Here is a 98569-nt window from a genome sequence, read left to right as displayed (position 1 = left end):
GGCAGCGCCGCCTGCCAGCAGTTGGTCGAGAAGCTCATTGGGGATTGCAGGCTCTTTGCGTCGAGACATAGGGGACTCCTTGTTTACCCACTATGCCCGACCACACACGGAAATCCTGACACTCCCCTGGAGCAGGCGATCCTGGATCTGCGCAGAGCGCATCCGGCCTGGGGCGCCCGCAAGATCGCGCGTCGCCTGCAGGATCTGGGCACCCCGCCACCTTCCGTCTCCTGTGTGCACGCCATCCTGGCGCGCAATGGCTGCATCACCCCACCCTTGGGCGGCGGTCCGGCTCTTGGGCGGTTCGAGCGCGAGGCGCCCAACCTGCTTTGGCAGATGGACTTCAAGGGCAAGGTACATCTGCGGAACGGCCATTGGTGCTTTCCCCTGACCATTATCGACGACCATTCCCGCTATGCGGTGGGCCTTAGGGCCTGTGCCAACGAGCAGATGGCCACGGTGCGCGACCAGCTCGAGACCATCCTGCGCCAGCATGGACTGCCTCTGGCCTTTTACACCGACAACGGCAATCCCTGGGGCACGGGCGTGCCGGGCCAATGGACGCGGCTACGCGTCTGGTTGCTTAAACTGGGTATCGATCTCATCCATGCCCGGCCCTATCACCCTCAAGGCCGAGGCAAGAACGAGCGTTTCCATCGCAGCCTCAAGGCCGAAGTGCTGGCCTTTGCCCTGCTCGAAGATCAGGCTCAGGCCCAGCGAGCCTTCGATAGCTGGCGCGATCTTTACAACCATCATCGACCCCATGAGGGCATCAACATGGCCGTTCCGGCCAGCCGCTACCGCCCCTCGCCGCGTCCATTCCCCGATCGCCTGCCCGAGCCGGAATACGACCAGGGCGAAATCGTCCGCCGGGTCGGCAGTGCCAACGGCATGATCAGCTTCAAGGGCCGAAAATGGCGCATTCCGAAAGCCTTTTGTGGCGAAACCGTTGCCATCAGACCCCTCGACCGCGACGGTCTGTACGGCGTCTTCTTCGGGGCAACACAGATCGACACAATCGACCTCAATTGGACGCCCTGACTGTCAGGCATGTCTCAGAACACCTGTCAGGCATGTCTAAGGTCTGTACATCAAGGCCGAGGGTGACGGTCGGTGGGTGGGGCGATGGTGGTGCTTGGGCGGTGATTGGCGTGCTGGTGTCCTTGTCGCCTGGGGGCAGGTCGACAGGGTGGCAAAGCCTCGATAGCCGCTTGATCCTCACCGGCCTTGTCCTTCCTGTCCGCCAATCTTTTTTGTCCGTATAGCCCTCCCCAGCGCCATCCCTGTCGCTCCTGTGCGACATTGTGTATGAAATAATTGACATTGTGTCGCGTTTCACATACTCTGTGTCCAGATGATAAGACATGGGCGTGTGAGATGACTTCGAAGGAAATGATGGCCTGGGTGCAGTTGCTGGGTGTGGCCCTGGTGGGCGGGTGGCTCGGCTGGGATGCGCTGAATGGCGGGGCAGTGGGGTCCACGGCCGAGATTGCGCAGAAGCTGCTCTGGGCGGTGGGGGCGATGGTCGGGTTCAATATTGTGGGGGCGATTATCGGGACCATCCTGGTGTCGATTGCCCAGCGCGAGGAGCTTAAGGACGAGTCGGCCGATGAGCGGGACCATGCGGTGGCGGCGCGGAGCCTGCGCAATAGCGGGATTGCCACTTCTATCGTGGCGGCGCTGGCGCTGATTCCGCTGGCGCTGGGGGTTGATGCCAATCTGGCGATCTATGCGCTGTTCGTGGCGCCGGTGATCGGCGGGACGATCAATGCGGCCTCCGAACTCTATTACTACCGGACGATGTGAGCGTTATGGGCAAGGGACAGGCCAATGTCAGCAACACCATCCGCACGCTGCGCTTTCATGCCGGGGAAATGACCCAGGCGGCGCTGGCCGAGCAGGTGGGCGTGACGCGCCAGACCATCGTGGCCATCGAGCAGGGGCGCTATTCGCCCTCGCTGGAGGTGGCGTTTCGGATTGCCCATGTGTTCGGGGTGCCGCTGGACGAGGTGTTCCAGTGGACCCCGCCAGGGCCGGACGCCGGCTGATCTGATCTGAACTGACGACGAGATTTCTTGAGCACGCGGCAGGGCGCCGCGCGGACCAACACGCATGGAGACTGGACCAATGAAAGTTGCTGCACAAAAACGCTATGGCGGGCCCGAAGTGATCGAGATTGTCGAGCGGCCCAAGCCGGTGCCGGGGCCGGGCGAGGTGCTGATCGAAGTGCATGCGAGCACGGTGACGCTGGCCGATTGCGCCTTCCGCAAGGCCGATCCGTTCATCGTGCGGTTCTTCGGCGGGCTGTTCCGGCCCAAGCTCGATGTGCTGGGGGACGATATTGCCGGGGTGGTGGTGGCCATTGGGGCCGGGGTGACGCGCTTTGCCGTGGGCGACAGGGTGCATGGCTGCACCGGGGCGGCGCTGGGCGGCATGGCGGAATATGTCTGCGTCAAGGAGACAGCCGCGCTGGTGAGGGTGCCCGAGGGGGTGGAGCTGATGCCGCTCGGGGGCATGAGCTATGCCTATCTCACGGCAATGCCGTTCATCCGCGACGAGGGCAAGGTGAAGCCGGGCGACCACGTGCTGATCAATGGCGCGGCGAGCAGCGTGGGGGCGATGGCGCTGCAACTGGCCAAGCATTTCGGGGCCGAGGTGACGGCGGTGGCGTCAGGGCGGCACCGGGCGCTGCTGCAGCGGCTGGGGGCCGATCATGTCATCGACCGGCAGGTTGCCGATTTCACGGCGGCGCGGGAGAGCTATGATGTGGTGTTCGATGCGGTGGGAAAATCGCGCTTTGCGCAGGCGGCACCGGCGCTGAAGCCGGGCGGGATTTATCTCACGACCGTGCCGAGCTGGGGGATTTTCGCGCTGATGCTGACCGGCGGGCAGCGCGGCGGCAAGCGCGGCAAGCTGGCAACGACGGGTTTACGGGCGGAGAGCGATAAGCTCAAGGATCTGCATGTGCTCAACCGGCTCTTGGAGCAGGGGGCGATCAGGCCGGTGACCGACCGGGTGTTTCCGCTGAACCAAATCGTCGAGGCACATCGCTATGTCGAGCGGGAGGTGAAGGCGGGCGACGTGGTGGTGGCCATGCCGGTGGCGCAGGGGCCGCTGCTGCTGGCGCAGCAGGGCGTGGCGGTGGGCGCCTAGCCTTCGAAGGTCACCACGACCTGGGTGCCGGGGCCATCGCCATAGGCGACGCAGGCGCCCAGGCTCGCGGCCATGGCCTTGACGATACGGCTGCCCAGGCCCGTGCCCTGCGGCTTGCCATTGCCGGTCCAGCCGATGCCGTCATCCTCGACCACCAGGCGCACCTGGCTGCCGTCGCGGCGCATATTGATGCGCACTTCGCCCGGGTCGCGGTCGAGATAGGCATATTTGAGGGCGTTGGTGACCAGCTCGGTGACGATGACGCCGAGCGAGGCCACTTTTTCGGTGGGCAGGGGGAAGCCTTCGACATCGACGCGGATGCTGGCGGTGTTGCCTTCGGCCTGGAGGGAATTTTCCAGCTCGCCGACGAGGCTGTTGAGATAGTCGCCCATCTGCACATTGCGCACGTCGTCGGAGGTGTAGAGGTGGCGGTGCACGCCGGCGATGGCCTGGATGCGCACCTGGGTTTCAGCCAAAGCGCGCTTGGCCTCGGGATCATCGAGGGCGTTGGATTGCAGGCCCACCAGGGCGGCGACCATGGCCAGCGAATTGCCGACGCGATGATTGACCTCGCCGAGCAGCATTTCGGCTCGGTCGCGGGCCTCTTGCACCTCGCGCTCGGCCTTGGCCTTGGCGCGGGTGAGGCGGACATGCTCGATGGCCTGGTCGATGGCGGCCAGCAGCAGGGGCATGAAGTCTTCCGAGCCGGACTTGGGCACGAAATCGGTGGCGCCGGCCTTGAGCGCGCTGACGGCAATCGACATTTCCGAGGAGCCGGTGACATAGACGGTGGCCGGGTGGTCTTCCATGCCTTCCATGCCGGCAAGCACTTCGAGGCCGGTGCCGGTGGGCAGGTAATGATCGAGCGCAACGACGTCGATGTCACCGTTGCGGATCAGTTCGAGGCCCTCTTCGCCGGACTGGGCATGCGAGAAGTTGTAGCCGCGCCGTTGCATGGCCTTTTCGACCAGGCGGATCAGGCCCGGATCATCGTCGATATAGAGGACATGTGGCGTGCGGTTGGGCATCGGCTATTCGGTCTCGGGGATCTGCATCACGGAGAAGAACAGGCCGAGCTGCTTGATGGCGTTGGCAAAACCGTCATAGTCGACCGGTTTGGTGATATAGACATTGGCGCCCAGATCGTAGCAGCGCTGGATCTCGCGCTGGTCATCGGTGGTGGTGAGCACAACGACCGGCGAGCGCTTGGTGTGCTCGTTGTTCTTGACCTTTTCGAGGATGTCGATGCCGGTCATGTCGGGCAGGTTGAGGTCGAGCAGCACCAGCAATTGCCGGCCCTTGTTGACCAGGCCCGAACCGTCCGGCCCCATCAGGTAGGCGAGCGCATCGGTGCCATTGGTGAAGGGCACGATCTCATTGGCGACGCCGGCGCGGCGGATGTTCTTCTCGATGAGGCGGGCGTGGCCTTCATCGTCCTCGACCATGATGATGGTGACGGGCCGTGCATTGTTCATGCGCCTAGTCTCCCCAGAAAACCGCGGGAATCGCGCGGCAGATTGATGATGAATGTGGTGCCTTCGCCCAATTGCGAGGTCAATGTTACATCGCCGCCCAGGCTGCGCACCATGGTGCGGACATGGGCCAGGCCGATGCCTTCGCCCGGATTGTTCTGCGAGCCGGAGCGGCGGAACAGTTCGAAGACGCGCTCATGGTCAGTATCGGCAATGCCTCGCCCATTGTCCTCGACCTCAATGACCACCCGGTTGCCCGGGACATGCCGGGCGCGAATATCAACCCGCAAGGGGCGCCCGGGTTCCCGGTACTTGACGGCATTGTCCAGCATATTGCCCAGAATCTGCTCGAGCGAGAGGCGGTCGGTGATGAGCTGGCCAACGCGAATATCGGTCTCGATGGTGCCATCGCCGTCGGCCACCTGGTGGTGGACGGCGTTGGCGCTGGTTTCAACGACTTCCGCAAGCTCGACTGGCTCTGGCTTGAGCTGGCGGCGGCCTTCGCGGGAGATCTTGAGGATGGCGTTGATCAGCCCGTCCATCTTGCGCGTGGCAGCGCGGATGAAGGTGATGGCCTCGGGCAGGTCTTCGGTCGCGGCAAGGCGGGCCTGGCTGGCGACCGGATCGTCTGCGCTGGCCTCCTGGCCCTCCATGAAGGCCCTGACCTCTTCGACGCTGTTTTCGAGCTCGGCTGTGAACCCCATGATATTGACCAGCGGGGCACGCAAATCGTGGGTGACGATATAGGCGAAGCGCTGGATTTCCTCATTGGCCTTGCCCAGGTCGGCAGTGCGCTCGCGCACGCGTTCCTCAAGCCCGGCATTGGCCTGTTCGACGGCGCGGCGGGCATTGGCGAGTTCCTGGGTGTAGTTGAGCACGGCCCAGATGGCGCCGCCGATGACAGCGAAGATAACCAAAGCACCGATGATCGAGATGATCCGTAGCAGGCTGGCCGTATTGCGCTGGTCCAACACGCCCTGGTTGAGGCGATCGTCCGCAGCAGTGATCAGGGCATCGAAGAAGGCGCGGGAGCGGTCCATCGCCTCCTTGCCGGCATCGGTGCGGATGAGCTCGACGGCCTCGGCGCGGTCGTCTGCCCGGATCAGGTCGATGGTGCGCGACATCTCGGCGAGCTTGAAGGTGATGTCCTCGCGCAATTGCTGCATCGGCTCTGCCGCCTGGGGATAGGGCCGCAGAACGGCTTCCAGTTGAGCGACCGTTTCGTCGATACGGGGCAGGGCCTCCAGATAGGGGTCGAGATATTGCTGGTCGAGGGTAATGATGTAGCCACGCTGGCTGGTTTCGGCATCCTGCAGGAGCTTGAGCAGGTCGACGGCGGCGCCGCGCGCCTCGCGCGCCTCGACCACTTCATTGAAATAGACCTGGGTTCGCTCGACTAGCCAGAGCGTGGTGCCCACAATACCCATGAGGGCCAGCAGGCCGACGAGCAGCAGCAAGGCGGTGGACCGCACGAATGTCTTGCTGGTGATCGGCATGGTTTTCCCTTTTGGAGGTTACCCTACATCGCCCGAAGTGACGCATAGGGCAATATGCATAGATTAACTGACCCCGGTTTTTGTGATGGGCGCCTGGCGCGGGTCTCCAGCGAATGGGAAACAGAATCTTAAGCGTCGCTGTGCAAGATCAGCCTCCAGTTTAAGTAACCGGCCCGAGGTGGCCGGAGTGGAGTGTTAGCGGATATGGGCAAGCCTTCCCTGCCCGAAACCGAAGAGCCGGGTGGTCCGCATGTGCCCGTGCTGCTTGCAGAAGTGCTGGCGGCGCTGGAGCCGGTGGCGGGCCGTCGCATCGTCGATGGCACCTTCGGCGCAGGAGGCTATTCGCGGGCCATGCTGGAAGCCGGTGCCGAGGTGATCGGCATTGATCGCGATCCTTCGGTCGCGCCGCATGTTGACGCCCTCAAGGCTGATTTCCCGGACCGATTCACCTTTGTTGCCGGCACATTTTCCGAGCTGGACACGCTTGTTGCCGATCTCGATCCGGTGGATGCTGTGGTGCTCGATATCGGCGTGTCCTCGATGCAGCTCGACCAGGCGGAACGCGGTTTCTCTTTCATGCGGGACGGCCCGCTCGACATGCGCATGAGCAAGTCGGGCACCAGCGCAGCGGACCTGGTCAACGAACTGGAAGCCGAGCCGCTGGCCAATCTGCTCTATGCCTATGGCGAAGAGCGCAAGTCGCGCCGCATTGCCCAGTTTATCGTGGCGGCGCGGGAGCAAGCACCAATCACCACGACGCTGGAGCTGGCGCGCATCATCGAAAAGGCCATTGGCCGCAAGCCGGGTGATGCACACCCGGCGACGCGCTCGTTCCAGGCCCTGCGCATTGCGGTCAATGGCGAGTTCGATCAATTGGTCGACGGCCTGTTCGCCGCCGAACGGTTGCTGACCGAAGGCGGGCGGCTGGCCGTGGTCAGCTTTCATTCGCTCGAAGACCGCATCGTCAAACGCTTCTTCGATCCAGACAAGGGTGGGCCGACGGCGTCGCGCCACCTGCCGCAGGTGGAGACGGCGCCGCGCCGCTGGCAGCCCGTGTCCAAGGCGGTCAAATCGGGCAAGACCGAACTGGCCCGCAATCCGCGTGCCCGATCGGCGGTGCTGCGTAGCGGTGTGCGCACCAGCGAGGCCGCGCGTGCCGTGGATCTTTCCGGACTGGGTGTTCCGCAGATCAGGGGCACAGCATGATCCGCAATCTCAATATTTTCCTGCTGTTCGTATCGGTGGTGATGCTGGCCGGTGTCTATGTGCTGAAATTCTCCATCGAGGGCACGGCGTCCGAACGCACAGCGCTGGCGGCCCAGATTGAAGATCAGGAAGGGCAGCTATCGTTGCTCAAGGCCGATTGGGCGGTGCTGAACCAGCCCGGTCATATCGATCCCATCATCAAGCGGCATCAGGAAGAGCTGGCGATCGGTCCGGTGCAACAGGAACAGTTTGGCGCCTTCACGGCGCTGCCAATGCGCCCGGCCAAACCCGATACCGAGGCGATGGATGCCCTGTTTGCTGCCATTGCCGAGGGTATCGATCCGATCGACGCCATTCTCGAGATGGAGGGCATTGAATAATGGCTGCCATCACAGAAGGCCATGCGCCGACCATTGCCATCGAGGGGGCCCGCAAACAGCGCGGGAACCTGACACAGGCCCGCATTCGCTGGATGGTGCTTGCTGTCGTGCTGGGCCTTGGGCTGGTGAGTGGCCGGTTGGTACAGTTGGGCATGGCGGAAACCGACCAGACCATTGAAGGGCAGACCCGCGATGCGATTACCGCGACGCGGCCACCGATTCTGGATCGGAACGGGCTGGAAATGGCGGTCGATATCCGCGTGCCCTCGCTTTATGCCGAACCGCGCCGGATCATCGATGTGGAAGAAGCAGTCCGCGAGTTGCGCACCGTGCTGCCCGATCTCGACGAGGACTGGCTGCGCGATAGACTGACCGGCGACCAGGGCTTTGTCTGGGTCAAGCGCGAGCTGACCCCGGCCATCCAGGAGGCGGTGATGCGACTGGGCATTCCCGGCATCGACTTCATCACCGAATCCAAGCGCTTCTATCCAGGGATGAACGAGGCCGCCCATATCCTGGGCTCCACCAATGTGGACAACCAGGGCATTGCCGGCATCGAGCGGCATATGGACAGCGAATCGGTGGCGCTGTTGCAGGAACTGGGGCTGGCCCGCGGCAATGCGTTGACGCCGGTGGAGCTGAGCGTGGACATGCGTGTGCAGCATGTGTTGCATGAGCAACTGACGGACGCGATGACGCGCTACCAGGCGATCGCGGCGGCCGGCGTGATGCTGGACATTCATACCGGCGAGGTGATCGCGCTGGCCTCGGTGCCGGACTTCAATCCCAACGAGCCGGCGACGGCGCTGGTCAAGGACACGTTCAACCGGATCACCTCAGGTATTTTCGAGCCGGGCTCGATCTTCAAGACGGTGACCATGGCTGGGGCGCTCGATAGTGGCGCGGTGGCGATTACGGACCAGTTCGACGCGCGCTATGGCATTCGCTTTGGGCGGTACACCATCGACGACTTCCACGGCAAGCATCGCATCCTGGCGTTGCCGGAAGTGTACAAATACTCGTCCAATATCGGCACGATCCGCATCATGCAGGCCATGGGCAAGGACAACTACCGGGCTTTCCTCAGTCGCATGAAGTTCGACGAGCGCGTGCAGTTCGAATTGCCGGAGATGCGCGTACCGACAGTGCCTGACAGTTTTTCGGAGGTTGGCGCAGCCACGGCCTCATTCGGTCACGGCCTGTCTGTGTCGCCGCTCCATATGGTCACGGCCTATGCGGCCTTCGTGAATGGCGGCAATTATATTGCCCCCACACTTTACAAGCGGGATATGGCCGAGGCCGAGGCGCTTTACGAGCGGGTGCTGCGGCCCGAGACCAGCGCCTATCTGCGCTATCTGATGCGGCTCAATGCGATTTCGACGGGTGGTTCGGGTTCGCAGATGAACAAGGCCGCACAGGGCTATCGCGTGGGGGGGAAGACCGGCACGGCGGAAAAAGTGGTGGATGGGCGCTACTCGTCCAACAAGGTCACCAATTTCTTCGCCTCGGCTTTCCCACTCGACAATCCGCGCTACGCCATGGTCATCATGGTGGACGAGCCCAAGGCGGAAAATGCCCAATCGGGCACAACGGCCGGCTGGAACGCCGGCACCTTGACCGGCCGCGTAGTCCAGCGTGTCGCTCCCATGCTCGGAATTGCCCCGGACTTCAGCGAAGCGGTCGATCAGCAGATCGTGCCTGCGGAAGTCAGACAACTCTATCCAGAAGGATTCTGATCGGTGTCTATCAGCGTAACCCAGTTGCTCGAAGGGTCCGGCGCCCGCCCCAAAAAGGGACTTGGCGCGGTCTTCGGGCTGAATTCGGATAGCCGCCGGATCGAACCGGGCGATATCTTTTTTGCACTGCCGGGGGCCAAGGTGCATGGCAACCAGTTCGTTGCCGATGCGGTCCAGCGCGGTGCGCTGGCCGTAGTGACCGATACCGCCCCGCCGGGTGATCCCGGCGTGCCGGTGATCATCGTCAAGGATGTCCGGGCGTCCTATGCGCGGGCGGCCAGCCGGGTGTTCGAGCCGCAGCCAGAGATCCTGGTGGCGGTGACGGGCACCAATGGCAAGACTTCCGTGGCCTCTTTCGTGCGCCAGATCTGGGACCATGCCGGGGTGCCGGGCGCCAGCATCGGCACACTGGGCATCGAGACTTCCAAGCGCGTCATCGAAGGTGCGCTGACCACGCCGGACTCGCGCACGCTGCACCAGGCGATGCGGGCGCTCAAGGCACAGGGCATCGATCACGTGGCGCTCGAAGCCTCGAGCCATGGGCTGGACCAGCACCGGCTGGACGGGGTGCATTTTGAGGCGGTGGCGTTCACCAATCTCAGCCGCGATCATCTCGACTATCACAAGGACATGGACGAATATCGTAATGCCAAATTGCGGCTGTTCACCGATCTGCTGGTGGATGGGGGCGCGGCCATCGTCAATGTCGACGATCCCGAGCATGAGCAGTTCATGTTCGCGGCGCTCTCGGCCAGCGCGACGCTGCTGACGGTCGGGCGCGAGGGTGCCTATATCGAAATCCTCTCAATCAAGCCCGAAGGCTACGGCCAGCGGGTCGAGGTGCGCCATATCGGTGAGAAGGTCAGTTTCCATCTCAAGATACCGGGCGAATTCCAGGTCTCCAATGCGCTGATCGCAGCGGCCCTGGCGATGTCGGCGGGCGTGGACAAGGCGGACGCCTTTGCCGCTTTGCCAGAGCTGGTGGGCGCGCGCGGGCGGCTCGAACTGGTGGCCGAGCACAATGGCGCGGCGATTTTTGTGGATTATTCGCACAAGCCCGAAGCGCTGCGCGTGGCGCTCCAGACCCTTCGGCCTCATGCGAAGAACAAGCTGCATGTGGTGTTTGGTTGCGGCGGGGACAGGGACAAGGGCAAGCGCCCTCAAATGGGCGAAATTGCCAGCGAACTTGCCGATGTGGTGATTGTCACGGACGACAACCCGCGTACCGAGGACCCGGCCGCAATCCGCGCCGAAGTGCTCGCCGGGGCCAAGGGGGCGAGGGAAATTGGTGACCGCAAGCAGGCCATTGAAGAGGCTGTCAAATCGCTCAAGCCGGGCGATGTGCTGCTGGTGGCCGGCAAGGGGCACGAGACCTATCAGATCATCGGCACCACTAAGTCGCATTTCTCAGACCATGAAGTGGTCGCGGCAGCGGTCAAGGGGTAGGGAGCCGATGCTGCCCGACGCACCGCTCCACACGCTCACCCTTTTGGGGAGGGCGGGGACGAGGGGCGTCCAGGCTCCCGGTATCGTGTTCGACCACCACCCCCTCCCAGCCTCCCCCGCCAAGGGGGAGGTGTCGCATACAGTGCGTGGAGACTGCTGATGACCCCACCTCTATTTACACTCGACGCCATACTGGCGGCCACCGGTGGCAAGGCGACCGGGGTGTCGGTGCGCGAGATCAATTCGATCTCCATAGACAGCCGCGAGTTGGGGCCCGAGGCGCTGTTTGTTGCGATCAAGGGCGATCGCTTCGACGGGCATGATTTTGTCCAGACGGCGCTGGAGAACGGTGCGATAGCGGCGCTGGTCAGCCAGGGCGAGGGGGACGGCCGGATTGTCGTGCCCGATGCGCTGGGTGGCTTACGTGATCTGGCAATTGCGGCGCGGAAACGCGGCCGGGCCTTTGTTGCCGGCGTGACGGGCAGCGTGGGCAAGACGACCACCAAGGAAGCGCTGCGACTGGTGTTCGAGGCGGCGGGGGAGACGCATGCCTCGATCAAGAGCTTCAACAATCACTGGGGTGTGCCGCTGATGCTGGCGCGCATGCCAGAGACGGCGCAGTTCGGCGTGTTCGAAATGGGCATGAATGCGCCCGATGAAATCCGCCCGCTGAGCAAGCTGGTGCGGCCGCATGTGGCCGTTATTACCAATATTGCACCGGCGCATCTGGAAAAGCTGGGGAGCCTGGACAATATCGCGCGAGCCAAGGCCGAGATTTTCGAGGGACTGGAGCCGGGCGGCACGGCGGTGCTCAATGCCGATCATCCGCAGATCAATCTGCTGCTGGAACTGGCGGCGGCGGCCGATTTGGGGCGGGTGGTGACCTATGGTTTCGCGCGGGGCGTCGACTGGCAGATCACGGCGCCGGAAATGGCGGCGGACCGCAGTTTTGCAACGATCGTTCATGGCGATGAGACGCATGCGCTGACATTGGGCGTGACCGGGCGGCACATGTTGTCCAATGCCACGGCGGCGCTGGCGGTGGCGCATCTGGCCGGGATCGAGCCGGAGACGGCGTTGCGGGCATTGGCCGGATTTGGTGCACAGCCGGGGCGGGGGCAGCGCGTGGCGGTTGGACCGGAGGAGCGGCCGCTGCTGCTGATCGATGAGAGCTATAATGCCAATACCGCCTCGATGGGGGCGGCGCTGGAGGTGTTCTCGACGCTGGAGGCGCCGGGCGGGCGCAAGATCGTGGTGCTCGGAGACATGTTGGAGCTGGGCGCGGCGGGCGCAGCGATGCATGCGGGGCTGGCCGACGCTGTCAAGAACAGCGGCGCAGAGCGGGTGCATCTGGTGGGCCAGAACATGGCCGCGCTGGCCACAGTGCTGCCGCAGGGCCTGTTGGCGGGGCACTACAACTCCATTGGAGAAGGTCTGGACGTGATCATGGCCGACCTTGCCTATGGCGACGCAGTTATGGTCAAAGGGTCCAACGGTGTGGGCCTGTCGCGCGTCGTCACCGAAATCAAATCGCGATTCGCACATAGCTGACACACCCGAAAGTGTAGTAGACAAGAATGCTCTATTTCCTTGGCCAATTGGGTGAGCAGATCGCCGCCTTCAACGTGTTCCGCTACATCACCTTCCGCACGGCGGGTGCGGTGGTCACGGCGCTGTTCTTCGTGTTCCTGTTCGGGCCGGGGATGATTGCGCTGCTGCGCGTCAAGCAGGGGCGTGGCCAGCCAATCCGCGAGGATGGTCCGGCCGGGCATTTGCTGACCAAGAAGGGCACGCCCACCATGGGCGGGCTGATGATCCTGTCGGGCGCGGTGATCTCGACCCTTTTGTGGTCGAACCTGACCAATGGCTATGTCTGGGTGGTGCTGTTCGTCACGATCGGGTTCGGCGCCATCGGCTTTTACGACGATTATCTCAAGGTCAAGCGGATGAGCCATACCGGCTTCGGCTCGAAGCAGCGGCTTATTCTCGAGGCGCTGATCGGGGGTATCGCGGCCTTCTTCATCTCGCAACTGGCCTCGGGCTCGTATGGCACCTCGCTGCTGTTCCCCTTCGTCAAGGATCTGGCGCTCAATCTGGGCTATTTCTACATTCTGTTCGGCGGCTTCGTGGTGGTGGCGGCGGGCAATTCGGTCAATCTGACCGATGGGCTGGATGGCCTGGCGATTGTGCCGGTGATGGTGGCGGCGGCCTGTTTCGGGCTGATCGCCTATCTGGTCGGATCGCAGACCTATGCCGACTACCTGCTGCTCAATGGTGTGCCGGGAACGGCGGAACTGGCGGTGGTCTGCGGGGCGCTGATCGGGGCGGGCCTGGGCTTTTTGTGGTTCAATGCACCGCCGGCGCAGATCTTCATGGGAGATACCGGCTCGCTGGCCCTGGGCGGTGCGCTGGGCACAATTGCGGTGGCCACCAAGCATGAGATCGTGCTGGCGATCATTGGCGGATTGTTCGTGCTCGAAACCGTATCGGTGATCGTGCAGGTGACGTCCTTCCGGCTGACCGGCAAACGGGTGTTCCGCATGGCGCCGATCCATCATCATTTCGAGCATCTGGGCTGGACCGAAAGCCAGGTGGTGATCCGGTTCTGGATCATTTCCTTCGTGCTGGCACTGATCGGGCTGTCGAGCCTGAAATTGCGCTGAAACCAATTTGGACCTGGCGCGTTCTTGCTTTCACCTGTGACGCAGGAGCGGGCCCGGAGCCCCAAGATGAAGATGTCCGGAAACAACCGGACCCCATATCCTGTCAAAAAAGTCCCCGGCCTTGTCCGGGGATTGTCGTTTCTGAGGCTAGAGCGGCGATTTGGCGAAGCCCTTGACCAGGATTGGTCCGGTCGGACGCCCTGTCGGTGAGCCACCGGATGGTTCAAGCGTAATCTCATAGAGCTGGCCGGGTTCAGGCGGCGGCAGGTCGGGTCCGGACAGGGACAGCGTTGCCGGATCGTCAAAAATGCCCATGGAGACCGGACCGGTCTCCGGATCGGGCAGGGTCCAGACCTGATAGACCCGGTCAGCAGGCCGGGCGGTCAGGTCGAGCGGAACGAGGCGAATGGTGTCGTCGGCAAAGGCCTCGACAATGGCGCCGGGCTCGGAGCCATCCTCAGTCAGAAGGACCGCGATCATCACAGGCTGGCGCGAGGTCGTCAGGTTCGTGCCGGTCAGATAGCCGACGGCCAGGGCGACCAGAATGCTGGCGGCCATGCCGAGCCGCCGGGTCCAGCGATTGTCATTGGCGGGGCGGAGGGGAGCCGGTTGCGCCGGTTCGTCTTTGGGCGCATCCAGGCGTGCGTTGATGCGCTGCCACAATGCGGGGTCGACGGGCAGTTCGCCGGCGGTGTCATCAAGCGTTTGAAGCTGCGCACGCAGTTTCGTCACCGCCGCAGCCAGTTCGGGTTCGCTGGCCAGGCGCGCTTCAAAGTCCTGTGCTTCTGTGCCTTCGAGCAAGCCCAGCACATATTCGCCAATGCGTTCACGATCCTGCGGGGTCATGCCAGGCACTCCTGCAGGGCGACCACGCCACGCCGGACCCATGACTTGATGGTGCCCAGGGGCACTTTCATGGTGGCGGCGGCCTCGCCGTGGTTGAGGCCAGTGACATAGCAGAGCAGGATAGCTTCGCGCTTGGAGGCGTCGAGCGCCTCAAGGCAGTGGCGGAGGGCATCGCGGGCAGACAAGGCATCGAAGGCTGCGCGCACATCGGCAGCGCGGTCGCCCAGTTCGGCCAGTGTCTCGCCGTCCTTGTAGTCCATGCGTGCGCCGTCGCGCAGCAGATTGAGGGCGCGGTTCCTGGCCATGACGGTCAGCCAGCCGCGCGCGGTGCCCTTGGAGCGGTCATAGTTACCGGCATTGCGCCAGACAGACAGAAAGACCTCCTGGATCACTTCTTCGGCCAGATCGCGACGGCGCAGGATGCGTTGGGCGACGGCCAGCAGGCGTCCGGATTCTGCTTCGAACAATTGCGCCAGCGCAGCGCGCTCGCCCCTGGCGATCTGCAGAATCAGCTCTTCGGGCGCAGTGTGTGGCTTCATGGTGTGGAGCATGGCGGCAAATCTCGTTCCTGTCGATTACCCGCCAGCCGGTCTTATGGATGCAGCGCCAAAGTTTTTTCCGGCCACTGCATCCGGGCGCAGTCGCCCATGTGTACCCCTGATGTAAACGCGCTCGAGAAGCGCATTTCAGAGGAGACGTTCCAATGACTGCATCTTCCCTTATTGCCCTTCGCGCTGCCCTCATCCTGGGTGCGGCCGGCCTGGCCACCAGCGCCTATGCGGCCCCGGCGGTCGGATTGGTCGGCGACAAGACGCTTGTCATGTTCGATACCGAAACCCGCGAGGTCTCGGGCACGATGGACGTTACCGGGGTCGACGCGCTCGCCGGTATCGATGTCCGCCCGGCAGACAAGATGCTTTATGGTGTGACGCTTTCCGGCGATGTCGTGACGATCGACACCGCATCGGGCGCTGCGACCGTGAAGTCGACCCTGTCGGAAATGCTGCCCAGCTATGAAGGCGCCATTGTCGATTTCAACCCCATGGCAGACCGCCTGCGCCTGATGAGCACTGATGGCACCAATCACCGCGTCAATGTCGATGATGGCATGGTGACGGTGGATGGTTCGCTGGCCTTCGAAGAGGCCGACATGCATGCCGGCGAAGCGCCCGACATCGTCGAGGCATCCTACATCAATTCCTATGGCAAGCCCGAGTCGACCGCGATGTATGACATCGACGCGACCATCGCGGCCCTGATCCAGCAGGTCTCGCCCAATGACGGCACGCTGGCAGCCATTGGCAAGCTGGGCGTGGAAGGCTCTGCCTATGCCTTCGACATCGCCACCACCGAAGACCTGACCAATACCGCGTTCCTGGTGATCGACAATGTGCTGCATACGGTCGACCTGGAGAGCGGCGCGGCCGAGGCCTGGGGCCCGATTGAAGGCGTTGATGGCATGATCACGGATCTCGCCATCTTGCAGTGACACCTGTGGCGTTGCCCCGATCTCGTTCCAGGCTCGGGCGTATTGCAGGTGAAGCAGGGAAGGCCGCGGCAGTGCCGTGGCCTTTCTTTTTGAGCGGGATTCGCAAAACGCAAAGGCTTTGGCAAATCGGTAACCAAGTGGTTGATACACTCGATACAGTTTGTATTGCGTAGCCCGGTTTTTCCCCGATGATGTTTTCCCGCGCCGAAAAAACGCCCCTGGCCGAATGGTGGTGGTCGATTGACCGCGAACTGCTCGGGGCGCTGATCATGCTGCTTGCCGTGGGCATGGTACTCAGCTTTGGTGCCAGCCCGGCCGTGGCCGAGCGCATTGGGCTGGATGAATGGCACTTCGTGATCCGCCACGCGCTGTTCTGCCTGCTGGCCATTCCGGTGATGCTGGCGACCTCACTGCTCAACCAGCGCCAGGCGCGCTTCGTGGCCCTTGCCACGCTGGTGGTGATGACCATCCTGCTCTGGGCGACGCTGCATTTCGGCACCGAGGTCAAGGGTGCCCGGCGCTGGATCTCGATTGCCGGCTGGACCATCCAGCCGACCGAATTCGTCAAGCCGGCCTTTGCGGTTATCGGAGCGTGGCTGTTTTCGGAGTATATGATCCACCGCAATGTGCCCGGGCGTGCGATAGCCACGATCATCATGGGCCTGCTGGTGGGCGCGCTGCTGCTGCAGCCCGACCTGGGGCAGACGGCGCTGGTGATGGCGACCTGGGCCGTGTTGCTGTTTTTCTCCGGCATTTCCTGGTGGGTGATTGTCGGGCTGGGCGGCGCAGCCGGCGGATTGCTGGTGGGCGGCTACGCGTTTTTCCCGCATTTTGCGCGCCGCATCGACTCCTTCATCAATCCCGAGGACGGCAATACCTATCAGGTGGACCGGGCTTTGCAGTCGCTGATGGAAGGGGGATGGTTCGGGCGGGGGCCGGGTGAATCCGTGGCCAACCGGCTTATACCGGACGCCCATGCCGACTTCGTGTTTTCGGCCGCCGCCGGGGAGTTCGGCATTGTGTTCTGCATGGGGCTGGTTGGCCTGATCGGCTTTATCGCCATTCGTGCCATGCTGGCAGCGCAGCGGCAGGCGAGCCTGTTCGCGCGGCTGGCCGCCTCGACCCTGGCGGCGCAGTTTGCCATGCAGTCGGGGATCAACCTGGCGGTGAACCTCAACCTGATGCCGGCCAAGGGCATGACGCTGCCATTCGTGTCCTATGGCGGCACCTCGATGATCGCGGTCGCCTTTGGCATGGGGCTGATGCTGGCGCTGACGCGCACCAAGCCTGAGGAGCGCATGGTGACTGGCCTTCCCAGCTACCGCAGCGCCGTGGTAGCCCCCGCCGAATGAAAACATTTGTCCTTATTGCCGGTGGCACGGGCGGCCATCTGTTTCCGGCCATGGCCCTGGCGCAGGAGCTGATCCGGCGCGGCCATGCGGTCGAGCTGATGACCGACCACCGGGTGGAAAGCTATGGCGCCGATTTCCCGGCCCGGCGGATCCATATCGTACCGGCTGCGACGCCTTCGGGGCGCAATCCGCTCAAGCTGATCGGGGCGGGCATGACCATTGTGCGCGGCATCGGCACGGCCTGGAACGTGCTGCGCAAGCTGCGCCCCGATGCGGTGATCGGTTTTGGCGGCTATCCGACATTTCCCCCTTTCGTTGCGGCCAATCTGCTGGGCATTCCCGGCGTGCTGCATGAACAGAATGCGGTCATGGGCCGGGCCAACCGGGCGCTGGCGCGGTTTGCCGATGTGCTGGCGATGAGCTTTCCGGAAACGCGCTTTGCCGAAAACCAGACGCTGGAAAAGGTGGTGACCGGCAATCCGGTGCGCGACCGCGTGCGGCCGCTGGCGGGCAAGCCCTATCCGGCGCTGGACCAGAAGGGCGCCATTCGCCTGGTTGTGACCGGCGGCAGCCAGGGGGCGCGGGCCTTGTCCGACATCGTGCCGGCGGCCATTGCGCTGTTGCCCGATGATCTGCGGCATCGGCTGCATATCCTGCAGCAGGCGCGGGCCGAGGATATCGAGCGGGTGGCCGAGAGCTACCGGCAATCGCGCACGAGCGTGGAGCTGGCCAGTTTCGTTGCCGACCTGCCCGAGCGGATCGCCGACGCCCATCTGGTGATCGGGCGCGCCGGGGCTTCGACGGTTACCGAGCTTTGCGTTATCGGGCGTCCGGCCATTCTCATCCCGCTGCCGGGTGCGCTGGATTCGGACCAGAAGCATAATGCGCTGTTCCTGCAAGAGGGCGGCGGCGGCTGGGTGGCCGAACAGGCCACGCTTTCACCGCAATCGCTTGCCACTCGACTTCACGAGCTGTTGAGCGACCCGGACCAACTCAAGCGTGCCGCGAGCGCTGCGGCGGCTCTTGGCAAGCCCAGGGCCGTCGAGCGGCTGGCCGATATCGCCGAGACGCTGGCGGGCAAGAATACCCAGATCCAAGGGAGACCCACACCATGAAGATGCCCCGCAATATCGGGCCGGTTCATTTCATCGGCATAGGCGGCATCGGCATGAGCGGTATCGCCGAGATCCTGCACAACCAGGGCTATGTGGTGCAGGGGTCGGACATGGCCGCCAACCCCAATGTGCAACGCCTGCGCGACATGGGGATCACCGTGGAAATCGGCCAGAGCGGCGACAATCTGGGCAAGGCCGAGGTGGTCGTGGTGTCGTCCGCGATCAAAAAGGACAATCCCGAATTGATGGCGGCGCGGGCGCGGGCCCTGCCGGTGGTGCGCCGGGCCGAGATGCTGGCCGAGATCATGCGCTTCAAGACCGCCATAGCCATTGGCGGCACGCATGGCAAGACGACCACGACGACGCTGGTGGCGACGCTGCTCGATGCGGGCAATCTCGATCCGACCGTCATCAATGGCGGCATCATCAATGCCTATGGCACCAATGCGCGGCTGGGTGGCGGCGAGTGGATGGTGGTCGAGGCCGATGAGAGCGACGGCACTTTCGTCAAGCTGCCCGCCGATGTGGCGGTGGTGACCAATATCGATGCCGAGCATCTGGATCACTATGGCAGCTTCGAGGGGGTGAAGAAGGCCTTCCACCAGTTCGTGGAGAATGTGCCCTTCTATGGCTTTGCGGTGATGTGCCTGGATCACCCCGAGGTGCAGGCACTGGTGGGCGATATTCGCGACCGCCGGGTCATTACCTATGGACAGAACCCGCAGGCCGATGTGCTGCTGACAGATCTCGAAAACCGGGACGGGGTGCAGCATTTCTCCGTTGAAATCCGGGATCGCATCCGCCAGACGCAATTGCGCATCGACGGGCTGGAGCTACCCATGCCGGGCATTCACAATGCGCTCAATGCCACCGCGGCGATTGCGGTGGCCGATCAACTGCACGTGCCGGCTGAAGCCATCCGCAAGGGTCTCCGCGACTTTACCGGGGTGAAGCGGCGCTTCACCAAGACGGGCGAAGTGGGCGGGGTGACGGTGATCGATGATTACGGGCACCATCCGGTTGAAATTTCGGCGGTGCTCAAGGCGGCCCGGCAATCGGCGCGGCGCGATGTGATCGCGGTGGTGCAGCCGCATCGCTATAGCCGCGTGCATGACCTGTTCGACGATTTCGCAGCCTGTTTCAACGATGCCGACACGGTGATCGTCGCGCCGATTTATGCGGCCGGCGAGCAGCCGATGCCCGGCGTGACGCATGAGGAGCTGGTCAATCGCATCCGGGCGCGCGGGCATCGCGATGCGCGGGTGATCGACCGCCCCGAAGCGCTGGCGCCGCTCCTGGCCTCGCGGGTCGAGGAGGGGGACTATGTGGTCTGCCTCGGCGCAGGCAATATCACGCAATGGGCGGCAGCCCTGCCGGGTGAGCTCGAAGCGCTGATAGGGGCGGATACCCCATGAGCAAGCATGTCGCCGTCCTGATGGGCGGGTGGTCCAATGAGCGCCCGGTTTCGCTGAGTTCGGGAACGGAATGCGCGGCGGCCTTGCGGCGGGCTGGCTACCGGGTCACCGAGGTCGATGTCGGGCGCGATATTGCCAATGTACTGGCGGAGCTCAAGCCCGATGTGGCGTTCAATGCGCTACATGGGCCGTTTGGCGAGAGCGGGATGATCCAGGGGCTGCTTGAGCTGATGCAGATTCCCTATACCCATTCGGGGGTGCTGGCCTCGGCGCTGGCGATGGACAAGCACCAGGCCAAGATCATGCTCAAATCCGCCGGGGTGCCGGTGACCGACCATGTCGTGGTCCACCGGGCCGAAGCGGGCAGGGCGCATGTGATGCCGCCGCCCTATGTGATCAAGCCGATTGCCGATGGGTCGAGCTTTGGCGTCTTCATCGTCAAGGGCGACACCAGCCATCCGCCGCAGGAGATCCTGCGAGAGGACTGGAACTCGGGCGAAGAGGTGATGGTGGAGCGCTACATTCCCGGTCGGGAGCTGACCTGTGCGGTGATGGGCGACGTGGCGCTGGGGGTGACCGAGATCGTCACCGAGCTGAACTTCTACAATTTCGAGGCGAAATACGCCGAAGGTGGGTCCGTGCACGTCATTCCGGCCGATCTGAAACCGAAAATTTACGACAAAGTGCAGAAGATGGCATTGGCCGCCCATGCGGCTCTCGGCTGCCGCGGCGTGACCCGTTCCGATTTCCGGTACAACGATGCGGTAGGCGAAGATGGCGAACTGGTCTGTCTGGAAATCAACACCCAGCCAGGCATGACGCCGACCTCACTGGTGCCCGAGCAGGCGGCTCACGCCGGGCACTCCTACGAAGAGCTGGTCGCCTGGATGGTGGAGGACGCGAGTTGCAACAGGTAAAGAGCGAGACTTTTCTCGCCGGGGCGCGGTTGGTGGACCCGCGCGCGCTGCCTGTACCGCTCCGCGCCCCGCGCCGGAAACTCGCCAATTATGTCAATCGCGTCCTGGTGCTGCATGGCGGGCTGATCCGCCGTGGTGCCATGGTGGCCATGGTGCTCGCCGCCGGTTTTGCCCTCTACCAGGTGCGTGAACCGATCGGGCAGTTGGCCAATACGCTGGGCGGCATTGCCCAGGGCAATTTTGCCCAGGCGGGTCTCGCCATCGGCGAAATCTCGATTTCGGGTCAGACCCTGACCGCCGAGCAGGATATTTTTGATGCGCTGGGCATCCAGCCGCATACCTCGACCTTGGGGTTCGATGTCGAGGCAGCGCGCCAGCGTGTAGCCGAGCTGCCGGCTGTCGAGAGTGTCATCGTGCGCAAGACCTACCCAGGCGATGTCGATGTGCTCATCACCGAGAAGACGCCGGTGGCGCGCTGGGCCGTCGATGGAGTCACGTTCCTGATCGATGGGCGGGGCGAGCAGATTGCCGAAACCTCACCGGCCTATGCCGGCCTGCCGCTGGTGATCGGGGACGGCGCGGCAGACGATGCGCTAGTGATGATCCGGGCGCTCAATGGATTTCCGCTCTTGCAGGACGGGCTGGTGGCCCTGTCGCGCATTGCCGACCGCCGCTGGGATCTGATCTTCGATACTGGCCTGCGCGTGCAATTGCCGGAACAGGGTGTGGCACAGGCGATGGCACGTCTTGTGACCTATCAGAATGACTACCAATTGCTCGACCGCGACGTATCGGTGATCGATCTGCGCGTCGACAGCGTGGTTGCCGTGCGCCCCAACAAGCCTGACGAAGACACCGAAAAATCATGATGAGCGATGCAATGACATCCCGGCTGCGGCCGGTTCAGCCGGGCAAGGCAACGCTGGTGGCGGTGCTCGATATTGGTTCGACCAAAATCTGCTGCGTTATCGCCCGGTTGGTGCCCCGCGCTGAGGGCAAGGCGCTCAAGGGCCGCACGCATCAGGCCGAGGTTGTCGGTTTCGGCTATGGGCCGGCGGCCGGGGTCAAGAGCGGCGTGGTCACCGATATCGACAAGGCCGAGCAGGCCATTCGGAATGTCGTTGGCATGGCCGAGCGCGCCGCCGGGCTGACGCTGGAAAGCGTGCTGGTCAATGTGACGGCCGGACGGCTGGGCTCGGAGACCTTCTCGGCCGCCGTGTCGCTGGATGGCCAGGAGGTCGAGAAGACCGATATTTTCCGCGTGCTCAAGGCGGTCAATTCGCGCTCGGTGCGGCCGGAGCGCTCGATCATTCATGCGTTGCCGATCGGTTACGCCTTGGACGGGCAGAAGGGCATTCGCGACCCCAAGGGCATGGTCGGCGAAAAGCTGGGCGTGGATGTTGCGGTGGTGAGTGCGGAAACGCTTGCCATGCGCAATCTCGAGCTGGTGCTGCACCGGTGCCATTTGCAGATCGAGGCGCTGGTGGCAACGCCCTATGCCTCCGGGCTGGCCACGCTGGTCGACGATGAAGCGCAACTGGGTGTCGCCTGTGTGGATTTCGGCGGCGCGACCACCACGGTTTCGGTCTTCAATGACGGGCATATGGTCTATGCCGATGCCATTGCCATTGGCGGGCATCATCTGACGTTGGACATTGCGCGGCAGCTTTCGGTCAGCGTGGCCGATGCCGAGCGCCTCAAGACCTTCCATGGCTCGGTGCTGCCGGGGCAGGCGGACGAGCGCGAGATGATCCCGATCCAGCCGGTCGGGGCCAGCCATGACGAAGCGCCCGGACAAATTCCGCGCGCCGTCCTGACCCGCATCATGCGGCCACGCATCGAGGAAATTCTTACGGCCATTCGCGACCGGATGCAGGCAACGGGGATGATGGATGTGTGCGGGCGCCGGTTTGTGCTGACCGGGGGCGCCAGCGAAATGACCGGGCTGCCGGAAGTGGCGCGGCGCATTCTGGCACGGAACGTGCGCAATGGCCGGCCGATGGGCATTTCCGGCCTGCCGGACATTGCCAAGGGGGCGGCCTTTGCCACCATGGCCGGCATGCTGGTCTATCCACAGGTCTGCGCCCAAGAATATGTCGAGCCGCGCAGCGTGCGCAAGCTGACCGGCACGGATGGCTATATCGCCCGGGTGGGGAACTGGCTGCGCACGAGCTTCTAGTTACCAGGCCCTGCCGGCTCGTTCGCCCAGTGTCGCAGACAGGCGGCGGCGCGTTGCGGCTTCGAAAGCGTCCGGCCAGTCGATGCCTAGACGTCTTGCCATCGCCCTGGCGCGGGGCATGAACTCTCTTGCTATGGCGAAATTGGCGGCGATCAACGCTTCCCGTTCCGGCGGCGGATAGGGCAGGGATTTGAGCATCTGCATTTGTTCAGGTGTCAGCAGCCGGGACTGGTGCAGTATTCCGCCCGGATCAGGCAGGATCACATCCTGCATCAGCAGCGTCTCGAGATGGCCGCGCAACATGCCGACGCCAAGCACCATGGTCACATATTCTTCCCGTCCCAGTGCGACGGGCATGAGGCCAAGCATGCGGATGAATTCGTGTATCAGGTAGCGCACGGTCCCGGCATCGGGCTCGCGCGGTGGCAGGCCGTCCGGCAAAGCATCATAAATGCCGTCGCGGTCGATCAGCGGCTTGACGGTGTCCTTTGCGCGTTGCCCGAAACTGTCGCGCGCGACAATGGTTATGTCACAGCGCAGCCATTCCTCTGAAATTGCATTGAGCACCAGTGTGCCGCGTGACAATTCGTTCCAGAAGACAATTGGCGTGATGGCGTTAAGGGCAGACCGCCAGTGTTCGGCGACGATGCGCTCCTGTCCGTCAGCGACGACCGCTATCAGGTCCACGTCGCTCCATTCGTCGGCGCTGCCGCGACCAAAGCTACCGGCCAGAAACAGGCCGCTGACGGCCTCGATGTCCATTGCCGGGGCGACCGCCTCGATAAGGTCCAGCTGATCCACGATTTCCCCTCCATCCCGCCGCGCAATATTATGCGAGATGGGGCGAAGGGGAAGGCTGTCAGGCTGCGGTGTAGGCCTTTTCGATCGTGGCAATATCGATCTTGCGCATTTGCAGCATGGCCTGCATGGCGCGGTTGGCCCCTTCGCGGTCCGTGCCGGTCAGGGCCTGGGTGAGCTGGCGGGGCACGACCTGCCAGGAGAGGCCGAAACGGTCCTTGCACCAGGCGCACATGCTTTCCTCGCCGCCCTCGCTGATCAGGCGGTTCCAGAAATAGTCGGTTTCCTCCTGACCATCGGTGTCGATGACGAAGCTGACCGATTCATTGAAGGTGAAGCGCGGGCCGCCATTGAGCAGCATGAGCTTCTGGCCGGCCAGTTCGAGGACGGCGGTGAAGGCGGGCTTGTCGGGTGCGTGGCGCACCAGATCGTGGACGCGGGCCTCCTTGAAGGTCTCGGTATAGAAGGCGATGGCCTCGTCGATCCGATCATCGAACCAGAGGCAGGGCATGATGCTGGTCATGGGTCTCTCCATCACATTCGTATAACTAAATGGGTATATGCGTAAATGGTTATTAAATAACTGAATGGTTGTCAATGGCGGAAATCGCCGGGTCCGGCGTGGTTAACCGGCGGTGAACGCGTAACGACGGGGTGTCGCAATTTGCGTAGAAGTTAACCGGACCGACTCACTTGTTAGGGCGGAGTTAACGAATGGATGGGTAAATCTTAACCAACCACGCCACTATGGGGCCACCAATGACCATCAATCTGACTATCCCGGACATCCAGGAACTGAAGCCCCGCATCACCGTGTTCGGTGCGGGCGGTGCCGGCGGCAACGCTGTCAACAACATGATCGAGTCCGGTCTGGACGGCGTCGATTTTGTCGTCGCCAATACCGACGCGCAGGCGCTGGCCCTGAGCAAGGCGCAGCGTATCATCCAGCTTGGCGTCGGCGTAACCGAAGGCCTGGGCGCCGGCTCGCACCCTGAAGTGGGTCGCGCGGCTGCCGAAGAGAGCTGGGACGAAATCAACGACCATCTTTCCGGTTCGCACATGGTGTTCATCACCGCCGGCATGGGTGGCGGCACCGGCACCGGTGCGGCGCCGGTGATTGCGCGTGCGGCGCGCGAGCAGGGCATTCTGACGGTTGGCGTGGTCACCAAGCCGTTCAATTTCGAAGGCAATCGTCGTGCCCGCCTGGCGGAAGACGGCATTGATGAATTGCATCGCCATGTCGATACGCTGATCGTCATTCCGAACCAGAACCTGTTCCGGGTGGCCAATGAGAAGACCACCTTTGCCGACGCCTTTGCGATGGCCGACCAGGTGCTGTTCTCGGGCGTCGCCTGCATCACCGACCTGATGGTCAAGGAAGGCCTGATCAACCTCGATTTCGCCGACGTGCGCGCCGTGATGCGCGGCATGGGCAAGGCTATGATGGGCACCGGCGAGGCCTCGGGCGAAGATCGTGCCCGTCACGCTGCCGAGGCGGCCATTGCCAATCCGCTGCTCGACGATGTGTCGATGCAGGGTGCGCGCGGCCTCTTGATCTCCATCACCGGTGGTCCGGACCTGACGCTGTACGAAGTCGACGAAGCGGCCAGCCGCATTCGTGAGGAAGTTGATACCGACGCCAATATCATCCTGGGCGCCACCTATGATCCGAACCTGAATGGCACGATCCGTGTGTCGGTCGTTGCGACCGGTACCGATGCGACCATGGTTCAGGCGATGGAGCCGGCCAAGCCGCATGCCTCGCGCACACCGCTTTCGGTCAAGCGCCACGTGCCGGCCGAGCATTCGGTCGTGCCGCAGGCTGCCCAGCCGGTGGCTGCCGAGGTCGAGGCCGAGGAAATCGGTCACCAGGTGGAGGCCGCTGTTGCCCAGGCCTTCGCCGCCCACCAGCCGCAGCAGGGCTATGCCGATGAAGACGATGGCATCGTGGTCGAGCCCTACACGCCGGAAGCCGAAAGCGTGGCCGAGGCCGACGAGGCACCGGCCATGCAGGAGCAGCCGATTCCCAGCGTCTACGTGCCTTCTCATGCTGCTCGTCCTGAAGGACAGCGCCGCATGCCGCGCACCGAGGAGCTTCCCGCTGTTGCGCGCCGGTCACAGGACGCGCAGGAACGTCAGGATGCCGAGCCGCGCAATGCCCGCGCCCTGTTCAAGCGCCTGGCCTCAAATGTGGGTCTCAATCTGGGGCAGCAGCAGCCCGAAGGGCGCGCCGAACCGCAGGCTCCGGTTGCCGATGATGCGGCTGCCCGCAGCGCCATTGAAGCCGGTGTGGCAAGGACTTCCCGCGTTGCTCCCGCCAGCGAGGGTGCGCGCGGCCAGTTGGACAATCAGGGGCGGGCCCCGGCGGCGGCGCCGGCCAAGGAGCACCTGGAAATTCCGGCCTTCCTGCGCAAGCACGGTTGATCCTTTGGGGATCATCGATCAAAAGCTCACTCGGTGCGGCTTCCGCACCGAGTTTTTTTTGGCTAACAGTCTCAATTGAGCGTGAACGTCCGGGCGGAGCATATCCAGGCATGAACAAACTTTCCCAGCGCCAGCGCACGCTTGCCGGCGAAATCAGCTTTGCCGGTTATGGCGTGCACAGTGCGCAGCCGGTCACGCTGACCATGGCGCCAGGGGCTCCCGACAGCGGCTACATGATCCGTCGTGATCTCGGCGACGGCCAGTTCACCAAGCCGGTGCCGGTGCATCATTCGCGCGTGACGCGGACGACGCTTTGCACCACTCTGGACCTGGGCGACAGTGTCAGCGTGGCAACGGTGGAACACGTAGTGTCCGCGCTTTCGGGCATGGGTGTGGATAATGCGGTGATCACGCTGGATGCGCCGGAATGCCCGATCATGGACGGGTCGGCCCATCCCTTTGCTGAAGCCATTCTGGCGGTTGGCCTTGAGATTCAGCCGGCACAGAAGAAATTTCTCAAGATCGTGCGCGCGGTGACCGTGCGCAACAACGACGCCTTTGCGGCGCTCGAACCCTATAACGGGCGGGCGTTGGACCTGGAGATCGATTTCGACTCCAAGGTGATCGGGCGCCAGCGGATGATCTTCGACTGGACACCGCGCCGCTATTTCGAGGATGTCTCGCAGGCGCGCACCTTCGGGTTTGTGCGCGACGCCAAGATCCTGCGTCAGGCCGGTTATGCGCTGGGATCTAGCCTGGACAATTCGATTACCGTGCATGAGGATCGCATCCTCAATCCGGGCGGCCTGCGTTTTGAAGACGAGTTCGTGCGCCACAAGCTGCTCGACGCGATTGGCGATCTGTCGCTTGGCGGTCTGGCGATCTGGGGCAAGTTCCGTTCCTACAAGGGTGGGCATGCCCTTAACGCGCATGTGCTGGCCTCGCTCTTTTCCAGCGACGCCAACTATGAAATAGTCAATGCCGAAGACCTGCCACTGGAATTCGAAAGTTTCGAGGACCAGCCCGAGGGTCTGGAAGTCCATCATTACTTGCGGTCCGTGCGCTGAAAAGGCCTTGGGGTCCAGCAGCCGCGCCACAGTTTTGATCCATTTGCCGACTAGGCCCGCAGTCCTGCTGCGGAATGATTTTGAACGGGGCCGTTCGTGAAGCTTGACGTTTTGAGCCAGTTTTCCAGCCGGGCTATCCGGTTCGCTGCCATGGGCCTTCTGGCCGTGGTCCTGACCGCATGCTCGGGCATGAACCTGTTCGGTCCGCCCAAGATCAAGGAAGAGCCGATTGTTCCCGCCCAGACGCTCTATCAAGGTGCGCTGGACGATATGGATCGGCAATATTACCAGACCGCGATCACCAAGCTCGAAAGGCTGGAGCGCCAGCATCCGCGCGATCCGCTGACCGAAAAGGGCAAGCTGATGCAGGTCTATGCCAATTATCGCATCGGCCGCTTTGACGAGGCGATTCTGGCCGCTGACCGCTATCTGGCGCTCTATCCGTCCAGCTCGGAAGTGCCCTATGTACTCTGGCTCAAGGGCACGGCCTATTTCGCACAGATCAAGGACATCACCCGTGACCAGCAATTGTCGCGCGATGCGATCGACACCTACAACCTGCTGATCAGCAATTATCCAAGTTCCGAACACGCCGTGGATGCGCGCGACAAGCTGCTGGTGGCCTATGACCAGCTTGCCGGCAAGGAAATGTCGGTGGGCCGCTATTATCAGGGCAATGGGCAGTATGCCGCCGCCATTAACCGCTTCCGTGAAGTGGTGGAACGCTGGCAGACCTCGACCCATATCGAGGAAGCCCTTTATCGCCTGACCGAAACCTATCTGATGCTCGGACTGACCACTGAAGCCAAGTCCGCTGCAGCGGTCCTGGGCCACAACTATCCCGCCAGCGACTGGTACAAGCGGGCGTTCGAACTGTTGGGCAAGCAGGGCCTTGCGCCGGAGCTCAATTCGGGTAGCTGGCTGGCAGAAGTCCAGGCCTGACCCGATCCGAAAATCGATGTTGCTATTTTGTTCCGGGGCGTTATCATGCGTCCCGGTTTCGTTTGTTGCTGCGTCTTAGCTGTGGATGAGCGCCTGGAAGGCGGGGGTTCGCGGGACGGAAGTGGTAAAAGCGGAACATTGGTGGTGCAGCCACGGGAAGTTCGCGCATGCTCAACGCGCTGTCAGTCCGCAATATCGTTCTGATCGATCAACTCGACCTGGCCCTGGATGCCGGCATGACCGTGCTGACCGGCGAAACCGGCGCAGGCAAGTCGATCCTGCTTGATGCGCTGACCCTTGCCCTGGGGGGCAGGGGCGATGCCTCTCTGGTCCGGCAGGGGCAGGAGAGCGGGCAGGTGGTGGCGGTGGTCGAACTGGCGGCTGACCATCCGGCGCGGGCCCTGTTGCGTGACAATGCGATTCCCGATGATGAAGATGTGATTCTACGGCGCGTGCAGTTTGCCGATGGGCGAACACGCGCCTTTATCAATGACCAGCCTGTCTCGGCCTCGTTGCTGCAGAAGGTTGGCAGCCAGGTCGTCGAGATTCATGGCCAGCATGATGACCGGGCCCTGGTGGATGTGGCCACGCACCGGGCCGCGCTCGATGCCTTTGGCGAATTGAGTGCCGAGGCCGATGCGGTGCGCGATTGCTGGGCGGCGCTGATCGAGGCGCAGCAGGCGGTGACCGAACAGCGGGCGCTTGTGGCAGAGGCACTGGCCGCCGAGGACTATGCACGTCACACGGTGGAAGAATTGAGCAAGCTCAATCCCGTCGCTGGCGAGGAAGAGGAGCTGGCCGAACGCCGGCAGCAATTGCAGCAGGCTGAAAAGGCGGCCTCAGACGTGGTCGAGATCGACGAAATGCTCAACGGCCCGAATGCGCCCACGCCGGCGCTGGCGTCGCTGATGCGGCGGCTGATGCGCAAGATCGATGGCGGCGCAGAGTTGTTCCAGCCCATCGTGGATGCACTTGATGCGTCGTTGACGACACTGGATCGCACCAGTGACGCGCTGGAAGAGCTCAAACGCGAAATGGCGTTCGATCCCGCCGAGCTGGAAGATGTCGAGGAGCGTCTGTTCGCCCTGCGGGCGGCGGCGCGCAAGCACCAGACCGATTGTGACGGGCTGGCCGATGTGCTGGCCAAATATGCCGGCGATCTGGAAACGCTGCAGAGCGGCGAGACCAGGCTCAAGGCGCTGGAGGCCGAGGAGGCGACCGCGCGGGCGCGTTATCGGGAAGCGGCAGATATTCTGAGCGCGGGGCGTAAGCAGGCGGCCGATGCGCTCAGCAAGGCCGTGGAAGCGGAATTGCCGGATCTGAAACTGGGCGCAGCGCGGTTCATTGTAGATCACCAGGCCGATGGCGAGCGCGTGTCGGCGGCCGGCTATGACCAGATCGCGTTTCATGTGCAGACCAATCCAGGCACCGCGCCCGGTCCGCTGCTCAAGGTGGCCTCGGGTGGTGAATTGAGCCGGTTCCTGCTGGCGCTTAAGGTGGTGCTGGCCGATCGCGGCTCGGCGCCGGTACTGATCTTCGACGAGATCGACACCGGTGTCGGTGGAGCGGTCGCCGATGCCATTGGGCGGCGGTTGTCCCGGCTGGCCCGGACGGTGCAGGTGCTGACGGTGACCCATGCGCCGCAGGTGGCTGCCGGGGCCAATCGGCATTTGCTGATCGAAAAGCAGATGGTGGAGGAAGGGGCGTTTGTGCGCACCCACGTCCGCCCGCTGGACAAAGCCGCGCGGCAGGAAGAAGTGGCGCGCATGCTGGCGGGTGCGGAAATCACCAAGGAAGCGCGCGCTGCTGCCAAGAAATTGCTGGCGGCGGTGGGATAAAGACCTTGTTCGGGTACCCCTCTCCGACCGCTCCCTGATAGGGGGAGGGGCGCGCCGTGAAGCCCCGCTATATTGGTGCTCCCCGATCTGTTCCTTGCCCTATCAGGGAAAGGCCGGGTGGGGGTATTGTGTCCGCAAGAATCTTGTCCGGGTATCCCATGTCTGACCTGTCTCTCAAAGACGTCGCCGATCTCTCCGAGGATGAAGCCCGCGCTGAGCTGGAGCGCCTGGCTGGTGCCATTGCAGCGGCCGATCTGGCCTATCACCAGCAGGACCAGCCGGAGATCTCGGACGCCGAATATGACGCACTGAAGCGCCGCAATGACGCGATCGAACAGGCGTTTCCGGAGCTGGTCCGGACGGACAGTCCGTCGGAACGGGTTGGCGCCGCGCCGGCGGAAGGCTTTGCCAAGGTGCGTCATGGCGTGCCCATGCTCAGCCTGGCCAATGCGTTTGCTGATGATGACGTGACCGAGTTCGTGGCGCGGGCCAAGAAGTTCTTCATGGCCGATATCCTGCGCGATCCCGATTTCGTGCTGGCCTTTACCGCCGAACCCAAGATTGACGGCCTGTCGGCCTCACTGCGCTATGAGAATGGCGTGTTTGTGCGCGGGGCGACGCGCGGCGATGGCACCGAGGGTGAGGACATCACCGAGAATTTGAAGACCATCGGGGATATTCCGCACCAGCTCAAGGGATCGGGCTGGCCGGCGGTGATCGAAATCCGCGGCGAGGTCTATATGACCCATGCCGAGTTCCAGCGCCTGAAAGCGCATTCGGCCAAGTTCGGCGGACAGGATTACGTCAATCCGCGCAATACGGCGGCCGGATCGTTGCGCCAGAAGGACCCCAGGATCACGGCCAGCCGCAATCTCAATTTCTTCGCCTATGCCTGGGGCATTGCCGAGGACGAACATGGCAATGCAACCCCGCCGGCGGCGACCCAGACCGAGGTTGTGCAAAAGTTCAAGGAGTGGGGCTTTGCCACCAATCCGCTGATGTTGCTCACCCAGAGTGCCGAGGCGCTTATTGGGCACTACCGTAAGATCGAGGCGCAACGTGCGACGCTGGGCTACGATATCGATGGGGTGGTCTATAAGCTCGACCGGCTCGATTTGCAGCAGCGCTGGGGCTTTGTCGCGCGCGCGCCGCGCTGGGCCATTGCCCACAAGTTTCCGGCCGAGCAGGCGACGACCATCCTGACCGGCATCGACATCCAGGTGGGGCGCACAGGGGCGCTGACGCCAGTGGCGCGGCTGCAACCGGTAACAGTAGGCGGCGTGGTGGTGGAGAATGCCACGCTGCACAATGAGGACTATATCAAGGGCATCGGCAATAATGGCGAGCCGATCCGCAATGGCGTCGATCTGCGCGTGGGCGACACGGTGATCGTGCAGCGGGCAGGGGACGTCATTCCGCAGATCGTCGATGTGCTGCTCGACAAGCGCCCGGCGGAAGCAACGCCATTTGAATTTCCGCATATCTGCCCCGCCTGCGGCTCGGAGGCGGTGCGTGAGCTCAATGAAAAGACCGGCAAGCTGGATTCAGTGCGGCGCTGCACGGGTGAATTGATCTGCCCGGCGCAGGCCGTTGAGAACCTCAAGCATTTCGTTTCGCGCAATGCGCTCGATATTGACGGGCTGGGCGACAAGCAGGTGGCGCAGTTCTATGCCGAAGGGCGCATCGCCCGGCCGGCTGACATCTTCACGCTCAAGGCGCGGGACGAACGTTCAGTCAAGAAGCTCAAGGATGCGGACGGGTTCGGGCCGGTTTCCGTAAGGAAGCTGTTTGATGCGATCGATGCGCGGCGCGAGCCGGAGCTGGACCGGTTCATCTTCGCGCTGGGCATCCGCCATGTCGGGGAGACGACGGCGGCCTTGCTGGCAAAGGAATTTGGAACGGTGGAGCGGTTCCGGGAAACGGCCATCGCGGCGGCGCAGCATGAGGACGGACATTCGGTGTTTCCCCAGATTGGCGGGATTGGCGAAACCGTGCGCTCATCGGTGATGGCGTTTTTCGCCAATGAACGGAATGTGCAGGCGCTGGATGATCTGCTGGCCGAGGTGCGGCCGCAGCCCTATGTGGTCACGATCTCGGCGGATAGTGTGGTGGCGGGCAAGACAGTGGTGTTCACTGGTTCGCTGGAAAAGATGACCCGGACTGAGGCCAAGGCCATGGCCGAGCGGCTGGGTGCCAAGGTGGCCGGTTCTGTGTCTGGCGCGACCGATATCCTGGTCGCCGGGCCCGGTGCCGGATCGAAGCTGAAGAAGGCCGAGGAACTGGGCGTCGAAGTGATCAGCGAGGACGAGTGGTTCGAGCGGGTGGGGCAGTAAGCTGAAAGAGGAGGGCGCGATGCGCAGACTCATTGGTTTGGCGCTGGGCGCCATGATGCTGCCGGGAATTGCCACGGCGAGCGAGGCGGGTGATCGACTGGCCGAACTGCTCTACGCCGGAGAAGCGGCAGGCCAGCGGGCCATCTATGAAGAGCTGTGTGCCGTGCCTCACGCCGATGCCTGCTTTGGGCTGGGGCTGATCGACCTGATCGGGGCCATTGAAGGGCTGTCGCAGGGCTTTTATCGCCATGGGGCGGTGACGCCGCGACTGCCGGCCGCTGCGATGATGCTGGGGCTTGATGCGAATGTGCCCTCGGCGCCGGCCAATCCCGATCCGCAAGTGCTGGACTATGCGGGGTTGCGCGGCATTCTGGGCGATTTCGTCGTCGGGCTGGACCGGGCGCGGGCCAGCTTTGAGACCGCGGGCGCCGAGGGTGATTATGTCATCATGATCGATCCGCTGCGCGTGCGTCTCGATATCAATGGCGATGGCGCGGTGGGTGAGCAGGAAACGCTGGCGACCCTGCTGGGCGGCGAATTGGCGCTGCCGCAGGGCAAGAGCAAGGGAGACAAGACGGTCGTGCCTGATCTCAGTATCGGGTTTGACCGGGCGGATGCGATCTGGCTGGCGGGCTACAGCCAGATCAGCGTCCTCCCCTTCGAGATGCTGCTGGCGCATGATTTTTCCGGCCTGTTCGAGGCGGTGGGGCACCGGCTGTTTCCCGAAGCCGGCCTGCCGATGCAGGATTATTCACGCGGCGGCACGCTGATGATGGATCCGGAGACTGATACTTTTCTGGCCGACTTGATTGCGGGTTTGCACACCAGCAATTTCCCGATTGTCGACAGGGAGCGATTTGCCGGCGTGCAGGCGCGAATGCAGGCGGTGACGGCCCTGTCGCGGCAGAACTGGGCCGCCATTCTGCAGGAGACGGACGACAATCGCGAACTGGTGCCCTCGCCGCGCCAGACCTCGCTGGTGCCGGACCAGCCGGTGACCCAGGAGATTGTCGACGCGTGGATGGCGACGCTGGACCGGCTCGATGAGATATTGGCGGGCGAACTGCTGCTGCCGCATTGGCGATTCCGCCAGGGCTTTGACCTCAACGCCTATTTCGAGACCGCGACCGAAACCGACATCGTCATGCTGCTGGCCGGTCAGGGTGCCTTGCCCTTCCTCAAGGAGGGGCCAATTGCCGATGCGGACAGCTTTGCCGAGGGCAATCGGGTGTTCGGTGAAAATTGGCCCAATTTCGCGATCTGGTTCAACTAAGGGCAGCGGCTAGATGGCCGCTGTCGCCTGCCGCAGCCAGTTTTTCACGTCGCCGGTGACGAGTGGACCGATCTCGGTCCAGACGCGGGCGTGATAGGCGTTGAGCCAGTCGCGCTCGTCTCCGGTGAGCAGGGCGGGATCGATCAGGCGGGTATCGATCGGCGCCAGGGTGATCGTCTCGAATTCGAGGAAGCCGGGAAACTCGGCCGCGTCGCGCACCGTGATGAGGTTTTCAATGCGGATGCCATATTCGCCGGCTTTGTAGTAGCCGGGCTCGTTGGAGAGGATATTGCCGGCCTCGAGCGGGGTGGTGTAGCGCGAGGAGATGCCGATCGGGCCTTCATGGACGCCAAGGAAGGCGCCGACGCCATGGCCGGTGCCATGATTATAGGTGACGCCATCCTGCCAGAGAAACTGGCGGGCCAGAATGTCGATCTGGGCCCCGGTGGTGCCGGCGGGAAACCGCAGGGTTGAAATGGCGATCATTCCCTTGAGGACGCGGGTATAGCGGTCTTTCTGCTCGGGTGTGGCTGGCCCGGTCGAGAGGGTGCGGGTGATGTCGGTGGTGCCGGCAAGATATTGGGCGCCAGAGTCCACCAGCATGATCTCGCCCGGGTTGAGCTTGCGGTCCGTCCTGGTGGTGACGCGGTAGTGCACGATGGCGCCATTGGGACCGGCGCCGGAAATGGTGTCGAAGCTGGCGTCGATGCAGCTTTCCTCTTCGCGCCGGAAGCTTTCGAGCGCGGTGACAATGCCGATTTCGGTCAACTCGCCCTTGGGCGCTTCGGTGTCGAACCAGGCAAGGAATTTGGCCAGGGCGATGCCGTCGAGCTTGTGGGCTTCGCGCATGCCGGCCAGCTCGGCCGCGTTCTTGCGCGATTTGGGGCCCAGTACCGGGTCGCGTTTCTCGATCAGCTTTGCGCCAGCCTTGCGCAGCGTCTCTGCGATGGCGGCAGGGGCGGTCTGCGGATCGATGAGGACGGGTTTGCCCGCCTGGCCCAGCGTTTCGAGCGCCTCGGAGAGGGCCGCAGCCTCGGCGATGTCCGCGATGTCTTGCAGCGATGCGGTCAATTCCGGGGTGATCTTGGCCGCATCGAGAAAAAGCGTGGGCCGGCCGGTGGCGGGGACTATGGCGAAGCCGAGCACGAAGGGCGTGTTGGGCACATCGCGCCCACGCATGTTGAACAGCCAGCAGATGGATTCGGGCAGGGTCAGCACAACGGCTTCGGCGCCGTCGGCGGAGAGCGTTTCGCGCAGGGCGGCGATCTTGTCAGCGGCGGACTGTCCGGCGCGGTTGTGGCCGAGAAATTCGATGGCGCTGACCGGCGGGGCTGGGCGGTCTGCCCAGATGGTGTCGACCAGATTGGCGTGCGGTACGGCCTCGGCGTGGCCGGCGAGCTTGTCGTTGAGGTCGCGGATTTCGCCGGGTGTGTGCAGCCAGGGGTCATAGGCGAGCTTGCCGCCCTTGGGCACGCAGAGGCGAATATCGGGACTGACGCCGCCCTGATTGACCTCGTGCACGCTGACCAGAGCGGTGTCGGTCTGAGCTGGAGCCTGGAGGGTGTAGCGGCTGTCAACGAACAGGCCCGCCTTGTCGGCGCCGACCACGGCCATGCCGGCCGAACCGGTGAAGCCCGTCATGTAGGCCAGGCGCGCCTCGCTGGCCGGAACCGACTCGCCGCGATGGGCGTCGGCACGCGGTATGAGGAAGGCATCGATGCCCACTTTTTGCATGGCTGCCCTCAAAGCAGCGATGCGTGGCGCGACATTTGAAGGGTCCGCCTTTTCCTCAAAGCTCTGGAAAACTGCGGGTTTGAACGGGTTTTCGGTCATTCGGCATCCTGGCCGCCGGAAAGGCATGTGATGCGTTTCCGGCATGGCTGTCTTGTTATCTTGTGTCTGGTTTCGCCCGGGGCGAAGCCTATCTTGAGTGCAAGAGAACAGGAGCACATGCAATGAGCAAGCAGAACAATCTCTTCCAGCGCGCCTTCAACGCCATTGTCGAGGGCCGCACCCGGCAGGCAGAGCGTTTTGTCGCCCGCTTCGAGCGCGAACACGATCTGGGCCGCAAGGTAAACGGCCGTTAAGTTTGCCTTGCAAATACGGCATGGCTGGCTTGCCGGAAGGGCCCTTACCGGGGCGCTGCGAACAGCCTAGATAGATGATGTCGGATGGCAATAGACCTTCCGCCGCATGGAGATGTAAAGATGACTGAGAGCAAGACTGGTTTCCGCAACGCATTGGGTGGTCTTATCGACGCTCGTGGTCGCGAAGCCACCCGCCAGGTCAGCTTCCGCATGCAGCACCAGTTGATCGGCGCGGTTACCAAGCGCCCCTGAGGCTGCTGTTCACGACAAGCTGACGATCAATTCCGATCCCCGAAGCCCGCTTCGGGGATTTTGCTTTTTTGGGGGCACACCTGGTGCTGCCGCCACTCCTCTCCCCAATGGGGGGAGAAGACTCAGTTCTTCTCCAGCACCAGCGTGGTCCAGTCCTTGCGCTTGAGGTGATCCTTGAGCGCAAAGCCGGCGGCCTGATAGGCGGCGATGACGCCATCGGCCTGGGTGTTGAGAATGCCCGAGAGAATAGCGGTGCCGCCGGGCTGGGTGATGCTGCCGACGCCGGGGGCAAGCTCGGTCAAGGGACCGGCCAGAATATTGGCGACCACCAGATCATAGGGGGCGCGCGCGGTGATCTCGTCGTGATCGAGCCCTGCGGCCTCGATGGCGTCGATCTGCTCGCCGACGCCATTTTCAACCGCATTGTCGATGGTGGTGGTCACCGCGATGGGGTCGATGTCGGTGGCGAGGATCACGGCTTCGAGCCGCTTGGCCAGGGCAATGGCGAGGACGCCGGTGCCGGTGCCGATATCGATCATGCGGGTGGGCGTGCGCTCGGTCAGCAGGGCCTCGATGGCCTCAAGGCACCCGGTGGTGGTTTCGTGGTGGCCGGTGCCGAAGGCCTGGGCGGCGTCGATCTTCATCGGCGTCAGGCCTTCGGGCACGGGCGCGGTCTCGTGGCTGCCATAGACATAGAAGGCGCCGGCAATGACCGGCGCCAGGCCCTCGAGCGATTTGGCAACCCAGTTGATTTCCGGATCAATCGACGCGACCGAAAAGGCCACGTCGCCGCCCAGAACCTGGCGGGCCAGCTCGGAAAAGGCGGCAACGTCCGGCGGGCTGTCGCAGGTGGCTTCGAAAACCCACTCGCCGGTTTCTTCATTTTCGTGCGCCGACGCGGTCAGGGCCAGATCGTCGCACTCGGAGACGGCGTCGACCAGGGCATAGGCCTGCTCCTTGGTCAGGGAGACGGAAAGCTGGTCGACGGACATGAAAAGGCCTTGCGCTGATAGGGTGGCTTTCCTTGCGTCAGGGGCGGGGGCGAAGTCAAGGACGGGGCTTGACGCACTGGTTCGATTTGTTCATCATTTGTTCTGAATTGAGGGACGCGACATGTATGGATTGATCGGGCGGTTTCGGGCTGTCGCCGGCAAGCGCGACGAACTGATTGCGGTGATGCTGGAGGGCAGCGTGCCGATGGCCGGGTGCAAGAGCTATGTCATTGCGCGCGATCCGGGGAGCGCGGATGGCGTGTGGATCACCGAGGTCTGGGACAGTCCGGAGAGCCACAAGGCCTCGCTGGCCATTCCGGAGGTGAAAGCGACGATTGCCAAGGCGATGCCGCTGATCGCCGGGTTCGAGGAGCACATCGAGACCGAACCTGTGGGCGGGATTGGTATTCAATAGAGGCCAGTAATTCTCCTCCCCTTGAGCGGAGAATATGGCCTGAAGCTCCGGACCAGGGGACGCAAGATCCGGATTATCGGCTGTCGCAGCATTACCTACAGCTTCACGGCGGTGCCGGAGACCGAGACCATCAGCATCGAGCCGCCCTGGCCGACCACTTCATAGTCGATATCGACGGCGACAATGGCATCGGCGCCGATGCGGCGGGCCTCTTCCTCGAGTTCGCGGAAGGCTTCGAGGCGGGCGTCGCGCAGGGCGCCCTCATAAGCGCCGGAGCGGCCGCCGACAATGTCGCGAATGCCCGCGAACAGATCCTTGAAGATATTGGCGCCGATGATCACCTCGCCGGTGACAATGCCGAGATAGTCGCGAATGGGCCGGCCTTCGAGCGTGGGGGTGGTCGAGATGATCATGTTGTGCTCCAAACGGCGACATAAATGTCAGGTCAAAGTAGCGAGCCAAAGATGGTTCTCGCCATACGTCTTTGCAATGGCGTCAAACAACCATCTGCGCTGTGCGTCGTCGAGCATTGGAATGACCTGAAGTCTGTCCAGCTCGTCCTTTGGGCGTGGAGACTTTGCCTTGTAGAAGAGCTGGACCTGCGGGGCGAGGCAGGGCAAGCCGCTGGCGTGGCGCCAGCCAAGGGCGGTTCGGGTCAGTCTCAACTGAGGGTTGCGCCGAGATTGCCATAGATCATCCTGGGCCTCATCGACCATGATCTGCAATCGCCAGGACGCGGAACCAAATTCGCGCAGCCAGATATCGTGGGCCTTGGTGTCAAATTCATCGGATTTTCGGCTTCTGAGATGACCTGGCGGGTCCGCCAGCCAGACGTCCCACTTGGCGAAGTGGGTGAGAACTATGGGAAGGTCCGGTCTTAGTATGAGAATATCGATGTCCTCATGAGAACGCCATGTCTGCCCTGCGAAGAGTTCCAACGCGTACCCGCCGGCAATCCACCAGTCGAACCCGGCGTTATCGAGGGCCACACCGACCTCGGACGGCTTCAGGGGCAACCAATGGTGGACACGGCCCGGCACCTGCCTCACCCCTTCTTCACAAAACTCTCCAACACCTTCTTGGTCCCGGCTTTTTCGAAGTCGATGGTGAGCTTGTTGCCCTCGATCTGGATCACTTCGCCATAGCCGAATTTGAGGTGGAAGACGCGTTCGCCCAGGGCGTAGCCGCTGGACTGGTTCCCGAGGTCAACCGAGCGGGCGACGAGGTCGCCGTCGATGGTGAGCGGGCCGCCGCCCTTGCGGTTGGCCTGGTTGGCGCGGGCGCGCTGCCAGCCGGGGGTTTCATAGACGCTTTCGAACGGGTCGGCCTTGTTGAAGCGGCTCGATGCGCCGCCCCCATAACCATAGCCGCCATAGGCCGACCCGCGATCGGTGACTTCCACCACATCGGGCGGCAATTCATCGATGAAGCGGGAAGGGATGGCCGATTGCCAGAGGCCATGGATACGACGGTTCTGCGCCGCCGAAATGCGCACGCGCCTGCGTCCGCGGGTGATGCCGACATAACCAAGGCGACGTTCTTCCTCGAGGCCAGCGCGGCCTGACTCGTCCATGGAGCGCTGGCTGGGGAAGGTGCCGTCTTCCCAGCCGGGCAGGAAGACGGTGTCGAATTCGAGACCCTTGGCCGAGTGCAGCGTCATGATGGTCACCGCGTCGCTGGAATCGGCGCTGTCGCGATCCATGACGAGGGAGATGTGTTCGAGGAAGCCGCCCAGTGACTCGAACTCCTCCATGGAGCGGCTGAGCTCCTTGAGGTTTTCCTTGCGGCCCTGGCTCTCGACCGACTTGTCGGCGGTCAGCATATCCATATAGCCGCTTTCCTCAAGAATATGCTCGACGAGCTGATAGGGCGGCAGGGAATCGGCGCGCCAGGCCCAGTCGTCGAACTGGGCGACAAGGGCGCGCAGCGTGGTGCGCTGCTTGGGTTTGAGATCCTCGGTTTCGACCATCAGCCGGACCGCCTGCAAGAGCGGAATACGCTGGTGGCGGGCGGTTTCCATCAGCATCTTGACGGTCGCGTCCCCGAGCCCGCGCTTGGGCACGTTGATGATGCGCTCGAAGGCAAGATCGTCGGAGGGCTGGGCCACCAGCCGGAGATAGGCGAGGGCGTCGCGGATTTCCTTGCGCTCGTAGAAGCGCGGGCCGCCGACGACGCGATAGTTGAGGCCCAGGGTGATGAAGCGCTCTTCGAACTCGCGCATCTGATAGGAGGCGCGGACCAGGATGGCCATGGAATTGAGGGCGTCGCCCTGGCGCTGATATTGCTCGACTTCCTCGCCGATGGTGCGGGCTTCTTCCTCGCTGTCATAGACCTGGGTGAAGGAGATCGCCTCGCCGCCCTCGGCAATGTCGGTGAACAGCGTCTTGCCCAGGCGGCCTTCGTTATAGGCGATCAGGGTGGAGGCGGCTTTCAGGATATTGGCGGTGGAGCGGTAATTGCGCTCGAGCTTGATGACCTTGGCGCCGGGAAAATCGGTCTCGAAGCGCAGGATATTGTCCACCTCGGCGCCGCGCCAGCCATAGATGGACTGGTCGTCGTCGCCCACGACACAGATATTGGCCTCGCTCGCCGGCTTGCCCTGGGCGAGCAGGCGCAGCCAGAGATATTGGGCGGTGTTGCTGTCCTGATATTCGTCGACGAGCATATATTTGAAGCGGCGGTGATATTCGGCAAGGACTTCGGGGTTCTCGCGGAACAGGCGGATGCATTCGAGCAGCAGGTCGCCGAAATCGGCGGCGTTGAGGGTCTTCAGCCGCGCCTGATAATCGTAATAGAGCTTGCCGCCCTTGCCATTGGCAAAAAAGCCGCTGTCAGCGGCCGGCACATCCTTGGGCAAGAGGCCGCGGTTCTTCCAGGCGTCGAGCATGCCGGCGAACTGGCGGGCGGGCCAGCGCTTCTCATCGATGTCTTCTGCGGCCAGCAATTGCTTGATCAGGCGGATCTGGTCGTCGGTATCGAGAATGGTGAAGGTCGGTTTCAGGTCCACCAGCTCGGCATGGCGCCTCAGGATGCGTGCCGAAATCGAGTGGAAGGTGCCGAGCCAAGGCATGCCTTCGACGGACGCCCCGGCAAGGCTGGCGATGCGATCCTTCATTTCGCGAGCGGCCTTGTTGGTGAAGGTCACCGAGAGGATTTCGGAGGGCCAGGCAAGGCGCTGGCTCAGGATATGGGCAATACGGGTCGTCAGCACCCGCGTCTTGCCGGTGCCCGCGCCGGCGAGCACCAGCAGAGGGCCTTCGGTCGAGACCACTGCCTCCCGCTGCTCAGGGTTCAGGCCGGCCAGATAGTCCGGGGCCTGCCGGCTCTTGAGCTGGCTGGTGATCGGGCCGCCCTGGGGGCGGGGCAGGGGTGCGGTGTCGGCCATGCGTACTCTGTTCCAAGGTCCGCGCGATCCAGGGCAGGTGCGCGGCCGAGCCTTGACGAATCTCATTTTGTTCTACTGGCCAATATAGGGATGGCGGCCGGTCCTGTATAGAAGTCCGGCTTGTCACCGGAACGTCATGCAAGCGTCATCGATCTGTTTCCCCACAGTCCTAAGCCGGGCCCGCATCATTCTGGGGGACCCACATCATGATTGCTCAAAAGCGTCTCGCTGCCCTGAGCGCAGCTCTGCTCCTTTCCACGGCCGGCGTGCAGGCCGCCGAATATTTCAACCGTATTGCCAGCTTTCCTGTCGCGCTGAACACGCCCGATGCCGAAGAAACCTCGTCCGAAATCATCACCGTGTCCGAAGACGGCATGACGCTGATCTATTCGGACAGCCCGGCTGGTGGCGTCGGCTTTATCGATATTACCGATCCGTCCATGCCCAAGGCTGCCGGCTTCCTGGCGCTGGACGGCGAACCGACCACCGTGGTGGTCGATGGCGACAAGATCTTTGTCGGCGTCAATACCTCGGAGAGCTATGTCGAGCCTTCGGGCAATCTGGCGACCATCGATCTCGACACCCAGAGCGTTGAGGCCTCTTGCGACCTGGGCGGCCAGCCGGACTCGGTGGCGCGCAATGCCGATAGCTCGCTGATTGCCGTGGCCATCGAGAACGAACGCGACGAAGACCTCAATGACGGCGAAATCCCGCAGATGCCGGCCGGTGCGCTGGCGCTGGTGAACGTTGTCGACGGCGCCGTGGATTGCGGCACCCTCAGGATCGTCGACCTGACTGGCCTGGCCGACGTGGCCGGTGACGATCCGGAACCGGAATATGTGTCGATCAACAGCCTCAACGAGGTTGTGGTTTCGCTGCAGGAAAACAATCACTTCGTGATCGTTGATGGCAATTCGGGTGAAGTGTCCGCGGATTTCTCCGCCGGTTCGGTCGATCTCGAAAACATCGACACCGAGGACAATGGTTCGCTCGACTTCACCGGCTCGCAGGCCGAGCGCCTGCGTGAACCCGATGCGGTCAAGTGGATCGATGACGAGCGCTTCGTGGTGGCCAATGAAGGCGACTACAATGGCGGTTCGCGCAGCTTCTCGATCTTCAACAAGGCCGGCGACGTCCTGTTCGACAGCGGCGCATCGCTCGACCACCTGGCGGCCCAGTACGGTCACTATCCGGACAAGCGTTCCGATGCCAAGGGCGTTGAGCCCGAAGGTGTGGACGTGGCCAAGTTCGGCGACGACACCTATCTGCTGATCGGCTTGGAACGCGCTTCGCTGGTTGCCATCTACAAGGACACTGGCGCCGAGCCCGAATTCGTCCAGGCCATTCCTTCGGGCATTGGCCCGGAAGGCGCGGTGGCGATCCCGGAGCGCAATTTGCTGATCACCGCCAATGAGACCGATCTGGGTGCCGATGGCCTGGCGCGCAGCCATGTCTCGATCTTCGAGCTGGCCGAAGCCGATGCCCCCAGCTATCCGCACATCATCTCGGATCTCGATGCCGAAGGCCGCCCGCTGGGCTGGGTTGCCCTGTCGGGTCTCGTCGCCGATGCCGAAATGCCGGGCATGCTCTATGGCGTTTCCGACAGCTTCCTGGGTGCGCAGCCCTCGATCTACACGATCGATGCCACTGCGCAGCCGGCCCGCATCACGGCCAAGACCGTGGTGACCCGCAATGGCCATCCGGCACAGAAGATCGACATTGAAGGCATTGCCCTTGATGGCGAAGGTGGCTTCTGGCTGGCTTCGGAAGGCCGCACCGACCGCCTCATCCCGCATGCTCTGTATCGCGTCAATGCCGATGGCGAGATTGCCGAGGAAGTGCCGTTCCCGGCTGAACTTCTGGCCGAAGAAATCCGCTTTGGGTCGGAAGGCGTCACCATGATTGGTGAAGGCGACGATGCCACGCTGTGGATCGCCATCCAGCGCGAGTGGAAAAACGATGCCAAGGGCACTGTCAAACTGGTGTCCTACAATATCGCCAGCGGCGAATGGGGTGCGGTAAACTATCCGCTCGAAGCTCCTGCCGAAGGGGCCTGGGTTGGCCTTTCGGAAATCACCGCCCATGGCGACCTGGTCTATATCGTGGAACGCGATAACCAGATCGGCGACAAGGCCCAGCTCAAGGCGCTCTACAGCGTGCCGGTTGCCGAACTGGTGCCGGGTGCGCTGGGCGGCGAACTGCCGACCGTGACCAAGACGCTGGTGCGCGACCTGCTCCCCGACCTGACCTCTACTGGCGGCTATGTGCTGGACAAGGTCGAAGGCTTTGCCATCGACGCCAGCGGAACCGGCTTTGTTGTCACTGACAATGATGGCGTGGACGACAGCTCCGGCGAGACCATGTTCTGGTCCATCGGTACCCTTTAAGGTCTCCTCCCCTTGACCTTGACGGCGGCCGGGCGTTTGCCCGGCCGTTTTCGTATGCTCAAAAAGGGTTCAGGCGGCTTGCTTGTGCGCGGCAAGTGCCTACACTCACGCCAGTTTCAGCCGGGGCAGAACAGGCACAGTGCTTAATCGCATCTATATCGTGGTCGGCCTCTTTGCAATTGTGGTGCTGGCCGGCGCCTTTCTCGCGCCGCGCTTCATCCAATGGGGCGATTATCGTGACCGCATGGAAGTGCTGGCGACCAGCGTGTTGGGCGCCGAGGTTTCGATTCGGGGCGACATTTCGTTTTCGCTGCTGCCCAGCCCGCGCCTGGCGTTCTCCGATGTGATCGTTGGCGATGCCGAAGCACCCGCCGCAACGGTTGGCGCGGTCGAGGCCGAGTTCGTGCTGATGGATTTTCTGCGCGATATCTACAATGTCACCGCACTCACTCTCGAAAGCCCGGTCGTGGATCTGACGGTGGATGAGAACGGGCTGTTCGGCAGTGGCGTGGACCTGAGCGGGGCAGGCAATGGTGTCGCGCTCGAACATGCGCGAATTTCCAATGGCAGCATCCGGCTGGAGGACCTGCGATCGGCCGAGACATTTGTTGCGCAACGTATCGATGGAGACCTGCGGCTTTCGAGCTTTGTCGGACCGTTTCAATTCCAGGGGCGGGCCGACTATGACGACACGCGCTATGAAGTCAGGTTCAATTCCGGTGCTGCCGACGACCAGGGCAATGCGCGTGTGTCGAGCTTTGTGCGCGAGGCGTTGGGGGCCTTCTCCGTGACCCTGGAGGGCGTATTGGCGGCCAGTGCGGCACCACGCTTTGAGGGGAGCCTGGCCTATCGGCAGGCCCCACCAGAAGCAGAGCGCGCCGATGAGATTCGCGGCGATCTGGTGCTGGAAAGCGCGATTACCGTATCGACGGATCGCGTGGTGCTCTCGGGCTATACATTGCAACCCGATGAAAATCGGGCCGGTATGCGCCTGACCGGCGCTGCGAGCGTGCAGTTGGGCCTGAGACGCAGTTTCGACGCCGTGGTGTCGGGCGGGGTGTTCTCATTGCCGCCGCGGGACGCCACCGAGGTGGCCAGCGAACTGCCCTATGAATTTGTGCGCATGTTGACCGAACTGCCCGCACCGCCCATTCCACCCATGCCGGGGCGGCTGGGGGTGGATCTGGCGGAAGTGGGCCTGCGCGGCTTTGCCCTGCGCGAATTGCGCGTCGACGCCATCAGCGATGGTACCGACTGGACCATCGAACAGGCGGTCGGCCGCTTGCCGGGGGAAACCGAGATGCGGTTTTCCGGCGTGGTCTCCAATGACAATGGCGTGGTTGGCCTGCAGGGCGATGTGAGCATTGTGGCTGCCCGGCTGGAGGCGCTGTCGCAATTGTGGAAGCGGCCAAGCGAGGATAGCCCGCTGTTCAACACGCCAGGCAGCCTTGAGGGGCGGCTGATGCTGGCGGGCGATGCCTTCGGGCTGAGCCACGGGCGGCTGAATGTGGATGGCAAAAGCCATGAGTTGGAGCTTCGCATTGGATTTGGCGCAGAGCCAAGGCTCGATACGGTGCTGAAACTGGCGAGCCTGGATGATCGCGAAACTGCAGCCTTGCTGGCGCTGTTTCCCGATGCGGTCAATGACGCGAATTTCACAATCAGCTTCCCAGCTGGCAGCTTTTCCATCACGGCCGAGCAGGCTGACGTGATGGGGCTGATGGCCACCGATCTTGTAGCTGAAGCGCAATGGTCGCCCGAGGCGGTCCGGTTCTCGCGCCTTTCGGCATCGGATTGGGGTGGGCTGATGCTGAGCGCGGCGCTGCGCGTTTCGGGAAGTCTGGGCGAACCCCACGTGACCGGTTCGGGGCAAGTGGGGGTGACAGCCGGCGATGCGCCGGGACTGATGGCGCTTTATGAAATGGCCGGTGTGCCGTTTGGCTGGCAGGAGGGCCTCGCCGGTACATGGCCGGCGGATCTGCAGTTTCTGATTGCCGAGGCGGAGCAGGGCGTCGAGGGCGCGGGCCAGGTGTTGACTCTGAGCGGCGATCTGGCGGCGGCGGCTATCGACCTGCGTGCCGAGATGAGCGACGGCCTTTCGGGTCTGTCCACGGGCGAGCTGCGACTGGTGGCCTCGTTGGAGGCCGAGAATGGCGAGGCAACGCTTGCCCGTCTCGGGCTGGCCGACATTCCGCTGTTTGCCGGAGACGATGTGCTGGTCGCGAGCCTGTTCTTCGAGGGTAGCGGGCCAGACGGATTTGACGGGCGCATGGCGTTGAGCCAGGGCGGTCAGACAGTGAGCTATTTCGGCGCTTTGCGGGTGGTGCAGAATGGCGAAATCAGCGGCGATGGTACGCTCGACGTGCTGCTCGATGATGCAAGCGGCTTGGCCAGTCTTGTTGGCGCACGGGGCGCCAGCCTGCCTGAGGTCGAGGCCAGCGCAGCATTATCCTTTGAAGGCGTTCGGCGGCTGACGCTGGATAATATTGCGGGGGCGAGCGGGGATGCCGGGTTTGGCGGTTATCTGGAGATGCAGCGTCTGGGGCAGTTGCCGAGCTATAGCGGGCAGATAAACACCGATTCCCTGGAGCTTGGCGGGCTTGCCGCAGCCCTGTTCGGGCGCGATGCGCTGATCGGCAATAGGGCGGCAATCTGGCCCGAAGGTCCGCTGGCGGCCAATGCCGCGCCACGCCCGGCGCGCGGCGAGATCGCGGTTTCCACCGGATCGCTGACCCATGGCGGATTGGACATGCTGGGGGAAACCAGCTTCAATTTTGTATGGAGCCCGGAATCCGTGTCGATCAGCCGGCTGGTCGGCGCGATCGGCGGTGGTACGCTAAGGCTGTCCATCGAGCAATGCTGCGCCGGGTCGCTCTCGGCGCGTACGGTGTCCGGACAGGTTACACTGGATGGCGCGGCGCTGGACGGCATTGTCCCTGAAGCAATCGGGTGGGGCCTGTCGGGCAATCTGTTTGCCGGGCTGCAATTTGAAGGGACGGGTGAGAGCCTGGGCGAGACTGTGCGCAGCCTGACCGGGGAAGGCAATTTCGCGTTCTCCGATTTCGTCGCACAGGGGCTGGCACCGTCGGTCTTTCCGGCCATTGCGGGCCTGGAAAATGTGCTGGACATGGAAGCCGATACGCTTGAGACCCTGATCGGCATCGCCCTTTCACAAGGGGATTTTACGGCCGATGACGCGCGGGGCGCATTCACCATTGCCGGCGGCACGGTGCGTGTGGCCAACCTCATCATCGAAGGGGCGGGCGGACGGCTTGCGGGCAGCCTGAACCTGGTACTCGATACGCTGGGGCTGGATGGCAACTATGTGCTGACCCCGCGTGACTATGTCGATCCTGATGGACTGGTGGAGCCCGACACGGCCCGGATCATCGCGCAGGTGACCGGGACGCTGCTTGCGCCGGTGGTGCGCGTCGATCTCAGCGAGATGGTCGCGGCCATCCAGGTGCGGGCCAATGAATTGGAGGTCGAGCGGCTCGAGACCTTGCGGCTTGAAGATGAAGCCCGGCAACGCGCGGCGGCCCAGGAGCGCAACAGGCTGATCGAGGAACAGCGTCGGCGCGCTGCCGAGGAGGCCGCGCGGCAGGCCGCCGAGGAAGAAGCGCAACGGCTTGAGGAAGAGCAGTTGCTGCAAGAACAAGGGTCTGAGGAGATCGTACCGGAGGCCGGGGAAGAAGAGCCGATCAACGGGCCGCTCAATCTCGGTTTTCAGCCCGGGGTGAACCAGCCCATCGGCGATGGCGTCAACCAGCCCATCCAGCTTATTCCGGGGCAGTAGCGGGCCGGTCCCGATACCAGGCCAGAACCGCAAGCCGCACGGCCGAAGACAGGTTCGTGGTTTGCCGGTTTTCGTCGATGTCGCGCACAAGGCCGGCAAGGCTCAACTGGCGGGCTGACGCCATGTCTTCGAGACCGCGCCAGAATTCGGGCTCGAGCGCAATGGAGGTGCGATGGCCGGCAATGGAGAAGGAGCGCTTTTCCATGCCTTGTCCGGTTGTCAGGGCTTTTTGCGGAAGGCGTCGAGGCTGACCACTTTTTCGCCGCTGCTTTCTTCGGATGCAGTCTCGCCCGATGCCGCTTCGGTTGCTGCGTCGGCGTTGGCTTCATCAGCCTCGCGCTCATCGGGAGCGGTGGCCGGGTCGAATTGCAGGGCGAACTGGACCGAGGGATCAAAGAAGCTTTTGATGGCCGCAAAGGGAATGTGCAGCATTTCGGGTTGGCCATTGAAGCTCAGGCCGACCTCGAATGCACTTTCGGTGACCTTGAGGTCCCAATACTGGTTCTGCAGCACGATGGTCATTTCTTTGTCGTACTGCTTGAGCAATTCCTCGCTGATGCGGGTGCCGGGCGCGCGCGTGGCAAAGGAAATGAAGAAATGATGCTCGCCGGGCAGGCCGGTCCGCGACACTTCGGCCAGAACCTTGCGCACGACGCCGCGCAGGGCTTCCTGGGCGAGAATGTCGTATCGCATGTGGTCTTCGGCCATAGTGCCCTAATCTCCTCGTAAGTTCGGATCGATTCCCGAACGGCCCATATCAGCCCTACGTTCCCATGAAATTCAAGAACAAAGGCGGCAGGAACTGCAAGCAAATGGAAATGAGTGCAGGCTTCTGTTGCCAGGTGCCTGCGAACCCCGCCTGACGCCCGGCTAGGGGCGGAGGACTTAAATTCCCAGTGCTAGCACCGCTTACGCGGCGAGAGCGACCGGAGCCTTATGGTTGTCATTGGCAACTATAAGTTTTAGCCCGATAACGGCGGTACAATGCCGAGCGAAAGCACACTCTTTACGCCCTCGTCGATCCTGTTTCGTCCCCATTGGCTCCTCCCCGAAAGGAGGGGAGATGGTGGAGACGCCGGGTACTGCCCCCGGGTCCGATGGGTTTATTACAATGACAGTTTATCGCCATAGCCCTTGCGGGCACACCCTATATAGGTGAGGCGCCAAGCGGATGCAAATCCGGATGGCTCGGTTCAGCACTGATTAACATCTCGTGATCATGCTCGCGGTCCTCAAGAGGGCTGGCATGAACACGTCGAAACAAGGCTTTGGCCGACGCAGCAGCGGGGGCAGGCGGCGCAGTGGTGTGTTGGACACATTGCCGCTGCTGCCACTGATGCTTGTTGCCCTGGGTGTGGGGGGCGGTGTGACCACCATGCTCGATGGGAGCGGTCTGAGCGACTGGTTGCTTGGCACGCAAGAGCGTGCTGTGCCAGCGGCGGGCCAGCTCTATTCGGGGCAATTCGGCCTCTGTTCGGGTTCGGTACGTGTTACCTGCGTCGTGGACGGAGATACGTTTTGGCTTGATGGCACCAAGATCCGCATTGCCGACATCAACACACCCGAAGTCAGCTCGCCACAGTGTTCGCAGGAGGCCGTCCTTGGCCGGCGCGCGACTGAACGCCTGAGGGAAATGCTCAATGCCGGGCCATTTGCTCTGGTGCGGGACGGACGCGATGAGGACCAGTATGGCCGCAAGCTGCGGGTCGCCATGCGCGATGGTCAGTCTCTCGGTGGGCAATTGGTGGCCGAGGGGCTGGCTCATGAATGGCAGGGCTATCGACGGGGCTGGTGCTGAGGCTCAGCGTCCGGGCGGCAGGTGCTCGACGACCAGGCCCCTGGTGGTGCGCGGAGCAAAGCCGGGCCAGGTCCGGTCTCCGGCCGGCTCGGTCCAGGGCGATGAGGCCAGGTCGAGATAGCCTGCCATGCTGTCGTCTGCCTTGAGGGTCAGGCCGAGAAAAGCCGTCAGGAAGTGCTGCGTGATATTGTTCATCCGCACATTGGACCAGACGAAATCGGCGTAGTGCTCATAGGGACTGCCCGGGCCGCCCTGTTGCAGGGCTTCGGCCGGCGGCGGCATGGGGGCCGCCGCGTTGTGTCCAGCGCCCTGGAAGCTGAGCATGTAGCGCTCGGCGTTGACGGCACCCTCGAAGATGCGGCGAATGCCACCGGCATAGTCGGAAATTTCGTCTTGGGTGCCGCCGATCACGAAGAGGGGCATTTCGATGCCGGCCAGTCCGGCCTCGTCCCAAAGGCCAAGTTGCGCGCCCCAGGGCGCGATGGTGACGGCCGCCTTCAGGCGTGGATCGCGCGCGGTCCGATAGGCGTCCGAATTGGCCGCGAGGGCATCGAGCGCGGTGGGAGGCGCCATGCCCGAGTCCATGGCGGCTTGGGACAGTCCCGCACCGGCGCTCGTGACAGCGCCGTAGCCGCCCATGGAATAGCCGATGATCGCGCTGTTTTCGGCGTCTACCAGTCCGGACAGAAAGCCATCTCCTTCTCCCGACATCGCCGCGATCCGGTCGAGGACGAAGAGCTGGTCGGGCGAGCGGTTCGCCAAAGTGCTGGCAAAGCCCAGCTTGTTCTCATAGGTACTTTCGAAATGGTCGATGCTGGCGACAACGTAGCCCTGGCTTGCGAGGTGCTCGCCAAACGGGCTGAGCAAGTAGCGATTGCCTGGATAGCCATGTGAGATGATGACCAGTGGAAATGGGCCTCCAGCCTGATCGGGCGCGGCATCGCGCACGGCCTGACCATGCAGCGTGACCGTCGCGGTGCTGTTGGCCATCTGTACATTGGGATAGGGGCCGCCGGTGTTGGCTGTCTCCGGTTCGGCGGGATACCAGATCTCGAGGCGAAGGGGACGATCATATCGGGCCTGGGGACCGGTAAGCACATCGGGCCGGTCGGCGTAGAGCAGGTCGACCGTTCTGACCCCGACGGTATGCGGTCCGGGTTGTGCCAGTTCGGGCGCATCTGGCAGCCGCTGGTCGATCCGATTGTCCTGGGCCAAGGTCATGCCTCCTGTCACCGCAAGCAGAAAAATCACCAGAAGCTGTCGCATGCCGGTCTCCTCTTGCGGGGCAGAGTAGAGCGGGAAAGCGAAAGATCAAGTCTTTCATCTGCTTTCATTTTGGTTCGCTTTACGGCGCTGGACAAACCGTGTGGTGCGCGGTCATGCTGGTCCGGCAAGGGAGTTTCAACCGATGTCGATGGAGCCGTTGAGCGGCAGGGATTGCAATGGCTGCACGGCCTGCTGTTCCTTCCCTCCGATTCACAGCGAAACCTTGCAGAAGCCGGCCAATACGATGTGCTTGCATTGTGCCGAGGGGCAGGGGTGTACCGTCTATGACCAGCGGCCCGATGTCTGCCGGGGGTTCTTCTGTGGCTGGTTCTTTCTCGAAGAGCTAGGCCCGGAGTGGCACCCCAAGCAGAGCGGCGTGGTGATCCGGTCGGAGAGGTTCGACAATGACACGGTCACGCTGCTCATTCTGGAACTGGGTGCTTTCCTCGTGTCCGAAGAATTTGCCGGGATGGTCGGTGGCTGGGTGGAAGAAGGGTTTGGCGTCGAGTTCGAGCGGCTGGGGCCGCCAGGGCACCTGCCGGCCAAGATGCGCATGAACGAACTGCTCGAAGAGGCCGTCGCAAAGCGCGATCTGCGGGAGATGCAGACTATTTTTGCCTGGTCCCTGGCGCATATCGACAAGACCCATGTCTGGGAGTCCGACGAGACGGTGCTACGCAGCGCGCTGGGCTGACCTAGCCGTTCCACTTCATCTTCATATAGATGCCGCCTGTCTTCAGTTCTTCGAGCATCTGGCCCAGGCGCTTGCGGCGGGTTTCCTCGCGCTTGGCGTTGTTGATCCACATCAGATAATCATTGCGCTGATAGGCCGGGCGGGCCTCATAAAGCGCCATGAGGCCGCGTTCGATCAGGGCCATACGCACGAAATCGGGCATGGGTTGGATCGGGCGGATCAGCTTGCCGGGAATTGGCGAGCCGAGAATATTGTGGTCGAGATCGGTCTTGGGTCGGCCCATAATGTCACCTCGTGCCTCCTGCGGCTTTGATGTAACAGCACCGTTGCGCAGGGCGTGTCAGTTGAAAACGCGTAAATCCCGACGGGCCGATGAAGGCGAATCGCCTTAGAATTCAGCTATGCAGTCCTATCTTCAGCTTCTTTCCGACATTCTCGAAAACGGCACCGACAAATCGGACCGGACCGGCACCGGTACACGCAGCCTGTTCGGCTATCAGATGCGGTTTGACCTTTCGAAGGGTTTTCCGCTGGTCACGACCAAGAAGCTGCATCTCAAATCGATCATTTATGAACTGCTCTGGTTCATTCGTGGTGAAACCAATGTGCGCTGGCTGCAGGAGCGCGGCGTCAGCATCTGGGACGAGTGGGCCGACGAAAATGGCGATCTGGGTCCTGTCTATGGCTCGCAATGGCGGAGCTGGCCGGCACCGGATGGACGCAAGATCGACCAGTTGCAGGCCGTGGTGGACCAGATCCGCAGCAAGCCCGATAGCCGCCGGCACATCGTTTCGGCCTGGAACCCCGCCGAGGTCGACAATATGGCGCTGCCGCCATGTCACGCGCTGTTTCAGTTCTACGTCGCCAATGGCAGGCTGAGCTGCCAGCTCTATCAGCGCTCGGCCGACAGCTTTCTGGGCGTGCCGTTCAACATCGCGTCCTATGCCTTGCTGACCCACATGGTGGCGCAGGTGTGCGACCTTGATGCGGGCGATTTCGTGCACACGCTGGGGGATGCGCATCTGTACAGCAATCACTTCGAGCAGGCGCGCTTGCAGCTTTCGCGCGAACCGCGGCCCTTGCCGAAACTGGTGATGAACCCCGAACGCAAACGGCTGGAAGACTTTGTCTTCGAAGACTTTGCCTTTGAAGGCTATGATCCGCATCCGCGCATTGCCGCACCGATCGCGGTATGAGCCGGTCGCTGGAAGACCTCACCGCGCTGGTCTCGGAAGTGTCCGACACCTATGCGTTGCGCAATGACATTGCCTGCGACGATGACTGGTATCTGCTCAAGGTGCAGGAAGAGCTGGGCGAGCTCGTCGCGGAATATCTGCGCGGGACCGGGCGCGGGCGGATGAAGGGCGCCGACGCGGCGGCCGTGCGGACGGCGCTGGAGGATGAGGCGGCGGACGTCCTTGCCATGCTGCTGCTGTTTGCCCGCAACAATGGTATCGACCTCGATGCGGCGCTGGAGCGTAAGTGGTTCAAATATCTAGGCCATGCTCCCGAGATTTGACCGTGTCCGGCCGGGCGCGGCATGCTAGGAATGCTGGCGTAGAGGAGAAGGGGCCGTGATGAGGATATGTTCCGCAGCGTTTCTGGTGCTGATGGCTCTGCCGGCATTTGGCAATGATACGGCGGTGGTTCTGACGACGGGTGGGCTGGAATTTGTCGCGCATGGCGAAATCGCCATGGAAAGCGAGGAGCTGTTCATCTCGCGCGAAGAGATCCGCGTCGTCTATCGGTTCCGCAATGACAGCGACCAGGACCACCATTTGCTGGTGGCCTTTCCGATGCCCGACATCGTGCCGGATCATTTCTCGCCCGTGGCCTATCCGATGGGGGCGAGTGACAATCTGTTCGGGTTCGAGACGAGGTTCGAGGGCGAGCCGGTCGAGGCAGAACTGCACGAATATGCCTATGCGGCCGGAGTCGACCGGACCAAGCTGCTGGCAAAGCTCGATATTCCGCTGGTGCCGATCAGCCAGGAGGCGATTGATGCGGTCGATGGTCTGGATGAAGCGGCGCTTGCCGAGCTCCTGCATCTGGGCCTGGCCATGCCAGATGAATACGATGCGGGAGAAGGTTGGGAAACCCACCACTGGCCGGCCTGGACCTATCGTGCGACCTATACCTGGGAGGCGACCTTCCCGGCAGGCGAAACGGTTAGTGTTGAGCACCGCTATACGCCCAGCGTGGGCGGAACGACCGGGGTGTCGTTTCTGTCTGAACCCTATGAGGATGGGTATGATCCTGCAGCCGAATATCGGCGCAAATATTGTACCGACGAGAATTTCGTCACGGCGGTGCGCAAGACACTGCCTGATCCGAACGAACCCTGGGGGGCGCCGTTCACCGAAAGCTGGATTTCCTACATCCTGACGACCGGCGGCAATTGGGCCGGTGGCGGCATCGAAAATTTCCGGCTCGTCATCGACAAGGGCAGTACCGACAATCTCGTCTCATTCTGCGGTGAGGGCGTGACCAAGATCGGGCCCACGACCTTCGAAATGGTCAAGGAAAACTACTGGCCGCGTGAAGAGCTCAATATCCTCATCCTGGAACGCTATGAGGCGCCATAGCGCCGACATCGCCAGGCCCTCTCCGCGTCAGCGGATGACGCCGCAATTGCAATCAATGGAGGCCCCCGCCTCGCGGGGCGTGTTATCAAGGATTTGACCAAGCTCACTCTTCGCCCCGCCGTCCCGGCGGATGCAGGCCAGATCGTCGCCTTCATCCGCGCGCTGGCCGTCTATGAGAAGCTCGAACACGAAGTGCAGGCCAGCGAGGCCGATCTTGCGCGCGATCTGTTCGGGGCTGCCCCCAAGGTGTTCTGCGAGATCGCCGAATGGGAGGGCAAGCCGGTTGGCTTTGCGCTCTGGTTCTACACCTATTCGACCTTTCAGGGCCGGCACGGCATCTGGCTTGAGGATCTTTACGTCGATCCGGAGCTGCGCGGGAAGGGGATCGGCAAGGCCTTGCTGGTTCACCTCGCGCAACGCTGCGTCAAAGAGGAGCTGGGGCGGTTCGAGTGGTGGGTGCTCGACTGGAATGAGCCCTCGGTTGCATTCTACAAGAGCCAGGGGGGCGTCTTGCAGGACGAGTGGACCAAGGTGCGGGTGGATGGGGACGCGCTGCAGCGGCTGGGTCAGCTATGAGCGTTCTCATTTCCCTGATCGCGGCGGTGGCGCGCAACAATGTGATTGGCGCGAGCCAGTCCATGCCATGGCGCATTCCGTCGGACTTTGCCTGGTTCAAGCAGACCACGATGGGTAAGCCCATGGTCATGGGCCGCAAGCAGTTCGAGACATTTCCCAAGCCACTGCCTGGGCGTCCGCATATCGTGGTGACGCGGCAACATGATTATCGCCCCGAGGGCGTTCTGGTGCGCCACAGCCTGCAAGAGGCCCTGGCCGCCGCACGGCGGCTTGCCGAGGCCAGCGACCAGAATGAAATCATGGTGATTGGTGGCGGCGACATATACGCGCAGGCCATGCCGCTGGCGGACCGGCTCTATATCAGCCATGTCGATCTCGCGCCGGACGGGGATGTGCATTTTCCGCCCATTGATCCGGGCGAATGGCGTGTTGTCGATGAGCCGGACATGCCCCGGTCCGAGCGCGATCCGGCCACCTATGCGATAAGGGTTTACGAACGCATTCACGGGGCCGCGCATTGATCGGGCGGGCTCCTTGCCTATATATGGCAGCAATGATTTCTCGAAGACACCGAAAGGAATGCGATGCCTTGGGAGAATAATGGTGGCGGAGGCGGCCGCAATAGTGGCGGACCGTGGGGCCAGGCGCCTGGGGGAGGCGGGGGCGGGCCACGCCGTCCGGGTAACAATACTCCCAATCTCGAAGACATTCTGAACCGCGGACGCGCTCAGTTTGGCGGCGGATTGCCGGGTGGCCGCTGGTTGCTGGTCGGTGGTGTCCTGCTCTTGGGCGCCTTCTGGGTGGTCAATTCGGTCTACACTGTCGAGGAAGCCGAAGTCGGCGTTGAATTCCGCCTGGGTGCGCCCAAGCAGGAATTGTCGACTGCGGGTCTGCATTTCCATCTCTGGCCGATTGAAACGGTGGAGAAGGTGAACACCTCGCAAAACCAAACCACGATCGGCACCGCGACAGGGTCGGGTTCGCGCGGCAATGCCGATGACGGGCTGATGCTTTCGGGCGATCAGAACATCGTCGACGTGCGTTTTGCCGTGCTTTGGTCGGTGGGCAATCCGGTCGACTATGTGATCAATGTCCGTGACCCCGAGGAAATGGTGCGCAACGCTGCGGAAAGCGCGATGCGCGAAATCGTTGGCCGCCGTCCGGCACAGGATATTTTCCGTGACGACCGCGCCGGGATCGCCATCGAGGTGCAGCAGATCACCCAGGATATTCTCGATTCCTACGGCATGGGCGTTTCGGTGCAGCAGATCTCGATCGAGAATGCCGCGCCGCCTGCTGAAGTGGCCGACGCCTTCAACGAAGTGCAGCGTGCCGAGCAGGACGAAGACCGTTTGCAGGAAGAAGCCCGCTCCTATGCCAACACCCTTCTGGGTGACGCCCGCGGTCAGGCCGCAGCGCTGCGCGAAGAAGCTGCGGCTTACTCGAACCGCGTCGTGCAGGAAGCAACCGGTGAAGCCGAGCGCTTCAACGCGGTCTATGCCGAATACGTCAACGCACCCGAAGTGACCCGCAAACGTCTGTTCCTGGAAACCATGGAACAGGTGCTGGGCGCCTCCGAGAAGGTGCTGGTCGAGAACGGTGCCGGTGGTTCGGGCGTCGTGCCCTATCTGCCGCTGCCTGAGCTGCGCTCCCGCACCAATGCAAACACCGGTTCGGGGGAGTAAGCCATGAGCAATCGTCTCTTTATCATTGGCGCCGTCCTGGTGGCGGCGCTTTATGTGCTGTTCTCCTCGATCTATGTGGTCAATGAGCGTGAGCAGGCCATCGTTCTGCGCTTCGGCCAGATCACCGATGTCCGCACCGAGCCGGGTCTCTATTTCAAGATCCCGACCGATATCGTGGACAGCGTGCAGATCATCGAAGATCGTCTGCTGCGCCAGGATATCGCCGACATGACCGTGCAGGTCTCGGGCGGTGCCTTCTACGAGGTGGACGCCTTCCTGACCTACAAGATCGTCGATCCGGTGCTGTTCCGCCAGCGGGCCCTGGGCCAGTTGTCGGTCGCGCAGGATCGTATCGCCACGCGTTTCGACGCTGCCCTGCGTCAGGTCTATGGTCTGCGTGAGTTCAACGCGGCTCTCTCCGAGCAGCGCCCGCAGATGATGGACGAAGCGCGCGACCTGATCCGTCCGGAAATGGCCGAGCTTGGCATCGAGATCGTCGATGTGCGCATCCTGCGGACCGATCTTGCCGATGAAGTGTCCGAACGGACCTATGAGCGTATGCGTGCCGAACGTCTGGCCGAGGCTGCGCTGCTGCGTGCCCGTGGTCAGGAACAGGCGCAGAGCCTGCGCGCCATTGCCGAACGTCAGGCCGTGGAAATCGTCGCTGCTGCGACACGCGATGCCGAAATCATCCGTGGTACAGGCGACGCCGAACGGAGCCGCATCTTTGCCTCGGCTTATGGGCAGGACGCGGAATTCTTCGAGTTCTATCGCTCGATGGAATCCTACCGGACCGCGCTGGGCAATACCGGCACGACCATGGTCCTCTCGCCTGACAGTGCCTTCTTCCGCTACTTCGGTTCGGACGGCGAAATCCCGGCGGCCAGCACCTCGTTTGCCACGCCGCTGCCGCAGCAATCGGCGCCTCAGCCCAGCACCAGCTCAGACGAGCCGGCACTGGATGGCCTGGGCATCGAGGAGACCGTCGCGCCGACCATGACCCTGGACGATGGTTCGGAACTGCAGCCGACCGTTGGTACCGAGGCCCCGCCTCCGGCTGAGGAGAACCCGCCAGCGGTCGAAGGGGCAACCCCGACCGAAGTGCCGGCCAGCCAGTAAGCCGCAACTTATCTCAAGAAAAAGGCCGGCGCAGGAAACTGCGCCGGCCTTTTCTGTTGAAGGGGTGACTAGAGCGTCTCATCGTTTCAATGAAACGGCGAGACAGCTCCAAATCTTTGTCTTGTCGTGTTTCCGAACCGCAAAACCGTTGCCACCTTTGCGGGAAACGCTCTAGCGGACGAACTCGTCGTCGTAATAGCCCTGCAGGTAGAGCAGGGCAGTCAGGTCGCCATGGTCGATGCGGATGCCGGCAGCCTCGGCGACCGCAGGCTTGGCGTGCAGTGCTACACCGAAGCCGGCGGCCCCGATCATGTCGAGGTCGTTGGCGCCATCGCCGACCGCCATGGTGCGCGTCAGGTCGAGATTGCGTTCGCTGGCCAGTGCCAGCAGTCGCTCGCGCTTGGTGTTCTTGTCCACGATGGGCTTGGCTACCGTACCGGTGAGGCTGTCGCCTTCGAATTCGAGCACATTGGCAATGGCTTCGTCGAAGCCGATGCGCTTGGCAAAATAGTCGGCGAACAGGGTAAAACCGCCTGAGACAAGCGAGGTATAGGCGCCATAGGCCTTCATGGTCTGCACCAGGGCGCGCCCGCCAGGGGTCAGGGTGATGGCCTCGCGGCGCACCGCCTCGACCACCTTGCGCTCAAGCCCCTTGAGCAGGGCAACGCGGGTGTCCAGCGCCTGGGCGAAGTCGAGTTCGCCGCGCATGGCGCGGTCAGTAATTTCGGCAACCTGTGGCTTGAGGTCGAGAGCGGCGGCCAATTCGTCGATGCATTCCTGCTCGATCATGGTGGAGTCCATGTCGGCGACCAGGAGAAGCTTGCGACGGCCTTCGGTGGGCACCAGATTGGCATCGACGGCCTTGTTGCCGATGATGTCGCGGGCAATCGCCAGTGCATCTGGCGCACCGGGCTCGATAATGTCGCAGGCTACCCCGTGGTTCAGCCAGTTGAGTTCTCCGCCGGTTTGGGCCACCACAGCCTGCGCCAACGATGCACTCAAATCTGGGTCGGCGGGATTGGCGATGAGGGAAAGGACCGGCATGGCGAGCACAACTTTCGGGAGAGTTCGGTGATGGGCCAAAGGCGCGCTGTGCTGATAGCGGGTCCGACTGCCAGCGGCAAGTCGGCGCTGGCACTGGAGCGTGCGCGCGTAGGCGGTGGCGTCATCATCAATGCCGATGCCATGCAGGTTTACGATACGCTGCGGATCGTGACGGCCCGCCCGAGTGTCGCGGATCAAGCAGAGGCAGAGCATCGTCTTTATGGCATCGTGCCGGCCGCCGAGCGGTTTTCGACCGGGCAATGGGTGCGGGCTGCGCAGGCAATCCTGGAAGAGGTCGATCCGGCGCGTGAACTGATTTTTGTCGGTGGAACAGGGCTTTACTTTGAAGCTCTGACAAATGGATTCGCCGATGTGCCGGAAATTTCCACCGCGCTGACCTTTGAAGTTCAACAAGAGATTCAAGCGCTTGAAGAACCGCAGCGGATGGCCCTGCTTGAGGCGGAGGACCCGGTGACAGCCAGACGCCTCAAGGTGGCCGATCCGCAGCGGGTGACGCGGGCCATTGCGGTGAAACGCGCGACGGGGCGGGCGCTGTCGAGTTTCCAGGACGATCAGCAGCCGGGGCTGCTGGACGGATGGTCGGTCGAGCGCATGGTGCTTTCGCCGGATCGCGATGTATTGCGCGAGCGCATTGCGCGGCGTTTTGAGGTCATGTTTGCCAGTGGCGCGGTCGAAGAGGTTGAGGCGCTGCGGGCGCTGAAGCTCGATCCGAGCCTGCCGGTGATGAAAGCCATCGGCGTGCGTGAGATTTCCGACTGGCTCGATGGGGTGCATAGCCAGGGCGAAGCGATCACGCTGGCCACCATCGCCACCCATCAATATGCCAAGCGGCAGCGCACCTGGTTCCGCAACCGCATGGGCGATTGGCCACGCCTGGGTCTTGAGGGCAAGGCCCCTTAGGCGTTGATGTTGCGCAGCAGGCCCAGGCGCTCGCGGAGCGCAAAGCGGCCGACCAGCAGCACGGCGACGAAGGCGAGGCCGGCCGCCAGGCCGAGCCAGATGCCGACACCGCGCAGGTCGAGCACATAGCCCAGGAGCCAGGCGACGGGCAGGCCGACGAACCAATAGCCGAAAATGGCCATGAGCATGGGCACCTTGGTGTCGCTCAAACCGCGCAGGGCATGGGCGGCGACAACCTGGGCGCCATCGACGAGCTGAAACAGCCCGGCAATGGCGAGATAGGTGGCGGCGAAGACCAGAGCGGCCTGGTTCTGTGGCAAGGCCCGATCGAGGAACAGGGCAACAATGGCCGGACCAAACAGGATGAAGGTCAGGGCCGAGACCGCCATGAAGCCGGTGCCGAGCAGAAAGCTCATCCAGCCCGCCTTGCGGATGCCTTCGATGTCCTTGCGGCCATAGGCGACGCCGACGCGCACCGTGGCGGCGATCCCGAGTCCCAACGGCACCATGAAGGCCAGCGAGGCGCATTGCAGCGCAACGGCATGGGCGGCCAGTTCATCGGTACCCAGCCGGCCCATCAGAATGGCGGCGGCGGCGAACAGCCCAACTTCAGCCAACACGGTCAGGCCAATCGGCGTGCCGATGCGGAAGATCTCGCGGAAGCGGGGCCAATCGGGCTTCCAGAAGCGGATGAGAATGTTGAAGCGCTTGAAGCGGCGGTGGCGCAGCACATAGGTCAGCATGGCGCCGAGCATGAACACATTGGTCAGGACCGTGGCGATGGCGGCGCCGCGCAATTCCAGCCGCGGCAGGCCGAAATTGCCAAACATCAACAGGTAGTTGGTGATGGCGTTGACGATCACGCCGCCCACCGTGATGACCAGAATGATGCGCGTGGAATCAAAGGTGGAGAGGAAGGAGCGCAGGACGATGACGCCCATGGCGGGCACCAGCATCAGGACGGCGATCTGGATGTATTCCTCGGCCCGGGCGGCCAGGACCGGGTCCTGGCCGAGCCAGCCATAGACCGTGCGGATCTGTAGGAGGACCGGCGCGAGCAGCAGAGCCAGGAGGATAGCGGCCCAGAAGCCCTGGCGTACGACACGGCGGATCGCCTTGATGTCCCGCCTACCGCGGGCCTGGGCGGTCAGCGGTGCCACCGCGCCGACCACGCCGACGCCAAAGAGAAACAGCGGCATGAGGAAGCTGTTGGCCAGTGTGCCGGCAGCAAGCGCTTCCGGCCCGAGCCAGCCCATCATCAGGACATCGGTGGCCTGCAGGGCATTCTGGGCCACCTGGGCGATGACCAGGGGCCAGGCCAAAGCAAAGGTGGCACGGAACTCCGTGCCCCAGCCGGACTTGGCCATGGGGGTCTGTGGCGCCGCACGGGCCGCCGCGACGTTGTCGCTCATTGTCATGTCTCTCACTCGCAGCCCATGCTGTAGTCCAATCCGGTCCGGCGCGAAAGCAGGACCAATGCCAGGAGCATGAGATGGCCAGATTGGTGCCAAGACATTTGCTGGTGCTTGCCGGCCTGATGGGGGCGCTCGGCGTTGCCGCAGCGGCTGCCGCTTCACATGGCGAGAGCCGGAACCTGGGCGCCCTGGAGACGATGTTCCTGGCCCATGCGCCGGTGCTGGTGGCGCTGGGGCTGTTCGGGCAGGGACGCGTGCTGTTGGGCGCCGGGCTGGTGCTGGCAATTGGTACGCTGTTGTTTGGCGGCGACCTGGCGATGCGCCAATATGTGGGGCAGGGGTTGTTTGGCGGGGCGGCACCGCTGGGCGGCGGCTTGATGATGCTGGGCTGGGCGGGACTGGCTCTGGCCGGCTTGGTCGGCAAAGGCCGGGCTTGAATTAATAAAGTTTAAAACCCGGCCGGAACCATTCACGGGGCCGTGCATTCCTTCGTGCGAGTGTTTCGTTGGAGGAATTAATGCACAAGATCCTGATTATCGCCGCAACCGCCCTGTCCCTGGCCGCCTGCACCACCACCCAGCAGGGTGCGACCGTGGGTGCCATTGGTGGCGGCATTGTCGGTGCCACCGCAACTGGCGGCAATGTTGTCGGCACGGCTGTTGGTGCCGGTATCGGTGCCGTGGCCGGTGCGGCTGCCGGCGAGCTTCTTGGTTATTATGGCACGAGCCGCGACCGCTGCGTTTACGAACGCCGTGACGGCACCCGCTATATCGATACTTGCCCGCGCGGATAACGCGCTGCATCGCCAAGCCGCAGCGCCCCCTGCGGCCAAGCGCCCCCAGGCGCCACACACCCGGTTGGCCCCCCGACCGGGTGTTGTTTTGAACAGGTGCGAGCAATCGATTGAACGCGCAGGGTGGCCTTGAAAAAGTCAACAAAAACAGCGATAATTTAGGCATACGTGCCACTTGTCTTGCGCTATCTGAACGACCGGCCTGCCGGAAACTTGGCTACCTCCTGATCTCGTGAACCGTAAGTCCGGAAAAATTGCACACTCCCGGACAAACCCTTCCGCCGCACGTTGCGGCACAACAGACTTAGAGGACCAAGACATGGCCGCCATCACCGGGACCGTGAAATTCTTCAACACTACCAAGGGCTACGGCTTCATTTCGCCCGATAACGGCGAAAAGGATGCTTTCGTCCACATTTCCGCCGTGCAGCGCTCGGGCCTGCAGGGTCTTTATGAAGGCGACAAGGTGAGCTTCGAGCTGCAGACCGGCCGCGACGGCAAGGTTTCGGCCACCGATCTGACCCTGCTGAGCTAATCGCAAGACGCAGATATTGACCGGTCTGTGCCGTTTCTGAAGGAAACGGTGAAGAACCGGAATGGAAGGGGCCCGCTGGGCCCCTTTTGCTTGCAATCGCGTGCAACATCTGTCCGGCTAGGGTAAGTGTCGACTCGAACATGTGCCGTTGAACGATATGCGCGACTTACTGAAACATTGGAGCCCGCGGGTCGAAACCGCATCGGGCCTGCGCCAATCGGGCGCCTTGCCCTATGCGATCGTTGAAGGTCGCATGGCGTTCCTGCTGATCACATCGCGCCGCAGCGGCAAGTGGATCTTCCCCAAGGGCGCCATTGAACCTGACATGACGCCCTGGGAGAGCGCCGCCATCGAGGCGCAGGAAGAGGCAGGCGTTTTGGGTGAAATCTCCAGTGAAATCATCGGCACCTACCGGACCGGTGCTGGCGGGAACAATGTCGGGCTGGTCGATGTCGATCTCTATCCACTGCGCGTGACGCAGCAGCTCGACGACTACAAGGAAAAGGGGCAGCGCATGCGCCATTGGGCGACATTGTCCGAGGCGCGCCGCCTGCTGGCCGACCAGACTTTGGGGCGCCTTGCCGTGGCCCTGCACAACCGGATGATTTCGAGCTAAAGCGGCTCCGTGTCCTGAAGGATTTGCTGCCCTAGGGGATCACCAGGCTCAGGCCAAAATAGAGCGATGCCGAAACCAGTGCCGAGGCGGGGACGGTAATCACCCATGCCGCTGCAATGGAATAGACATGCTGGCGGCGTACCAGCATGCGCGTCTCGACGCGGCGGGCATTGGCCAGCGCCGCTTCCGGTGTGGCATTGAGCTGGCTGGGGTCGACGAAGCGGGCGTTGATCGGCACGGCGGTGCCCTCCATGTCGCGCCGCGAGATGTATTCTCGCAGAAATCCGACGCCGAACACTGCGCCCACGGCAATGTGGGTGGAGGATACGGGCATGCCCAAAGCCGATGCAATCAGCACGGTGACGGCAGCCGAAAGCGCGGCGCAAAAAGCGCGGATCTCGTTGAGCTTGGTGATCTGCTCGCCCACGGTGCGGATGAGGCGGGGGCCGAACAGGGCCAGGCCGAGCGATATACCGATGGCGCCAATGGCCAGGACCCAAAAGGGCAGGGTGATGCCAGAGACCTCGCCGTGACCGGTCTGGATGGCGGTGACGATGGCGGCAAAGGGGCCGATGGCATTGGCCACGTCATTGGCGCCATGGGCAAAGGAAAGCAGCGCGGCCGAGACGATCAGGGGCAGGCGGAACAGCGCGGCCACGTGCTTCTTGCGGTTTTCCATGTGACGCGATTGGTGGCGGACCCAGGGCATGGCAGCAACCCAGCCCAGCGCACCCAAGGCAATGCCGAGCGGGATCGTCACGCCCCAGCCAGGCTTCCAGATGCGGCTCAGGCCCTTGGTGGCCAGATACATGGTGAAGATGCCGGTCATCACGGCCACGAATATCGGCACCCAGACGCGCGCCGAGGTGATCTTGTCGAGGCGCGTGGTGATGGTCATGCGGATAATGACCAGGAACACAGCCGCGATCAGGCCCCCCATGACCGGGGAGATGACCCAGCTTGCTGCTACGGCGGCAATGGTGGGCCAATTGACGATGGCGAAGCCGGCCGACGCGATGCCGGAGCCGACGACGCCGCCGACAACGGCGTGGGTGGTGGAGACCGGGGCGCCGACATAGGTGGCCAGATTGACCCAAAGGGCCGAGGCCAGCAGGGCCGCCATCATCACCATGATGAAGGTGCGGCCTTCCATTTCGGGGGCGATCAGCAGGTCGCGCGCGACCGTGTTGACCACATCACCGCCGGCCAGCAAGGCGCCGGCCGCCTCGAACATTCCGGCGATGACCAAGGCGCCCACCATGGTCAGTGCGCGGGACCCAACGGCGGGACCCATATTGTTGGCCACGTCATTGGCGCCGACATTGAGAGCCATATAGCCGGCGATCAGGGCGGCGATGACCACGACATAGGTGCCTGGCCCGTCGCCCATGGCAAAGGCGGCCCAGACGCCCACCAACAGCAGGAAGACCAGTGCAATACCGGGTGCGGCCAGCGATCGGCTCAGATGATGGGTGGCGTTCTCGAGGCCCGAAAACCGCTGCAGATCCTTGTCGAGCGCGCTTTTGCTCATGTCACCGAACTGTCATATATCGTGTTGGCTCCGCCTTAACATCTCAATGGCGTGCTGCCAGCCCCCATTTGCGTCCGAAACATGGCTGTGCACGGGAATCCCGGCTTGCGGGCGGCAATGGGTGCATGGCGGCTTGACTTTGGCGTGACAGTGCTTCTATCAATGCCCCGTCTAGAATTTTTGGAGCGGTCCAGTGCGGGCACTCATTCTCGTAGTACGCAGGCGCATCGGCAACGTGGGGTAGAACCCCGCGCGAAAGCTGGTGCGCCGAACACAGGTCCCGAATGGGGCCTTTTTTATTGCCTTTTTTCCTCAAGAGCGGAAACACAGGCGGCAGGTGAGATAGAGGCCCCGCTGGGAGGGGCGAAAGAGTTAGGAAGGGCTGAGCAATGGCCGAGAAGATGACCGGCGCGGAAATGGTGATACAGGCGCTGACCGATCAGGGCGTGGAGCACATCTTCGGATATCCCGGTGGTGCTGCGCTGCCGATCTATGATGCCATGTTCCAGCAGGATTTCGTCAAGCACATCCTGGTGCGCCATGAACAGGGCGCGACCCATATGGCGGAGGGCTATGCCCGTTCGACCGGCAAGCCCGGCGTGGTCCTGGTCACCTCCGGTCCGGGCGCGACCAACGCGGTCACCGGCCTTACCGACGCGCTGCTCGATTCCATTCCGCTCGTCTGCATCACCGCCCAGGTTCCCACGACGCTGATCGGCACCGACGCGTTCCAGGAATGCGACACGGTCGGCATCACCCGCTCCTGCACCAAGCATAATTACCTGGTCAAATCGATCGAGGATCTGCCGCGCATCCTGCACGAGGCTTTCCTCATCGCCACCACGGGGCGCCCGGGTCCGGTGGTCATCGATATTCCCAAGGATATCCAGTTTGCCGTGGGCGAATATTTCCGGCCCGAGGCCGAGACGCTGCGTCACCAGTCCTATCGTCCGCAGGTCGATGGCGATCTGGCGGCGATCGAGACGGCCATTGATCTGATGCTGAAGGCGGAACGGCCGATCTTTTATACCGGCGGCGGTGTCATCAATGCCGGTCCGGAGGCCTCGGAAAATTTGCGCGAGCTGGCGGAACTGACCGGCTTCCCCGTGACCTCGACCCTGATGGGGCTGGGCGCCTTTCCGGCCTCCAATCCGCAGTGGATGGGCATGCTGGGCATGCACGGCACCTATGAAGCCAATATGGCGATGCATGATTGCGACGTGATGATCAATATCGGCGCGCGCTTCGATGACCGCATCACCGGCCGCATCGATGCGTTTTCGCCCAACAGCACCAAGATCCATGTCGATATTGATCCGGCGTCCATAAACAAGGTGGTGCAGGTGCATGTTCCCATTATCGGGGATTGCAATCGCGTGCTCGAGGAGATGATCCGCATCTGGCGCAGCCGTACCAATGCGCCGCGCACCGAAGCCATTGCCGGCTGGTGGACGCAGATCCAGAAGTGGCGCGATGTCGGTTCGCTCAACTTCAAGAACTCGGACACGGTCATCAAGCCGCAATGGGCCATTCAGCGTCTGTATGAAGCGACCAGGAAGCAGTCCAAGGAGGTGTTCATCACCACCGAGGTGGGCCAGCACCAGATGTGGGCAGCCCAGCATTTCCACTTCGACCAGCCGAACCACTGGATGACGTCGGGTGGCCTGGGCACGATGGGCTATGGCCTGCCTGCAGCAGTCGGGGTGCAGGTAGCCCATCCCGACGCCCTGGTGATCGACATTGCCGGCGAAGCCTCGGTGCAGATGACCATGCAGGAACTCTCGACGGCGGTGCAGTATCGCCTGCCGGTCAAGATCTTCATTCTGAACAATGAGCGCATGGGCATGGTGCGCCAGTGGCAGGATCTGCTGCATGGTTCGCGCTATGCGCATTCCTATTCGGAATCGCTGCCCGATTTCGTCAAGCTCGCCGAGGCCTATGGGGCAAAGGGGATCAAGTGTGACACGCCGGCCGAGCTCGACGCTGCGATTGCCGACATGCTCGATCATGACGGCCCGGTGCTGTTCGACGTGCTGGTCGAGAAGGACGAGAACTGCCTGCCCATGATCCCGTCGGGCAAGCCGCACAACGAGATCATCCTGCCCGATACGGCCAATATCGGCGACATCATCGACGAGAAGGGACGGCAGCTGGTCTAGGCCGCCGCGGAGGACAAAGACATGAACGCACATTTGCAGCCCACCGGTTCAGCCTATTTCCTGACCCAGGAAACCCAGCTTTCAGAACGTCATACCCTTTCCGTTCTGGTCGACAACGAGCCAGGCATTCTTGCCCGGGTGGTCGGCCTGTTCTCGGCGCGTGGCTTCAATATCGAAAGCCTGACCGTCAGCGAGACCGAACACGACAAGCGACTTAGTCGCATCACTGTCGTTGTGATCGCCACGCCCAAGGTGCTGGTGCAGATCAAGGCTCAGCTTGAGCGGCTGGTACCGGTGCATCGTGTGCATGATCTGACTGCCGAAGGCGCCTATCTCGAACGCGAGCTGGCACTGATCAAAGTCAATGGGACCGGGGACCATCGTGCCGAGACGCTGCGCCTGGCCGATGCTTTCCGCGCCCAGATCGTGGATGCAACGGTGGAAAGCTTCGTCTTCGAGGTGACCGGCAAACCGTCCAAGATCGACAGCTTCATCGCCCTGATGCAGCCGCTGGGATTGGTCGAAGTGGTCCGCACGGGCCTTGCCGCGATCAATCGCGGTCCTGAGGGGATGTAATCAGTGAGACGCTGATCGCTCTCATCACAAGGTTCGATTGGGCGAGGCGCCCAGTCTGGTGTATGGCAGGGCCCAGTTCTATCGAGTTCCTGCCATGACTTTGCTTTCCGTCAATCTCAATGCCGTCGCGCAATTGCGCAATCGCCGCGATCTGCCCTGGCCGAGCGTGACGGGAATCGCGCGCGTGGTGCTCGATGCCGGGGCGAGCGGGATCACCGTGCATCCGCGTCCCGACGAGCGGCATATCCGGCGCATGGATGTGTTCGAATTGTCGGACGTGCTGCGCGCAGACTACCCAGGGGCCGAGTTCAATATCGAGGGTTATCCAAGCGAGGATTTCCTCGCGCTGATTGAACAGGTGAACCCGCAGCAGGTGACCCTGGTGCCGGATGACCCGGCGCAGGCGACGTCTGACCATGGCTGGGATTTTGCCGGCAAGGGCAATTTTCTCCGCTCGGTGGTGCAGCGGCTGAAGCGGCCCGACCGGCGGATTTCGCTGTTCTGCGATCCGGATGCCGGAGCAGCCGGCATTGCGGCGGCAAAAGCCACCGGGGCGGATCGGGTCGAACTGTTCACCGGTCCCTATGGTGCCTGTTTTGACGATGCGGAAGAGGCCGGGCGGCAATTGTCGGCCTTGGCGGTGACCTGCCGGGCGGCACTGAATGCGGGTCTGGGAGTGAATGCCGGGCATGACCTGACGCTGCTCAATCTGCCGGCTTTCCAGAAGGCGGTGCCAGGGGTCGCGGAAGTGTCCATTGGCCACGGAATCACGGCGGACGCGCTTTTGATGGGTTTTGCCGAGGCGACGCGGCGGTACATCGCTGTGCTGGCCTGAGGCGATTGTTCGCTCAGGGAGAACACTTCGTGCGTGCAATGAAGGCAATGACCCCGATTTAAGGCAGCCAAACTGTCCTGAATACGGAAATTGCTTGGATTTCTTATACTTACATGAATGTAACTGGGGCACGGTGATGTCCCCGGCTGACAATTCCGTGCCCTCTTGAGGCTTTTCGTGACAGGCACATATATCGCCTCAGTTACGATTTGTTACCAAGGAGGGCACTCAAATGTCCAAGCTCAAGATCGGCGTCATCATCTCATCCACCCGTCCCACCCGTTTCGGCGAAGTGCCGGCCAGGTGGATCCTGGACAAGGCCAATGAACGCCCGGAAATCGAGGCCGAGCTGATCGACCTGCGCGATTTCAACCTGCCGTTCTTCGACGAAGCCGCTTCCAACGCCTGGATGCCTTCGCAGAACCCTGAGGCTGTTCGCTGGCAGAACAAGATTTCCGAATTTGACGGCTTCATCTTCGTTGTCGCCGAATACAACCGCGCCATTACCGGTGCGCTCAAGAACGCCATCGACCAGGCCTATGTGAACTGGAACAAGAAGGCGTTCGGCGCTGTCGGCTACGGCACTGTGGGTGCTGCCCGCGCCATCGAGAACCTGCGCACCATCGGTATCGAACTGCAGATGGTTTCGACCCGTTCGGCCGTGCACATTGCCGGCGCCGATTTCTTTGCCGTGCATCCGCTGGGCCAGCAGAACAAGCCGATGAGCGAGATCGAAGGCTCGATCGGCAATTCGGCCAATGACATGCTCGACCAGCTCGTCTGGTGGGCAGAGGCCGCAAAGGCCGCCCGCGAGGAAGAAAATTCGGTCTCGGCTGCGGCAGAGTAAGCAGCAGGCATAACCAGCCTTGGCTAGGTAAAAGGGGCTGTCCCGTCGGGGCAGCCCCTTTTTGCATGTGGACTATTCAGGTCACCGGGTGTTGTTTGTGATGGGTGACGGGTGTATAGCGGCGCCCGCCCTGAAACAGCGAGAGCCCCAAAGCTCATGACGCAAGCGGAAACTGCCGGCGCTCCAGCCGGTGACGTGGCGACCGAACAGGCCGGCCACGGCAAATCGAGTCTGCCGCTCCTCACCCTGGGGGCCATTGGCGTGGTCTATGGCGATATCGGCACGAGCCCGATCTACGCATTCCGCGAGGCCATGGCGGTGCGTCCCGGCGTTGCGGCGACCGGGACGGAAGTGCTTGGCCTGCTGTCGCTGATTGTGTGGGCCTTGGCCCTTACTGTGGCGTTCAAGTACGTTTTCTTCGTCACCAGGGCCGACAATAATGGCGAAGGTGGCACGCTCTCGCTGATGGCGCTGGCGCGCAAGACCTTCGAAAAGCCGCCCGTATGGATCACGGCGCTCGGGGTGGCCGGTGCAGCGATGTTCTACGGGGACGCCATGATCACCCCGGCCATTTCAGTGCTGTCGGCGTTGGAAGGGTTGGAGCTGGTGGCGCCAAATATGTCCCGCTGGGTGGTGCCCATTACCCTGGTCATTATTCTGGGGGTTTTCTTCGTGCAGCGTTTCGGCACGGGCAAGGTGGGGGTGGTGTTCGGCCCGATTACCGCCGTGTGGTTCCTGGTGATGGGGAGCATCGGGCTTTACCACATCGTCCAGAACCCGTTCGTGCTTTGGGCGCTCAATCCTTACCACGCAGTCGAATTTCTGGCGACGCACGCCAATATCGCCTTTGTGGTGATGGGCGCGGTCTTTCTCGCCGTGACCGGCGCGGAAGCGCTGTATGTCGATCTGGGGCATTTCGGGCGCAAGCCTATCGTGCTGGCCTGGTTCGGCCTGGTGTTTCCGTGCCTCCTGCTCAATTACTTCGGGCAGGGCGCCTTCGTGCTCAATGTGGGGCCGGAGAATGTGGTCAGCCCATTCTTCGAAATGCACCCTGACTGGGCGCTTGGCCCGTTCGTCGTGTTGGCCACGATGGCAACGATTATTGCCAGCCAGGCCGTGATCTCAGGTGTTTTCAGCCTCACCCAGCAGGCCATCGCGCTCAATCTTTTGCCGCGCATGATCGTGCAGCACACCTCGCAGGACCAGCGCGGCCAGATCTACATGCCCCAGATCAACACCATCATCATGATCATGGTGCTGATCATGGTGGTAAGCTTTGGCAGTTCGACAGCGATCTCGGCTGCCTACGGTATTGCTGTTTCCGGCATCATGGTCGTGACGCTGGCGCTGTTGATGGTCGTGATGCGCCGCAACTGGAAGTGGCCGCTGGGCGGGGTGATCGCTTTCGGCCTGCTCTATGTGGTGATCGACGGCGGCTTCTTTGCCGTCAATTCGGCCAAGATCGCGCAAGGTGGCTGGGTGCCGGTCGCTGTCGCACTGTTCGTGTCGCTGCTCATGGTGAGCTGGATGACGGGCCGAAACCGGCTGGCGGAAAAAACCCGCCGCGATGAAGTGCCGCTTGAATTCCTGGTCGAGAACCTCGCCAAGAAGAAGCCGACAGTCGTGCCGGGTACTGCCATCTTCCTCACCAGCGACGTCGAGGGCGCGCCCACCGCGCTGCTGCATAGCCTCAAGCACTACAAGGTGCTGCATGAGCAGAACGTCATCCTGACCGTGCGCACCTCGACCTCGCCGCGCGTGCCGGACGATGAAAAGGTGACCATCGACGCCTATAACGAATTGTTCTTCCGCGTGGTGGTGACCTTCGGTTTCATGGAAGAGCCGAACATTCCCAAGGCACTGGCGCTGGCCCGCAAGCTGGGCTGGAAGTTCGACATCATGTCGACCTCGTTCTTCCTGTCACGCCGTTCGCTCAAGCTGGGGCAGAAGTCCGGTCCGATCCGGTTCTGGCAGGACCGGCTGTTCATCCGGTTGGCGCGCAATGCCAGCGATGCGACCGAGTATTTCCACATTCCCACCGGGCGTGTAGTGGAAATCGGTACGCAGCTCATCATCTGAGTTCAGAGTTCAGGAATGAGGCCCGCCGGGCCTCATTTTTTGCATGTCGGGACAGAGATAGGGCACGCTGGCAGGGGCAAAGCGCTGTTCCTCGACGCCGCCGACGAGCTTGAGGCTGAGCACCAGTTCGTCGCTGGTGAGCAAGGCAATGTCGGCATTGATGGTCATGCCGTCCTCGTCCCAGGCAATTTCGGTCTCGGAAAGCTGCTGCCAGTTGGAGAGGCGATAGGTCTCCCAGCAACTGTCGGACACCATGGTGCCATCGGCCAGGAAGATGTGCATGACGCCGGGCAGGGTGTCGCTGCCGTCCTGCCGCACCCAGACCCGGTTGAGCAGCGGATTGTCCTCGCGCGCTTCAGTCTCCTCCGCCGCCGGTTCCGTATCCTGGGCCATGGCCGGCACGGCGGCACAGGTACCAACGCCCCAAACGGTCATCAGCGCGAAAATGGCGGTCTTGGTATCCATCAATCGTCTCCCTGCACTGCACCACACTTGGGCATCACTCTTGCGTGCGACAAGAGTGATCGTCCCAAGGCGGCGAAATTTGGTTCGCGCCGTGACCTTGTGGAGGCCTTATGCGCGCAGGCCCAGCACTTGGTCGCGCCCGGAGACGCGCTGGGTCTGCACCGGCCAGAGATCGTAGTCCTGGTCGAGTACGCGGGCAGCATGGGCGGCCCAGTTGGGATCGTCCAACGCGCCGCGTGCCAAGGCGATGAAATCGGCTTCGCCGCGCTGCAGGATGGCTTCGGCCGCTTCGATGTCGCCCAGCAGGCCGACAGCCATGGTGGGGATGTCGGCGCCCTGCTTGACGGTCTTGGCGAATGGCACCTGGTAGGCCGGGGTCGAGGCAATGCGCCCCTGGGCCATGCCGCCGCTGGAGCAATCAATGGCATCGACACCGCGCGCCTTGAGTTCGAGGGCCAAAGCGACGCTGTCTTCGGGGGTCCAGCCGCCCGGCGCATTGTCACTCACCGAGAGCCGGGCCAGCAGCGGCTTGTCGTCCGGCCAGACGGCGCGCACCGCCTCGGTGACTTCGAGCACCAGGCGCATGCGGTTTTCGCGGCTGCCGCCATATTCATCGGTGCGGTGGTTCGAGAGTGGAGACAGGAACTGGTTGAGCAGATAGCCATGTGCGGCGTGAATTTCGATGGTGTCGAAGCCAGCCTTTTCGGCGCGAATGGCTGCCTCGACAAAGCCGTCCTTGACCCGCTGGATGCCCGCCTTGTCGAGTTCAGTCGGCACCTGGAATTCAGGATTGGCCGGATCGTGCGACTCTGCGCTGGGGGCCACGGGCTGCCAGTGTTCGTAACCGACCGCGCGTCGCCGCTCCTCGCTGGCAAGGTCTTCGGGCGTGTGCCAGGACACCGGGGTCGAGGCTTTGCGTCCGGCGTGGGCAAGCTGGATGCCGGCGGCGGCGCCCTGGCTATGCAGGAAGTCGACAATGCGGGCCAGGGGCGCGATCTGTTCGTCCTTCCACAGGCCCAGATCGGCGTAGGAAATGCGCCCTTCGGGTACGACCCCCGTGGCTTCCACGATCACCAGCCCGAAGCCGCCCAGGGCGAAGCGGCCCAGATGCACGAAGTGCCAGTCATTGGCGAAACCGTCGATGGCCGAATACTGGCACATCGGTGCGACCACGGTGCGGTTGCGCAGGGTCAGGCCGCGCAGGGTGACGGGTGAAAGCAATTTCGACATTGGCAAAGTCCTTGGCCGGCTGGAGGCTGGTTAGAATATCCCCTACATGGCCTTTTCCCGCTTCATCGGCAAGTGCCGATGATTGAAAGCTGTGTTGCGAATGACGCATTTCCGTGAATAGCTCCTGCTCTGGACGTCAGAGCGGGAATCGCCATGCCCATCACTGCAAGCCGTTTTCGTGAACACCTGGGGTTTGAAGATCGCGGCGTGACGCGCCTGGACAAGCGCGTTGAACCCATGGGCGACTATGTGGTCGAGCACCTGCAATTGCGCATTGGCGATGCCGAAGTGCGGGGCATTCTGACCCGTCCTGCCGAGGTCGCTGCGCCGCTGCCCGCCATTCTCTACGGGCATTCCCACGGCGGTCGGTATGATGTCGGCGCCCGCGAACTGCTCGATGGACGCGAATATCTGGTCAGTCCGCTGGGCCCGGTCTTCGCCCGCGCCGGTTATGTTACGCTGTGCATCGACATGCCAGTCTTTGGTGAGCGCGCCAATGTCACTGAAAGCGCGGCCGCCAAGGCATTGCTGTGGTACGGCCAATCGCTGTTCGGCGAGATGCTGTCCGATCACGCCGCCGCGCTGACCTATCTGGCGGGGCGTGATGACGTGGATGCGTCGCGCATCGGGGCCTTCGGCCTTTCGATGGGCTGCGTGCTCAGCTATTGGCTGGCGGCGCTGGACAAGCGCATTGCGGCCGTGGCGCATCTGTGCTGCTTTGCCGATTTCCGCACCATGGTCGAACTGGGCGCGCATGATGGGCATGGCATCTATCTGACCGTGCCGGGGCTGCTCAAGGAAGCCGATGGTGGATCGATCGCCGCGCTGATCGCGCCGCGCCCGCAGCTCATCTGCGTTGGGGAGGCCGATCATCTTAGCCCGCCGCAGGCCGTGGCGCGCGCCATGGACGAATTGCGCCCCGCCTATGCGTCCGCACCGGACAAGCTCGAATTCATCAGCGAGCCTGGCGTTGGGCACGAGGAGACGCCGAGCATGCGAGCGGCGGTGTTGCGTTTTTTCGAGCGCTATCTGGGGTAGAGGCTTGGGCTAAGGGCTAGCCGATGCCGATGAGATCGAGGGCTCGCTGCTGCAGGTCCGGATTGGTCCAGAGCATATAGCCGCCAAAGACCAAGGCGGCGATCAGCGCCAGACCGAACAGTTTCTTCATCACCGAAAAGACCAGCCAAAGCAGGATCGCGGCACCGATGCCGAGGACGAGAAGGCTGGACATGTCAGTCGGCATGGGCGGGGCCTCTATTGCGCGGGTTGCGGCTGTCTAGGAGAGGGGCGTGCCCAGATTGTGGCAAGGGGTGAAGGTGCCTACCGCAAACACGGGTTCGGTGCGGTTTGCAAATTCCGATTAACCTATTGGCGTAACCCAATATAGAAACTTGCCGGGTCTGATTGGGGAAACTTGCCGCAATCGGGGGACCGGCATGGGTCTCGACATATCGACATTATTTGTCGCCAACATCTTCGTGCTGGTCATTTCGTCATTGGCCTATGTGTCGGTGTTCGCGCGAAACCGAACAGACCGCTACTGGCTGTACTGGATCAGTGCCAATCTGGCGCTGGCTATGGCATTGGTGGTCTATCTGGTGTGGCCAGACCTGCCGGTTCACTTGGCCATCTGGCCTGACGCCATGCTGGTCTTTGGCTTTGCGCTCCGCTACGCGGCGGCGCGCAGCTTCGCCGGTCGGCCCGTAAGGCTGCGTTTATTCGCCTTGCCCCCGCTGCTGGTTGTCGCGGCCAACCTGGTCAACAGTCAGTCGATCAATTTCGGACTGACCAATGTCATGTTGACGGGCCTTGCGCTTGCGGTGGCCTGGGAGTTCTGGCGCGACCATGCCGACAGGCTGATTTCTCGTTTCGGGCTGGTATTCGTCTATGCGCTGATAGCCGTGTCATTTGCTGCTCGTGCCGGGCAGGGGGTGTTGGCGGGCGATCAGGTCCAGTCCTACATCCCCTATGACGTGGTTTTGGAAGCGCACCTGCTGGTGGCGATGATCCATGTCATCGCTGGGAGCCTGTTCGTGCTGTCGCTCGCTTCGGAGATCTCCGCTGATGCCTTGCGCGAAGCGGCGAAACGCGACCCCCTGACCGGATTGCTGAACCGCCGTGCTTTTGATGCGCTGCTCGCGGATAACCTCGCCCGTGGACAAGTCGGTCTGGCGGTGGTGGATATCGACTTCTTCAAGTCGATCAATGACCGGTATGGTCATGCGGTGGGTGATACTGTGCTCAAGGCAGTGTCGAAGGCCCTGCTGGATGCAGTTGGTACGTGTGGCGAAGTTGCCCGCATCGGGGGTGAAGAATTCGCGCTTGTAATGAACCCGGTCGACGCTGCCAGTGTCGGTACCATTGCTGATGCCGCCCGACGGGCCGTTCAGGATTGCAGGGTGCTGCATGACAACGAACAAATTGCAGTGACGGTCAGCATTGGTGTTGCCTATACCGATCTTGCGGGACTGACGGCCGATGCATTTCTCGAATGTGCGGATCGTGCCCTTTATCGCGCCAAGGCCAATGGTCGCAACGTATGCAGGGCCGGACTGGATCCGCTGGGGTTGGCGAAGCATCGTGGCGGTGTTCCGCGAGATCGTGCCGGCTTCATGACCATTGCCAGCTAGGCCAATCCCCGATCACAATCGCGGTCGTCCACATCCGCAAAAATCGCTTGCAACGAACCGTACCGTACGGTACGCCACTTCGAACGAAGAGACGTCGAGACAATCGGCGGCAAGAGATTTTTCGCAGAAGAGGTAAGGTCCCGTGGCCCTGGCCATCAAGGTCAACGAAGAGACATTCACCCCCCGGCAGCAGGCAGTGCTGACGGCGGCGCTGGATCTGCTCGTCGAGAATGGCGACGGGCTGACCATGACGGCGGTGGCGCGGCGCGCCTCCTGCTCGAAGGAAACACTCTACAAATGGTTCGGCGATCGTGACGGGCTGCTCACCGCGACGGTGCAGTGGCAGGCGGCCAAGGTGCGCATGCCGTTCGTTGACCGCAGCCATCTCAATATCAAGGCCTTGCGGGCCAGCCTCGAGCAATTTGCGCGTGATCTCTTGACCACCATTGTCGGCGAAGTCTCGATTACCCTCAATCGCACGGCCATTACCCATGCCGCGCAGGAAAAGGACGATCTGGGCAATATCGTGCTGGAGAACGGGCCCATGGCCATTCGCCGGCGCCTGAAGCCGATCCTGGAAGCGGCGCGCGATGCGCGCCTCTTGCGCTTCCCCAATAGCGAGGAAGCCTATCGCACTTTCTTTGGCCTGGTCGTGCGCGACGTGCAGATCCGTCTGCTGCTCGGCGACAAGGGGCTCACCCAATCCAATGTCGAGGCGAACATCGAATCCGATGTGAAAGCCGCGGCGGACCAGTTCCTGACCCTTTATGGGGTCAAGGCAAATAGCTGAAACAAATCGCAAATTCTCAGGGAGACCCCCAATGCGCGTCTATTACGATCGTGATGCCGATCTGAACATCATCAAGTCCAAGAAGGTGGCCATCATTGGCTATGGCTCGCAGGGCCATGCCCATGTGCTGAACCTGCGCGACTCGGGCGTCACCAATGTTGCCGTGGGCCTGCGTCCCGGTTCCGCCTCGGCCAAGAAGGCTGAGGGCGAGGGCCTGAAGGTGATGAGCGTTGGCGAAGCGTCTGCCTGGGCCGATGTCATCATGCTGCTGACTCCCGATGAGCTGCAGGCCGATATCTACAAGGAGCATATCGAGCCCAATATCCGCGACGGCGCTGCGCTGGCCTTCGCCCATGGCCTCAACGTGCATTTCAACCTGATCGAGCCCAAGTCGACCGTCGACGTGATCATGATCGCGCCCAAGGGCCCGGGCCACACCGTGCGTGGCGAATACCAGAAGGGTGGCGGCGTGCCGTGCCTGATCGCCGTGCACCAGGACGCGTCGGGCAATGCCCATGACATCGCGCTGGCCTATGCCTCGGGTGTTGGCGGCGGCCGTTCGGGCGTCATCGAGACCAATTTCCGCGAAGAATGCGAGACCGACCTGTTCGGCGAGCAGGTCGTGCTTTGCGGTGGCCTGGTTGAGCTGATCCGCGCCGGTTTCGAGACGCTGGTGGAAGCCGGCTATGCACCGGAAATGGCCTATTTTGAGTGTCTGCACGAAGTGAAGCTGATCGTTGACCTGATCTACCAGGGCGGCATCGCCAACATGAACTACTCGATCTCGAACACCGCCGAGTGGGGCGAATATGTCACTGGTCCGCGCATCATCACCTCGGAGACCAAGGCCGAGATGAAGCGCGTGCTGCACGACATCCAGTCGGGCAAGTTCACCTCCGAGTGGATGCAGGAAATCAAGTCGGGCGGCGGCGCCCGCTTCAAGGCCACCCGTCGCCTGGCCGACGAGCATCCGATCGAGGAAGTCGGCACCAAGCTGCGCGACATGATGCCGTGGATCAAGGCTGGCGCCCTGGTCGACAAGGCGAAGAACTGATCCTCGCTTCTGCGATGGAGTAATGGAAGGCGGGTCTGCGGGCCCGCCTTTTTACTGTTCGATACGGCCCCACTGGATTCGCGCCCAGAGGCGCTCGTGGAGGATGAAGCAGACGAAGCCGGAAAGCGCTCCCGAGACGGCGAGCCCACCGGCTGCCACCAGGCTCCCGGTGGCCAGCCAGCCCATCAGCGTCATGGTGACCAGGCCAATGGCCTGCCATGTGACCGCTTTGACGATGGAACGGGCCGGACTTTCCAATTTATCCTCCTGAGAGATGGGGGTGCTAGACTGCTGTTGCAGCGCTGATGTCAGTCCAGACGCCTGACAACAAGGAGGGATTGGTGACGGATTGCGACAACTCGGTGCATTTTGCTGATATTGTTGTTTTTTATCACCATGCGTGGCAAAAGCCCGCATATGGACAAGCGCGAACGGGCGGAAATCTTCAAGCAAAGACTGACCGATGCCGTCGGCCGGGCCGGGTGGTCGCAAACGCGACTGGCGCAATCGGCCGGGCTTGACCGGTCAACAGTGTCGCAATTGCTGCTGGCGGAAGAGCCGCGCTTGCCGAGCGGCCAGGCGCTGGCGGAAATTGCGGCGGCCCTGCAGGTGTCGTCTGACTGGTTGCTGGGCCTGTCCAATCATCGCGGTGCTGCCAGCGAAATCCTCGACCAGGCGGTGCAGATGACCGAGGCGGCGCGCCACCCGGTGGATGAGCAGGTGCTGAAGTGGAATGCCGAGGTGCTGGGCGCGAAAATCCGGCATGTCCCGGCGGGGCTGCCCGATATTTTCAAGACCGACGAAGTTCATGTCTTTGAATATGAAACGGCGGTGCGCCGTACGCCCCAGCAGGCGATCAGCGATTCGGCGGCGCAAATTGCGCTGCTGCGGCGGCTGGAAACGGATATGGAGATTGCCGTTCCTGTCCAGACCTTGGAGAGCTTTGCTGCGGGCGAATGGCAATGGCGCGGTCTGCCGGCGGAGATCCGCCGGCGGCAATTGGAGGCCATGGCCGCTTCGCTTGAGGAGTTCTACCCGTCAGCCCGGCTTTATGCCTTCGATGCCCGCGAGCTCTATTCGGTGCCGTTCTCGGTCTATGGCCAGCATCGTGTGGCCATCTATCTGGGGCAACGCTACCTGGCCTTCACGGCGCCCACCTATATCCGCCTGATGGCCCGGCATTTCGACGATCTGGTGCGCTCGGCAAGCGTACATGGACATGAAGCGGCCGCCTGGGTGGCCGATCTGGCGCGGCGGGTGCGCTAGGGCTTGCCAGAGAAGGGGTCTTTCGTCTCAATTTCATTCTGCTAGGCTATTGATCAGCGTCGTCAGTCTTCAGGCTTCCCAACAGGGAGACTATCGTGACTTTGACCAAGCGGTTCGCGCTCTACCTGATCAAGCCGTCTCACTATGACGATGACGGCTATGTCATTCAGTGGAAACTCTCCCCCATTCCGTCCAATTCGCTCGCTTCAGTACATGGGCTGGTGCGGGACGTGATCGACCGCAAGACACTGGGTGGCGAATGGGACGTCGATGTGGAGACCATCGACGAAACCAATACCGAAATCGACATCAAGGGGGTGATCGCCGACTGCAAGAGGGCAGACGCAGCGCTGGTGATGCTGATCGGCGTACAGTCCAACCAGTTCCCTAGGGCGCTCGATATCGCCCGGCCGCTGAGAGACGCCGGAGTGCAGGTGGCGATCGGCGGGTTTCATGTCTCGGGCGTGATCTCGATGCTCAATGGCGAGGACGCCGATTTCAAAACGGCGCAGGCGATGGGCATTTCCCTGTTTGCCGGGGAAATGGAGGGGCGGACCGATGCGGTGCTGGCCGATGCCATCGCCGGGACGCTGCAGCCGCTCTACAATTTCATGCACGCTCTGCCGGGGATCGAGGATACCCCGGTGCCGTTCATGCCCGCCGAGCATGTGTCGCGCACCGCCTACAACCTCACCAGCTTCGATGCAGGCAGGGGATGCCCCTATCAGTGCTCGTTCTGCACCATCATCAATGTGCAGGGGCGCAAATCGCGTCGGCGTTCGCCGGACGATATCGAGAAGATCATCCGCCTCAATATGAGCCAGGGCGTGCATCGCTATTTCATCACCGATGACAATTTCGCGCGCAACAAGGACTGGGAGGCGATCCTGGATCGTCTCATTCATATGCGCGAAGTCGAGGGACTGAGTTTCAATTTCATCATCCAGGTCGACACGCTGTGCCACCGGATACCCAATTTCATCGAGAAGTGTTCCCGCGCCGGAGTGACGCGGGTGTTCATCGGGCTGGAGAATGTCAATCCGGCCAATCTCAAGGATGCCAAGAAGCGGCAGAACAAGATCACCGAGTACCGGGTGATGCTGCAGGCCTGGAAGAAGTGGCGTGTTATCACTTATGCCGGCTACATCCTGGGCTTTCCCACCGACACGCCCGAGCGGATCATGCACGATATCGACGTGGTCAAGCGGGAGTTGCCGGTCGATATCCTGGAGTTCTTCTTCCTCACGCCGCTGCCGGGGTCGGAGGACCATCAGAAGCTGCATCGGGCCGGGGTAGCGATGGACCCCGATCTCAACAAATACGATCTCAATCACTACACCACCGCCCATCCCAATATGAGCAAGGCCGAGTTCGAACAGGTCTATGCCGACGCCTGGAGCCGCTATTATTCGCTGGACCATGTCGAGACGATCATGCGGCGGGCTGCAGCCTCTGAGGTCTCGACCGCACAGGTGCTGCTGCTGTGTACCTGGTTCATGGGCGCCCTCAAGATCGAGGGGGTGCATCCGCTGGAGGTTGGCTGGATCCGCAAGAAGTCGCGGTTGAACCGGCGGCATGGCATGAAGATCGAACCAGCGATCCTGTTCTATCCCAAATATTACCTCGAACTGGGCTGGAAGCTCAGCCGCTGGGCATGGCTCTATTTTCGCTTTGGTCTCAGGCAATTGAAGGTAGAGCGGGACGCCAATCGCCATGCCTACACCGATCTGGCCATGTCCCCCGTTACCGATCATGACGCGGAAGACCTGGAGCTTTTCAAGACCAGCGATGCGGTGGCCTGGCTTGACCAGCAGAAGCGGATCAATGATGCCCAGCACGGCATCAAGGCGCCGGCAGCGGAATAGGTGGGCCCAGATCAGTCCGCTTACGGCTCTTGTTTGTCGCACTCCCAATTCTCCGGCCGGAGCGCGAGGCGCATAACCATTGCCAGTTTAGCTCGAAACCCTCTAGAACCGGCCTACCATATTGGGGAGGCGAAAGATGGCGTTGCCAGAATTTCCGGTCGAGGGTGGGTGCTCGTGTGGTGCGGTGCGTTACCTGCTCAAGGCCTCGCCGCTTTCGGTCTATAATTGTCATTGCAAGGATTGCCAGCGCTATTCGGGCGCGGCCTGGTCGATGTCGATGATCGTTCGGAGCGAGGATTTCGAGGTGCTGGCGGGCGAGACCGAGCGCTATGACCGCACCGCTGACAGCGGCAATGTGATAGCCATGCATTTCTGCGCCAAATGTCACACGTGGCTGTGGAATGTGCCACCTGCCGGTGGCATCAAGGTGGTGCGGGCGGGCTCGCTGGACGATCTGGACTGGGCGGCGCCGGTCGGCGATATCTGGACTGACAGCAAGGCGGCATGGGTGCAGCTCGATCCCTCCCATATCAGTTTTGCCAAGGGCGCCGCGGATCGCACACCGCTGTTCGATGCCTGGAACCGCTCTCATCGGGACTGACACATGGATAGCAAAGACGAGATCGCACTGGTTCAACGCCAGGAAGCGGACCTGGTTCTGCCGGCGTTCGATGAAACCACGGCCTTCGAAATCGGCGCGGCCATTCGTCTTCGGGCGGCAATGGAGGGCCTGTCGTTGATCGTGGACCTGCGAAGCTGGGACCGGCAATTGTTCTTTGCAGCGACCCCGGGTACGACGGCTGACAATGCCGAATGGGTGCGCCGCAAGATCAATACGGTACGACGCTTCCAACGTGCGACCTATCGGCTGGTTCTGGAACGCGGGGAAGGGGTGTTTCCCGAGGTGTTCGGCGCCGACCCGGCAGATTATGTCATCGCGGGCGGCGGCTTTCCCATCCGGGTTCCGGGCGCCGGGATTATTGGTGCGCTGACGGTTTCTGGCCTGCCTGGTCGCAGAGATCACGGGGTGGTTGTCGACGCTTTGTGCGACCATCTGGGCAAAGCCCGGTCTGGATATGCTTTGCCGGAGGTTGCCCGTTGAAACTGCCCTACCTGATCCTTGATGTCTTCACCCGTTCCCCGCTCAAAGGCAATGCGCTGGCCGTGGTGCCAAAAGCCGACGGGCTCATGGACAATGAGATGCAGGCGATCGCCCGCGAATTCAACCTGAGCGAGACCGTGTTCATCTGCAAGCCGCGGAATGAGCGCAACAGCGCCGCACTGCGCATCTTTACGCCCTATCAGGAACTGCCCTTCGCCGGTCATCCGACCGTGGGCGCGGCTGTGTCGCTGGGGCTGAACAGCCGGGCCTCGGCCATTCGCATGGAAGAAAAAGTGGGGCTGGTCACCGCGCTGTTCGAGCGGCTGGACCGCCGGAGCGGTGAAGCACGGTTTACATTGCCGCGGCTGCCGATCCGCATCGCCGAACTGCCAGATCGCCTGGGGATTGCGCAGGCACTGGGGATCGAAGTCGAGGAGATTGGCTGCGATGTCTACAAGCCGGCGGTGTTCTCGGCCGGTGTGACCTTCCACCTCGTGCCGGTCCGCGACGCCTCGGTGCTCAAGCGGGTGCGGGTCAACAAGACAGCCTGGGACCAGGTGTTCGACCAGGAACATCACTCTGCCTATGTGTTCACCCTCACCCCGGAAGAGCGCGAGAACGATCTTGCCGCGCGCATGTTTGGCATGGATATCGGCGAGGATCCCGGCACCGGCTCTGCCGCCGCGGCGCTGATCGGGCTGTTGGCCGAGCAGGCGATGGGGACCGGGCAGACCGACTATGTCCTGCGCCAGGGCCACGAAATGGGGCGGCCCTGCCGCATCACGCTGCAATTGCGCAAGGACAATGACACACTGGTGTATGGCGCCATTGGCGGCGAGGCGGTGGTGATCGGCGAAGGCGTCCTGGATCTGGATTGAGACCCATTCCGTCCGGCCTCCGGTGTGCTATTCTCCTGACCGGGGACTGAGCAGCAGGAGGGCAGGACGATGGATGTCGTCATCAATCTTCTTATCTGGGTGCATGTGATCGGCTTTATTGCCGGTGGCTCGAATTCGGTGGTCGGGCCGGTTATTGGCGGTCGCATGGCCACAGCCACGCCGGATCAGCGTGTTGGCTATTTTGGTGTGATGAATACACTCTCGCAGGTGGGCAAGGTGGCCATGGTTGCACTTCTGATCACCGGGCCGCTGATCATGTTCATGAAGTATGGCGGGCTGGGGGGCGCTTCGGTCTGGTTCTGGATCAAGATGGCGCTGGTGGCCGTGATGCTGGCGGCCATCATCTATGGCGGCATTCAGTTCAAGAGATATCAGGGCGGTGACGCGGAAGCGCAAAAACGCGCCGACGCAGCGCACAAGATCACCGGCCTGGCGTTTCTCGGCGTGCTGCTTTCGGCGGTGTTTGCATTCGGGTGACGATAAAAAAGTAACATAATTCAGCCTTCTACCCTTGCACGGCGGGGCGGCTTGGCGCATTGTGACGTTCAATTGATAGACGTACCAGAGCGTACTCATGCAGCGCCAACGCGCCAAAGCCATTGCCATCGCACAAACCCAGGCCCTTCAGGCCCGTTTGCTGCTGGCCGCAGGCCTGCTGCTGCTTCCTGCGCTGCTTCTCCTTCTTATCAGCCCCTGATCACCGGCAGCTCGCCATAGCGAGCGGGTCGTCAGGGGATTGCGCAAAAACCGAACATCAACACATGTGCGGTCCTGCGAGTATTTGCCTCGGGGCCGATAGGAAACCAAGAGAAGTCAATGTCCGTCGACAGCAATAAAGAACGCGTTTTCATCTTCGACACCACGCTGCGTGATGGCGAGCAATCGCCCGGCGCCACCATGACACTGGAAGAAAAACTCCAGGTCGCCGAGTCGCTCGATGAAATGGGCGTCGACATTATCGAGGCCGGGTTCCCCATCGCTTCGAATGGCGATTTCGAGGCCGTCGTGGCCGTGGCCAAGCAGGTCAAGAATGCGACCGTTGCCGGTCTCGCCCGCGCCATCAGCGCCGATATCGACAGGGCTGGTGAAGCCGTGCGGCATGCCCAGAAGGGGCGCATCCACACCTTCGTCTCGACCTCGCCGATCCATCTGGCGCACCAGATGAAGAAGACCGAGGACGAGGTGATCGAGATCATCGCCCGCACGGTAACGCAGGCCCGTAACCTGATCGATGATGTCGAATGGTCCGCCATGGATGCCACGCGCACGCCGATGGAGTTCCTCAAGCGTTGCGTCGAGACGGCGATCAAGGCCGGGGCGACCACGATCAACCTGCCTGACACGGTGGGGTATGCGGTGCCCGAAGAGCATTTTGCCATGTTCAAGGAGATCATCGAGACGGTGCCTGGCGCCGACAAGGCAATCTTCTCGGTGCATTGCCACGATGATCTGGGCATGGCGGTCGCCAACTCGTTGGCTGGTGTGGCCGGTGGCGCGCGCCAGGTCGAATGCACCATCAACGGGCTGGGCGAACGGGCCGGCAATGCGGCGCTGGAAGAAGTGGTGATGGCGCTGCGCACGCGTGGCGACGCCATGCCCTATTACACCGAGATCGACAGCACGCAGCTCAGCCGGGCTAGCCGCATCGTTTCGGCAGCATCGAATTTTCCGGTGCAGTATAACAAGGCGATTGTGGGCAAGAACGCCTTCGCACATGAGAGCGGCATCCACCAGGACGGCATGCTCAAGAATGCCGAAACCTATGAAATCATGACCCCGGCCAGTGTCGGTATCAAGGAAACCACCTTGGTCATGGGCAAGCATTCGGGCCGCGCCGCGTTCAAGGACAAGCTCAAGGAGCTGGGGTACGAGCTGGGCGACAATGCCTTCCAGGAGGCGTTCCAGCGCTTCAAGGATCTGGCGGACCGCAAGAAGCATGTCTATGACGCCGATATTGTCGCTCTGGTCGACGACGAAGTCGGCTCGGTGGGCGACCGCATCCGGCTGGTCGACATGGAAGTCGTCAGCAAGACCGGTGGCACGCATCGCTGTGATTTGACCGTCACCATCGACGGCGAAAAGAACAGTGTTTCGCTCGAGGGCACTGGTTCGGTGGACGCGATCTTCAATGCCATCAAGGCGGTCTCGGGGCAAAATCCACATCTGGTGCTCTATGCCGTCGATGGTGTGACTGGCGGCACCGATGCGCAGGCTTCGGCCCATGTGCGCCTTGAAATGAACGGCCGCATCGCCTCGGGCAATGCGGCAGAGCCCGATACGCTGGTGGCTTCGGCCCGCGCCTATCTCAATGCGCTCAATCGCGTGATGATCGAGCGCGGCGCATCGGCGCAGGGCGCGCTGGCGGGCTGAGCTCGAGCCATAGCAGAATATTTTGGGGCGCGGTCGACAGGCCGCGCCCCATTGCTTAATCACTTGCGCGCGCAATGCTTGCGCACCAGCGCCCAAGCTGGTCTAGCCATGATCTGGCTATCTGGGAGTGAACGATAGATGTGGGGCAAGGCAGAATTCAGGGGCGGCCTCCTCGTGCTCCTTGGCGCGCTAATTGTAGCGCTGGCCGTGGTCGTTACGGGCCGGTATCTGCCCGGCCTCGTTCTGTTGCAGAGCCTGCGGTTTCACATGGTGGTGGCCGGAATTGTCCTGGCGCTGGCCCTGATTGCGCTCGGCGCGCGCTGGCGCGGGGCTTTGGCGCTGCTGCCGCTGCTTGCGGCGGGGCTGCACGGCTACTGGCTGGTGGGGGAACTCTATGCCAGCCGCACGATGCCAGAACAGGCGCCGGTGGCCCAGTTCCGTTTTCTCAGCTTCAACGTGCTGGCAGGCAACCGCCAGGCCGACGAACTGGTTGCTGCGGTCCTGGCCGAGCGGCCGGAGATCGTTCTGGTCATGGAGACCCCTGGCATCGAGTCCCATCTGGCGCAGATGGCGGAGGTGTATCCCTATCGCCTCGGCTGCGAGAGGACCGAGGTCTGCGACATCTCTCTGTTTTCGCAATTGCCCATCGAGGAAGGTGGTATCCAGCTTTTCCGGCCGTTTAACCGGGAGAGACTGGTCACCGCGCGGGTCAGGGTCGATGGACAGCCGGTGACCATTGTGGGTACTCATTTGACCAAGCCCTATGATGAGCTGGTGGCCAGGCAGGAATTGGCGGAGCTGCGGCGGTTGCTTGATGGCATTGAAGGGCCGGTGGTGCTTGCCGGGGATTTCAACTCGACCATCTGGACGGAGTCTGTCGGCACGCTCATGGAACGAGCCAGGTTGGTGCCAGGACCGTCGACGCCGGCAACCTGGCCCGTGCGTCTTGGTGCACTTGGAGTGCCGATCGACAACATGTTCACACGAGACAATGCCCGTGTCCTGACACTGGAGTCGGGAGAGAGCTATGGCTCCAATCATCGTCCGCTCTGGGCCACCATCGGGCTCTATGCGGCCGAGTGAGCCTGCCTGAGGGCCAGGGGCAGGGCATCTGATAGAACATCCAGCTCCCGGCCCGGCGCGGCACTGATACGGATGTGCTGGTCCAGCCCCGGTGCGGCGGGCTTTCGCACGAAGACTCCCTGTTTCCCCAAGGCATCAAGGACCCGCACGGCGAAGGGCCCATCGCTGCCGCAGTCGATGGCGACGAAATTTGTCGCCGAAGGCACAGGGGCCAATCCGTTGTCGCGGGCGATCTGTGCGATGCGGCTGCGTGCAGCAGCGATCGCGGTGACCGCGTGCTGCAGGTAGGCCTGGTCATCCAGCGCCGCGAGGGCTGCGACCTGGGCCAGCTTGTTGACGCCAAAATGATTGCGAATGCGATTGAAGGCACCGGCAAGCCGGCGATTGCCGATGGCATAGCCACAACGCAATCCGGCCAGGCCATAGGCCTTCGAGAAAGTCCGCAGGCGCAGCAGATTGGGCCGGTCGGTGTCCAATGGCGGTCCCTGGTCCGGCGCCGTCTCAAGATAGGCCTCGTCCAGGACGATCAGGCAGGTCTCGGGCACGGCGTTGATGAAGCGCTCGATATCGCTGGCGGGCCAGAATGACCCCATTGGGTTGTCGGGATTGGCCAGATAGACCATGCGCGCATTGGTCTGGTGGGCCATGGCGGCCAGGGCCTCGGGATCTTCATGAAATTGCCGGTAGGGAACAAAGCGCAAGTCGCCGCCAAAGCCGGTTACGTGATAGTTGAATGTAGGGTAAGCGCCCAACGAGGTGACGACGATATCACCCGGCGCAATGAAGAGCCGGACCAACAGGCCCATCAGCCCATCAATGCCTTCACTGACGGCTATTTCTTCGTTCGCGACCCCGACATGTTTGGCCAGCGCAGTGCGAAGCGCATGGTTTTCCGGGTCGGGATAGGTCCATACGTCCGGCGCGGCATTGCGAAGGGCGGCAATTACGCGCGGGCTGGGGCCAAAGCCCGATTCATTGGCGCCGATGCGGGCCCGAGTGGCTATTCCGGTCTGACGTTCTATCGCTTCGGGGCCGACAAAGGGGACGGTTTCCGGCAGTGCCTCGACGATGGACGTGAATGGGGGCAGGGGCAAGATGGGGTCCTTGGCGACGATTCTGCACCCATACTAGCTGCGCCATCCGAGCTTTCCAGCGTGCATTGTGACCTCTCGATGAAGCAGTGGGGAATGTGATGGTTCCGTGTCGTGAAGAGGGCAGGATCGAGACGGCCGGAGTGTGGATTTGATCAGGTCCCACTGTTTTGCACAGGCTTGGAAAATCTTCACGGTCCGCAAAGTCCCGGCGGTGCTTGGCTGACGCGGCGCAGGCCCGATTGGTGGCTTTTGAATCGAATGCGATCCAGGCGGGAAATAAGTCGAGAACTATGCAGGTCCACCTTTTGGACGTGCCGGAAACGGTGATTCTTCAGTTAATTTCAGCCAGAGGGAGAGAGCGATTGCCTCCAACCTACGTGCTTGCGCGTGACCATTTACAGCGGGCCGCCACCATTCTCCAGGGAGCGGATCAGCGGTCGCGGCAGCTCCGACATATCATCGAGAGAACGATCGGGCTCATGGACGAAACGCGGCCTGAACCCAGCGAGCCGGTCAGCAATGTGGTTGAGTTGAACGACTATCGACACCTGCAACAATGACCTCGACCAACCCGGCCCGATGCGGCCGGGTTGTCGCCCTCAGCATTTCTGCATGACAGTTTTGCACACAATCCGGTTTTGAGTGCTGGACAGCTCCGAATCCCTTTGATAGAGAGGCGCCACTTTGGTGCCGAGGCGCTTCAAGAAGCCCCGGGTGCATAGCTCAGATGGTAGAGCAGCTGACTCTTAATCAGCGGGTCCAAGGTTCGAGTCCTTGTGCACCCACCAAAGCCCTCAATGACATCTTGGTCCAGACTCGCAGACGCTTTGGCGGCTGACCGCAGTTCTGGCTGTATGTGCTGCCAGATTGCCAAACGTTCATCTGTTGGACGTCGGGCGGAGAGGTGCGGTGTCCTACATCTCGCCCATTCCACCGAAGCAGCTTCGCGGCTGTCCCGGTTTGAATGGCTCCGTCAGAAAGGAACTGCACATGCCGCATGATCACGATGATCACCACACTCACGATTTGGGTTTCGCCCATGATTTGCCGCGCATGATTGGCCGCCGGCGCCTGCTGGCCCTGATGGGGGGTATTGGGGTCGCCGGGCTGGCTGGCGGCCCTGCCGCAGCGCTTGAATGCGTGGCATTGCCCTGGGAAACGGCCGGCCCCTATCCTGCTGATGGGAGCAATGTGAAAGATGGCCAGGTGGTCAATGCGTTGACCCAGGACGGTGTCATTCGCACTGATTTGCGCAGCTCGTTCGGTACGCTGACCCCGGTTGCCGATGGATTGCAGCTCGATCTCGAGCTGACGCTGGTCAATGCTGATGGCTGTACGCCGCTTGAGGGGTACGCCATCTATCTCTGGCATTGTGATACGACCGGCAATTACTCGCTCTATGACATTACCGACGCCAATTATCTGCGTGGTGTTGGCATCGCCGATGGGGAGGGCAAGGTAAGGTTCAAGACCATCTTTCCTGGCTGCTACGACGGGCGCTGGCCGCATTTTCACTTTGAGATTTTCGGGAGCATCGAGGCGGCAGTCAGTGGCGAAGCCTCCGTGCTAACGGCCCAGATTGCGCTGCCTGAGGCCGATTGTGCCGATGTCTATGCTGCGGATAGCCGCTATGCGAATGGAACGCGGAACCTTGGGCGCATCTCGTTGTCGAGTGATAACGTCTTCAAGGACAATAGCGCCGAAGAGATCGCGCAGCAGACGCTGGCGCTGACGGGCGAGCCGCAGACCGGTTATGCCGGAACGCTGACCATACCGGTTGACTTGACGGCTGAACGCAGCGCTGGTGGCATGATGGCGCCGCCCGACGGCATGGGCGTCGGCGGTCCGCCGCCGGATCTGCCGAGCAGTTGATTTCCTGCCAGGAGCGGCCACTGGTGGCTCATTTTGTCGATTGGTGGCTACGGTTAACCTGCCAGCGCCATTTATTGCGCCCGGACCGGTAGGCTTTGGTAACCAAGGGCAGAATTTTGGGACATTTGTTGCGACGGGATAGGGATTTGCACACCTGATGAGTCTAGCGTCTGGCTGAGTGCGCATCAGCCGGAAACACAACCATGTCCTTATCTGCAGGAGCAGCCCAAAGTGACGCCGGGGCCATTGTGTCCTCGCCGACCCACATGGCGGCGCCAGGTGTGGTTGTGCGTGCCGTTGATGGGCAGGAATGGGACGCGGTCGTCGGCGGTTTTGATGGTGTCTGCCAGGAGCAGCTTTTTGCATTCGCCACGATCCGCTGGCCCGGTGTGACGGTTGAACCGCGCCTGTTCGAGCGCGATGGGCGCATCATTGGCGGCTCGTTGGTCATGGTGCAGCGCCTGCCGCTTGGTTTGAGCCAGATTGCCATCATCAAATGGGGTCCAATGCTGGCGGACACAAAAGTCCAGGATTGCGCGCTGCTGTACCAGGGCATGATTGAGGCGCTGGTGGCTGAATATGCCGACCAGCGCGGCATGATGCTCTCCATCCTGCCCCATGCCAGCACCCAGGATCGTCACGGCGAGTATCGCGAGCTGCGCGCACGCGGCTTCAAGCGCGGGGCCACCCTGCGCTTTCCAGACCGCTATCTAGTCAATCTGCGGCTCCCGGACGAGGCGCAGCGCAAGAGCTTTGGTCAGACTTGGCGGCGTCAGCTCAACAAGTCAGAGAAATCAGAGCTGGTCTTCGAGCATGCCGGTGCCGGGCAGATTGATGCCTTCAAGACGCTCTATGCGGCGATGAGCGATCGCAAGCAATTTCCTGACTATTCGGCCTTCGATACCCTGGACGCGCTGATGGCGCTCGACCAGCCTTTGCGGCCCGAGTTATTTTTCGTGCGGCAAGGTGGCGAGCTGGTCGCGGGCGCGCTGATCTTCAAGGCGGGGGATCGCGCCGTCTATCTGTACGGGGCCACGAATGACAGGGCCCTGCCGCTGCGTGCCGGCTATTTCCTGCATTGGCATATTATCCGCTGGTTACGCGACCACACCCGCGCAAGCTGGTACGATCTTGGGGGTACGGATGGCTTCCATGGGCTGCACCAGTTCAAAAAGGGCATGGTAGGTGATGCAGGCCTGATCCGGCCTGTGCCGCCGGTGGTCAATTTTGCGACGCGGCCGGTTGCCTACGCGCTGGGCGCCGGGGCGTTCGCGGCGCGTGAGGCCTATAACGAGCTGCGCCGCCATATCGAGGCGGTGCGGCCTTCGCGGGCCCGGCCCGACCAGACGCCCTTGCCATTGCCCGAAGAATTCCGATGAGCCTCGCACGCCGGCTGGCATCGCAATCGACCATCATTTTCGGCGGACGTTTGTTCGGCGCCGGCCTTATCTTTCTAGTACAGGCCTTCATCGCGCAAGTCTGGGGTGCTGCCATTCTGGGCGACTATCTGGTGGTGATCGCCGCGGTTAACCTGATCGCCGTGACTATGCCGCTGGGTTTTCAGACCATAGGGACTTATTTTGCCGCCGAGTATCGCGCCCGGAACGATCGCCGCCAGCTCATTGCCTTTGCTGTCCGCGCCTATGGTCATGTCGGCCTGACCTTTCTGGCACTGGTGCTTGCAGGGCCGCTTGTGCTGGGCTGGCTTGGGTTGGGGCAACATGTTGTTGCGGTGCTCTACACACCAGTTGCCTTGCTCGCTCTGGCAACAGCGCTGGTCTATGTCAATGGCGCCGTGCTGGTCGGGCTGAAGCGACCTTTTGCTGGTTTTTTCGCTGACGGGATATTCCGGCCCATGATGGTGCTGGGAACAGTGCTTGTCTGTGCAGCCATGCTGAATGCGCCCGCCGTGGCCTTCAGCACCATGCTCTGGGTCACCGCTTTCGGCTACGTGCTGATTGCTCTGGTGCATATGGGAATTGTAGTCCTCACGCTGCCGCGCGTCGGCGAGACTGCCGAAAGCCGCAGCGCTGATGCGCCACGCTGGTGGCGCTTTGCCGCGCCCTGGGTGCTAATCACACTGGCGACGGACTTCTTCTTCGATATCGACCTGCTGTTGCTGGCCAATCTGCTGGACCGCGAGGAACTTGCCATTTTCGGCGTCTGCACGCGGATATTCTCTCTAGTGTCGTTCGGTGTGGCCGCGGTCTATGCCGTTATCCTGCCGGAGATGTTCGAAAGCGAGGCCAATGCGGATCGCGCGGCCTTTCACCGCAAGGTGGGCGAGGCCAACCTGGCGGCAAGCGCGGTATCGCTGGTGCTGTTTGGCGTCGTGATCGTCGGAGCGCCGTTTGCTTTGCTGCTGTTTGGCCCCGCATTCACCGCCGGTGCGCTGCCTCTGGCCATATTGTGCCTGGGCCTGGTGGTGCGCTCGGTCATGGGCCCCGCATCAATGGTGCTGTCTATCCATGACCGGCCCTGGGCCAGCTTGCCCGCCGTATTGCTCGGCATGGGCACCCTGTTTGCGGGCAATCTGGTTCTGGTGCCCGCATTTCACCTGGTCGGCGCAGCACTGGCGGCGATCATCGCCATTTCGGTCTGGTCGGTCGCCCTCTGGCTGATCGCGCTCAGAACCGCCCAGATCGACGTGTCGATCCTGCAGTGGTTCAAGGCTCGTCGCGTGGTGGCTGCGGAATAGGCTCTACGCCCCGACCAGCCCCTTGAGCCGATTCTTGAGACGCCCCAGGCGTCCGACATAGCCGCTGTCATAGGGGACATCGGGTCGCGTGTAGAACTTCTCGATCAACAGATAGTCCTGGCCGAAGATGTGTTGCTCGAGCAGGGCGGTTTCCCTGTAGCCGTAGCGCTTGAGCAACATGCGGGCGATTTCATTTTCCGGGCGGACATAGGTGTAGGCCTTGTGGAACCGGGTATTGTCCCAATGGGCATCGAATTCACGCATGCCGAACATGCCCAGCTTGGTCTGGCGATGGCTTGGGAATACCCAGCTCCAATAGCGAAAGATTGAACCGCATTCTGGTCCGGACACCATGGCGCCCCCCGGCACGCCGTCGGCGCACATCAGCATGATATGCCAGGGGTCGATGGCCATGAGGCCCTTGAGAAAGGTACGGTCCAGCCTGCCGGCCTCATGTTGCTTGAAGCGGTCATTGTAATGCGGCGAGGTCAGGATGACGTCACTCAGCTCGCGATACACAAGGTCCAGATCCGCATGAGTGGCGGCCCGAATGGTCATTTCTGCCATGATGCTGCTCCGCGCTAAAGGAGCGAAAAGTGTAGCCAGTTCCGGTTAACGGCAGGTGCCGTGCCCTTTGAGCAAACACCCTTGCCGGAAAAACCCATTAAATCGCAGGTACTAGGCCTTGCCGCTATAGGGGTGGAACAGTATTACGGATGCCGGGAGAGATAAGGGAGGATGACGATGAGCGACCAGCTCCTATTCCAGCCAAGCGCGGCTGCGATCGCGCGCACCCATACCACGGCCGAGCAGTATGATGCGCTGTATCAGCGTTCGATTCAGGACCCGGATGGGTTCTGGGCGGAACAGGCCAAGCGCCTCGACTGGGTAACTTTCCCCACCAAGATCAAGAACACAACGTTCGAATATCCCGACGTTTCGATCAAATGGTTCGAGGATGGCGTGCTCAACGTCGCTGCCAATTGTATCGATAGGCACCTGGCTGAGCGCGGCGATGACATTGCCATAATCTGGGAGCCCGACAATCCGGAGGACCAGGCCGAACATATTTCCTATCGGACGCTGCACGAAAAAGTATGCCGCTGCGCCAATGTGCTGAAGTCACTGGGCGTCAAGAAGGGCGACCGCGTCACGATCTATCTGCCGATGATCCCGCAGGCCGCCTATGCGATGTTGGCCTGCGCGCGCATCGGCGCTGTTCACTCGGTGGTGTTTGGTGGTTTCTCGCCCGACGCTCTTGCCGGACGGATCAATGACTGTGACTCGGCAGTGGTCATCACCGCCGACGAAGGCCGCCGCGGTGGCAAGACCGTTCCGCTCAAGGCCAATGTCGACAAGGCGCTGGAAGACTGCCCGGGCGTCTCCAAGGTGCTGGTGGTGCACAATACCGGCGCCGATGTGGCCATGAAGGGTTCGCGCGACGTCTGGTGGCATGAAGCTGCGGCCGGCGTAGAGCCGTTTAATGATCCCGAACCGATGAACGCGGAAGATCCGCTGTTCATCCTTTATACCTCCGGTTCGACCGGCAAGCCCAAGGGCGTGCTGCACACCCAGGGCGGGTATCTGCTCTACACCTCGATGACCCACGAGCTGAGCTTCGACTACAACAAGGGTGATGTGTTCTGGTGTACGGCCGATGTCGGCTGGGTTACCGGACACAGCTATATCGTCTATGGCCCGCTGGCCAATGGCGCGACGACCGTGATGTTCGAGGGCATTCCGTCCTGGCCTGATGCCAGCCGCTTCTGGCAAGTGGTGGAGCGCCACAAGGTCAATATCTTCCACACTGCTCCGACCGCCATCCGCGCCCTGATGGGTGCGGGGGCCGAATATGTCGAGAAGTACGAGATGCCCTCGCTTCGACTGCTTGGCACGGTGGGCGAGCCGATCAATCCCGAAGCCTGGATGTGGTATTACAACAAGGTGGGTAAGGGACGGTGCGAGATCGTCGATGCCTGGTGGCAGACGGAAACCGGCGGTCACATGATCGCGCCATTCCCCGGCGCCATCCCAACCAAGCCCGGTTCGGCAACCAAACCGTTTTTTGGGATTCAGCCCGAAGTGCTATCGCCTGAAGGCAAGGTGCAGGAGCAGACCAAGGCTGAAGGCGTGCTGGTCATCAAGGATAGCTGGCCCAGTCAGGCCCGAACCATCTGGGGTGACCATGGGCGGTTCGTCTCGACCTACTTCGAGACCTATAAGGGCAACTACTTCACCGGTGACGGCTGCCGCCGCGACGAAGATGGCTATTACTGGATTACCGGGCGGGTCGACGACGTGCTCAATGTTTCCGGCCACCGCCTGGGTACGGCCGAGGTGGAGAGCGCCCTGGTTGCGCACCCAAAGGTTTCCGAGGCGGCCGTTGTCGGCTTCCCGCACGATATCAAGGGGCAGGGCATCTATTGCTATGTCACGCTGATGGCGGGCGAACAGAGCAGCGACGAGTTGCGTCTTGAGCTGCGCAACTGGGTGCGCAAGGAAATCGGGCCGATCGCTTCGCCCGATTTCATCCAGTGGGCGCCGGGCCTGCCCAAGACGCGTTCGGGCAAGATCATGCGCCGCATTCTGCGCAAGGTGGCGGAAAACGACTTTGGTTCGCTTGGAGACACTTCGACCCTGGCAGATCCATCCGTTGTGGATGATCTGATTGCCAATCGGCAGAACAAGCCGGCGTAACGCCAAAAAATCGGGCGGTGGCACCACGTTCCACCGCCCTTCCAGTTCGGCGGGGGCCGGCTGGAAGGTTGAAAAACCGCCGGTCCTGCGTCCACCTTAAGCTCAGTATGGATGCAATCTCGGATTGCGCATAACGCAAACGCACTAGTTGGAACGATTTTTTTCAGAATCACAGGGGTTTCGTGAAAAAGATCGGGCGGCGAGGCGCTTTGCCTGCCACCCGACCAGTTCGGTGGTGAGCCGAAGAAGGTTGAGAAATCCGACCCTGCGTCCACCTTTGTGAGGGTTTGGCACTGCTCGGACCCTTGCGACCATCCCCTGTTCAGGGGAGACCATTGTCTTGCCGCCATTTGCTGGGCACTCTGCACCCCCGATTCCTCAGCCGGTGATGCCCGTGCTCCGATTACTCTGTGCCTTTATTGTTCTGCCGTTCCTGGCGCAGCCGTTGGCGGCTGCGACGCTGGAAGAAATGGCAGGGCAGATGATTCTTGTCGGTTTTGAGGGCGATGGACCTGCCGACGCGGGCGTCAAGGCGGTGGTCAGCGACCTTGAAGCCGGACGCTTGGGCGGGGTGATGTATCTCAAGAAGAATGTGTCGAGCCTGCAGACCGTGCGGGAGATGAATGGTATTTTCCGCGCTGCGTCACCGGACTTGCCACCCTTCATTACGCTAGATCAGGAAGGGGGGGCGGTGGAACGGCTGACCCGCGATGTGGGCTTTGCCGAAATTCCCAATGCCGAAACAGTTGCTGCCAACAACACACCGGAGCAGGCGGAAGCGCTCTACTCACGTATGGCCCAAGGCATTGGCGAGCAAGGGTTCTCGGTCAATTTTGGTCCGGTGGCGGACCTTAATACAAATCCGGAAAACCAGATCATCGCGCGTTTCGGGCGGGCCTTTTCGGCTGACCCCATGGTGGTGATCGACTATGACACGGCCTTTGTGCGCGCACATCGCGCCGCGGGTCTCGTGACCGCGCTCAAGCATTTTCCTGGGCATGGCTCTTCCACCGCCGACAGTCATGAAGGTTTCGTGGATATCACACGGAGCTGGTCGCCGGACGAGTTGGAACCCTACCGGGTGCTGATTGCCGGAGACATGGCCGACATGGTCATGGTGGGGCATCTCTACCATGCTGATTATGCCAATGGAGACGGGGAGACCCCGTCATCTTTATCACCCCGCTGGATCGATGGCGTATTGCGGGGCGAGCTGGGTTTCGACGGCGTGGTGATCAGCGACGATCTGGAAATGGGCGCCATTCGCGAGCATTTTTCGCTTGAGGACACGGTCGTCAAGGCGGTGCGCGCGGGCATGGACATTCTGCTGTTCTCCAACACGGCCGATTATCGCCCGGGGTTGGCCCAGGACGTGCTCGACATCCTGGTGAGCGAGGCCGCGGCCGATCCGGCCTTTGCCGCGCGGATCGAGGAGAGCTATCGACGCATCGTGGCGCTCAAGGCGCGGTTGCGGTGAGCAGGCTTTCCCCGGCTTTCTTGGCAGGCGTGTTTGCAGCGCCGGGTGCAGCCGATAAGATGCCCTCCCTTAGTGAGGAGGCCCGAGACTGATGTCGGAAGAGCGCGAGATCAGGCGTGTTCGGGCGCTTTTCCTGTCGGATGTGCATCTGGGCATGAAGCCGATCCGCAGCGCGCAACTGGCCGATTTCCTGCGCGCGCATGATGCCGAGACGATTTATCTGGTGGGGGACATTCTCGATGGCTGGCGGCTGGCCAAGCAGTGGCACTGGCCGGCCCAGTATAACGAGGTGATCCAGATCATGCTCGACAAGGCGACAGCCGGTACGCGGATCGTCTATCTGCCGGGCAATCACGATGAGTTCCTGCGCGAATATCTCGGCACCTATTTCGGCGAGATCGAGCTGGTGGATCGCACCATCCATACTTCGGCGACGGGCAAGACCTATCTGGTTATCCATGGCGACCAGTTCGACGTGGTGGTGATGAATGCCAAATGGCTCGCCCATGTCGGGGACTGGGCCTACAATGCGGCGCTGCGCGTCAATATCGCCATCAACTGGGTGAGGCGGCGGCTGGGGTTGCAATACTGGTCGCTGAGCGCCTGGGCCAAGCAGAAGGTGAAGAATGCGGTTTCGGTGATCGGCCGGTTCGAGGAAGCCCTGGTACACGAAGCCAAGGAGAGCGGTGTCGATGGGGTGATCTGCGGCCATATCCATTTTGCCGACATCCACGACCGGCTGGGCATCCAGTATATCAATACCGGCGACTGGGTGGAGAGCTGCACCGCCATTGTGGAGAATCACGATGGGGTATTTGAGCTGATCAAGTGGACCGAAATGGTCACCGGCGACGCCCGCAAGCCGAAATTGCGCCAGAGTTCCGGGCAGTAAACCCGTCAAGTGAACGTCACATGGCCGTCACGCAAGCGACGCGGGGAACGCGCACCATGCTGACATTGCGAGCAATCGTGGTGTCGCCATGTATATCGATCCCAAGCTTTCCCGCCGCCGTATCCTGATCGTCACCGATGCGTGGCGCCCGCAAATCAATGGCGTGGTGCGTACGCTCGAGAGCCTGGCCAAGCAATTGAGAGCCTGGGGGCACGAGGTCAGTTTCCTCACCCCGGTGCCATTCTGGACCGTGCCGGTGCCCACCTATCCCGAGATCAGGCTGTCGCTGGCCTCGCGGCGAGCGGTGTTCCTGACCATGGCGCGGTCGCGGGCGCACCACATCCATATCGCCACAGAAGGCCCGCTCGGCCTGCTGGCGCGGCGCTACTGCCTGGAACGCGGCAAGGCCTTCACCACCAGCTTTCACACCCGCTTTCCCGAATATGCGGCGGCGCGGCTGCCGCTGCCGGAGGAGTGGAGCTATGGCTATCTGCGCTGGTTCCATGAACCGGCGGTGGCGACCATGGTGCCGACCCCGTCGCTGCGGGCCGAACTGAGTGGCCGCGGATTCTCGCATTTGACGCTGTGGGGCCGGGGCGTGGATGGGGTGCGCTTCCATCCAGGCGAAAAGACCCTGTTCACCGATCTGCCCGGCCCGCATCTGCTTTATGTGGGTCGTGTCTCGGCGGAAAAGAACGTGACGGCCTTTCTCGATCTGGACGTGCCGGGCAGCAAGATCGTGGTGGGGGATGGGCCGGATCGGGCGCATCTGGAGCGGCTTCATCCTGACGTGCATTTTGTCGGCTATCTGCACGGCGAGGAACTGGCTGCCGCCTATCGCAGTGCCGATGTGTTCGTGTTTCCCAGCCGCACCGATACATTCGGCAATGTGGTGACCGAAGCCCTGGCCTCGGGCACGCCAGTGGCTGCCTACCCGGTCACCGGGCCGCGCGACGTGGTCACGGACCCCAGAGCGGGCACGCTGTCGGAAGATCTGGGTGCCGCGGTGCGCCGTTGCCTGACCCTCCGGCGCGCAGATGCGCGCGCGCTGGGCGAGCAGTTCACCTGGGCAGCCAGCGGCAATCAATTCCTGTCGGCGCTGACGCCGGCCAATGCGCCCGCAAAGCTGGCAAGGGCCATATAGAACGTTCCAGAGACCGGTTTTGCAGACGATTTGGGTGGAAATGCCCTTGCGTCGCGCGCGCATCCGAGTCAGTTGAGGGAACGCGGCGCGCCTCTGCGCCGGGAGTCCATTTCCATGCCATCGGCCCTTTCGCGCTGGGATTCGCCCGAGCTGCGCGCTTCCATTTATCAATTTACCGTCTATCTGCCGGGCGGCGTCGCGTCGGTGTTCCTGGGCATCTGGCTGAGCGAACATGGCATTCCGGCCGACCAGATCGGCCTGATCAATGCGCTGCCGACCCTGCTTCTGCTGGGCCTGAACATGATGGTCGGACGCGTAGCCGACCGGGCCGATGACTGGCGGACGGCGCTGATCGGCATTTCCATTGTTTCGGCCTTGACGGCCATACCGATGTATTTCGTCTCCGAGTTTTGGGGCATTTTGCTGGTCTGGGGGCTGTGCGCCTCCAGCAATGGCCTGGTTGCGCCGGTGATCGATGCAGCAACGGTGCGCATGACGCGCCGCAACGGCACTGATTTCGGAGTGATCCGGGCCTGGGCGACGGTGGGCTATGTCGTGGGCGCGGGCGGTATCGGGCTGTTTCTCAACGTCCTCGGCTCGGGTGCATTCATCACGCTCTATGTGGCCATGGTCGTCGCACGGGCCGGGCTGGCGTTCCTGCTGCCGCGGTTCCGGGCCCCGAAACCGCAGGTGACCCTGGCCGATGCAGCACCAGAAGCCGTGGCGCCACCCAGCCGGCTCAAGGATGCGCTGCAGCCCTGGTTCGTGCTGCCGCTGCTGGCCTTTGCGCTGGTCAACTCGTCCAACGCCGTGATTGGCGGGTTCGGGGCGTTGCTCTGGCACGAGAACGGCATTCCAAGCTATTTCCTGGGACCCTTGCTGGGCTTTGCGGCCGTCGGCGAGGCGGTGCTGATGTTTGTCTGGCGACGCTTTGGCGGCCGCGTGACAGCGCGTAACATGATCCTGGCCGGGGCCGTTGCCGGGCTGATCCGCTTCACCATCATGGCGTTCAATCCGCCAGTGGAGGTGCTGTTCCTCACCCAGTCGCTGCATGCCTTCAGTTTCGGCATGGGCTATTTCGGGGTGGTGCACTTCATCGCCAACTGGACCAATGAGGCCAATGCGGCCGAGGCGCAGGGCTTTTTCAACATGCTCAACATGGCCATGGCCATGCTGGCGCTGACGGTGTTCGGGGTGTTGGTGGAATTCTTCGGCGCCTATGCATTCTTCTATTCGACGGTGACCTCGCTGCTGGCGATTGGCTGCGTGCTGTGGTCGCTCAAGATGCGGCCACCGAAATCGCTGGTGGGGTAGGGCGTTTGTCACGGCGTTTCCATTGCTCAGGCCGTGAATGTGCGCCGGACGACGCTGGCGCCTCCGGTTGAATTGGACGTGTCCCGAGGCGCGTGCGTCTCAGTAGAACTAAGTAATAGAGACGTCGCCGCCTCGGGACGCCGGGTTTCTCCTGCTGTCGTGGCCCCTATTGATCGCTCGTCGCAAGGTGGCCCAACGAGCAGGCAGGCCCTGGAGCGACCCAGCACCCAACCGGCTCCTCCCGCAAAGTTCGCTGCAGTCCGCCCGCGCGGGAGTGATGGGGAGGATTATGGAGGAGGTTTTGGGCGCGGGGATAAAAAAGTTGACCGGGTGTGGTGATGGCCGACCTCGTCCTTCGAGGCTGCGCTGCGCTTCGCACCTCAGGATGAGGTCTGGGGCGGAACCGGCGTTTCGAGAGCCCTCATGGTGAGGTGGGCGCGAAGCGACCCTCGAACCACGCGGGCGGCCATCAGCGAAAGGTGCACCAGCTCAGGATGGGCCCCGGCTGCGCCGGGGTGACAGCCTGTGGGTTCTATAAGGCTATGCAACAAGTCCGACATCATGGCGGAAATCGACCCCATTTCAGACGATGGTGTTCCTTTTCCAGCTCCTGTAAGCTGCCGCGACATCATCGTTTCTTCTATCTTCATCAGATTTGTTCGTTAGGTGCCCCAACAATGGAATGTCCAAGCCAGCTTG

General features: G+C 62.3%; 93 protein-coding genes, 1 tRNA gene, 1 other RNA gene and 1 pseudogene. 70 read left to right on the top strand and 26 right to left on the bottom strand.

Annotated features, from left to right (window positions below; translation table 11 throughout):
- Positions 1-126: 126 nt before the first annotated feature.
- The 4 genes and pseudogenes from DDE76_RS16745 to DDE76_RS16730 all read left to right on the top strand — a co-directional run.
- Positions 127-1079 (top strand): annotated as a pseudogene (locus DDE76_RS16745) (integrase core domain-containing protein); the annotation flags it as partial.
- A 298-nt stretch (positions 1080-1377) separates the two neighbouring features.
- The gene (locus DDE76_RS16740; protein ID WP_104893832.1) at positions 1378-1806 is read left to right on the top strand and encodes a hypothetical protein; all 429 of its coding nucleotides are present in this window, start codon (positions 1378-1380) and stop codon (positions 1804-1806) included.
- A 5-nt stretch (positions 1807-1811) separates the two neighbouring features.
- Positions 1812-2048, top strand: coding sequence for a helix-turn-helix transcriptional regulator (locus tag DDE76_RS16735; RefSeq protein WP_104893833.1), 237 nt, complete (start codon positions 1812-1814; stop codon positions 2046-2048).
- 79 nt (positions 2049-2127) lie between these two features.
- Positions 2128-3153 carry an NAD(P)-dependent alcohol dehydrogenase gene (locus DDE76_RS16730; protein ID WP_158672414.1) on the top strand — a complete coding sequence of 342 codons (1026 nt, stop codon included), beginning with the start codon at positions 2128-2130 and terminating at the stop codon, positions 3151-3153.
- Here DDE76_RS16730 and DDE76_RS16725 read toward each other — a convergent pair.
- The 3 genes from DDE76_RS16725 to DDE76_RS16715 are packed head-to-tail and all read right to left on the bottom strand — an operon-like array spanning position 3150 to position 6121.
- Positions 3150-4181 (bottom strand): histidine kinase dimerization/phosphoacceptor domain -containing protein, encoded by a 1032-nt coding sequence (locus DDE76_RS16725; protein WP_104893835.1) that lies wholly within the window; start codon positions 4179-4181, stop codon positions 3150-3152. The two genes, DDE76_RS16730 and DDE76_RS16725, sit on opposite strands and share 4 nt — an antisense overlap.
- A gap of 3 nt (positions 4182-4184) precedes the next feature.
- Positions 4185-4628, bottom strand: a complete 444-nt coding sequence (locus DDE76_RS16720) for a response regulator (protein ID WP_104893836.1) — start codon at positions 4626-4628, stop codon at positions 4185-4187.
- Complete coding sequence (locus DDE76_RS16715; protein ID WP_104893837.1) at positions 4625-6121, bottom strand: sensor histidine kinase; 1497 nt, start codon at positions 6119-6121, stop codon at positions 4625-4627. Before DDE76_RS16715 ends, DDE76_RS16720 begins: the two co-directional genes overlap by 4 nt.
- A gap of 192 nt (positions 6122-6313) precedes the next feature.
- Between DDE76_RS16715 and rsmH the strand changes: the two genes are divergently transcribed.
- From rsmH to mraY, 6 genes are all read left to right on the top strand, one after another.
- Entirely contained in the window at positions 6314-7327 is a 1014-nt protein-coding gene (rsmH, locus tag DDE76_RS16710) for a 16S rRNA (cytosine(1402)-N(4))-methyltransferase RsmH (protein WP_425430642.1), read from the top strand.
- The gene (gene ftsL, locus DDE76_RS16705) at positions 7324-7707 is read left to right on the top strand and encodes a cell division protein FtsL (RefSeq protein WP_104893839.1); all 384 of its coding nucleotides are present in this window, start codon (positions 7324-7326) and stop codon (positions 7705-7707) included. The genes rsmH and ftsL overlap by 4 nt, the downstream gene beginning before the upstream one ends.
- Positions 7707-9443, top strand: coding sequence for a peptidoglycan D,D-transpeptidase FtsI family protein (locus DDE76_RS16700; protein WP_104893840.1), 1737 nt, complete (start codon positions 7707-7709; stop codon positions 9441-9443). The genes ftsL and DDE76_RS16700 overlap by 1 nt, the downstream gene beginning before the upstream one ends.
- A gap of 3 nt (positions 9444-9446) precedes the next feature.
- Positions 9447-10889, top strand: a complete 1443-nt coding sequence (locus DDE76_RS16695; RefSeq protein WP_342748402.1) for a UDP-N-acetylmuramoyl-L-alanyl-D-glutamate--2,6-diaminopimelate ligase — start codon at positions 9447-9449, stop codon at positions 10887-10889.
- Between the two features lie 159 nt (positions 10890-11048).
- On the top strand, positions 11049-12440 hold the full coding sequence (locus tag DDE76_RS16690) for a UDP-N-acetylmuramoyl-tripeptide--D-alanyl-D-alanine ligase (protein WP_104893841.1): 1392 nt from the start codon (positions 11049-11051) through the stop codon (positions 12438-12440).
- Positions 12441-12466: 26 nt separating this feature from the next.
- Positions 12467-13552 (top strand): phospho-N-acetylmuramoyl-pentapeptide-transferase, encoded by a 1086-nt coding sequence (gene mraY, locus DDE76_RS16685; protein ID WP_104893842.1) that lies wholly within the window; start codon positions 12467-12469, stop codon positions 13550-13552.
- 147 nt (positions 13553-13699) lie between these two features.
- Here the strand turns inward: mraY and DDE76_RS16680 are convergent, their stop codons facing one another.
- Together DDE76_RS16680 and DDE76_RS16675 are read right to left on the bottom strand one after the other, a co-directional pair.
- On the bottom strand, positions 13700-14398 hold the full coding sequence (locus DDE76_RS16680; RefSeq protein ID WP_157955867.1) for an anti-sigma factor: 699 nt from the start codon (positions 14396-14398) through the stop codon (positions 13700-13702).
- Positions 14395-14949, bottom strand: coding sequence for a sigma-70 family RNA polymerase sigma factor (locus tag DDE76_RS16675; protein WP_245892027.1), 555 nt, complete (start codon positions 14947-14949; stop codon positions 14395-14397). The genes DDE76_RS16680 and DDE76_RS16675 overlap by 4 nt, the downstream gene beginning before the upstream one ends.
- A gap of 152 nt (positions 14950-15101) precedes the next feature.
- Between DDE76_RS16675 and DDE76_RS16670 the strand changes: the two genes are divergently transcribed.
- From DDE76_RS16670 to ftsA, 7 genes are all read left to right on the top strand, one after another.
- On the top strand, positions 15102-15887 hold the full coding sequence (locus DDE76_RS16670; protein WP_104893845.1) for a DUF4394 domain-containing protein: 786 nt from the start codon (positions 15102-15104) through the stop codon (positions 15885-15887).
- Between the two features lie 188 nt (positions 15888-16075).
- A complete protein-coding gene (locus tag DDE76_RS16665; RefSeq protein WP_342748401.1) occupies positions 16076-17239 on the top strand; it encodes an FtsW/RodA/SpoVE family cell cycle protein in 1164 nt (387 codons plus the stop codon).
- Entirely contained in the window at positions 17236-18354 is a 1119-nt protein-coding gene (gene murG, locus DDE76_RS16660) for an undecaprenyldiphospho-muramoylpentapeptide beta-N-acetylglucosaminyltransferase (RefSeq protein WP_104893846.1), read from the top strand. Before DDE76_RS16665 ends, murG begins: the two co-directional genes overlap by 4 nt.
- Positions 18351-19769 (top strand): UDP-N-acetylmuramate--L-alanine ligase, encoded by a 1419-nt coding sequence (murC, locus tag DDE76_RS16655; RefSeq protein WP_104893847.1) that lies wholly within the window; start codon positions 18351-18353, stop codon positions 19767-19769. The genes murG and murC overlap by 4 nt, the downstream gene beginning before the upstream one ends.
- Complete coding sequence (locus DDE76_RS16650) at positions 19766-20686, top strand: D-alanine--D-alanine ligase (protein ID WP_104893848.1); 921 nt, start codon at positions 19766-19768, stop codon at positions 20684-20686. Before murC ends, DDE76_RS16650 begins: the two co-directional genes overlap by 4 nt.
- Complete coding sequence (locus DDE76_RS16645) at positions 20674-21555, top strand: cell division protein FtsQ/DivIB (RefSeq protein ID WP_157955866.1); 882 nt, start codon at positions 20674-20676, stop codon at positions 21553-21555. Before DDE76_RS16650 ends, DDE76_RS16645 begins: the two co-directional genes overlap by 13 nt.
- Positions 21552-22865: a cell division protein FtsA gene (gene ftsA, locus DDE76_RS16640; RefSeq protein ID WP_104893850.1), complete on the top strand. Its 1314-nt coding sequence runs from the start codon at positions 21552-21554 to the stop codon at positions 22863-22865. The genes DDE76_RS16645 and ftsA overlap by 4 nt, the downstream gene beginning before the upstream one ends.
- On the opposite strand, the gene DDE76_RS16635 is transcribed toward ftsA, so the two are convergent.
- Together DDE76_RS16635 and DDE76_RS16630 are read right to left on the bottom strand one after the other, a co-directional pair.
- A complete protein-coding gene (locus DDE76_RS16635) occupies positions 22866-23666 on the bottom strand; it encodes a nucleotidyltransferase domain-containing protein (RefSeq protein WP_104893851.1) in 801 nt (266 codons plus the stop codon).
- 58 nt (positions 23667-23724) lie between these two features.
- Positions 23725-24186 (bottom strand): VOC family protein, encoded by a 462-nt coding sequence (locus DDE76_RS16630; RefSeq protein WP_104893852.1) that lies wholly within the window; start codon positions 24184-24186, stop codon positions 23725-23727.
- Between the two features lie 236 nt (positions 24187-24422).
- Here DDE76_RS16630 and ftsZ point away from each other — a divergent pair, with 236 nt between their 5' ends.
- The 6 genes from ftsZ to DDE76_RS16600 all read left to right on the top strand — a co-directional run bounded on the left by ftsZ (position 24423) and on the right by DDE76_RS16600 (position 33540).
- Positions 24423-26087: a cell division protein FtsZ gene (gene ftsZ, locus DDE76_RS16625; RefSeq protein WP_104893853.1), complete on the top strand. Its 1665-nt coding sequence runs from the start codon at positions 24423-24425 to the stop codon at positions 26085-26087.
- A 110-nt stretch (positions 26088-26197) separates the two neighbouring features.
- Positions 26198-27154, top strand: a complete 957-nt coding sequence (gene lpxC, locus DDE76_RS16620; protein ID WP_104893854.1) for a UDP-3-O-acyl-N-acetylglucosamine deacetylase — start codon at positions 26198-26200, stop codon at positions 27152-27154.
- A gap of 96 nt (positions 27155-27250) precedes the next feature.
- Positions 27251-28096, top strand: a complete 846-nt coding sequence (locus DDE76_RS16615) for an outer membrane protein assembly factor BamD (RefSeq protein ID WP_104893855.1) — start codon at positions 27251-27253, stop codon at positions 28094-28096.
- A 167-nt stretch (positions 28097-28263) separates the two neighbouring features.
- Positions 28264-29934, top strand: coding sequence for a DNA repair protein RecN (recN, locus tag DDE76_RS16610; RefSeq protein ID WP_104893856.1), 1671 nt, complete (start codon positions 28264-28266; stop codon positions 29932-29934).
- A gap of 158 nt (positions 29935-30092) precedes the next feature.
- On the top strand, positions 30093-32267 hold the full coding sequence (gene ligA / locus DDE76_RS16605) for an NAD-dependent DNA ligase LigA (RefSeq protein WP_425430641.1): 2175 nt from the start codon (positions 30093-30095) through the stop codon (positions 32265-32267).
- Positions 32268-32286: 19 nt separating this feature from the next.
- Positions 32287-33540 carry a hypothetical protein gene (locus DDE76_RS16600; RefSeq protein ID WP_157955865.1) on the top strand — a complete coding sequence of 418 codons (1254 nt, stop codon included), beginning with the start codon at positions 32287-32289 and terminating at the stop codon, positions 33538-33540.
- A gap of 9 nt (positions 33541-33549) precedes the next feature.
- Here the strand turns inward: DDE76_RS16600 and DDE76_RS16595 are convergent, their stop codons facing one another.
- Positions 33550-35373: an aminopeptidase P family protein gene (locus DDE76_RS16595; RefSeq protein ID WP_104893858.1), complete on the bottom strand. Its 1824-nt coding sequence runs from the start codon at positions 35371-35373 to the stop codon at positions 33550-33552.
- Between the two features lie 122 nt (positions 35374-35495).
- Here DDE76_RS16595 and DDE76_RS20075 point away from each other — a divergent pair, with 122 nt between their 5' ends.
- Together DDE76_RS20075 and DDE76_RS20070 are read left to right on the top strand one after the other, a co-directional pair.
- The gene (locus DDE76_RS20075; RefSeq protein ID WP_281261867.1) at positions 35496-35627 is read left to right on the top strand and encodes a hypothetical protein; all 132 of its coding nucleotides are present in this window, start codon (positions 35496-35498) and stop codon (positions 35625-35627) included.
- Positions 35628-35747: 120 nt separating this feature from the next.
- Positions 35748-35879, top strand: coding sequence for a hypothetical protein (locus DDE76_RS20070; protein WP_281261866.1), 132 nt, complete (start codon positions 35748-35750; stop codon positions 35877-35879).
- A gap of 122 nt (positions 35880-36001) precedes the next feature.
- On the opposite strand, the gene DDE76_RS16590 is transcribed toward DDE76_RS20070, so the two are convergent.
- Positions 36002-36871 (bottom strand): 50S ribosomal protein L11 methyltransferase, encoded by an 870-nt coding sequence (locus DDE76_RS16590; protein WP_104893859.1) that lies wholly within the window; start codon positions 36869-36871, stop codon positions 36002-36004.
- 121 nt (positions 36872-36992) lie between these two features.
- On the opposite strand from DDE76_RS16590, the gene DDE76_RS16585 reads away from it, so the two are divergent.
- Positions 36993-37286: a putative quinol monooxygenase gene (locus DDE76_RS16585; protein ID WP_104893860.1), complete on the top strand. Its 294-nt coding sequence runs from the start codon at positions 36993-36995 to the stop codon at positions 37284-37286.
- A 95-nt stretch (positions 37287-37381) separates the two neighbouring features.
- Here the strand turns inward: DDE76_RS16585 and DDE76_RS16580 are convergent, their stop codons facing one another.
- From DDE76_RS16580 to DDE76_RS16570, 3 genes are read right to left on the bottom strand one after another with little or no spacing between them, the layout of a single operon-like run.
- Complete coding sequence (locus DDE76_RS16580; protein WP_104893861.1) at positions 37382-37699, bottom strand: heavy metal-binding domain-containing protein; 318 nt, start codon at positions 37697-37699, stop codon at positions 37382-37384.
- Between the two features lie 27 nt (positions 37700-37726).
- Positions 37727-38275, bottom strand: a complete 549-nt coding sequence (locus DDE76_RS16575; protein ID WP_104894983.1) for a nucleotidyltransferase domain-containing protein — start codon at positions 38273-38275, stop codon at positions 37727-37729.
- Positions 38276-38331: 56 nt separating this feature from the next.
- Positions 38332-40671, bottom strand: a complete 2340-nt coding sequence (locus DDE76_RS16570; protein WP_245892024.1) for an ATP-dependent helicase — start codon at positions 40669-40671, stop codon at positions 38332-38334.
- A gap of 206 nt (positions 40672-40877) precedes the next feature.
- Between DDE76_RS16570 and DDE76_RS16565 the strand changes: the two genes are divergently transcribed.
- Positions 40878-43058, top strand: coding sequence for an esterase-like activity of phytase family protein (locus DDE76_RS16565; protein WP_104893863.1), 2181 nt, complete (start codon positions 40878-40880; stop codon positions 43056-43058).
- 139 nt (positions 43059-43197) lie between these two features.
- Positions 43198-46854, top strand: coding sequence for an AsmA family protein (locus DDE76_RS16560; RefSeq protein ID WP_104893864.1), 3657 nt, complete (start codon positions 43198-43200; stop codon positions 46852-46854).
- Here the strand turns inward: DDE76_RS16560 and DDE76_RS16555 are convergent.
- From DDE76_RS16555 to ssrA, 3 genes are all read right to left on the bottom strand, one after another.
- Positions 46838-47059 carry a ribbon-helix-helix domain-containing protein gene (locus DDE76_RS16555; RefSeq protein ID WP_104893865.1) on the bottom strand — a complete coding sequence of 74 codons (222 nt, stop codon included), beginning with the start codon at positions 47057-47059 and terminating at the stop codon, positions 46838-46840. The genes DDE76_RS16560 and DDE76_RS16555 overlap by 17 nt on opposite strands.
- Positions 47060-47073: 14 nt before the next feature.
- Positions 47074-47562 (bottom strand): SspB family protein, encoded by a 489-nt coding sequence (locus tag DDE76_RS16550; RefSeq protein WP_104893866.1) that lies wholly within the window; start codon positions 47560-47562, stop codon positions 47074-47076.
- A 113-nt stretch (positions 47563-47675) separates the two neighbouring features.
- Positions 47676-48035, bottom strand: a transfer-messenger RNA (tmRNA) gene (gene ssrA / locus DDE76_RS16545).
- Between the two features lie 65 nt (positions 48036-48100).
- Here ssrA and DDE76_RS16540 point away from each other — a divergent pair.
- Entirely contained in the window at positions 48101-48652 is a 552-nt protein-coding gene (locus tag DDE76_RS16540; RefSeq protein ID WP_245892022.1) for a thermonuclease family protein, read from the top strand.
- A 3-nt stretch (positions 48653-48655) separates the two neighbouring features.
- Here the strand turns inward: DDE76_RS16540 and DDE76_RS16535 are convergent, their stop codons facing one another.
- On the bottom strand, positions 48656-49918 hold the full coding sequence (locus tag DDE76_RS16535) for an alpha/beta hydrolase family protein (RefSeq protein WP_104893867.1): 1263 nt from the start codon (positions 49916-49918) through the stop codon (positions 48656-48658).
- 244 nt (positions 49919-50162) lie between these two features.
- Here DDE76_RS16535 and DDE76_RS16530 point away from each other — a divergent pair, with 244 nt between their 5' ends.
- Positions 50163-50612 carry a hypothetical protein gene (locus DDE76_RS16530; protein ID WP_104893868.1) on the top strand — a complete coding sequence of 150 codons (450 nt, stop codon included), beginning with the start codon at positions 50163-50165 and terminating at the stop codon, positions 50610-50612.
- Between the two features lies 1 nt (position 50613).
- On the opposite strand, the gene DDE76_RS16525 is transcribed toward DDE76_RS16530, so the two are convergent.
- Positions 50614-50895: a YdeI/OmpD-associated family protein gene (locus DDE76_RS16525; RefSeq protein WP_245892020.1), complete on the bottom strand. Its 282-nt coding sequence runs from the start codon at positions 50893-50895 to the stop codon at positions 50614-50616.
- Between the two features lie 118 nt (positions 50896-51013).
- Between DDE76_RS16525 and DDE76_RS16520 the strand changes: the two genes are divergently transcribed.
- The 7 genes from DDE76_RS16520 to hflC all read left to right on the top strand — a co-directional run bounded on the left by DDE76_RS16520 (position 51014) and on the right by hflC (position 56577).
- Positions 51014-51808 (top strand): thymidylate synthase, encoded by a 795-nt coding sequence (locus tag DDE76_RS16520; protein ID WP_104893869.1) that lies wholly within the window; start codon positions 51014-51016, stop codon positions 51806-51808.
- The gene (locus DDE76_RS16515) at positions 51805-52131 is read left to right on the top strand and encodes a nucleoside triphosphate pyrophosphohydrolase family protein (RefSeq protein ID WP_104893870.1); all 327 of its coding nucleotides are present in this window, start codon (positions 51805-51807) and stop codon (positions 52129-52131) included. Before DDE76_RS16520 ends, DDE76_RS16515 begins: the two co-directional genes overlap by 4 nt.
- Positions 52132-52189: 58 nt before the next feature.
- Positions 52190-53197: a DUF4424 domain-containing protein gene (locus DDE76_RS16510; protein WP_104893871.1), complete on the top strand. Its 1008-nt coding sequence runs from the start codon at positions 52190-52192 to the stop codon at positions 53195-53197.
- 93 nt (positions 53198-53290) lie between these two features.
- Positions 53291-53773 carry a GNAT family N-acetyltransferase gene (locus DDE76_RS16505; protein ID WP_104893872.1) on the top strand — a complete coding sequence of 161 codons (483 nt, stop codon included), beginning with the start codon at positions 53291-53293 and terminating at the stop codon, positions 53771-53773.
- The gene (locus tag DDE76_RS16500; protein WP_104893873.1) at positions 53770-54294 is read left to right on the top strand and encodes a dihydrofolate reductase; all 525 of its coding nucleotides are present in this window, start codon (positions 53770-53772) and stop codon (positions 54292-54294) included. Before DDE76_RS16505 ends, DDE76_RS16500 begins: the two co-directional genes overlap by 4 nt.
- Before the next feature lie 63 nt (positions 54295-54357).
- Positions 54358-55458: an FtsH protease activity modulator HflK gene (gene hflK, locus DDE76_RS16495; protein WP_104893874.1), complete on the top strand. Its 1101-nt coding sequence runs from the start codon at positions 54358-54360 to the stop codon at positions 55456-55458.
- Between the two features lie 3 nt (positions 55459-55461).
- Positions 55462-56577, top strand: a complete 1116-nt coding sequence (hflC, locus tag DDE76_RS16490) for a protease modulator HflC (protein ID WP_104893875.1) — start codon at positions 55462-55464, stop codon at positions 56575-56577.
- A gap of 171 nt (positions 56578-56748) precedes the next feature.
- Here hflC and serB read toward each other — a convergent pair whose 3' ends face one another.
- Complete coding sequence (gene serB, locus DDE76_RS16485; protein WP_104894986.1) at positions 56749-57621, bottom strand: phosphoserine phosphatase SerB; 873 nt, start codon at positions 57619-57621, stop codon at positions 56749-56751.
- A gap of 30 nt (positions 57622-57651) precedes the next feature.
- Here serB and miaA point away from each other — a divergent pair, with 30 nt between their 5' ends.
- The gene (gene miaA / locus DDE76_RS16480; RefSeq protein WP_104893876.1) at positions 57652-58542 is read left to right on the top strand and encodes a tRNA (adenosine(37)-N6)-dimethylallyltransferase MiaA; all 891 of its coding nucleotides are present in this window, start codon (positions 57652-57654) and stop codon (positions 58540-58542) included.
- Here miaA and DDE76_RS16475 read toward each other — a convergent pair.
- Positions 58539-59954, bottom strand: coding sequence for an MATE family efflux transporter (locus DDE76_RS16475; protein WP_245892018.1), 1416 nt, complete (start codon positions 59952-59954; stop codon positions 58539-58541). The genes miaA and DDE76_RS16475 overlap by 4 nt on opposite strands.
- Positions 59955-60034: 80 nt before the next feature.
- On the opposite strand from DDE76_RS16475, the gene DDE76_RS16470 reads away from it, so the two are divergent.
- The 4 genes from DDE76_RS16470 (at position 60035) to DDE76_RS16455 (ending at position 61901) form a co-directional block, all read left to right on the top strand.
- Positions 60035-60394, top strand: a complete 360-nt coding sequence (locus DDE76_RS16470; RefSeq protein ID WP_104893877.1) for a DUF423 domain-containing protein — start codon at positions 60035-60037, stop codon at positions 60392-60394.
- A gap of 80 nt (positions 60395-60474) precedes the next feature.
- On the top strand, positions 60475-60750 hold the full coding sequence (locus DDE76_RS16465; protein ID WP_104893878.1) for a hypothetical protein: 276 nt from the start codon (positions 60475-60477) through the stop codon (positions 60748-60750).
- Between the two features lie 319 nt (positions 60751-61069).
- The gene (locus tag DDE76_RS16460) at positions 61070-61285 is read left to right on the top strand and encodes a cold-shock protein (RefSeq protein ID WP_046104661.1); all 216 of its coding nucleotides are present in this window, start codon (positions 61070-61072) and stop codon (positions 61283-61285) included.
- A 157-nt stretch (positions 61286-61442) separates the two neighbouring features.
- On the top strand, positions 61443-61901 hold the full coding sequence (locus DDE76_RS16455; protein WP_104893879.1) for an NUDIX hydrolase: 459 nt from the start codon (positions 61443-61445) through the stop codon (positions 61899-61901).
- Positions 61902-61932: 31 nt separating this feature from the next.
- Here DDE76_RS16455 and DDE76_RS16450 read toward each other — a convergent pair whose 3' ends face one another.
- Positions 61933-63432, bottom strand: a complete 1500-nt coding sequence (locus tag DDE76_RS16450) for an inorganic phosphate transporter (protein WP_104893880.1) — start codon at positions 63430-63432, stop codon at positions 61933-61935.
- A gap of 389 nt (positions 63433-63821) precedes the next feature.
- Here DDE76_RS16450 and DDE76_RS16445 point away from each other — a divergent pair, with 389 nt between their 5' ends.
- From DDE76_RS16445 to DDE76_RS16425, 5 genes are all read left to right on the top strand, one after another.
- The gene (locus DDE76_RS16445; RefSeq protein WP_104893881.1) at positions 63822-65591 is read left to right on the top strand and encodes an acetolactate synthase 3 large subunit; all 1770 of its coding nucleotides are present in this window, start codon (positions 63822-63824) and stop codon (positions 65589-65591) included.
- A gap of 21 nt (positions 65592-65612) precedes the next feature.
- Positions 65613-66167, top strand: a complete 555-nt coding sequence (ilvN, locus tag DDE76_RS16440; RefSeq protein ID WP_104893882.1) for an acetolactate synthase small subunit — start codon at positions 65613-65615, stop codon at positions 66165-66167.
- A 94-nt stretch (positions 66168-66261) separates the two neighbouring features.
- Positions 66262-67002: a pyridoxine 5'-phosphate synthase gene (locus DDE76_RS16435; protein ID WP_104893883.1), complete on the top strand. Its 741-nt coding sequence runs from the start codon at positions 66262-66264 to the stop codon at positions 67000-67002.
- 232 nt (positions 67003-67234) lie between these two features.
- On the top strand, positions 67235-67849 hold the full coding sequence (locus DDE76_RS16430) for an NADPH-dependent FMN reductase (protein ID WP_104893884.1): 615 nt from the start codon (positions 67235-67237) through the stop codon (positions 67847-67849).
- A 156-nt stretch (positions 67850-68005) separates the two neighbouring features.
- Entirely contained in the window at positions 68006-69928 is a 1923-nt protein-coding gene (locus tag DDE76_RS16425; protein WP_104893885.1) for a potassium transporter Kup, read from the top strand.
- Positions 69929-69937: 9 nt separating this feature from the next.
- Here DDE76_RS16425 and DDE76_RS16420 read toward each other — a convergent pair whose 3' ends face one another.
- The gene (locus tag DDE76_RS16420) at positions 69938-70393 is read right to left on the bottom strand and encodes a hypothetical protein (RefSeq protein WP_104893886.1); all 456 of its coding nucleotides are present in this window, start codon (positions 70391-70393) and stop codon (positions 69938-69940) included.
- 108 nt (positions 70394-70501) lie between these two features.
- Entirely contained in the window at positions 70502-71623 is a 1122-nt protein-coding gene (locus DDE76_RS16415; protein ID WP_104893887.1) for an NADH:flavin oxidoreductase/NADH oxidase, read from the bottom strand.
- A 153-nt stretch (positions 71624-71776) separates the two neighbouring features.
- On the opposite strand from DDE76_RS16415, the gene DDE76_RS16410 reads away from it, so the two are divergent.
- Positions 71777-72661: an alpha/beta hydrolase family protein gene (locus DDE76_RS16410; RefSeq protein ID WP_104893888.1), complete on the top strand. Its 885-nt coding sequence runs from the start codon at positions 71777-71779 to the stop codon at positions 72659-72661.
- 16 nt (positions 72662-72677) lie between these two features.
- On the opposite strand, the gene DDE76_RS19635 is transcribed toward DDE76_RS16410, so the two are convergent.
- A complete protein-coding gene (locus DDE76_RS19635; protein WP_157955864.1) occupies positions 72678-72866 on the bottom strand; it encodes a hypothetical protein in 189 nt (62 codons plus the stop codon).
- A gap of 193 nt (positions 72867-73059) precedes the next feature.
- Between DDE76_RS19635 and DDE76_RS16405 the strand changes: the two genes are divergently transcribed.
- The 3 genes from DDE76_RS16405 to ilvC all read left to right on the top strand — a co-directional run bounded on the left by DDE76_RS16405 (position 73060) and on the right by ilvC (position 76097).
- The gene (locus DDE76_RS16405) at positions 73060-74253 is read left to right on the top strand and encodes a GGDEF domain-containing protein (RefSeq protein WP_104893889.1); all 1194 of its coding nucleotides are present in this window, start codon (positions 73060-73062) and stop codon (positions 74251-74253) included.
- 142 nt (positions 74254-74395) lie between these two features.
- Complete coding sequence (locus DDE76_RS16400; protein ID WP_104893890.1) at positions 74396-75043, top strand: TetR/AcrR family transcriptional regulator; 648 nt, start codon at positions 74396-74398, stop codon at positions 75041-75043.
- 31 nt (positions 75044-75074) lie between these two features.
- Positions 75075-76097: a ketol-acid reductoisomerase gene (ilvC, locus tag DDE76_RS16395; RefSeq protein ID WP_104893891.1), complete on the top strand. Its 1023-nt coding sequence runs from the start codon at positions 75075-75077 to the stop codon at positions 76095-76097.
- 51 nt (positions 76098-76148) lie between these two features.
- On the opposite strand, the gene DDE76_RS16390 is transcribed toward ilvC, so the two are convergent.
- Positions 76149-76355, bottom strand: a complete 207-nt coding sequence (locus DDE76_RS16390; protein ID WP_104893892.1) for a DUF2061 domain-containing protein — start codon at positions 76353-76355, stop codon at positions 76149-76151.
- Between the two features lie 159 nt (positions 76356-76514).
- On the opposite strand from DDE76_RS16390, the gene DDE76_RS16385 reads away from it, so the two are divergent.
- The 9 genes from DDE76_RS16385 (at position 76515) to DDE76_RS16350 (ending at position 84682) form a co-directional block, all read left to right on the top strand.
- Positions 76515-77363 carry a helix-turn-helix domain-containing protein gene (locus tag DDE76_RS16385; protein ID WP_104894988.1) on the top strand — a complete coding sequence of 283 codons (849 nt, stop codon included), beginning with the start codon at positions 76515-76517 and terminating at the stop codon, positions 77361-77363.
- A gap of 95 nt (positions 77364-77458) precedes the next feature.
- Positions 77459-79228 (top strand): B12-binding domain-containing radical SAM protein, encoded by a 1770-nt coding sequence (locus DDE76_RS16380; RefSeq protein WP_245892016.1) that lies wholly within the window; start codon positions 77459-77461, stop codon positions 79226-79228.
- A gap of 136 nt (positions 79229-79364) precedes the next feature.
- Positions 79365-79829 carry a GFA family protein gene (locus DDE76_RS16375; RefSeq protein ID WP_104893894.1) on the top strand — a complete coding sequence of 155 codons (465 nt, stop codon included), beginning with the start codon at positions 79365-79367 and terminating at the stop codon, positions 79827-79829.
- A gap of 3 nt (positions 79830-79832) precedes the next feature.
- Complete coding sequence (locus tag DDE76_RS16370; protein ID WP_104893895.1) at positions 79833-80330, top strand: heme-degrading domain-containing protein; 498 nt, start codon at positions 79833-79835, stop codon at positions 80328-80330.
- Complete coding sequence (locus DDE76_RS16365; protein WP_104893896.1) at positions 80327-81208, top strand: PhzF family phenazine biosynthesis protein; 882 nt, start codon at positions 80327-80329, stop codon at positions 81206-81208. The genes DDE76_RS16370 and DDE76_RS16365 overlap by 4 nt, the downstream gene beginning before the upstream one ends.
- A gap of 69 nt (positions 81209-81277) precedes the next feature.
- Positions 81278-81706 (top strand): hypothetical protein, encoded by a 429-nt coding sequence (locus DDE76_RS16360; protein ID WP_104893897.1) that lies wholly within the window; start codon positions 81278-81280, stop codon positions 81704-81706.
- 97 nt (positions 81707-81803) lie between these two features.
- The gene (locus tag DDE76_RS20065) at positions 81804-81926 is read left to right on the top strand and encodes a hypothetical protein (protein ID WP_281261865.1); all 123 of its coding nucleotides are present in this window, start codon (positions 81804-81806) and stop codon (positions 81924-81926) included.
- A gap of 119 nt (positions 81927-82045) precedes the next feature.
- Entirely contained in the window at positions 82046-83599 is a 1554-nt protein-coding gene (locus DDE76_RS16355) for a 2-isopropylmalate synthase (protein WP_104893898.1), read from the top strand.
- A 138-nt stretch (positions 83600-83737) separates the two neighbouring features.
- A complete protein-coding gene (locus DDE76_RS16350; protein ID WP_104893899.1) occupies positions 83738-84682 on the top strand; it encodes an endonuclease/exonuclease/phosphatase family protein in 945 nt (314 codons plus the stop codon).
- On the opposite strand, the gene DDE76_RS16345 is transcribed toward DDE76_RS16350, so the two are convergent.
- On the bottom strand, positions 84667-85776 hold the full coding sequence (locus DDE76_RS16345; protein ID WP_104893900.1) for a pyridoxal phosphate-dependent aminotransferase: 1110 nt from the start codon (positions 85774-85776) through the stop codon (positions 84667-84669). The two genes, DDE76_RS16350 and DDE76_RS16345, sit on opposite strands and share 16 nt — an antisense overlap.
- Positions 85777-86018: 242 nt before the next feature.
- On the opposite strand from DDE76_RS16345, the gene DDE76_RS16340 reads away from it, so the two are divergent.
- From DDE76_RS16340 to DDE76_RS16320, 5 genes are all read left to right on the top strand, one after another.
- Positions 86019-86336, top strand: a complete 318-nt coding sequence (locus DDE76_RS16340) for a hypothetical protein (protein WP_158672416.1) — start codon at positions 86019-86021, stop codon at positions 86334-86336.
- A gap of 152 nt (positions 86337-86488) precedes the next feature.
- A tRNA-Lys gene (locus DDE76_RS16335) sits at positions 86489-86564 on the top strand.
- Between the two features lie 202 nt (positions 86565-86766).
- Positions 86767-87648 carry a dioxygenase family protein gene (locus tag DDE76_RS16330; protein ID WP_104894989.1) on the top strand — a complete coding sequence of 294 codons (882 nt, stop codon included), beginning with the start codon at positions 86767-86769 and terminating at the stop codon, positions 87646-87648.
- Positions 87649-87851: 203 nt separating this feature from the next.
- Positions 87852-89027, top strand: coding sequence for a lipid II:glycine glycyltransferase FemX (locus tag DDE76_RS16325; protein ID WP_104893902.1), 1176 nt, complete (start codon positions 87852-87854; stop codon positions 89025-89027).
- A complete protein-coding gene (locus DDE76_RS16320; protein ID WP_104893903.1) occupies positions 89024-90346 on the top strand; it encodes a lipopolysaccharide biosynthesis protein in 1323 nt (440 codons plus the stop codon). The genes DDE76_RS16325 and DDE76_RS16320 overlap by 4 nt, the downstream gene beginning before the upstream one ends.
- Positions 90347-90349: 3 nt before the next feature.
- Here DDE76_RS16320 and DDE76_RS16315 read toward each other — a convergent pair whose 3' ends face one another.
- A complete protein-coding gene (locus tag DDE76_RS16315; RefSeq protein WP_104893904.1) occupies positions 90350-90913 on the bottom strand; it encodes a hypothetical protein in 564 nt (187 codons plus the stop codon).
- Positions 90914-91090: 177 nt separating this feature from the next.
- Between DDE76_RS16315 and acs the strand changes: the two genes are divergently transcribed.
- The 5 genes from acs to DDE76_RS16290 all read left to right on the top strand — a co-directional run bounded on the left by acs (position 91091) and on the right by DDE76_RS16290 (position 97870).
- Positions 91091-93043 (top strand): acetate--CoA ligase, encoded by a 1953-nt coding sequence (acs, locus tag DDE76_RS16310; RefSeq protein WP_104893905.1) that lies wholly within the window; start codon positions 91091-91093, stop codon positions 93041-93043.
- Between the two features lie 394 nt (positions 93044-93437).
- A complete protein-coding gene (locus tag DDE76_RS16305) occupies positions 93438-94520 on the top strand; it encodes a glycoside hydrolase family 3 protein (protein ID WP_157955863.1) in 1083 nt (360 codons plus the stop codon).
- Positions 94521-94611: 91 nt separating this feature from the next.
- A complete protein-coding gene (locus tag DDE76_RS16300) occupies positions 94612-95412 on the top strand; it encodes a UDP-2,3-diacylglucosamine diphosphatase (RefSeq protein ID WP_104893907.1) in 801 nt (266 codons plus the stop codon).
- Between the two features lie 88 nt (positions 95413-95500).
- On the top strand, positions 95501-96556 hold the full coding sequence (locus DDE76_RS16295) for a glycosyltransferase family 4 protein (RefSeq protein WP_104893908.1): 1056 nt from the start codon (positions 95501-95503) through the stop codon (positions 96554-96556).
- 114 nt (positions 96557-96670) lie between these two features.
- Positions 96671-97870 carry an MFS transporter gene (locus tag DDE76_RS16290; RefSeq protein ID WP_104893909.1) on the top strand — a complete coding sequence of 400 codons (1200 nt, stop codon included), beginning with the start codon at positions 96671-96673 and terminating at the stop codon, positions 97868-97870.
- Positions 97871-98569 lie beyond the last annotated feature (699 nt).

It is taken from the genome of Devosia indica (assembly GCF_003056405.1).
Classification (GTDB): Bacteria; Pseudomonadota; Alphaproteobacteria; order Rhizobiales; family Devosiaceae; genus Devosia; species Devosia indica.
This window is presented reverse-complemented; position numbering and strand designations above follow the sequence as displayed.

What these genes read in the sequence shown, in the direction of transcription:
- DDE76_RS16650 (WP_104893848.1), top strand. Translation starts at nt 19,766, where the DNA reads ATGAGCAAGCATGTCGCCGTCCTGATGGGCGGGTGGTCCAATGAGCGC.
- DDE76_RS16525 (WP_245892020.1), bottom strand. Translation starts at nt 50,895, where the DNA reads ATGGGCCGACCCAAGACCGATCTCGACCACAATATTCTCGGCTCGCCA.
- DDE76_RS16425 (WP_104893885.1), top strand. Translation starts at nt 68,006, where the DNA reads ATGACGCAAGCGGAAACTGCCGGCGCTCCAGCCGGTGACGTGGCGACC.
- murG (WP_104893846.1), top strand. Translation starts at nt 17,236, where the DNA reads ATGAAAACATTTGTCCTTATTGCCGGTGGCACGGGCGGCCATCTGTTT.
- DDE76_RS16530 (WP_104893868.1), top strand. Translation starts at nt 50,163, where the DNA reads ATGTGCTTGCATTGTGCCGAGGGGCAGGGGTGTACCGTCTATGACCAG.
- DDE76_RS16475 (WP_245892018.1), bottom strand. Translation starts at nt 59,954, where the DNA reads ATGAGCGACAACGTCGCGGCGGCCCGTGCGGCGCCACAGACCCCCATG.
- DDE76_RS16300 (WP_104893907.1), top strand. Translation starts at nt 94,612, where the DNA reads ATGTCGGAAGAGCGCGAGATCAGGCGTGTTCGGGCGCTTTTCCTGTCG.
- DDE76_RS16690 (WP_104893841.1), top strand. Translation starts at nt 11,049, where the DNA reads ATGACCCCACCTCTATTTACACTCGACGCCATACTGGCGGCCACCGGT.
- DDE76_RS16515 (WP_104893870.1), top strand. Translation starts at nt 51,805, where the DNA reads ATGAGCCGGTCGCTGGAAGACCTCACCGCGCTGGTCTCGGAAGTGTCC.
- lpxC (WP_104893854.1), top strand. Translation starts at nt 26,198, where the DNA reads ATGAACAAACTTTCCCAGCGCCAGCGCACGCTTGCCGGCGAAATCAGC.
- DDE76_RS16535 (WP_104893867.1), bottom strand. Translation starts at nt 49,918, where the DNA reads ATGCGACAGCTTCTGGTGATTTTTCTGCTTGCGGTGACAGGAGGCATG.
- DDE76_RS16295 (WP_104893908.1), top strand. Translation starts at nt 95,501, where the DNA reads ATGTATATCGATCCCAAGCTTTCCCGCCGCCGTATCCTGATCGTCACC.
- DDE76_RS16680 (WP_157955867.1), bottom strand. Translation starts at nt 14,398, where the DNA reads ATGACCCCGCAGGATCGTGAACGCATTGGCGAATATGTGCTGGGCTTG.
- DDE76_RS16430 (WP_104893884.1), top strand. Translation starts at nt 67,235, where the DNA reads ATGTCCAAGCTCAAGATCGGCGTCATCATCTCATCCACCCGTCCCACC.
- DDE76_RS16370 (WP_104893895.1), top strand. Translation starts at nt 79,833, where the DNA reads ATGGATAGCAAAGACGAGATCGCACTGGTTCAACGCCAGGAAGCGGAC.
- mraY (WP_104893842.1), top strand. Translation starts at nt 12,467, where the DNA reads ATGCTCTATTTCCTTGGCCAATTGGGTGAGCAGATCGCCGCCTTCAAC.
- DDE76_RS16360 (WP_104893897.1), top strand. Translation starts at nt 81,278, where the DNA reads ATGGATGTCGTCATCAATCTTCTTATCTGGGTGCATGTGATCGGCTTT.
- ftsA (WP_104893850.1), top strand. Translation starts at nt 21,552, where the DNA reads ATGATGAGCGATGCAATGACATCCCGGCTGCGGCCGGTTCAGCCGGGC.
- DDE76_RS16585 (WP_104893860.1), top strand. Translation starts at nt 36,993, where the DNA reads ATGTATGGATTGATCGGGCGGTTTCGGGCTGTCGCCGGCAAGCGCGAC.
- hflK (WP_104893874.1), top strand. Translation starts at nt 54,358, where the DNA reads ATGCCTTGGGAGAATAATGGTGGCGGAGGCGGCCGCAATAGTGGCGGA.
- DDE76_RS16450 (WP_104893880.1), bottom strand. Translation starts at nt 63,432, where the DNA reads ATGAGCAAAAGCGCGCTCGACAAGGATCTGCAGCGGTTTTCGGGCCTC.
- DDE76_RS16510 (WP_104893871.1), top strand. Translation starts at nt 52,190, where the DNA reads ATGAGGATATGTTCCGCAGCGTTTCTGGTGCTGATGGCTCTGCCGGCA.
- DDE76_RS16580 (WP_104893861.1), bottom strand. Translation starts at nt 37,699, where the DNA reads ATGATCATCTCGACCACCCCCACGCTCGAAGGCCGGCCCATTCGCGAC.
- DDE76_RS16500 (WP_104893873.1), top strand. Translation starts at nt 53,770, where the DNA reads ATGAGCGTTCTCATTTCCCTGATCGCGGCGGTGGCGCGCAACAATGTG.
- DDE76_RS16720 (WP_104893836.1), bottom strand. Translation starts at nt 4,628, where the DNA reads ATGAACAATGCACGGCCCGTCACCATCATCATGGTCGAGGACGATGAA.
- murC (WP_104893847.1), top strand. Translation starts at nt 18,351, where the DNA reads ATGAAGATGCCCCGCAATATCGGGCCGGTTCATTTCATCGGCATAGGC.
- ftsZ (WP_104893853.1), top strand. Translation starts at nt 24,423, where the DNA reads ATGACCATCAATCTGACTATCCCGGACATCCAGGAACTGAAGCCCCGC.
- DDE76_RS16540 (WP_245892022.1), top strand. Translation starts at nt 48,101, where the DNA reads ATGAACACGTCGAAACAAGGCTTTGGCCGACGCAGCAGCGGGGGCAGG.
- recN (WP_104893856.1), top strand. Translation starts at nt 28,264, where the DNA reads ATGCTCAACGCGCTGTCAGTCCGCAATATCGTTCTGATCGATCAACTC.
- hflC (WP_104893875.1), top strand. Translation starts at nt 55,462, where the DNA reads ATGAGCAATCGTCTCTTTATCATTGGCGCCGTCCTGGTGGCGGCGCTT.
- DDE76_RS16595 (WP_104893858.1), bottom strand. Translation starts at nt 35,373, where the DNA reads ATGACCGAAAACCCGTTCAAACCCGCAGTTTTCCAGAGCTTTGAGGAA.
- DDE76_RS16600 (WP_157955865.1), top strand. Translation starts at nt 32,287, where the DNA reads ATGCGCAGACTCATTGGTTTGGCGCTGGGCGCCATGATGCTGCCGGGA.
- DDE76_RS16740 (WP_104893832.1), top strand. Translation starts at nt 1,378, where the DNA reads ATGACTTCGAAGGAAATGATGGCCTGGGTGCAGTTGCTGGGTGTGGCC.
- DDE76_RS16355 (WP_104893898.1), top strand. Translation starts at nt 82,046, where the DNA reads ATGTCCGTCGACAGCAATAAAGAACGCGTTTTCATCTTCGACACCACG.
- DDE76_RS16630 (WP_104893852.1), bottom strand. Translation starts at nt 24,186, where the DNA reads ATGACCAGCATCATGCCCTGCCTCTGGTTCGATGATCGGATCGACGAG.
- DDE76_RS16675 (WP_245892027.1), bottom strand. Translation starts at nt 14,949, where the DNA reads ATGCTCCACACCATGAAGCCACACACTGCGCCCGAAGAGCTGATTCTG.
- DDE76_RS16415 (WP_104893887.1), bottom strand. Translation starts at nt 71,623, where the DNA reads ATGTCGAAATTGCTTTCACCCGTCACCCTGCGCGGCCTGACCCTGCGC.
- DDE76_RS16420 (WP_104893886.1), bottom strand. Translation starts at nt 70,393, where the DNA reads ATGGATACCAAGACCGCCATTTTCGCGCTGATGACCGTTTGGGGCGTT.
- DDE76_RS20065 (WP_281261865.1), top strand. Translation starts at nt 81,804, where the DNA reads ATGCAGCGCCAACGCGCCAAAGCCATTGCCATCGCACAAACCCAGGCC.
- DDE76_RS16350 (WP_104893899.1), top strand. Translation starts at nt 83,738, where the DNA reads ATGTGGGGCAAGGCAGAATTCAGGGGCGGCCTCCTCGTGCTCCTTGGC.
- DDE76_RS16435 (WP_104893883.1), top strand. Translation starts at nt 66,262, where the DNA reads ATGACTTTGCTTTCCGTCAATCTCAATGCCGTCGCGCAATTGCGCAAT.
- ilvN (WP_104893882.1), top strand. Translation starts at nt 65,613, where the DNA reads ATGAACGCACATTTGCAGCCCACCGGTTCAGCCTATTTCCTGACCCAG.
- DDE76_RS16325 (WP_104893902.1), top strand. Translation starts at nt 87,852, where the DNA reads ATGTCCTTATCTGCAGGAGCAGCCCAAAGTGACGCCGGGGCCATTGTG.
- DDE76_RS16455 (WP_104893879.1), top strand. Translation starts at nt 61,443, where the DNA reads ATGCGCGACTTACTGAAACATTGGAGCCCGCGGGTCGAAACCGCATCG.
- ilvC (WP_104893891.1), top strand. Translation starts at nt 75,075, where the DNA reads ATGCGCGTCTATTACGATCGTGATGCCGATCTGAACATCATCAAGTCC.
- DDE76_RS16465 (WP_104893878.1), top strand. Translation starts at nt 60,475, where the DNA reads ATGCACAAGATCCTGATTATCGCCGCAACCGCCCTGTCCCTGGCCGCC.
- DDE76_RS16520 (WP_104893869.1), top strand. Translation starts at nt 51,014, where the DNA reads ATGCAGTCCTATCTTCAGCTTCTTTCCGACATTCTCGAAAACGGCACC.
- DDE76_RS16590 (WP_104893859.1), bottom strand. Translation starts at nt 36,871, where the DNA reads ATGTCCGTCGACCAGCTTTCCGTCTCCCTGACCAAGGAGCAGGCCTAT.
- DDE76_RS16555 (WP_104893865.1), bottom strand. Translation starts at nt 47,059, where the DNA reads ATGGAAAAGCGCTCCTTCTCCATTGCCGGCCATCGCACCTCCATTGCG.
- DDE76_RS16320 (WP_104893903.1), top strand. Translation starts at nt 89,024, where the DNA reads ATGAGCCTCGCACGCCGGCTGGCATCGCAATCGACCATCATTTTCGGC.
- DDE76_RS20075 (WP_281261867.1), top strand. Translation starts at nt 35,496, where the DNA reads ATGAGCAAGCAGAACAATCTCTTCCAGCGCGCCTTCAACGCCATTGTC.
- DDE76_RS16550 (WP_104893866.1), bottom strand. Translation starts at nt 47,562, where the DNA reads ATGGCCGAAGACCACATGCGATACGACATTCTCGCCCAGGAAGCCCTG.
- ligA (WP_425430641.1), top strand. Translation starts at nt 30,093, where the DNA reads ATGTCTGACCTGTCTCTCAAAGACGTCGCCGATCTCTCCGAGGATGAA.
- DDE76_RS16735 (WP_104893833.1), top strand. Translation starts at nt 1,812, where the DNA reads ATGGGCAAGGGACAGGCCAATGTCAGCAACACCATCCGCACGCTGCGC.
- DDE76_RS16565 (WP_104893863.1), top strand. Translation starts at nt 40,878, where the DNA reads ATGATTGCTCAAAAGCGTCTCGCTGCCCTGAGCGCAGCTCTGCTCCTT.
- acs (WP_104893905.1), top strand. Translation starts at nt 91,091, where the DNA reads ATGAGCGACCAGCTCCTATTCCAGCCAAGCGCGGCTGCGATCGCGCGC.
- DDE76_RS16670 (WP_104893845.1), top strand. Translation starts at nt 15,102, where the DNA reads ATGACTGCATCTTCCCTTATTGCCCTTCGCGCTGCCCTCATCCTGGGT.
- DDE76_RS16460 (WP_046104661.1), top strand. Translation starts at nt 61,070, where the DNA reads ATGGCCGCCATCACCGGGACCGTGAAATTCTTCAACACTACCAAGGGC.
- DDE76_RS16570 (WP_245892024.1), bottom strand. Translation starts at nt 40,671, where the DNA reads ATGGCCGACACCGCACCCCTGCCCCGCCCCCAGGGCGGCCCGATCACC.
- DDE76_RS16315 (WP_104893904.1), bottom strand. Translation starts at nt 90,913, where the DNA reads ATGGCAGAAATGACCATTCGGGCCGCCACTCATGCGGATCTGGACCTT.
- DDE76_RS16725 (WP_104893835.1), bottom strand. Translation starts at nt 4,181, where the DNA reads ATGCCCAACCGCACGCCACATGTCCTCTATATCGACGATGATCCGGGC.
- ftsL (WP_104893839.1), top strand. Translation starts at nt 7,324, where the DNA reads ATGATCCGCAATCTCAATATTTTCCTGCTGTTCGTATCGGTGGTGATG.
- DDE76_RS20070 (WP_281261866.1), top strand. Translation starts at nt 35,748, where the DNA reads ATGACTGAGAGCAAGACTGGTTTCCGCAACGCATTGGGTGGTCTTATC.
- miaA (WP_104893876.1), top strand. Translation starts at nt 57,652, where the DNA reads ATGGGCCAAAGGCGCGCTGTGCTGATAGCGGGTCCGACTGCCAGCGGC.
- DDE76_RS16730 (WP_158672414.1), top strand. Translation starts at nt 2,128, where the DNA reads ATGAAAGTTGCTGCACAAAAACGCTATGGCGGGCCCGAAGTGATCGAG.
- DDE76_RS16470 (WP_104893877.1), top strand. Translation starts at nt 60,035, where the DNA reads ATGGCCAGATTGGTGCCAAGACATTTGCTGGTGCTTGCCGGCCTGATG.
- serB (WP_104894986.1), bottom strand. Translation starts at nt 57,621, where the DNA reads ATGCCGGTCCTTTCCCTCATCGCCAATCCCGCCGACCCAGATTTGAGT.
- DDE76_RS16330 (WP_104894989.1), top strand. Translation starts at nt 86,767, where the DNA reads ATGCCGCATGATCACGATGATCACCACACTCACGATTTGGGTTTCGCC.
- DDE76_RS16665 (WP_342748401.1), top strand. Translation starts at nt 16,076, where the DNA reads ATGATGTTTTCCCGCGCCGAAAAAACGCCCCTGGCCGAATGGTGGTGG.
- DDE76_RS16715 (WP_104893837.1), bottom strand. Translation starts at nt 6,121, where the DNA reads ATGCCGATCACCAGCAAGACATTCGTGCGGTCCACCGCCTTGCTGCTG.
- DDE76_RS16700 (WP_104893840.1), top strand. Translation starts at nt 7,707, where the DNA reads ATGGCTGCCATCACAGAAGGCCATGCGCCGACCATTGCCATCGAGGGG.
- DDE76_RS16375 (WP_104893894.1), top strand. Translation starts at nt 79,365, where the DNA reads ATGGCGTTGCCAGAATTTCCGGTCGAGGGTGGGTGCTCGTGTGGTGCG.
- DDE76_RS16385 (WP_104894988.1), top strand. Translation starts at nt 76,515, where the DNA reads ATGGACAAGCGCGAACGGGCGGAAATCTTCAAGCAAAGACTGACCGAT.
- DDE76_RS19635 (WP_157955864.1), bottom strand. Translation starts at nt 72,866, where the DNA reads ATGCCGACTGACATGTCCAGCCTTCTCGTCCTCGGCATCGGTGCCGCG.
- DDE76_RS16410 (WP_104893888.1), top strand. Translation starts at nt 71,777, where the DNA reads ATGCCCATCACTGCAAGCCGTTTTCGTGAACACCTGGGGTTTGAAGAT.
- DDE76_RS16290 (WP_104893909.1), top strand. Translation starts at nt 96,671, where the DNA reads ATGCCATCGGCCCTTTCGCGCTGGGATTCGCCCGAGCTGCGCGCTTCC.
- DDE76_RS16445 (WP_104893881.1), top strand. Translation starts at nt 63,822, where the DNA reads ATGGCCGAGAAGATGACCGGCGCGGAAATGGTGATACAGGCGCTGACC.
- DDE76_RS16405 (WP_104893889.1), top strand. Translation starts at nt 73,060, where the DNA reads ATGGGTCTCGACATATCGACATTATTTGTCGCCAACATCTTCGTGCTG.